Origin of the sequence: Paenibacillus praedii, assembly GCF_049725345.1 — a bacterium.
GTDB lineage: Bacteria > Bacillota > Bacilli > Paenibacillales > Paenibacillaceae > Pristimantibacillus.
This window is the reverse complement of record NZ_JBMWAM010000013.1, coordinates 1-115,343: the sequence shown is the minus strand read 5'-3', so window position 1 is coordinate 115,343 and position 115,343 is coordinate 1. Positions and strand designations below refer to the sequence as shown.

Annotated in this window: 109 protein-coding genes, 1 tRNA gene and 2 other annotated features (1 of these 112 running past the window's edge); of the genes, 19 read left to right on the top strand and 91 right to left on the bottom strand. The window is 49.6% G+C overall.

The annotated features are described in order from the left end of the window. From ruvB to ACO9K6_RS13615, 49 genes are all read right to left on the bottom strand, one after another. Nucleotides 1–296: the start of a Holliday junction branch migration DNA helicase RuvB gene (ruvB, locus tag ACO9K6_RS13855; RefSeq protein ID WP_424768162.1), read on the bottom strand. The gene continues 706 nt to the left of window position 1, outside the view; only the first 296 of its 1,002 coding nucleotides appear in the window; it begins with the start codon at nucleotides 294–296; the stop codon falls past the left edge of the window. 20 nt (nucleotides 297–316) lie between these two features. Further along, nucleotides 317–952 carry a Holliday junction branch migration protein RuvA gene (ruvA, locus tag ACO9K6_RS13850; RefSeq protein ID WP_424768154.1) on the bottom strand — a complete coding sequence of 212 codons (636 nt, stop codon included), beginning with the start codon at nucleotides 950–952 and terminating at the stop codon, nucleotides 317–319. Then, a complete protein-coding gene (gene ruvC / locus ACO9K6_RS13845) occupies nucleotides 949–1,452 on the bottom strand; it encodes a crossover junction endodeoxyribonuclease RuvC (protein ID WP_424768153.1) in 504 nt (167 codons plus the stop codon). The genes ruvA and ruvC overlap by 4 nt, the downstream gene beginning before the upstream one ends. A gap of 146 nt (nucleotides 1,453–1,598) precedes the next feature. Further along, entirely contained in the window at nucleotides 1,599–2,237 is a 639-nt protein-coding gene (locus tag ACO9K6_RS13840; protein ID WP_424768152.1) for a BofC C-terminal domain-containing protein, read from the bottom strand. A gap of 144 nt (nucleotides 2,238–2,381) precedes the next feature. Then, nucleotides 2,382–4,424, bottom strand: coding sequence for a LysM peptidoglycan-binding domain-containing protein (locus tag ACO9K6_RS13835; protein WP_424768151.1), 2,043 nt, complete (start codon nucleotides 4,422–4,424; stop codon nucleotides 2,382–2,384). A gap of 184 nt (nucleotides 4,425–4,608) precedes the next feature. Beyond that, the gene (gene pheA, locus ACO9K6_RS13830) at nucleotides 4,609–5,481 is read right to left on the bottom strand and encodes a prephenate dehydratase (RefSeq protein ID WP_424768150.1); all 873 of its coding nucleotides are present in this window, start codon (nucleotides 5,479–5,481) and stop codon (nucleotides 4,609–4,611) included. Continuing rightward, nucleotides 5,478–6,455, bottom strand: coding sequence for a homoserine kinase (thrB, locus tag ACO9K6_RS13825; protein ID WP_424768149.1), 978 nt, complete (start codon nucleotides 6,453–6,455; stop codon nucleotides 5,478–5,480). Before thrB ends, pheA begins: the two co-directional genes overlap by 4 nt. Nucleotides 6,456–6,460: 5 nt before the next feature. Next, nucleotides 6,461–7,747: a homoserine dehydrogenase gene (locus ACO9K6_RS13820; protein ID WP_424768148.1), complete on the bottom strand. Its 1,287-nt coding sequence runs from the start codon at nucleotides 7,745–7,747 to the stop codon at nucleotides 6,461–6,463. Between the two features lie 24 nt (nucleotides 7,748–7,771). Continuing rightward, nucleotides 7,772–8,209, bottom strand: coding sequence for an ACT domain-containing protein (locus ACO9K6_RS13815; protein WP_424768147.1), 438 nt, complete (start codon nucleotides 8,207–8,209; stop codon nucleotides 7,772–7,774). 135 nt (nucleotides 8,210–8,344) lie between these two features. After that, a complete protein-coding gene (obgE, locus tag ACO9K6_RS13810; RefSeq protein ID WP_424768146.1) occupies nucleotides 8,345–9,670 on the bottom strand; it encodes a GTPase ObgE in 1,326 nt (441 codons plus the stop codon). A 13-nt stretch (nucleotides 9,671–9,683) separates the two neighbouring features. Beyond that, the gene (locus tag ACO9K6_RS13805) at nucleotides 9,684–10,421 is read right to left on the bottom strand and encodes a Spo0B domain-containing protein (RefSeq protein ID WP_424768145.1); all 738 of its coding nucleotides are present in this window, start codon (nucleotides 10,419–10,421) and stop codon (nucleotides 9,684–9,686) included. A gap of 117 nt (nucleotides 10,422–10,538) precedes the next feature. Then, the gene (rpmA, locus tag ACO9K6_RS13800; RefSeq protein WP_046229372.1) at nucleotides 10,539–10,850 is read right to left on the bottom strand and encodes a 50S ribosomal protein L27; all 312 of its coding nucleotides are present in this window, start codon (nucleotides 10,848–10,850) and stop codon (nucleotides 10,539–10,541) included. An 87-nt stretch (nucleotides 10,851–10,937) separates the two neighbouring features. Continuing rightward, nucleotides 10,938–11,276: a ribosomal-processing cysteine protease Prp gene (locus tag ACO9K6_RS13795; protein WP_424768144.1), complete on the bottom strand. Its 339-nt coding sequence runs from the start codon at nucleotides 11,274–11,276 to the stop codon at nucleotides 10,938–10,940. Between the two features lie 12 nt (nucleotides 11,277–11,288). Next, complete coding sequence (gene rplU, locus ACO9K6_RS13790; protein ID WP_424768143.1) at nucleotides 11,289–11,600, bottom strand: 50S ribosomal protein L21; 312 nt, start codon at nucleotides 11,598–11,600, stop codon at nucleotides 11,289–11,291. Between the two features lie 15 nt (nucleotides 11,601–11,615). Then, nucleotides 11,616–11,705: a sequence feature (ribosomal protein L21 leader region), on the bottom strand. Nucleotides 11,706–11,791: 86 nt separating this feature from the next. Then, nucleotides 11,792–13,039 (bottom strand): Rne/Rng family ribonuclease, encoded by a 1,248-nt coding sequence (locus tag ACO9K6_RS13785; RefSeq protein ID WP_424768142.1) that lies wholly within the window; start codon nucleotides 13,037–13,039, stop codon nucleotides 11,792–11,794. 37 nt (nucleotides 13,040–13,076) lie between these two features. Further along, nucleotides 13,077–13,958 (bottom strand): M50 family metallopeptidase, encoded by an 882-nt coding sequence (locus ACO9K6_RS13780; RefSeq protein ID WP_424768141.1) that lies wholly within the window; start codon nucleotides 13,956–13,958, stop codon nucleotides 13,077–13,079. Continuing rightward, nucleotides 13,951–14,799, bottom strand: a complete 849-nt coding sequence (locus ACO9K6_RS13775; protein WP_424768140.1) for a peptidoglycan DD-metalloendopeptidase family protein — start codon at nucleotides 14,797–14,799, stop codon at nucleotides 13,951–13,953. Before ACO9K6_RS13775 ends, ACO9K6_RS13780 begins: the two co-directional genes overlap by 8 nt. Nucleotides 14,800–14,963: 164 nt before the next feature. Further along, on the bottom strand, nucleotides 14,964–16,109 hold the full coding sequence (locus ACO9K6_RS13770) for an FtsW/RodA/SpoVE family cell cycle protein (RefSeq protein WP_424768139.1): 1,146 nt from the start codon (nucleotides 16,107–16,109) through the stop codon (nucleotides 14,964–14,966). 7 nt (nucleotides 16,110–16,116) lie between these two features. Then, on the bottom strand, nucleotides 16,117–16,908 hold the full coding sequence (gene minD / locus ACO9K6_RS13765) for a septum site-determining protein MinD (protein WP_424768138.1): 792 nt from the start codon (nucleotides 16,906–16,908) through the stop codon (nucleotides 16,117–16,119). A 3-nt stretch (nucleotides 16,909–16,911) separates the two neighbouring features. After that, nucleotides 16,912–17,577: a septum site-determining protein MinC gene (locus tag ACO9K6_RS13760; protein ID WP_424768137.1), complete on the bottom strand. Its 666-nt coding sequence runs from the start codon at nucleotides 17,575–17,577 to the stop codon at nucleotides 16,912–16,914. 65 nt (nucleotides 17,578–17,642) lie between these two features. After that, nucleotides 17,643–18,167, bottom strand: coding sequence for a rod shape-determining protein MreD (gene mreD, locus ACO9K6_RS13755; RefSeq protein ID WP_424768136.1), 525 nt, complete (start codon nucleotides 18,165–18,167; stop codon nucleotides 17,643–17,645). Further along, on the bottom strand, nucleotides 18,164–19,048 hold the full coding sequence (gene mreC, locus ACO9K6_RS13750) for a rod shape-determining protein MreC (protein WP_424768135.1): 885 nt from the start codon (nucleotides 19,046–19,048) through the stop codon (nucleotides 18,164–18,166). Before mreC ends, mreD begins: the two co-directional genes overlap by 4 nt. Nucleotides 19,049–19,083: 35 nt before the next feature. Beyond that, entirely contained in the window at nucleotides 19,084–20,115 is a 1,032-nt protein-coding gene (locus tag ACO9K6_RS13745; RefSeq protein ID WP_424768134.1) for a rod shape-determining protein, read from the bottom strand. A 40-nt stretch (nucleotides 20,116–20,155) separates the two neighbouring features. Next, nucleotides 20,156–20,845 carry a RadC family protein gene (radC, locus tag ACO9K6_RS13740; protein WP_424768133.1) on the bottom strand — a complete coding sequence of 230 codons (690 nt, stop codon included), beginning with the start codon at nucleotides 20,843–20,845 and terminating at the stop codon, nucleotides 20,156–20,158. 56 nt (nucleotides 20,846–20,901) lie between these two features. Next, nucleotides 20,902–21,528 carry a Maf family protein gene (locus ACO9K6_RS13735; RefSeq protein ID WP_424768132.1) on the bottom strand — a complete coding sequence of 209 codons (627 nt, stop codon included), beginning with the start codon at nucleotides 21,526–21,528 and terminating at the stop codon, nucleotides 20,902–20,904. Between the two features lie 61 nt (nucleotides 21,529–21,589). Then, nucleotides 21,590–21,832 carry a DUF4321 domain-containing protein gene (locus tag ACO9K6_RS13730; RefSeq protein ID WP_424768131.1) on the bottom strand — a complete coding sequence of 81 codons (243 nt, stop codon included), beginning with the start codon at nucleotides 21,830–21,832 and terminating at the stop codon, nucleotides 21,590–21,592. Nucleotides 21,833–21,893: 61 nt separating this feature from the next. After that, the gene (locus ACO9K6_RS13725; RefSeq protein WP_424768130.1) at nucleotides 21,894–23,339 is read right to left on the bottom strand and encodes an SPOR domain-containing protein; all 1,446 of its coding nucleotides are present in this window, start codon (nucleotides 23,337–23,339) and stop codon (nucleotides 21,894–21,896) included. 885 nt (nucleotides 23,340–24,224) lie between these two features. Next, on the bottom strand, nucleotides 24,225–25,619 hold the full coding sequence (gene murC / locus ACO9K6_RS13720; protein WP_424768129.1) for a UDP-N-acetylmuramate--L-alanine ligase: 1,395 nt from the start codon (nucleotides 25,617–25,619) through the stop codon (nucleotides 24,225–24,227). A 7-nt stretch (nucleotides 25,620–25,626) separates the two neighbouring features. Further along, nucleotides 25,627–27,012 (bottom strand): bifunctional folylpolyglutamate synthase/dihydrofolate synthase, encoded by a 1,386-nt coding sequence (locus ACO9K6_RS13715; protein ID WP_424768128.1) that lies wholly within the window; start codon nucleotides 27,010–27,012, stop codon nucleotides 25,627–25,629. Nucleotides 27,013–27,043: 31 nt separating this feature from the next. Continuing rightward, on the bottom strand, nucleotides 27,044–29,686 hold the full coding sequence (locus ACO9K6_RS13710) for a valine--tRNA ligase (protein WP_424768127.1): 2,643 nt from the start codon (nucleotides 29,684–29,686) through the stop codon (nucleotides 27,044–27,046). Between the two features lie 57 nt (nucleotides 29,687–29,743). Next, nucleotides 29,744–29,985, bottom strand: a binding site (T-box leader). Nucleotides 29,986–30,103: 118 nt separating this feature from the next. Beyond that, nucleotides 30,104–31,426, bottom strand: a complete 1,323-nt coding sequence (locus ACO9K6_RS13705) for a LysM peptidoglycan-binding domain-containing protein (RefSeq protein WP_424768126.1) — start codon at nucleotides 31,424–31,426, stop codon at nucleotides 30,104–30,106. An 89-nt stretch (nucleotides 31,427–31,515) separates the two neighbouring features. Beyond that, complete coding sequence (locus ACO9K6_RS13700) at nucleotides 31,516–32,556, bottom strand: RluA family pseudouridine synthase (protein WP_424768125.1); 1,041 nt, start codon at nucleotides 32,554–32,556, stop codon at nucleotides 31,516–31,518. A gap of 9 nt (nucleotides 32,557–32,565) precedes the next feature. Continuing rightward, nucleotides 32,566–33,867: a glutamate-1-semialdehyde 2,1-aminomutase gene (hemL, locus tag ACO9K6_RS13695; RefSeq protein ID WP_424768124.1), complete on the bottom strand. Its 1,302-nt coding sequence runs from the start codon at nucleotides 33,865–33,867 to the stop codon at nucleotides 32,566–32,568. Between the two features lie 4 nt (nucleotides 33,868–33,871). After that, the gene (gene hemB, locus ACO9K6_RS13690; protein WP_424768123.1) at nucleotides 33,872–34,870 is read right to left on the bottom strand and encodes a porphobilinogen synthase; all 999 of its coding nucleotides are present in this window, start codon (nucleotides 34,868–34,870) and stop codon (nucleotides 33,872–33,874) included. 7 nt (nucleotides 34,871–34,877) lie between these two features. Beyond that, nucleotides 34,878–36,440: a uroporphyrinogen-III C-methyltransferase gene (gene cobA / locus ACO9K6_RS13685; RefSeq protein WP_424768122.1), complete on the bottom strand. Its 1,563-nt coding sequence runs from the start codon at nucleotides 36,438–36,440 to the stop codon at nucleotides 34,878–34,880. A gap of 5 nt (nucleotides 36,441–36,445) precedes the next feature. Then, on the bottom strand, nucleotides 36,446–37,417 hold the full coding sequence (hemC, locus tag ACO9K6_RS13680) for a hydroxymethylbilane synthase (RefSeq protein ID WP_424768121.1): 972 nt from the start codon (nucleotides 37,415–37,417) through the stop codon (nucleotides 36,446–36,448). Then, complete coding sequence (locus ACO9K6_RS13675) at nucleotides 37,417–38,061, bottom strand: precorrin-2 dehydrogenase/sirohydrochlorin ferrochelatase family protein (RefSeq protein ID WP_424768120.1); 645 nt, start codon at nucleotides 38,059–38,061, stop codon at nucleotides 37,417–37,419. The genes hemC and ACO9K6_RS13675 overlap by 1 nt, the downstream gene beginning before the upstream one ends. Before the next feature lie 30 nt (nucleotides 38,062–38,091). Continuing rightward, entirely contained in the window at nucleotides 38,092–38,904 is an 813-nt protein-coding gene (gene ccsA / locus ACO9K6_RS13670; protein WP_424768119.1) for a cytochrome c biogenesis protein CcsA, read from the bottom strand. Nucleotides 38,905–38,926: 22 nt separating this feature from the next. After that, on the bottom strand, nucleotides 38,927–40,309 hold the full coding sequence (gene hemA, locus ACO9K6_RS13665; RefSeq protein ID WP_424768118.1) for a glutamyl-tRNA reductase: 1,383 nt from the start codon (nucleotides 40,307–40,309) through the stop codon (nucleotides 38,927–38,929). 197 nt (nucleotides 40,310–40,506) lie between these two features. Next, nucleotides 40,507–40,905 carry an adenosylmethionine decarboxylase gene (gene speD / locus ACO9K6_RS13660; protein ID WP_114382364.1) on the bottom strand — a complete coding sequence of 133 codons (399 nt, stop codon included), beginning with the start codon at nucleotides 40,903–40,905 and terminating at the stop codon, nucleotides 40,507–40,509. Nucleotides 40,906–41,226: 321 nt separating this feature from the next. Then, a complete protein-coding gene (locus ACO9K6_RS13655) occupies nucleotides 41,227–41,817 on the bottom strand; it encodes a non-ribosomal peptide synthetase module (RefSeq protein WP_424768117.1) in 591 nt (196 codons plus the stop codon). A gap of 194 nt (nucleotides 41,818–42,011) precedes the next feature. Continuing rightward, the gene (gene yihA, locus ACO9K6_RS13650) at nucleotides 42,012–42,599 is read right to left on the bottom strand and encodes a ribosome biogenesis GTP-binding protein YihA/YsxC (RefSeq protein ID WP_424768116.1); all 588 of its coding nucleotides are present in this window, start codon (nucleotides 42,597–42,599) and stop codon (nucleotides 42,012–42,014) included. Beyond that, on the bottom strand, nucleotides 42,596–44,965 hold the full coding sequence (gene lon, locus ACO9K6_RS13645; protein ID WP_424768115.1) for an endopeptidase La: 2,370 nt from the start codon (nucleotides 44,963–44,965) through the stop codon (nucleotides 42,596–42,598). The genes yihA and lon overlap by 4 nt, the downstream gene beginning before the upstream one ends. Nucleotides 44,966–45,002: 37 nt before the next feature. Continuing rightward, the gene (gene lonB / locus ACO9K6_RS13640) at nucleotides 45,003–46,706 is read right to left on the bottom strand and encodes an ATP-dependent protease LonB (RefSeq protein WP_424768114.1); all 1,704 of its coding nucleotides are present in this window, start codon (nucleotides 46,704–46,706) and stop codon (nucleotides 45,003–45,005) included. A gap of 221 nt (nucleotides 46,707–46,927) precedes the next feature. Beyond that, on the bottom strand, nucleotides 46,928–48,037 hold the full coding sequence (ispG, locus tag ACO9K6_RS13635; protein ID WP_424768113.1) for a flavodoxin-dependent (E)-4-hydroxy-3-methylbut-2-enyl-diphosphate synthase: 1,110 nt from the start codon (nucleotides 48,035–48,037) through the stop codon (nucleotides 46,928–46,930). A 78-nt stretch (nucleotides 48,038–48,115) separates the two neighbouring features. Then, the gene (gene clpX / locus ACO9K6_RS13630) at nucleotides 48,116–49,372 is read right to left on the bottom strand and encodes an ATP-dependent protease ATP-binding subunit ClpX (RefSeq protein WP_424768112.1); all 1,257 of its coding nucleotides are present in this window, start codon (nucleotides 49,370–49,372) and stop codon (nucleotides 48,116–48,118) included. Between the two features lie 16 nt (nucleotides 49,373–49,388). After that, entirely contained in the window at nucleotides 49,389–49,982 is a 594-nt protein-coding gene (gene clpP, locus ACO9K6_RS13625; protein ID WP_424768111.1) for an ATP-dependent Clp endopeptidase proteolytic subunit ClpP, read from the bottom strand. 234 nt (nucleotides 49,983–50,216) lie between these two features. Further along, a complete protein-coding gene (tig, locus tag ACO9K6_RS13620; protein WP_424768110.1) occupies nucleotides 50,217–51,506 on the bottom strand; it encodes a trigger factor in 1,290 nt (429 codons plus the stop codon). A 90-nt stretch (nucleotides 51,507–51,596) separates the two neighbouring features. Then, nucleotides 51,597–52,499, bottom strand: coding sequence for a hypothetical protein (locus tag ACO9K6_RS13615; protein ID WP_424768109.1), 903 nt, complete (start codon nucleotides 52,497–52,499; stop codon nucleotides 51,597–51,599). 238 nt (nucleotides 52,500–52,737) lie between these two features. Between ACO9K6_RS13615 and ACO9K6_RS13610 the strand changes: the two genes are divergently transcribed. After that, nucleotides 52,738–52,814, top strand: a tRNA-Arg gene (locus tag ACO9K6_RS13610). A 49-nt stretch (nucleotides 52,815–52,863) separates the two neighbouring features. On the opposite strand, the gene ACO9K6_RS13605 is transcribed toward ACO9K6_RS13610, so the two are convergent. The 4 genes from ACO9K6_RS13605 to ACO9K6_RS13590 all read right to left on the bottom strand — a co-directional run bounded on the left by ACO9K6_RS13605 (nucleotide 52,864) and on the right by ACO9K6_RS13590 (nucleotide 54,476). Then, entirely contained in the window at nucleotides 52,864–53,001 is a 138-nt protein-coding gene (locus ACO9K6_RS13605) for a hypothetical protein (RefSeq protein WP_424768108.1), read from the bottom strand. A gap of 30 nt (nucleotides 53,002–53,031) precedes the next feature. After that, complete coding sequence (locus ACO9K6_RS13600; RefSeq protein WP_424768107.1) at nucleotides 53,032–53,640, bottom strand: P-loop nucleotide/nucleoside kinase family protein; 609 nt, start codon at nucleotides 53,638–53,640, stop codon at nucleotides 53,032–53,034. 127 nt (nucleotides 53,641–53,767) lie between these two features. Beyond that, nucleotides 53,768–54,118: a hypothetical protein gene (locus ACO9K6_RS13595; protein WP_424768106.1), complete on the bottom strand. Its 351-nt coding sequence runs from the start codon at nucleotides 54,116–54,118 to the stop codon at nucleotides 53,768–53,770. A 25-nt stretch (nucleotides 54,119–54,143) separates the two neighbouring features. Further along, nucleotides 54,144–54,476 (bottom strand): hypothetical protein, encoded by a 333-nt coding sequence (locus tag ACO9K6_RS13590; RefSeq protein WP_424768105.1) that lies wholly within the window; start codon nucleotides 54,474–54,476, stop codon nucleotides 54,144–54,146. Nucleotides 54,477–54,618: 142 nt separating this feature from the next. On the opposite strand from ACO9K6_RS13590, the gene asnB reads away from it, so the two are divergent. Then, on the top strand, nucleotides 54,619–56,463 hold the full coding sequence (gene asnB, locus ACO9K6_RS13585; RefSeq protein ID WP_424768104.1) for an asparagine synthase (glutamine-hydrolyzing): 1,845 nt from the start codon (nucleotides 54,619–54,621) through the stop codon (nucleotides 56,461–56,463). A gap of 112 nt (nucleotides 56,464–56,575) precedes the next feature. Here asnB and rdgB read toward each other — a convergent pair whose 3' ends face one another. The 3 genes from rdgB to ACO9K6_RS13570 form a co-directional block, all read right to left on the bottom strand. Beyond that, a complete protein-coding gene (rdgB, locus tag ACO9K6_RS13580; protein WP_424768103.1) occupies nucleotides 56,576–57,238 on the bottom strand; it encodes an RdgB/HAM1 family non-canonical purine NTP pyrophosphatase in 663 nt (220 codons plus the stop codon). A gap of 5 nt (nucleotides 57,239–57,243) precedes the next feature. Continuing rightward, a complete protein-coding gene (gene rph, locus ACO9K6_RS13575) occupies nucleotides 57,244–57,981 on the bottom strand; it encodes a ribonuclease PH (RefSeq protein ID WP_424768102.1) in 738 nt (245 codons plus the stop codon). Nucleotides 57,982–58,242: 261 nt separating this feature from the next. After that, nucleotides 58,243–59,295 carry a GerMN domain-containing protein gene (locus ACO9K6_RS13570; protein ID WP_424768101.1) on the bottom strand — a complete coding sequence of 351 codons (1,053 nt, stop codon included), beginning with the start codon at nucleotides 59,293–59,295 and terminating at the stop codon, nucleotides 58,243–58,245. Nucleotides 59,296–59,426: 131 nt separating this feature from the next. On the opposite strand from ACO9K6_RS13570, the gene ACO9K6_RS13565 reads away from it, so the two are divergent. Both ACO9K6_RS13565 and ACO9K6_RS13560 read left to right on the top strand, forming a co-directional pair. Then, complete coding sequence (locus ACO9K6_RS13565) at nucleotides 59,427–59,966, top strand: phosphatidylglycerophosphatase A family protein (RefSeq protein WP_424768100.1); 540 nt, start codon at nucleotides 59,427–59,429, stop codon at nucleotides 59,964–59,966. 113 nt (nucleotides 59,967–60,079) lie between these two features. Then, entirely contained in the window at nucleotides 60,080–60,760 is a 681-nt protein-coding gene (locus ACO9K6_RS13560) for a TIGR00266 family protein (RefSeq protein WP_424768099.1), read from the top strand. Nucleotides 60,761–60,883: 123 nt separating this feature from the next. Here ACO9K6_RS13560 and glpX read toward each other — a convergent pair whose 3' ends face one another. The 10 genes from glpX to ACO9K6_RS13510 form a co-directional block, all read right to left on the bottom strand. Then, complete coding sequence (gene glpX, locus ACO9K6_RS13555) at nucleotides 60,884–61,855, bottom strand: class II fructose-bisphosphatase (protein ID WP_424768098.1); 972 nt, start codon at nucleotides 61,853–61,855, stop codon at nucleotides 60,884–60,886. A 305-nt stretch (nucleotides 61,856–62,160) separates the two neighbouring features. Further along, nucleotides 62,161–63,210, bottom strand: a complete 1,050-nt coding sequence (locus tag ACO9K6_RS13550) for an MBL fold metallo-hydrolase (RefSeq protein ID WP_424768097.1) — start codon at nucleotides 63,208–63,210, stop codon at nucleotides 62,161–62,163. Nucleotides 63,211–63,691: 481 nt separating this feature from the next. Beyond that, nucleotides 63,692–64,747 carry a type 2 isopentenyl-diphosphate Delta-isomerase gene (fni, locus tag ACO9K6_RS13545; RefSeq protein WP_424768096.1) on the bottom strand — a complete coding sequence of 352 codons (1,056 nt, stop codon included), beginning with the start codon at nucleotides 64,745–64,747 and terminating at the stop codon, nucleotides 63,692–63,694. A 69-nt stretch (nucleotides 64,748–64,816) separates the two neighbouring features. Beyond that, on the bottom strand, nucleotides 64,817–66,313 hold the full coding sequence (locus ACO9K6_RS13540) for a phytoene desaturase family protein (RefSeq protein WP_424768095.1): 1,497 nt from the start codon (nucleotides 66,311–66,313) through the stop codon (nucleotides 64,817–64,819). After that, on the bottom strand, nucleotides 66,310–67,473 hold the full coding sequence (locus ACO9K6_RS13535; RefSeq protein WP_424768094.1) for a glycosyltransferase family 2 protein: 1,164 nt from the start codon (nucleotides 67,471–67,473) through the stop codon (nucleotides 66,310–66,312). The genes ACO9K6_RS13540 and ACO9K6_RS13535 overlap by 4 nt, the downstream gene beginning before the upstream one ends. Further along, entirely contained in the window at nucleotides 67,449–68,198 is a 750-nt protein-coding gene (locus ACO9K6_RS13530) for a lysophospholipid acyltransferase family protein (RefSeq protein WP_424768093.1), read from the bottom strand. The genes ACO9K6_RS13535 and ACO9K6_RS13530 overlap by 25 nt, the downstream gene beginning before the upstream one ends. Further along, entirely contained in the window at nucleotides 68,146–68,919 is a 774-nt protein-coding gene (locus ACO9K6_RS13525; protein ID WP_424768092.1) for a carotenoid biosynthesis protein, read from the bottom strand. Before ACO9K6_RS13525 ends, ACO9K6_RS13530 begins: the two co-directional genes overlap by 53 nt. Further along, nucleotides 68,916–69,803: a phytoene/squalene synthase family protein gene (locus ACO9K6_RS13520; RefSeq protein WP_424768091.1), complete on the bottom strand. Its 888-nt coding sequence runs from the start codon at nucleotides 69,801–69,803 to the stop codon at nucleotides 68,916–68,918. Before ACO9K6_RS13520 ends, ACO9K6_RS13525 begins: the two co-directional genes overlap by 4 nt. Further along, on the bottom strand, nucleotides 69,788–71,299 hold the full coding sequence (locus tag ACO9K6_RS13515; RefSeq protein WP_424768090.1) for a phytoene desaturase family protein: 1,512 nt from the start codon (nucleotides 71,297–71,299) through the stop codon (nucleotides 69,788–69,790). The genes ACO9K6_RS13520 and ACO9K6_RS13515 overlap by 16 nt, the downstream gene beginning before the upstream one ends. Next, nucleotides 71,290–72,840: a phytoene desaturase family protein gene (locus ACO9K6_RS13510; protein ID WP_424768089.1), complete on the bottom strand. Its 1,551-nt coding sequence runs from the start codon at nucleotides 72,838–72,840 to the stop codon at nucleotides 71,290–71,292. The genes ACO9K6_RS13515 and ACO9K6_RS13510 overlap by 10 nt, the downstream gene beginning before the upstream one ends. Nucleotides 72,841–73,066: 226 nt before the next feature. Here ACO9K6_RS13510 and nagB point away from each other — a divergent pair, with 226 nt between their 5' ends. Beyond that, nucleotides 73,067–73,795: a glucosamine-6-phosphate deaminase gene (gene nagB, locus ACO9K6_RS13505; RefSeq protein WP_424768088.1), complete on the top strand. Its 729-nt coding sequence runs from the start codon at nucleotides 73,067–73,069 to the stop codon at nucleotides 73,793–73,795. Then, nucleotides 73,792–74,976: an N-acetylglucosamine-6-phosphate deacetylase gene (gene nagA / locus ACO9K6_RS13500; protein WP_424768087.1), complete on the top strand. Its 1,185-nt coding sequence runs from the start codon at nucleotides 73,792–73,794 to the stop codon at nucleotides 74,974–74,976. Before nagB ends, nagA begins: the two co-directional genes overlap by 4 nt. Before the next feature lie 61 nt (nucleotides 74,977–75,037). Here nagA and ACO9K6_RS13495 read toward each other — a convergent pair whose 3' ends face one another. The 7 genes from ACO9K6_RS13495 to citZ all read right to left on the bottom strand — a co-directional run bounded on the left by ACO9K6_RS13495 (nucleotide 75,038) and on the right by citZ (nucleotide 83,384). Further along, nucleotides 75,038–75,820 carry a DeoR/GlpR family DNA-binding transcription regulator gene (locus ACO9K6_RS13495; protein ID WP_424768086.1) on the bottom strand — a complete coding sequence of 261 codons (783 nt, stop codon included), beginning with the start codon at nucleotides 75,818–75,820 and terminating at the stop codon, nucleotides 75,038–75,040. Nucleotides 75,821–75,822: 2 nt separating this feature from the next. Further along, entirely contained in the window at nucleotides 75,823–76,779 is a 957-nt protein-coding gene (locus ACO9K6_RS13490) for a sugar kinase (protein ID WP_424768085.1), read from the bottom strand. Between the two features lie 44 nt (nucleotides 76,780–76,823). Then, nucleotides 76,824–77,252, bottom strand: coding sequence for a hypothetical protein (locus tag ACO9K6_RS13485; RefSeq protein ID WP_424768084.1), 429 nt, complete (start codon nucleotides 77,250–77,252; stop codon nucleotides 76,824–76,826). Nucleotides 77,253–77,387: 135 nt separating this feature from the next. Further along, nucleotides 77,388–79,550, bottom strand: a complete 2,163-nt coding sequence (recQ, locus tag ACO9K6_RS13480; protein WP_424768083.1) for a DNA helicase RecQ — start codon at nucleotides 79,548–79,550, stop codon at nucleotides 77,388–77,390. Between the two features lie 104 nt (nucleotides 79,551–79,654). Continuing rightward, nucleotides 79,655–80,599: a malate dehydrogenase gene (gene mdh, locus ACO9K6_RS13475; protein ID WP_424768082.1), complete on the bottom strand. Its 945-nt coding sequence runs from the start codon at nucleotides 80,597–80,599 to the stop codon at nucleotides 79,655–79,657. A 260-nt stretch (nucleotides 80,600–80,859) separates the two neighbouring features. Next, nucleotides 80,860–82,155: an NADP-dependent isocitrate dehydrogenase gene (gene icd, locus ACO9K6_RS13470; RefSeq protein WP_424768081.1), complete on the bottom strand. Its 1,296-nt coding sequence runs from the start codon at nucleotides 82,153–82,155 to the stop codon at nucleotides 80,860–80,862. 116 nt (nucleotides 82,156–82,271) lie between these two features. After that, nucleotides 82,272–83,384: a citrate synthase gene (gene citZ / locus ACO9K6_RS13465; RefSeq protein WP_424768080.1), complete on the bottom strand. Its 1,113-nt coding sequence runs from the start codon at nucleotides 83,382–83,384 to the stop codon at nucleotides 82,272–82,274. Between the two features lie 308 nt (nucleotides 83,385–83,692). Between citZ and ppx the strand changes: the two genes are divergently transcribed. Then, entirely contained in the window at nucleotides 83,693–85,240 is a 1,548-nt protein-coding gene (gene ppx / locus ACO9K6_RS13460) for an exopolyphosphatase (RefSeq protein ID WP_424768079.1), read from the top strand. Here the strand turns inward: ppx and ppk1 are convergent. The 9 genes from ppk1 to ACO9K6_RS13415 form a co-directional block, all read right to left on the bottom strand. Continuing rightward, entirely contained in the window at nucleotides 85,212–87,278 is a 2,067-nt protein-coding gene (gene ppk1 / locus ACO9K6_RS13455) for a polyphosphate kinase 1 (RefSeq protein WP_424768078.1), read from the bottom strand. The genes ppx and ppk1 overlap by 29 nt on opposite strands. A gap of 92 nt (nucleotides 87,279–87,370) precedes the next feature. Further along, entirely contained in the window at nucleotides 87,371–87,763 is a 393-nt protein-coding gene (locus ACO9K6_RS13450; RefSeq protein WP_424768077.1) for an FxsA family protein, read from the bottom strand. Between the two features lie 96 nt (nucleotides 87,764–87,859). After that, a complete protein-coding gene (locus ACO9K6_RS13445; RefSeq protein ID WP_424768076.1) occupies nucleotides 87,860–88,324 on the bottom strand; it encodes an acyl-CoA thioesterase in 465 nt (154 codons plus the stop codon). 105 nt (nucleotides 88,325–88,429) lie between these two features. Further along, nucleotides 88,430–90,184 carry a pyruvate kinase gene (pyk, locus tag ACO9K6_RS13440; RefSeq protein WP_424768075.1) on the bottom strand — a complete coding sequence of 585 codons (1,755 nt, stop codon included), beginning with the start codon at nucleotides 90,182–90,184 and terminating at the stop codon, nucleotides 88,430–88,432. A 96-nt stretch (nucleotides 90,185–90,280) separates the two neighbouring features. Next, nucleotides 90,281–91,351, bottom strand: coding sequence for an acetyl-CoA carboxylase carboxyltransferase subunit alpha (locus tag ACO9K6_RS13435; RefSeq protein WP_424768074.1), 1,071 nt, complete (start codon nucleotides 91,349–91,351; stop codon nucleotides 90,281–90,283). Continuing rightward, nucleotides 91,341–92,210, bottom strand: coding sequence for an acetyl-CoA carboxylase, carboxyltransferase subunit beta (accD, locus tag ACO9K6_RS13430; protein WP_424768073.1), 870 nt, complete (start codon nucleotides 92,208–92,210; stop codon nucleotides 91,341–91,343). The genes ACO9K6_RS13435 and accD overlap by 11 nt, the downstream gene beginning before the upstream one ends. Nucleotides 92,211–92,250: 40 nt before the next feature. Further along, nucleotides 92,251–92,439 (bottom strand): glutamate decarboxylase, encoded by a 189-nt coding sequence (locus ACO9K6_RS13425; protein ID WP_102713806.1) that lies wholly within the window; start codon nucleotides 92,437–92,439, stop codon nucleotides 92,251–92,253. 97 nt (nucleotides 92,440–92,536) lie between these two features. Further along, complete coding sequence (locus ACO9K6_RS13420; protein WP_424768072.1) at nucleotides 92,537–93,028, bottom strand: phosphatidylglycerophosphatase A family protein; 492 nt, start codon at nucleotides 93,026–93,028, stop codon at nucleotides 92,537–92,539. Nucleotides 93,029–93,220: 192 nt separating this feature from the next. Then, nucleotides 93,221–96,847 carry a DNA polymerase III subunit alpha gene (locus ACO9K6_RS13415; RefSeq protein WP_463357673.1) on the bottom strand — a complete coding sequence of 1,209 codons (3,627 nt, stop codon included), beginning with the start codon at nucleotides 96,845–96,847 and terminating at the stop codon, nucleotides 93,221–93,223. Between the two features lie 142 nt (nucleotides 96,848–96,989). Here ACO9K6_RS13415 and ACO9K6_RS13410 point away from each other — a divergent pair, with 142 nt between their 5' ends. The 3 genes from ACO9K6_RS13410 (at nucleotide 96,990) to ACO9K6_RS13400 (ending at nucleotide 98,221) form a co-directional block, all read left to right on the top strand. Beyond that, nucleotides 96,990–97,316 (top strand): YtrH family sporulation protein, encoded by a 327-nt coding sequence (locus ACO9K6_RS13410; protein ID WP_424768071.1) that lies wholly within the window; start codon nucleotides 96,990–96,992, stop codon nucleotides 97,314–97,316. A gap of 3 nt (nucleotides 97,317–97,319) precedes the next feature. Then, entirely contained in the window at nucleotides 97,320–97,835 is a 516-nt protein-coding gene (locus ACO9K6_RS13405) for a hypothetical protein (RefSeq protein ID WP_424768070.1), read from the top strand. 89 nt (nucleotides 97,836–97,924) lie between these two features. Continuing rightward, nucleotides 97,925–98,221, top strand: coding sequence for a YtpI family protein (locus ACO9K6_RS13400; protein WP_424768069.1), 297 nt, complete (start codon nucleotides 97,925–97,927; stop codon nucleotides 98,219–98,221). Nucleotides 98,222–98,228: 7 nt separating this feature from the next. On the opposite strand, the gene ACO9K6_RS13395 is transcribed toward ACO9K6_RS13400, so the two are convergent. Further along, on the bottom strand, nucleotides 98,229–99,584 hold the full coding sequence (locus tag ACO9K6_RS13395; RefSeq protein WP_424768068.1) for a DRTGG domain-containing protein: 1,356 nt from the start codon (nucleotides 99,582–99,584) through the stop codon (nucleotides 98,229–98,231). A gap of 92 nt (nucleotides 99,585–99,676) precedes the next feature. After that, nucleotides 99,677–100,150 carry a hypothetical protein gene (locus tag ACO9K6_RS13390; protein WP_424768067.1) on the bottom strand — a complete coding sequence of 158 codons (474 nt, stop codon included), beginning with the start codon at nucleotides 100,148–100,150 and terminating at the stop codon, nucleotides 99,677–99,679. Nucleotides 100,151–100,386: 236 nt separating this feature from the next. Between ACO9K6_RS13390 and ACO9K6_RS13385 the strand changes: the two genes are divergently transcribed. Further along, nucleotides 100,387–100,740, top strand: coding sequence for a helix-turn-helix domain-containing protein (locus tag ACO9K6_RS13385; RefSeq protein WP_424768066.1), 354 nt, complete (start codon nucleotides 100,387–100,389; stop codon nucleotides 100,738–100,740). A gap of 80 nt (nucleotides 100,741–100,820) precedes the next feature. On the opposite strand, the gene ACO9K6_RS13380 is transcribed toward ACO9K6_RS13385, so the two are convergent. Together ACO9K6_RS13380 and ACO9K6_RS13375 are read right to left on the bottom strand one after the other, a co-directional pair. Continuing rightward, entirely contained in the window at nucleotides 100,821–101,111 is a 291-nt protein-coding gene (locus ACO9K6_RS13380) for a hypothetical protein (protein ID WP_424768065.1), read from the bottom strand. An 89-nt stretch (nucleotides 101,112–101,200) separates the two neighbouring features. Then, the gene (locus ACO9K6_RS13375; RefSeq protein WP_424768064.1) at nucleotides 101,201–101,536 is read right to left on the bottom strand and encodes a YlbF family regulator; all 336 of its coding nucleotides are present in this window, start codon (nucleotides 101,534–101,536) and stop codon (nucleotides 101,201–101,203) included. A gap of 227 nt (nucleotides 101,537–101,763) precedes the next feature. Between ACO9K6_RS13375 and ACO9K6_RS13370 the strand changes: the two genes are divergently transcribed. The 6 genes from ACO9K6_RS13370 to ACO9K6_RS13345 are packed head-to-tail and all read left to right on the top strand — an operon-like array spanning nucleotide 101,764 to nucleotide 108,575. Next, nucleotides 101,764–103,134: a YheC/YheD family endospore coat-associated protein gene (locus tag ACO9K6_RS13370; protein WP_424768063.1), complete on the top strand. Its 1,371-nt coding sequence runs from the start codon at nucleotides 101,764–101,766 to the stop codon at nucleotides 103,132–103,134. An 11-nt stretch (nucleotides 103,135–103,145) separates the two neighbouring features. After that, nucleotides 103,146–104,372 carry a YheC/YheD family endospore coat-associated protein gene (locus ACO9K6_RS13365; protein WP_424768062.1) on the top strand — a complete coding sequence of 409 codons (1,227 nt, stop codon included), beginning with the start codon at nucleotides 103,146–103,148 and terminating at the stop codon, nucleotides 104,370–104,372. Then, on the top strand, nucleotides 104,369–105,748 hold the full coding sequence (locus ACO9K6_RS13360) for a YheC/YheD family endospore coat-associated protein (protein ID WP_424768061.1): 1,380 nt from the start codon (nucleotides 104,369–104,371) through the stop codon (nucleotides 105,746–105,748). The genes ACO9K6_RS13365 and ACO9K6_RS13360 overlap by 4 nt, the downstream gene beginning before the upstream one ends. Continuing rightward, a complete protein-coding gene (locus ACO9K6_RS13355; protein WP_424768060.1) occupies nucleotides 105,748–106,902 on the top strand; it encodes a YheC/YheD family endospore coat-associated protein in 1,155 nt (384 codons plus the stop codon). Before ACO9K6_RS13360 ends, ACO9K6_RS13355 begins: the two co-directional genes overlap by 1 nt. Nucleotide 106,903: 1 nt before the next feature. Beyond that, nucleotides 106,904–107,410: a GNAT family N-acetyltransferase gene (locus tag ACO9K6_RS13350; protein WP_424768059.1), complete on the top strand. Its 507-nt coding sequence runs from the start codon at nucleotides 106,904–106,906 to the stop codon at nucleotides 107,408–107,410. After that, complete coding sequence (locus ACO9K6_RS13345) at nucleotides 107,367–108,575, top strand: YheC/YheD family endospore coat-associated protein (protein WP_424768058.1); 1,209 nt, start codon at nucleotides 107,367–107,369, stop codon at nucleotides 108,573–108,575. Before ACO9K6_RS13350 ends, ACO9K6_RS13345 begins: the two co-directional genes overlap by 44 nt. A gap of 65 nt (nucleotides 108,576–108,640) precedes the next feature. Here the strand turns inward: ACO9K6_RS13345 and ACO9K6_RS13340 are convergent, their stop codons facing one another. Then, a complete protein-coding gene (locus tag ACO9K6_RS13340; RefSeq protein WP_424768057.1) occupies nucleotides 108,641–109,318 on the bottom strand; it encodes an HAD family hydrolase in 678 nt (225 codons plus the stop codon). Between the two features lie 95 nt (nucleotides 109,319–109,413). Continuing rightward, nucleotides 109,414–109,695 (bottom strand): hypothetical protein, encoded by a 282-nt coding sequence (locus ACO9K6_RS13335; RefSeq protein WP_424768056.1) that lies wholly within the window; start codon nucleotides 109,693–109,695, stop codon nucleotides 109,414–109,416. Between the two features lie 189 nt (nucleotides 109,696–109,884). On the opposite strand from ACO9K6_RS13335, the gene asd reads away from it, so the two are divergent. Continuing rightward, nucleotides 109,885–110,673: an archaetidylserine decarboxylase gene (gene asd / locus ACO9K6_RS13330; protein ID WP_424768055.1), complete on the top strand. Its 789-nt coding sequence runs from the start codon at nucleotides 109,885–109,887 to the stop codon at nucleotides 110,671–110,673. Between the two features lie 76 nt (nucleotides 110,674–110,749). On the opposite strand, the gene ACO9K6_RS13325 is transcribed toward asd, so the two are convergent. Further along, on the bottom strand, nucleotides 110,750–111,535 hold the full coding sequence (locus ACO9K6_RS13325) for a helix-turn-helix domain-containing protein (RefSeq protein ID WP_424768054.1): 786 nt from the start codon (nucleotides 111,533–111,535) through the stop codon (nucleotides 110,750–110,752). 230 nt (nucleotides 111,536–111,765) lie between these two features. Between ACO9K6_RS13325 and ACO9K6_RS13320 the strand changes: the two genes are divergently transcribed. Beyond that, entirely contained in the window at nucleotides 111,766–113,070 is a 1,305-nt protein-coding gene (locus tag ACO9K6_RS13320) for an aminotransferase class I/II-fold pyridoxal phosphate-dependent enzyme (RefSeq protein WP_424768160.1), read from the top strand. Between the two features lie 77 nt (nucleotides 113,071–113,147). Here the strand turns inward: ACO9K6_RS13320 and ACO9K6_RS13315 are convergent, their stop codons facing one another. Then, nucleotides 113,148–114,395, bottom strand: a complete 1,248-nt coding sequence (locus ACO9K6_RS13315) for an ABC transporter permease (protein WP_424768053.1) — start codon at nucleotides 114,393–114,395, stop codon at nucleotides 113,148–113,150. Further along, on the bottom strand, nucleotides 114,395–115,144 hold the full coding sequence (locus ACO9K6_RS13310) for an ABC transporter ATP-binding protein (protein ID WP_424768052.1): 750 nt from the start codon (nucleotides 115,142–115,144) through the stop codon (nucleotides 114,395–114,397). The genes ACO9K6_RS13315 and ACO9K6_RS13310 overlap by 1 nt, the downstream gene beginning before the upstream one ends. Nucleotides 115,145–115,343 lie beyond the last annotated feature (199 nt).

Below are 115,343 nucleotides of genomic sequence, written 5' to 3'. Positions count from 1 at the left end.
AAGATGGCCGCGAGATCGCCAGGGCGCTCAATTGCCGGTCCTGACGTTGTGCGCAGATTAACGCCGAGCTCATTCGCAATAATATTGGATAAAGTGGTTTTACCGAGTCCCGGGGGACCGTACAGCAGCACATGATCCAATGCTTCCTTACGCATTTTCGCAGCTTCTATATATATTTTCAAGTTTTCTTTGGCCTTTGTTTGACCAATATATTCGGCCAAATAGCGGGGACGCAAGCTAAGCTCCACTGCCTGGTCCTCCATCATCAGGTTGGCGGAAATGATTCTATCATCCATCATTCGTTCATCTCCCTCCATCAGCCTTTAAAGAGCTGCTGCAGCGCTCGCTTCATCAAGGAGTCTACTGTTTCCTCTGCCGTTACGCTGCTTTGCAGACCGTTCCACGCCCGATCTAGCTCAGCGGCCGTATAGCCGAGAGCAGCAAGCCCCTCCCGCGCATCCTGCCAGGCCGTTCCTGCACCTTGTCCGGAAGTGCCGCTTGCTGACAAATCCAGTGGGATTCCTGCAGCTGTCAATAAGCCGCCATCAAGTCCTGCGCCGATCAGCTTGTCCTTCAAGTCCAGAATCATGCGCTGCGCAGTCTTCTTTCCAATTCCTGGAAGCTTCGTCAGAAAGGCTATATTTTCTTGCTGAATGGCGGCAATGACCGCATCCGGACGACCGCCTGACAAAATCCCTAAAGCGACGCGCGGGCCAATGCCAGTCACCTCGAGCAGCTTGCGGAACAGCGTCTGCTCCTCTCTCGTCTCGAACCCGAACAATAATATCGCATCCTCGCGCACGTTATGATGGATATATATGGTCACTTGCTCTTCCTTTTTTGCGAAGGCATAAGGATTAGGAGTAAAAACCCGATAGCCTACATCTCTAACGTCCAGCACGATATACTCTGTTTCATAATGAACGACAAGGCCCCTCAAAAAATCGATCACGTATGCTTCACCTCATTCATTATTCCGGTCATGACTGAAGAATGCGCATGACAAATCGCTATCGCAAGAGCATCCGCCACATCGTCCGGCTTCGGCACAGCAGATAGGTTAAGAAACATCTTTACCATTTCCTGTACCTGCTTTTTCTCTGCTTTGCCGTATCCGACTACCGCCTGCTTGACTTGCAGCGGTGTATATTCTCCAATGGACAGGCCTCGCTGTGTTGCTGCCAATATGACTACTCCTCGTGCCTGCGCTACGTCAAAGGCTGTCGTTACGTTGCGATTAAAAAAAAGCTTTTCTATGGCTACAGCATCCGGCTTGTATTTATCCATTAATGCGCACGCAGATTCATATACCTGCAGCAAACGCTGCTCAGATGGCGTATGGGCTTTCGTCTGAATAGACCCATATTGCACAGGCGTCAACTTATGACCAATTTTATCGATGAATCCAAAACCAACTATAGCAATACCAGGGTCGATACCAAGAACGCGCAAAGGGCCATCTCCTCAAAATAAAGCATCCTATCTATTATAGCAAAAGTTGGAGAGAATGAGAACGCGCGTTTGATATTTAGGAGAATAAACGCAAAACGAAGACCATACTGTTGAAGTATGGTCTTCGTTCGCCCTTAGCTGTAAAGCTAGTAAGAACGCTTCATAACGTTTTTGTTATACTCAACCGCAAAGTCGCTGTAGGTCGACAAAACACTGTTGTATTCGTCGATATCACTGATCCGAATCCCTTTCACAAGCTGGTCCAGCTTATCTTGAGGCAAGCTGCTTTCCATATAGCGCACATCCAACTGAAAAAAGGTACGAACAACTTTTTCCTTCTTCGGGATGCCATCATATAGAGTTAAATGACCACTGCTGTTTACTCCCATGTAAGCATTTTCCTTGCAATGCTCAGACAAGTCGTCTACATACTGCTCCAAAAAAACCTCGCTCTTCTCTTCATTCAGCTTAACTTCCCACTCTGGATGAACATCTACAAGCTCTGCGACCTGCTTGCTCATCATCCTGCCAAGCGGCTTCAGCTCTTCACCGCATACATATATACGGCGGAGCTTTACCGATAATGGCCCGTTCTGCTGCTTCAGCATTTGTATTACAGGATTCAACTTGGCGTCTGGCGAAGCCGCCGCAGCAGTCTCTCCTCCATAGCCAAGGACTAGCGGACCAATAAGTAAGCCTATTAAAATGGTGCCAAGTGTCCATAACGGACGACGGTTGCGGCGAAGACGCTTTTTCAAGTTTTTCCAAAGGCTGAATTCCATCATAAGGAAGACCCCTTCATTATATTTTTTGATAGTGTGCTCCAATATTACATCATTATTCAAATTCCCTCCTAAAAAATAAAAAAAAGCTTCCGCCCTCTATTTCTAGAGGTTGCAAAAGCTTTAACTTGCATCATTTTTTTCGTATTACCGATTTATCCACGGCGGGTTGCCGCGTTTTTTTGGTTTGCTTGTTACGGTGCGGATAACGGCTTTTTTTACCACTTTCCGTTGTTTCTTCAATTTCTCAGTCTTTGGCGTTTCTGAGCCTGACACGTTAGCTTTACTCGTATCTTCGCGATGTCCGTTGCAGCCACAATCGGATTTATGAGGATGGTGGCCTGCACCAGCCGTTTGCGGCCACGGTTGATAAGGAGGATAAGCTGGCAAGCCTGCAGTTGGATAGCCGTAGCCGCTTAGCTCAGGCCCTGCATTTGCCGGTGATACCATGCCATGTCCGTAGCCGTGTACATAATCATGCTCTGGATACATACTCATTGGTGACACCATGCCTTGGTTCGGCATGGCCGACATTGGCGATACCATGCCCTGGTTCGGCATGGCCGACATCGGCGATACCATACCCTGGTTCGGCATGGCCGACATCGGCGATACCATGCCCTGGTTCGGTATGGCCGACATCGGCGATACCATACCCTGGTTTGGCATGGCCGACATCGGCGATACCATGCCCTGGTTCGGCATGGCCGACATCGGCGATACCATGCCCTGGTTCGGCATGGCCGACATCGGCGATACCATGCCCTGGTTCGGCATGGCCGACATCGGCGATACCATGCCCTGGTTCGGCATGGCCGACATCGGCGATACCATGCCCTGGTTCGGCATGGCCGACATCGGCGATACCATGCCCTGGTTCGGCATTGCGGAGAACGGCATTACCATTTCTTGGTTCGGCATTGTCGAGAACGGCGACACCATCGCCTCATATGGCATTACTGATAACGGGGATACCATTTCTTCGCTAGGCCATCCCGGCTGTGATGGATAGCTGCCAACAAATACGGTGCCTGGAGGACATTCAAATGGTGCCTCATTCACTTCACCCAGAGGACTTACTGTGTGACCGTAAGGAACCGGCTGCTGCCAACCGCCATGTCCATGTCCATACCCATAGTCATAACCATGAACCATTTGAGCAGGAAACGTCATTGGCTGATAAAAGCCATAACCGCCATGAACTGACTGCTGAATAGGGGAGAACGCTTCTGGCGCTTTAGGCAAATCATACAAAGATATCGCTTCCGTGGCTGGAATACCATACTGCTTAAACAAATCTACATTAGGATTATATTCGGCATGCATCGGCTTCAGCTTTTTCTCTACAGGCTTTTCAATCGGCAGCGCTTTTTTGGCTGTTTCAATAGCTGCAGCCTTTGGCGTCGCTAATGTCGCTGGTGCTGACGGCTTAACAGCAGGAGCTGTTGGCTTATTCTCTTGAACCGGCGCAGCAGGCTTTTTTTGCTCAACCGGTGCTGTTGGCTTATTCTCTTGAATCGGGGCGGCAGGCTTTTTCTCCTCAGCCGGTGCTGTCGGCTTATTTTCTTGAATCGGGGCAGCAGGCTTTTTCTCCTCAACCGGTGCTGCCGGCTTTGGAGTAATAGGAGCCACAGGAGCTACAGGCGCGAGCGGGGCAACCTGCGCTTCCGGCACCACTGGTGCGGTTGGCGCTTTGTTTGCATTAGGTGCTGTGGGCGTTTTCCCAAGGATTGGCGCTGTCGAAAGCTTTCCTACCCACCCTTGAACGCCCTGCATAATCGAGCTTGGGTGCAAAGCATGCACGCCGCCACCGCCGCTATGCGCAACAGTCGTTCCCTGCATAACCTCGCCGGCCTTTGGAATGTTCACAATTTCACCGGTAAGCAGTACATTCGGATTTTTCAGCTGGGGGTTTGCCTTGATCATATCCGCAAGAGGGATCCCCCATGCTTTGGATAGCTTCCAGAGCGTATCGCCCTGCTTCACGACATGCTGATGCATGATGTTCATGCCCCCGGCGCCTCCATGACCTCCGGATTGATCGGACGGAATTTTCAGTTTCATGCCGACATCAATTTCATTCGGGTTCGTAATTCCTGGATTCAGCTTCAAAATTTCTTCCAGCGAAACATTATACTTCTGACTTATAAAGTATAGGGTATCGCCTTTTTTGACCATATGAATTTTCACTCGCTGACAACCTCCTGTCACGTTCTGAATAACCAGGCACGGCTAATGCCTGCTATCAATCCTTACATCCTATGCAGAACATGGGCAGGTGTCGCCACTTTAACAGAAAAAAATAGTAAAGCCGAGCTCGCTTTTGGAAGCGAACTCGGCTTTGTACAACGAAACTCATTATATAAAAGCTTTCTTATCTTTTTATGAGCTCTGCGAAGCTAGGATAGCTTCCAAGTATGCGAACCTGGCAGCCAATGGCTTCGATTTCTTGGATCGCTGCAGGCAGCAGGACCGTATCAAGTGCCATTTCAATCTCAATGTAGAAATAATAATTGCCAAGCTTTTTTTTGGTTGGACGGGATTCGATACGACTCAAATTGATTTTGCGCCATGCAAAAGCGGATAGAACCTGATGAAGCGCACCCGGATAGTCCTCCGGCAAAGTGATCAGTATACTTGTTTTCCGTTTCTCGGAATGACGTGCCGTATAAGGCTGCTTTCCAACCAGCAAAAAACGTGTGAAATTATTATTATGATCTGTAATACTGGACGCTAACACATCAAGCTTGGCATTGGCTGCCGCAGTCAATGTGCCTATAGCTGCCCAGCCGGCTTCAGCATTATTTTGAACGATACGAACGCCCTCAGCCGTACTGCTCACTGGCTCTGTTGCCGCATGAGGCAAATACTCCCGTAAAAATTGCAAGCATTGCGCGATCGCAACCGGATGACTTATCACTTTTGTTATACGCGAATAATCCACCTCACCAGAGCCCTTCATAAGGAGCGACTGGTGTCCGATCAGATTTTGGATTGATGGATAAACCCACTCCGCTTGGATGGGCAGGTCCACCTCGTGCACCAGCCAATCCAAATGCAAGCTAACGGAGCCTTCAATCGTATTCTCAATTGGAATGATGCTGTAATCGCTGACGCCGTTCACAGTCGATAAGAACACATCGGAAATAAGCCGATGATATTTCCAGTTCACATCCTCCGCGCCAAAAAAAGTTCTTGCCGACTCATCGGAGACTGAGCCTGCCGGCAATACCGCAATCGTCTTCATGCCTTAACTTCTCCTTTTATCCGGTCCATTAACGGAATTGCGGAATGCGCAGAGCTGTCCTCTACTGTAATGAGCGGCCCATGGACACATGGCGATAACCACAGCGTCTCAGCGCGCATCCCTTCCTGCTTTAGCGTCTGCAGCAAAAACTTCTCCAACGAAGACTTATCTCGGCTGTCGGCATCAACAAACGCAATGAGCGTCGGCCCCGCTCCGCTCAGCGCTGCTCCAAGCGCACCGAACTCCGCCGCGCGCTCCAAAATCGTTGTCATGCCGGGAATTAACGCTGCGCGGTAGGGCTGGTGCAGCCGATCCTTCATCGCATGACGAATCATGCCCAGCTCGCCGTTCGCTAAAGCGGCCACTAGCAAGGAGCTGCGCCCGACGTTGAATACAGCGTCGGCCATGCTGACCTGTGAAGGCAGAGCATGTCGCGCCTTCTCGGTCGACAGCTGGAACGCTGGAATCGCAACAAGCGTATCCAGCTTATGGTGCGGCTCAATCCGCACATAATCAGCGCGCTCGCCGTCCCATGCGGAGACGACAATACCGCCGAATAATGACGCGCCTACATTATCAGGATGCCCTTCCAGCGCGGTCGCCATCTGGAACAGCTTATCATCAGACAGCGGACTTCCGATCAAAGCGTTAGCGGCCACCAATGAGCCAACAATAGCTGATGCGCTGCTGCCAAGTCCGCGTGTTAATGGAATATCGCTGTACATCGTGATAGACAGCTCCGGAACATCCACTCCCGCTTCCTTAAAGACTAGCTGCGCAACCTTATAGATCAGATTGGACTTATCTCGCGGCAGACCCTTCATCTGCTCGCCGAACAGCTGAAACTCGGTGCGCTCAGCCACGCTGAGCTCAATCCATGCGTATAGCGACAGCGCCATCCCAAGCGTATCGAAGCCTGGACCTAAATTGGCGGTGCTTGCGGGTATTTTTACGATGACTCTACGATTATTCATATTCATTAACCTTCAACGCGATATACGCTCTTCACCTTATGAACGACGTCGAGCGATTCGAAATTAGCCAGTACCTTCTGGATCGCCGCTTTGTTCGCGTCATGCGTAATCACAATAATTTCAGCTTCCGGATTGGATGGATTAGGCTGCTGCAGCACAGATTCCAAGCTTACCTCGAAGTCTGCAAATACCTGGGTAATGCGTGCAAGAACGCCAGCGCGGTCCGCAACATGAAGCAGCAAAAAATATTTGGACGAAATTTGCTCGTCTGTTTTCAGCTTCTTCTCTTTATAAGCAAGGCTTCCCTGCATTCCATTTACGCCAAGCTTCAGGTTTTTCACGACAGCTACCAGATCGGATACGATGGATGTTGCCGTCGGAAGCTCACCAGCTCCTGCACCGTAGAACATCGTCTCGCCTACCGCTTCGCCGTACACATACACCGCATTAAACACGCCGTTAACCGATGCGATTGGATGTGACTGCTTCACCATCGTCGGCTGTACGCTAATACTGATAAGATCATCCTGACGCTCTGCGATGCCAAGCAGCTTCACTTCGTAGCCCAGACGCTTCGCATACAAAATATCCTCTTTGCTCACAGAAGAAATGCCCTGCACAGCTACATCTTCAAGCGCAACGTTGGCACGGAAGCCGATCGTCGCAAGAATCGTCATTTTACGAGCGGCATCAAGCCCCTCGACATCCGAAGTCGGATCCGCTTCCGCATAGCCGAGCTCCTGTGCTTCTTTAAGCACATCCAAATAGGATGCGCCTTCCTGGCTCATTTTTGATAAAATAAAGTTCGTCGTACCGTTCACAATTCCCATGATCTTCGTAATGCGGTCAGAGGAGAAGCCTTCAACCAGCGTACGGATAATCGGAATACCGCCGGCTACGCTCGCTTCATACAATACGTCGCAGCGATGCTCATGCGCTTTGGCCAAAATTTCCGGACCGTGCAGCGCCATCAAATCCTTGTTCGCTGTAATGACATGCTTGCCGCGCTCAAGCGCCTCCAGTATTAATTCCTTCGTGTGCGTAATGCCGCCCATCACTTCGACGATAACGTCAATCTCGGGATGACGAATAATTTCCCACGGGTCCTCCGTCAGCTTATCTGCTGAAATCGGAATATTACGCGATTTGCTTTTGTTCTGTACAAGCACCTTCTCAATGACGATCGGCGAGCCAACCTGACTTGCCAGGTCATCCTGGTGTCCCTCTACAATCCGAACTACACCTGTTCCTACAGTACCTAAACCTAATAATCCTACTTTAACCGGCTTCATATATTCCCTCCATAGCTTCTCTTGTTATCCTTGACCGATGACCGATGCTTTACGCACGCCAGCTTGGCTGCGGAGCATATCGACCAGCGCTGACAATTCCCCGGAAAGCTGTGAAATATCAACTGAGATGACGACGTTCGCAAAGCCCTGCAGCGGAATTGTCTGATTCATCGTCAGCACATTTCCCTCCATACTTGCAACCATGCTGAGCACATTCGAGAGTACGCCTGACCGATGCTCTAAATCCATCGAGATAGTTGCGATTCTCTCTCTCTCCAGCTCGTTAAGCGCATAGACGCCATCCTTATACTTATAAAAGGCGCTCCGGCTCAAGCCCGCACGCTCAACCGCCTCATGGACAGTGGCTGCATCGCCCCGGCTAAGCATCTCCTTCACTTGTATCGTCTTTATTATAGCTTCCGGCAAAATGTCCTCCCGAACGACATAATAGCGGTTATTCACTATACGTCCTCCTCAAAAAGACAATTGTTCACCTATAGTGGACATTATATCGAAATAAGTCGTCAGGGGCAATAGGTAAAATGAGAAAAGACGGCATCTAGCCGTCTTTTCCGCATCAATATGTGAAAACAAATTTTATGCATTCGGGTCGTAGTCATTACCTTCAAAAAATTCAAAAGCAAAGTCGCCAATGCGAACCATGTCGCCATCCTTCGCACCCTTTTTACGAAGTGCTGCGTCAACACCCATCTTGCGCAGCGTACGCGCAAAACGCATAACCGCATCGTAGGAATTCAAATTCATGCGTTTCATGTAATTTTCGATGCCTTTGCTTTCGACAACGAACTCTTCATTTTCCTTGTGGATCGTAAAGGTCGTCTCTTCACGCTTCTCATACGTATAAACCTTACGTTCAGCAACGTCCTTCACATCCTCAATCTCTACCTGCTCAGAGACCGTATCAAGCACGTCAGCTGCCTTGTAAAGCAGCTCTTGAATACCCTGCTTCGTTAAGGAAGAGATTGGCACAATCACATATTCACGATCTCCGCGCGCTTCCTCCAGCTGCTGCTTAAACAGCTCAAGCTGCTCTTGTGCATCAGGCATGTCCATTTTGTTAGCTGCAATTATTTGCGGACGCTCAGCAAGCTTCTCGTTGTACAGCACAAGCTCCTCATTAATTTTCAGCCAGTCGTCAAAAGGGTCCCGCCCTTCAGAGGCAGCCATGTCAATGACATGAATAATGACACGAGTCCGCTCCACATGACGGAGAAATTCATGTCCAAGCCCTACGCCCTCATGCGCCCCTTCAATTAAGCCCGGAAGGTCAGCCATGACGAAACTTCGGCCATCCCCGACATCTACAACGCCAAGGTTGGGCGTAATGGTTGTGAAATGATACGCGCCAATCTTCGGCTTTGCTCCAGACACAACCGACAGCAGTGTTGACTTGCCCACGCTTGGGAAGCCTACCAGTCCTACGTCGGCCATTACCTTCATCTCCAGCACGACCCAACGTTCCTGACCTTCCTCGCCGTTCTCGGAAATGTATGGTGCCGGGTTGCTTTGCGTAGCAAATCGAATGTTGCCGCGTCCCCCGCGTCCGCCCTTTGCGATAACGATCTGTTGACCGTGACGTGTCATATCGGCGATAATTTCTTGCGTATCATCGTCAATAATAACGGTTCCAGGAGGTATGCGTACAATCGTATCCTCAGCGCCTGCCCCGTGCATACCCTTTACTTTGCCGCGTTCTCCGCGATCTGCCTTAAAATGCTTCTGATAGCGGAAATCCATCAAGGTTCGCAGACCCTCATCCACTTGGAAAATCAGATCTCCGCCGCGTCCGCCATCGCCGCCTGCTGGACCGCCGTTCTCGACATACTTCTCACGTCGGAAGGATACGATTCCATCACCGCCGTCGCCGCCTTTTACAAAAATCTTCGCTTTATCGACAAACATATTTTGCCCCCGTTCATACGCGCATTTCTGCCCTCAGCAGCACCTTGTCATATGGCTGCTCGAAGCTGATTGGCTGCATTCGCGCGCCTTCCAACTGCTGTTGTATTTTTTGCTTCCATTGTTGCTCATTCATTAACTCGCCTTCATAATAAAAAGCGGCATACAATGCATCATCATCAAGCGACAGCTCCAGCTTAAGAACGGCAACATCCCCGTGGCCCGGCTTCGCCGCAAATCGATAAGCATTAATCGTATGTATAAGTGTATCTGCTATTTGATCGGCTTCCGCCGTTATTTCGTTTAAATATACTTCGCCTTTAATGATAACCTGCAGCTCCAGATTATTCGAAATTGTCCGGAACGATTGAATATAACTAATCAACGAAGGAACGCCTAATTTAGAGATACTGCTCTCAACAGCCATTCTTTCACTTATTTTCTCCACATATTCGATCGTTTTATCCAATTTTTTAAGCCGAATATATCCGTAAAGCACCTGCAAATCATTCATCCAGTCATGCCGATGATGATTAAGCGTTCTTATCGCTGATGTTTGCAGGGAGTCAATTGTCCGCGCAGTCCGCTCTGCATGTTCTTTTCGTTCGGTCCGTATCCAGTAAATCGCAGCAGCAACAAGCCAAACAAGAAATACAGCAGTTAACCACACTTTTGAAGGCCAAATAAGTACAGCAACGCAAGGTAATAAGACTGTTGCGGCCGCATAATACTTCGCCATTGATAAGCGTCCCATCGATTAAACCTACTTTCATTGTATTTCCTTGCTTATCCAGTATATCACGCGTCCAACAAACGGTCATCCAAGCTGAAATAAAAAACCCGGCCTAACGATGCAGGCCGGGATTTTGTATTAAGCTTCTACTGCTGCGGCTACCGGTGCCAGATCAACAGGGTATACGCTCACTTTTTTGCGATCGCGTCCCCAACGTTCAAACTTCACTACGCCTTCTACTTTCGCATAAAGCGTATCGTCTTTCCCGATGCCCACATTGGTGCCTGGGTGAATTTTTGTTCCGCGTTGACGGAACAAGATGCTTCCAGCCGATACGGTTTGACCGTCAGCACGCTTAGCGCCAAGGCGCTTCGACTGCGAGTCACGTCCGTTCTTCGTGGAACCTACACCTTTCTTCGAAGCGAAGAGCTGAAGATTCAATTTCAACATAGTATTTCCCTCCTTCTTAAGGTTTGTGAAGCAAACCTACTCCGTAAGCATAAGCTTAGGTTTGTGAAGCAAACCTACTTCGTAAGCTTACGCTGTAAGAAGTTCATGAATTACGACATGCTTGCCGTAAGATTTGACAATAGTGTCGAGCATAACGACCATCGACTCAAGCAGCAGCTGCATCCGACCATCCGAAGCCTCGTCTGCCAGCACCGGAATATCCGATGACAGCCAGCCGTTCTTCATCTTGTAAGGAAGCTCTTCTCCTGCCAAAGCTTCGATTGCATTGACGGTACCGACCGAAATGGCCGATACGCCCGCGCATACAATATCCTTGCCGGGCTTCGCATATTTAGCATGTCCTTCGACCGCAAATGATACGATTCGTCTGTCAGCGGCTCTCCGCACGATCGTAACATTAATCATAAGAAATTCCTCTTACGCTTGGATTTTCTCGATTGTTACTTTCGTGAACGGTTGACGATGACCTTGCTTGCGACGGTAGTTCTTTTTGGCTTTGTATTTGTAAACAATGATCTTTTGGCCACGGCCTTGCTTCTCGACTTTGCCGGAAACCGACACGCCAGAAACAAGTGGAGTTCCAGTCACAAGACCATCACCCTTGGAAACAGCCAAAACACGATCAAATGTTACGCTATCGCCTGCGTTTGTGTCCAGTTTCTCGATGTAGATTACATCGCCCTCCTGAACTTTGTATTGCTTACCGCCAGTTTCAATAATTGCGAACATTGTTGGTGCACCTCCTTATTTTCGAAGACTCGCCTAATCCAGGTGGCCCACGGCGCGAGCCGCTAACGCTTAAAAACCCGATCGGAGCGGTACTTGTACATCTCGTTAACAATGAAGTACGAGACACACACCTGAACAGTTTATCATACTGTGCAAGCCAATTCAATTGTTTATCTCTTAAAATGACAAATCTATTTCAAATAGGAGTGCCCTTTGCCTGGTTTGCCGCAGCTTGGACAACGATCCCATAGCTGATGAACCGCATTTTCGCGTACCTTTTTCCGTGTCAGCTCCAGTAATCCAAGCCTGGTCCAGCCTAGAATTGAACATTTCGTTTGATCCAGACGCACCTTCTCTGTCATGCTCTGCATCACTTCTGTACGGTGCTCCTCCTGCAGCATATCTATAAAATCTATAATAATGATGCCGCCGACATCTCTAATCCGAAGCAGTCTTGCGATTTCTTCAGCCGCCTCCAGGTTTGTCCGAAATACGGTATCCTCGAGATCCGATGTTCCTGTATACTTGCCGGTGTTCACATCGATAACCGTCAGCGCCTCCGTCTCTTCCCATACGAGATGACCGCCGCTAGGCAAAGCGATACGCCGATCGAAAGCATTAGCAATCTGCTCTGTTACTTGAAAGACTTCGAACAAGGACGCTCCATGCCTGGACTCATAACGTTTCAACCGTTCGAGCAGCTTCGGCGTAAGCTCCTGCAGGAGGGCTGACGCTTCCTCGTAGCTTGATGCATCATCTATCCATATTTCATCAATATCGGGCTTTAACGTATCACGGAACGTTCGCCGCATTAGGCCTGCTTCCCGATGCAATTCTGCTGGCGCTTTCGCCTGCTTCGCACGGGCCTCAATCGCATGCCACAGCTCCCGGGATTGCGACACATCCGTATGGAGAGAAGTCTCGTTTTCTCCTTCTGCTGCCGTACGCATAATAATGCCTTCTTCCTGCTCGCGCAGATTTTCGCCTATAGCGCGCAGCCGTACCCGTTCGCTTTCAGTACTGACCCTCTTCGAAACGCCTACATAATCTGCATGCGGCATATAAACAAGCCATCGTCCCGGCAGCGAGAAATGTGTCGTAACACGGGCGCCTTTGCCGCCAATCGGCTCCTTCAAAATCTGTACGGTCAGCTCCTGCCATGGCCTGACAACCTCCTGGATAGCCGGCTTCTGCTTCGGCTGCTTTTCCAAATGCGGATGCAGCAGCTCATCAATATACAGAAAAGCGTTTTTCGATAGCCCGATATCGACGAAAGCAGCCTGCATGCCAGGAAGCACGTTGACTACGCGCCCTTTATAAATATTGCCAACTAAGCTGCTGGCTTTTGATTTTTCCATAAAAAATTCGACCAGTCTACCATCTTCCAATATGGCGGTTTGCAGCATTTCCCCATGAGCATGCATTAACATTTGCTTCATTCCCGAGCATCACCTGCCAGTAAGCTTTTCATCCATTCTACCTGAAAAGCTCCAATACTGCACGACCTGGATCCCCCCCCGACAGACAATCTTCAACAATTTTCTGCTCCGGCAACACTTTAACCTCTTTGCTAAGGGACTCTGCCATATAAATAAGATGATACCGTTCACGTCGGAATAATCTTGCAACGGATAGAATCGACTGGCTGCCATTCACAATAATTGGACTTGCTAAATGCCCACTCGATAAAGCAACCCTCTCCACCCGCCCCCTATGCATAAGAAAGCGGTAGAACAAATAAGGCACATTCCGATAATACGTCCAGTTCGATACAATCAAAAATAAACCAACAATCATCAAATTGAGTTGAACACCATCTTCATAAAGCAGCAGGGGCAGCAAAGAGACAATAACCATAACTATACTAAATAAAATACTGATTCTAGCCGACCATAGAAGCATATTATAATAATTGACCATATAGCTTAGCGCCGCCTGCAGCAGCTTTCCTCCATCAAGCGGATAAATAGGGAGCAGGTTAAACAATCCGAGCATCACATTCGCTTTCCAAACATACATCGCCCAAGCCGGCTCCCACAGGCCGAGCTCGCCGCAAGCCCAGGCCGCGAGTCCCATCCATACATTTTGCAGCGGTCCGGCGATCGCAACGAGCGCCTCCTCCTTCGCCGGTAATCCGCCGGCCTCCTCGACCTCAACAACGCCTCCGAATGGCAGCAGCTTCACTTCCCGCACCGTCCAGCCGAAGCCGCGCGCCACAATGACATGACCAAGCTCGTGTACAAGAACAAGCAAAAACAATGTGATCAGCTCGGCGAAGAAGCCTGTCATGACGGACCCGATCATGATGATAACGAATAGGGGATGGACGGACCACCTTATTCCCCTCCATTTAATCAATCGGAATCACGCCCATAGGATCGACGTACCGATCATTTTGCTTCACGGCAAAATAAAGCAAGCTAGGCTGTTCGTCCTCCGCCTTCTGCAGCTTGCCGATTGGTTCGCCTGCTTCGACCCAATCATTCACGTTAACCTCGGTAAACCCCAGCTTTCCATACACCGTAACGCGCTGATTTGCATGCTGGATAACTACTGTCGAGCCGTCTTCTGCCTGATCGTTCAACAGCAGCACACGTCCCGTTTCCACAGCAACGACAGGCTGCTCCGACTCACCCGCGAGTTCCACTCCATTAAGCAGCTCCGCAAAGGTTCGAACAAGCGACCCGCCGGCCATTGGAGCTACAATAGGCAGCATAACCGTACCATCCGCTCCGATTGCTGTTTGCGATTCATCCTGAAATATAGGAATAAAGGTAGGAGCTCCTGCGAAATGCTCTTTATACCACGCCGCCGCCGCCGCAAAGTCAATCTCATGCGTTAATGCCTGCTTCACTAGTGATTGCCCTTGAAGTGTCCATTCGTTATCATAACGAAACATGGTCCAAATAGCCGCGAACAGCAGCAAAGCGATAAGAAGCTTCCATTGCAGCTCTTTGCGAAAGGAGTGCTTGACTAGCTTATCATGCGGCTCCCTGCTATTCTGTTTTTCAGACCCTCTGACATAGCTGCGCCTATCAAAAGCTCCTTTATCCTCATTCCAGCTAGCCCAGTGATTAGGATTCGTTTTCCATACCTTCTCGGGATCCAGCTCGCGGGCATCTTCATCAAAATTAGGCTGTTCCCTGAAATCATTCGTTTTCTGCTGTTTCCTATGTTTAAGCTCGTCCCTTGACTGCATACTTCGTTCCTCCCCGCTCCATCGCCACCCTGACGGCTTGTTTATTCATAAATATGAGCGGAAGTAGACAAGTATGCGATCATTGTACAGACAATAGCAGTCATAAAAAAAACTGCTCCCGATACGAACCTTGGTCCGCATATGGAAACAGCTTTTTTCTGGCTTTAATCAGCCAGCTCGTATTTCTCTTGATGCGCCTTGATGCTGAACACGAGTCCGATCGACAGCATATTCAGCAGCAGCGAGGTCCCCCCGTAGCTTATGAAGGGCAGCGTAATACCGGTTATCGGCATAATGCCAATCATCATGCCAATGTTCTGAAAGACCTGGAATACATACATCGATACAATTCCGATCACGATAAAGGAGGCTCGCATATCATAACACTTGAAGGCGATCATAATCATCCGATAAATAAGCAGGAAATAAAGCAGCAGCAGTATGGCCGAGCCCTGGAAGCCGAATTCCTCCCCAATGACAACGAAAATAGAATCAGAGTAGGCGTAAGGAATAAAGCCGCCGTTTTTCATATCGCCCTGTAAAAAGCCGTCGCCACCAAGGCCGCCTGAGCCAATCGCAATTTGCGCATTTTCCGACTGGTGTCTCGCGTCGGCGTCGGCTTGCTCGGGATTTAAAAACGTATTAATTCTCTCATACCAATGCCCTTTGTCATGATCGTCCAAGTAAACATATATCTCTTTATTGAACATATTGAATAAGGTCACAAACAGAATCATACCCGCAATGACAGCACCAAGTCCGATCAAAACATGTGTATATTTCACATTGCCGATCCAGAGCATCCCTAGTACGATCACTAAATAAATAATCGCGTTTCCGAGATCGGGCTGAATCATCACAAGCATAAACGGCAAAAATGAAAATGCAAAGACAGGCAGCAGGTCCTGCGAAAAAGTAAGCGGGTCGCCCTGTCGACGTCCCATGATATAGGCGATGCCAATGATAAGTATGATTTTGACCATTTCCGCAGGCTGGAAGGAAAGACCGCCAATCACAAACCAACCTCTTGCCCCATTAATAATGGCGCCGAAGAAATAAACCAAAATCAGCAAGGAAACGCCAATGCCATATAAGACATACCAGCTTTTCAACACGATTCGATAATCAAACAATGTGGCTACGATAGCGACAAAAAAACCTAACCCGTAATACATCAATTGTCTTGTTTCGGAGCCTGCATACTTAGGTGCATTCGCTGTAGCACTATGAATAACGATAATACTAATCACCATAAGGAATACTAAAATAATTAATATTCCCCAGTCGAGCTTTTTTAGTTTATTTAGCAAAACGCATTCATCCTATTCCAAGGAACTTGCGGAAACGCTTGAACGCTCCGGCCTTCTCATCCAGCAGCATAAGCGGAACCATATCCCCAAGTATGCGGCGCGCGATATTGCGATAGGCAATCGCAGCGCGCGAGTCCGGATTCATAACCGTAGGCTCACCGTTGTTCGCTGCGGTAATCACCTTCTCATCATCCGGGACAATGCCGACCAAATCAACGGCCAGCACCTGACATATTTCATCGATATCCAGCATTTCGCCGTTTTTCACCATATTTTGACGAATGCGGTTAATGACAAGCTTCGATGGTATTTTCTCCTGCTCCAGCAGGCCGATTACACGATCGGCGTCGCGTACCGCGGCATTTTCTGGCGTGGTAACGACAATCGCACGGTCTGCACCTGCAATCGCGTTGCGGAATCCCTGCTCAATGCCAGCCGGACAATCGATAATGACATAGTCATGTTCCTTCTTAAGCTCTAAGATCATATTACGAACCTGTTCAGGCGTCACTGAATCCTTGTCCTTCGTCTGGGCAGCCGGCAGCATATACAGCTCGTCGAACCGCTTGTCCTTCACAAGTGCTTGATTCAAGCGGCAGCGGCCTTCAGCCACATCCACCAAATCGTATATAATCCGATTCTCCAGCCCCATCACGACATCAAGATTGCGAAGGCCGATGTCCGTATCTACCATACATACCTTCTTGCCAAGCAAAGCCAGCGCCGTACCCAGGTTTGCTGAGGTCGTCGTCTTGCCGACGCCTCCTTTTCCTGATGTCACAACAATCGCTTCTCCCATGCCTTACACTCCTTTAAACATAATTGGATTATGCCGTATACGGAATAATTGCGTCAGCTTATCGATCTGCATTCGTCCTTCCTTCAAAAAAGCGAATTCCATAGATGCATCGCCAGTCATCCATTCCTCCGGCGGCCTGCTGATCACATCCGCAATACGCAGCTGCGTTGGCCTCATAAGCGAGGTCGCGATAATGACATCAGTCCTTCCGGTAACTCCTGCATGCGCGACGCCTCGCAAGGCTCCCAGCACGTATATATCTCCCGTACATAATAGAGTTCCTCCCGGATTCAGATCGCCGATTAATAATAAATCTCCGTCATGCTCATAGGTTTGGCCAGAGCGTATGATAGATGTCACAACCTGCAGGTTAGGCTTTTCCCCTTGCTGAGCCTCAAGCGACCGGGCATCTGATTCAACCGATTGAACCATCAGATTACCTTGAGCTTTAATGACAGTCTTGATTCGTTCCTTGTCTTCTTCCGTCAGTTGACGCGAGCCCAGCTTCACATTTACATGCACGAGCGGGCCAGTGAGTAACTGCTGATGTGTCTTCTCAAGCTTGTACTGCAGCTCATCCAAAAGTGCTGAAAACTCACACTTGTCGTCGAGAAGGAACACGAGACCCTCTTTTACGCCTTTTATTATAATATGCTGCCTCTCGGTCACGTTCGTCCCTCCCCAACCTAATGGATTCTTGATAAGAGCAATAAATTCCTGCCTGAGCCGTTAATTTATTCCTCATCCTTATCCGGATTGACTAGAGATTGCCCTTCAAATAATCGTCTAGCCGGAACATAGCAGACAAGCGCGAAAGCAAGCTGCAGGAATAAGCTTGGAAGGATGTGGTTAAGTAAGGCCCATGCATACGTTTCACTAGTAATGCGGAATACTTTATAAATAAAAAATATGGCCGTATCATAAACGATACAAGCAAAGCCGATAATGGAGATCGCCATCATAAGGGTCGCTCGTCGCCGCTCCAGCAGCATGCCTGTAAAATAACCAATAAGCCCCATAACAAAGGCATTCGCCCCCATTAGATGACCGAAATAAACAACATCCTGAAGAAAACCAAAGCTAACCCCAAGCAGAAGCGCGCGGTGACGGCCGCTGTAAAGCGCTGCAAAGATGACCGCTACAAAAATGAAATGCGGAATGATCCGGCTGCCGAAGCCCGCAGGAATGATCCACGGCATCACAGCCCCTTCGATTACGAATAAGAGCAGCATCAGCAAGATGATCCGGTTCATGCTCATTGCTCCGCTTCCTCCAGCTCAGGGACCTGAACGACGAACACCTCTGTCAAATGATCAAAGCTTGCAGCAGGCACAATGGACGCTGTGTAAGTTAATCCGAAATCGCCAACCTGCTTTGATTCTATCGTTCCGATCACAAGACCACGAGGATATACATTTCCGGAGCCCGATGTAATGACTGTATCATAATTTTCCATTTTATCATTTTCCGAAATTTTCGTCATAAGCAGCCTGTTCGTTTCATTGTTATAGCTGCTCAAAATGCCAAATGATTCGTCCTCTCGCCCCAGCACGGTAACCGCAATGGAATTGAAGGTAGGCGACGCTTCATTTAGCTCCGTAATAGGCGTTACCGCAGCGGTAAATGGCGTTACCGAGCTTACTAGTCCAATTAATCCGTCAACCGTCGTGACGGCCATATTGGGTTTGACGCCGTTCCTTGAGCCTATATTAATCAATAACGTTCTGTTGTTCGCATTATTGCTAACGGAAACGACGTGCGCAATCATGTAATTATATTTATACATTTGCTTTTGACGCTCCGTGAACTCCAGCGCTTCCTTCAGACGCACATTTTCTTTCTCAACGAAATTATAATTAATTTTATCTCGCGAGTAGGCGGCAGCCGTTAACCGCAGCTGCTCGTTCTCCTCATAAATCGTGCGAAGATTGCCAATATCCTCAAAGAAGCCCGCTATATAACCAGCGGGCTTGTAAAACCATTGCTGCACGTATGCTGCCGTATCCTTCAGAAATTTCTCCGGCCAGGTTAATTCCTTGCGGTCACTGAGCGAGAAGCCGATGACTGCGATGAACAGAATAAACCCGATCATAAGCATAAACATACGCTTATTTCGCATTAGCTTAAACAGCTCGATCACCCGCCCATTTCATATCCGTTTTTACATTTGATGCACTAGCGTCTCGAGCGAGCCGAGCTGCTCCTAGCTTTGAACAAATGGATGTTGTCCAGCGAACGGCCCGTGCCGATTGCCACACAGTCCAGCGGATTATCAGCTACAATAACCGGCATTCCCGTCTCACGCTGAAGCAGCTTGTCCAGATTGCGAAGCAAAGCCCCGCCTCCTGTGAGTACTATGCCGCGATCCATAATGTCGGCTGACAGCTCCGGCGGACATTTCTCAAGCGTCACCTTTACAGCATCAACGATTGCATTGACCGTATCGGTTAGTGCTTCGGTAATTTCATCGGATGTGATGGCAAGCGTCTTCGGCAAGCCCGTTACAAGATCGCGCCCGCGAATTTCAATAACCTCCGGTTTGTCCAGCGGGAGCGCCGAGCCAATTTCCATTTTCAACTGCTCTGACGTTCTTTCACCGATCATCAGATTGTACTGACGTTTTATATATTGAATAACGGCTTCGTCCATCTCATCACCGGCTACGCGAATGGAACGCGCGGTAACGATGCCTCCGAGTGAAATAACGGCTACCTCAGTCGTCCCTCCACCAATATCAACCACCATGCTGCCTGTAGGCTCCCAAACGGGCAAATCAGCGCCGATTGCTGCCGCAAATGGCTCCTCGATTGTATAGGCCTCACGTGCTCCCGCCTGCTTGGTCGCATCCTCTACGGCACGCTTCTCAACCGCCGTAATGCCTGACGGCACACATACCATCACGTTCGGATGACGCGGAAATAAAGAACGCTGCTTTTGCGCTTGGCGGATAAAATATTTGATCATCGTTGCAGTCGTCTCAAAATCGGCGATAACGCCATCCTTCATTGGTCGAACAGCTCTGATATTGCCCGGCGTTCTTCCAATCATTTTTTTGGCTTGCTCGCCTACCGCTTCAATTGTTTTTGTATCCGTACGTATAGCAACCACAGAGGGCTCCCTTACGACAATTCCTTTTCCTTTGACAAACACAAGCGTATTCGCTGTACCTAAATCAATTCCCAAATCTTTAGAAAAACCACCAAACATGTTGTTACTCCCTTCTAATTGCAACCATCACTTTATTATATTACATATAGCCTTGTTCCTTCAAACTTATGAATCTTCCGTCTCCGACTACCAAATGATCCAGCACCTCAATCCCCACCAGCTCTCCAGCTTCCGCCAAACGCTTTGTGAGCGATATATCCTCCGGACTAGGCGTAGGATCGCCGCTTGGGTGATTGTGCGCACAAATAATGGAAGCGCTGCTGCGCTGAATCGCTGCCCGAAATACTTCGCGAGGATGTACAAGCGATGCATTCAATGTGCCAATCGACAGTGTTTCCCGGCCGATAATATGATTTTTCGTATTTAGAAACAAGCAGACAAAATGCTCCTTCTTCAAATAACGGAGCTCCTCCATAATATAATCCGCAGCATCCTGCGGCTTACGGACGGTTACCGCATCGCCTAGGCGGCTGCGCGTAATTCGTCGGCCCAGCTCGATACCTGCCCGAAGCTGAGTCGCTTTGGCAGGACCGATGCCTCGAATCGCAGTTAATTCTTCCATGCTCATATCCAGTAAATTTCGCAAGCTTCCGCACTGCTTTAAGATGGCGCCAGCCAAATGAAGCGCTGACTGTCTTTGCGTACCCGTTCTCAACAGTATTGCAAGCAATTCAGCATGGCTGAGTGCTTCTGCCCCATATTGCATCATGCGCTCTCTTGGACGTTCTTCATGGGGGACATCACGCAAAATCATATATTGCGGCTCCATGTCCCAATCCCGCCTTTTCAAAAAAAATGATATTTATGGGTATTCTTCCTTAGTTGTCAAAAAACATGAATGTCATAATAAGCGAGCATATCTGACAGCAGAGATAGTGGCAGTCCAACGACATTAAAATAACAACCATCGATCCGTTCCACAAGGGTTGCGCCCAGTCCTTGAATGCCATATGCCCCGGCTTTGTCCATCGGCTCTCCTGTTGCAACATATCGAGTGATCTGCCCGGCACTGAGAGGCTTCATTTGCACCTTCGTCATACGATGAGCGACCATTGCTTCTCCGCTGGCGGATAACAAGCATGCAATGCCGGTATACACCTCGTGGCCGCGGCCTTGCAGACGAGTCAGCATCGCTTTCGCATCATCCACATCCTCAGGCTTGCCGAGCACCTCGCCGTCCAGTACAACAACCGTATCCGAACCAATAATTAACGATGGCTCCGTTTGCTTCTGCTGCAGCATGAATGCGGCTGCTTGCGCTTTGCGAAGGCTAAGCTCCTCCACCACCTGAATAGGCGACCAGGAAGGCTCGAAAGACTCATCTGTATCCGTAGACAAAATATAAACCGGCAAGGAAAGGTCCAGCGATGCGACCAGTTCCTTCCGGCGCGGTGACGAAGAAGCCAGTACCAGCTGGCTTATCGATTCATTGCGTGAGTTTGTTGGCTTCATATTACAATGACTGCTCTCCTTCATACGGTTGACAAGCATCTTAAGGCCTGGGACCGTGGCATTACATTTTGCGGTACAGCCAAATGGCAATTATCGCTCCAATTATACTGAACAAGCTAAGCTGAAGATGAAGCGATAAATTGAAGCTTATGACATGCAGATTAATGGCGGGAGACCATGATGTTTCGATTGCTTTTGTCAAAAAAGAAATACCTTGAACAGGGGCCAGCCATCTAGCGACTAATGCGCCTGCCAGTAAGCCTAATATAATAAAAATGAGAAGAACCCAGCCATTTTTCTTCATCCTTCAACGCCTCTCGCCACGAAATGACATCTTCGTCTATTATACGCATGATAGGATTCGTTTACAATGCGCTGATTGACTTAAACCATTCTTTTTGCACAATGACAGCATTCATCACCTCGGATTGCGTTGACCATAAAAGTGTGCGAGAAGGCTCTTTATCATAATACTGCAAGGCTTTGGCAGCAGTTTGAAGCGACTGATTGAGCTTTTCCAAATACATCTTGCCCTCTTCATCAGATATACCTATTCGCAGCGCTTCCGCATTTTCAGTCCACATGCGGTGCTGTGCCTGCCAGGCCTCAGCCGCTGACTCTCCTAATGAAGATAAGCTCGGCTGCTCCAATTGGGCTAAAGTCAGCTCCTCAAACATACGGATCAGCTCGCTTGTCTGCTCGAAGAAGGCTTGCGCTTCCGCTGCATCGCCTTCATATGGAAATGCAGCTGGAGTGGAAATATTTACTTCCTTAATATAAAGCTGAAGGTCCGGCAGTAGCGCTTGAATCGTCTTCGCTTTATCGCGATCGCTTGCAATTCCCGCGTAGACGCGGTAATCATTATCCCCTGTCATGCCCGCCGCGGCGAATCCCTTCTTGGCAAGCTGATCCAGTGCCGCGTCCCTCCCCTCCGAATTGCTAAATACACCAAATTGAAGCATATAGTACGACTGGTCCAGCCCACTCAGCGCTACTGTTTTTGTATTCGGATCGTTGGATGAACTCGTTTCCGTGCCGGCTGTAGGAAACGTCTCTCCGCTAACCGAAGCTGCCGGCTCCGCATCGTTCGGCATACTGCCTATTACAGGTGCTGACTGCTCCTTCGCGCTGCCTGGCCACAAGGAAGCACCCGTAAACAAAGACAGCAGCAAATAACCAAACAACGCTCCGGTTGCCAATGCTCCCGATACGGATAGAAAAACATTAAACCAGGAAGGGCCGCCAGCGGAACGCCGTGCTCGAGCCGAATGTATCGTGTTCATTCTTGAATGGTCAAACATCATCTCATGCTCGTATCGCTCATTTATCTCATCTCCTTCCGCTGCCTCTAGCTCATCTGACAGCATATCAAGGATAGGCTCAGACTCAGCTGAATGTGCTGAACGATCGACAATTGGTGTGGTCTTCACGCTATGGAGCCGTTGTTTAGCTGTATAAGATTGTTCCTTTATTGATGAATTGGGAGTTGGAGTTGGAGTTGGAGTTGAATTGAAATTGGAATCCGAATTCTTATCCAGATCCGTATCTCGGATCAATTGCTCCAGCGCCCCTATATCCTCTTGAAAGGGACTGTTCCATGGGTTTATCTCGCTGAGGTGATGCTGCTCGATCGAGTGATACAACGGAATAACGTTCATTTTTGCGGCTTTAGAGCTGCTGCCAGGCGCAGTCGTTTGGGACGAGGCCTGATCAGAAGGAGCCTCCTGCTGCTTGATAGAGTTGTATTTCTCCTCGCTAATGGAATTTCCGGCACGGTCAAAGCGATACGTAATACGATTTTTTTGATTCATCTCACTCACTCCTTGTCCCATTCTTCTATTTCTACTCTATGAGACATTTAAGAGATTTAGACCCTAGCCCTGGGAGGGATATCTGCCAAACCTTTAAAGGCTTCTTTCCAAACCTTCAAAGGCTTCTATCCAAACCTTCAAAGGCTTCTATCCAAACCTTCAAAGGCTTCTATCCAAACCTTCAAAGGCTTCTATCCAAACCTTCAAAGGCTTCTATCCAAACCTTCAAAGGCTTCTATCCAAACCTTCAAAGGCTTCTATCCAAACCTTCAAAGGCTTTCGAACCCTCCCAGACCCTCCCTTCCAAGGGAGGGCCCCAAGGGTTGCACCCTCTGGACACCCGCAATTGAAGTAACGTAGATGGGATAGAGACGGTTGTGATTTGCGTTTGCTTAATGCTCGCTTTCGTCCCTGCGGGACACGCTGACTTTATTGTGCGCCTGTTCCGCCTTTTTTTCGAAGTAACTTTTTTGGGACAGAGGCGGTTATGAGCCGCGTTTGCTTAGTGCTCGCTTTCGTCCCTGCGGGACACGCTTGAAGTTTATTGATGGTTGTGCTTCGGTTGCTTCCTGCATTTAGATGAAGGCTGCTCCGGAGGAGCATCTGCAGCTCTTTTCAAAATTCGTTGCTGGCATTCTTGGGGATTTCGGCAGTTATCTCGAAAGCGGGGAAATTAATGGATTTATTACCCTTCGTTATGATAAAAGAGGGACACACAGCAGTAAAGGAAACTACATGGAGACAGGCTTCTGGGATTTGGTCGATGATGCAGAAAGCGCAGCGTCATTATACGGCAATCGGCAACTAACATTTTCCGAAAATATAAAATGCCCACTGATTCCAAAGTGGAATCCTTGGGCATTTTACGATTCATGACTTGTGTTTCTAAAGACCTGCTTTCAACGATTTCGCCAGCGCATCCGCTACCTTCCAGATGTCGCCTGCGCCCATTGTGATAACCAGATCTCCGGGAGAGACTCGTTCGGTCAAATATGCGAGTACCTCTTCCTTCGTCGGAATATACTCGGAATTCGCATTGCTGTTGCTCTTGATCAGATCCACCAGCTTACGCGAGTCTACTCCTTCAATTTGCTGCTCGCCGGCCGGAGAGTAAATATCAGTAATAATCACTTCATCCGCTTCAGGAAACGCCCGGCTGAATTGCTCGAACAAGAAAAACGTCCGGGTATAGCGCTGAGGTTGGAACACCGCTATAATTCGTTTGCCTGTTGCTTTGGCCGCGCTGATCGTTGCTCTAATCTCCGTTGGATGATGAGCATAATCGTCAATGACCAGAATATCATTTAATTCGCCGAGCACCTGGAAGCGGCGCTTAGCCCCTCTGAAAGATTGAATCGCTTCTGCGATTTTCTCGAAAGGCAGGCCCGCTTCAAGACACGTAATAATCGTCGCCATTGCATTATACACGTTATGACGGCCTGGAACGGAAAGCTCCACCTTTCCAAGCTTCGTCCCGTGATAAGTCATCGTGAAAGCAATCTTACGGTCACCAAGCTCAATGTTTTCCGCTTTGTAATCCGCATCACCGTCAATGCCATAGGTTAGAAGCTGCGACCGATCTACGCTCCCATTATATACCTGCGGAATCAGTTCGTTAACCGTCTCGTCGTCAGCGCACACTATCGCTCTGCCGCCTGTTTTCACCTGCTGCAAAAATTGAACATAAGCTGCCTTCAGCTTTCCGAAATCGCCATCATAGTTTTCTAGGTGATCAGGCTCAATATTCGTAACGATAGCCAGCGTTGGGTGGTATTGCAAAAACGAACCATCGCTCTCGTCCGCTTCAGCAACAACATATTCCCCTTTTCCGGCTTTCGCATTTGTCCCGACATTAACGATTTCCCCACCGATAATATACGTTGGATCCGCATCGCATTTCTCCATGACAAGCGCAATCATCGAGGAGGTCGTCGTTTTGCCATGCGCGCCGGCAACCGCCACTCCTTTGCCCGCATTCATCAATCTTGCCAGCATTTGAGAACGGTGCAGCACTGGAATGTTAAGCTCCTCTGCCGCCTTCCGCTCCACATTGTCCTTGGAGAGCGCCGTGGAATATACGACCAGATCGGCCCCCCTCACATGCTCAGGCTGATGACCAATAAAAATGCTTGCTCCATTCGCTGCAAGCTTCTCCGTTAATTCTTGACAAGCGACATCAGAGCCGGTAACTTTGTAGCCCATCTCGAGCATGACGCGGGCAATGGCACTCATGCCGTAACCGCCGATTCCGATGAAATGAACGTGTTCTGCTGTATTCAAAGACGGTTCACCAACCTTTTTCAGATTCCGAGTTGTACAATATGCGGGAGCGAACGTCAGCTATCAAATAAAGCGTGCCTGTCACGACCCCAAGGTCTGTTTCCCCGGTTAACTGTTGTAGTTTTTGTAATGCTGTCTGCCAATTCTGTTCCACGATCAGCTCGAAAGAATGCTCTGAATGATTCTCTTGCCGCATTTCGCTCACCAAATCCGCTAAAGCGTGTGCTTCTTTTTTCATACGATAATCAGGCTCGGTCACAATTAGCGTATCCACTATTGGCAGTATATGCTTAAGTACTTCACTATGATTCTTATTCTCCAGCATACCCATCATAAGATGTAAACGATCGTACTTGTACGTATTTTTCAGAGCATCCGCAAGAGACTCCGCGCCCTCAGGATTATGGGCCCCATCCAGCAAAATTCGCGGCGCATGCTGCACCATTTCAAGTCGGCCCGGCCATGCCGCAGCCTTCAAGCCTTCCTCAAGCGCCTCGTCCTCTATGACGAGAGCATTGTATTGCCGAAGCATATCAAGCGTCATGACCGCCACAGCCGCGTTCGTCCGCTGATGCGCGCCATTGAGTGTGATTGAGAGACGATCGATGGTCCGGAACAAATTTTCGAACCGGAAGGTTTGTTCATTCTCCGAAGCGGTCAGCTCCGTTACATTGAACTGCTCCCCGAGCAAGTATAACGTGCTTTTCTTTTCCGCTGCTGTACGTTTAATAACCTCAACCGCTTCAGGCTGCGTAACCGCGCTGACAACCGGAATTCCTGCTTTAATAATGCCTGCCTTCTCACTTGCAACAGCCGCAAGCGTGCTGCCAAGACGATCCATATGATCATGACCGATATTCGTAATAACCGAAATGACCGGATGCACGATATTGGTCACATCAAGCCTTCCGCCCAGCCCCGTCTCCCATACAACATAATCGGGATAAGTAACCTTTGCGTAAAAGAGAATGGCGAGCGCCGTAGACACCTCGAACATCGTCGGGGAACCAAGCTCGGTCACTGCAATTGCTTCGACATGGGGCTTAAGCTCGTTGGCAAGCCGCAGCAGCGTCTCTTCCTCAATGTCCATGCCGTTATATTGAAAGCGATTCGTAAACTTCGTGATATACGGGGATGTAAATGTCCCTACGTCATAACCGCTCCGAAGCAGCACGCTCGTTAAAAATGCGCAGGTTGAGCCCTTGCCGTTCGTACCCGCGACGTGAATAAACTTTAGCCTGCGATGCGGATTTTCAAGAAGCTCCATCAGCCTTTCGATTCGTTCAAGCCCCGGTCGAATGCCGAAGGGAATTAAACCCGTTATCCAATCAACCGCTTCCTGGTAGGAGTGCAGCGGCCCTTCCGGCCGCTGCACTAGTTGTGTTTCCGTCATTCTTATCGCACCTTCTTCCGTATCCGCTGCTTTATCCACGCAATTCGGCGATTCTAGCAAGCACCTTTTCACGTTTGTCCGCATAATCGTTCATCTTGCTGCGTTCCTCTTCAATAACTTTAGCTGGTGCTTTAGCTACAAAGCCCTCATTGCTGAGCTTTCTCTCAACCCGCTCAACCTCTGCACTCAGATGCTGATGCTCCTTTTCGAGACGTGCAATTTCCTGAGCGATATCGATCAGTCCCGCGAGCGGAAGGTAAAGCTCAGCTCCCGTTACAATTGCCGCCATCGCTTTGTCAGGCGCACTGATGTGCAGCCCCGTCTCCAGAAGTGAGGTGCCGCAGAAGCGCTTGATGAACTCTTCATTGCGTGCCAGTATAGCAGCCTCCGCTTCTCCAGCAGGCTTAATTAGCAATTCAATCTTTTTGCTCATGGGAACGTTCACTTCCGCGCGAATATTACGTACCGAGCGAATCATGTCCATAAGCAGCTCCATTTCTTTAACCGCATCCGGAGCTTCGAGCGCAGCTTCATAGACCGGCCATTCCGCCAGCGTAATCGTCTCGCCCGTATGAGGAAGATGCTGCCAAATCTCTTCGCTGATATAAGGCATGAATGGGTGTATCAGACGCTGCGTCCGGTCAAGCACATAAGCAAGCACCGATTGCGATGCTTTCTTCGCTGCCTCATCCGTACCATAAAGACTAAGCTTCGCGAACTCAATATACCAGTCGCACAGATCATCCCAAATAAAGTTATATAACAATCGTCCTGTTTCTCCGAACTCGTAGCTGTCGATCAACCGGGTTACATCGCGTACCGTTTCATTAAGTCGATGCAAAATCCAACGATCCGCTGTACCTAATTTTACGGTAATATCGATATCCTTCGCTTCTACGCCTTCCAGATTCATAAGCGCGAAACGCGAAGCGTTCCAAATCTTGTTGGCGAAGTTGCGCGCCTGCTCGACCTTTTCAAAACGGAAGCGAAGATCCTGACCAGGCGTGCTGCTAGTCGAAATCATATAGCGCATCGCATCTGCTCCGTATTGCTCGATCACCTCAAGCGGATCGACGCCGTTGCCCAGCGACTTAGACATTTTGCGTCCTTCCGCATCGCGAACGAGACCATGCATCAATACATCCTTGAATGGAGCTTCCTCCGTAAACTCAAGCGCTGTAAAGATCATACGGGCCACCCAGAAATAAATAATGTCGTAACCCGTTACAAGGACATCCGTCGGGTAATAGCGCTTCAAGTCTTCCGTCTGGTCCGGCCAGCCAAGCGTCGAGAAAGGCCACAATGCGGAGCTGAACCACGTATCGAGCACGTCGTTATCCTGACGAAGATGATCGCCCTTCATGTCCTCGCGTGAAACATGCAATTCGCCGGTTTCATCGTCATACCAAGCCGGTATGCGATGACCCCACCATAGCTGGCGCGAAATACACCAGTCGCGTACGTTCTCGATCCAGTTGAGATAAATTTTTTCGAAGCGTTCCGGCACGAAATTAACGCCTTTGCCGGCCTTCTGCGCTGCAATAGCCGCTTCTGCCAAAGGCTTCATCGCAACGAACCATTGCGTGGACAGATACGGCTCTACAACCGCGCCGCTGCGCTCGCTGTGTCCAACCTGATGCACGTGATCCTCAATACGAACGCAGACGCCCAGCTCCTGCAAATCCTTTACGATCTGCTTGCGGCAATCCGCGCGATCCATGCCTTGATAAGGACCAGCTTCCGAATTCATTGTGCCCGTTTCATCCATGACGATAACTTGCGGAAGGCTGTGACGCTCGCCTACCTCAAAGTCATTTGGATCATGCGCAGGCGTAATTTTAACAGCTCCGGAGCCAAAATCCTTATCCACATATTCATCGGCGATAATTGGAATCTCGCGGCCGAGGATCGGAAGCACGATCATTTGGCCGATCAAATGCTTATAACGCTCATCCTCTGGATGAACCGCAACGGCCGTATCGCCCAGCATCGTCTCCGGACGAGTTGTTGCAACGGTTATGAAGCCCGTCCCATCCTTTAGCGGATACTGCAAATGATACAGATGACCGTTCAGCTCTTTGTACTCAACCTCAATGTCCGAGAGCGCCGTACGCGCAGCCGGATCCCAGTTAATGATTTTTTTGCCGCGGTAAATAAGGCCCTTCTCATATAGACGAACGAACACCTCGCGAACGGCTTTTGAGAGCCCTTCATCCAGCGTAAACCGTTCTCTCGAATAATCGAGTGAAAGTCCCATCTTCGCCCACTGCTCACGAATCGTATTGGCGTATTGGTCCTTCCACTCCCATACTTTCTCAAGAAATGCTTCGCGTCCCAAATCATGACGAGATACGCCCTGCTCCCGCAGCTTCTGCTCAACCTTCGTTTGCGTCGCGATGCCGGCATGGTCTGTTCCGGGCAGCCAAAGCGCATCATAGCCTTGCATCCGTTTCGTTCGAATCAAAATATCCTGCAGCGTAAAATCAAGCGCATGCCCGATGTGGAGCATACCTGTTACATTTGGCGGCGGAATGACAATTGTATACGGCTGCGCGTTCTTGCGTTTGCCTGCTTCGAAATATTTGCCCTGCATCCAGTAATCGTACCATTTCTGCTCGGCAGCCTTCGGATCATAAGTCGTCGGCATCGCCATTGTCGTCTGATTTTCTGACATTCATTCCATCCTCCACAACATCAATCTTAAATAACAAAAAAACCTTCCGCCCTTATCATAAAGGACGAAAGGTTTAGCTTCCGTGGTACCACCTTTGTTCCACGCGAAATCTATCCGCGCGACACTCGAACAGATAACGGCTGCGGCCGGCCTGACTTAATCGGAGCACATGCTGCACCCGCTTGGTTCAGGCAACTCGGGGGGCGACCCGTAGCAGTCACGTCCTGCAGAACCTCTCAGCGTAACGGTTCCACTCTCTTAAGGCTTCGCTGCGTACTATTCCCCTTCAACGTCGTTATAACACATATATATGTTTAATCATACCCTTGTTCCACGGCAGAGTCAACCTGACCGACATAACAAATACCCCTATTACTTATTATCGCAAGCAATAGGGGCTGCTTTATTAGGATGACGCTATGGAATATACAGCAGTTGCCCTTCGGATACCGCAGACTCATCCAAACGGTTATATATTAAAATCTCTCGCGGATTCAAGCTGTAACGGGTAGCGATGACATCAAGCGTTTCATCCCTTTGTACGATGCACATACGGATTTTACGGAATTCCCGCTCTTCGTCACGTTTTCCTAAAAATAAATTTTTCCATTCAATCTCATCACCCGACGCCCCAGTCCGAGCCTCCTCGGCTGCCTGCTCCTGCGCAACGATCTCCTCAGCCGCTTCGCGTGCCGCCTGCTCACGCCTGCTTGACTGAAGCAGTGTAAGAATACCAACATCCGACCCCGCTGCTCCATTCTCCTCGGGCCGCTTGCCGGATAACGCGATTCGCAGCTCCTGCTTCTCCAGCTCTTGCTCTTGCTCTTGCTCTTGCTCTTGCTCTTGCTCTCGCTCCGGCTCAGTTTCAGACTCCTGTATCCATTCAGCTTCCGCAAGCTGTAATTCCTGCTGAGGATCGGGTTCGAGCTCCATCCTGCCCTGATCTGCGATGAGCTCAGACTGCTGAGGTTGTGTCTCAGGCGGCGTTGGCTTTGCGAACGCGGACGAGGCTGCAAGCCATCCATCGTCACTAGTTTGCTGAGACGCTAACGATATTTCACGCTCCGCCTCTTCGTTGTTTTCTTCCTGTTCGGATGGCTGCGCGTTCACAGTGAACAGTTGCGAGGATGACCAGACATTATCCGTAGGTGCTGAAGAAATCGTGACTGTTGCATCCTCCGATTCTTCTAATACTGGCTGCCGCCCCTTATGAAGCTCTTCTTCGGTACCCGCATAGGTCTGCTCCGCTATGTACGGCTGCTCAGCATAAAGCGGAATGTTCAATGCCTCAATCGGCTGTTCCTCTGAGGCTTCTCGTTGATGCACAACGGTAAATGGCTCTTCACGCCAGACCTCCTCCAGCTCCTCCACAGGCTGAGCAGTAATGCCGCGCAAAGAAAGCACACCGGTAATATTTAACGTGCGGGTTGATAATAAATCAACGTCAAAATTATCGATCTCAATCGAAATGTCATCCAGCCGTGCGATCCGATTCATCGGAAGCGTTATCTCTACGGGTATCCAATGCTCGAGCGCAAACGGAGCGTCTGCTTCATTTTGACCTCTATAGACCCCGCTCAAATGCAACTGCCCCTTTAATACCGCATGATCCCCCTGATCGATCACTTGAATGCGGGGAACAAGCTCGATCTCCTCCAGCTCCTCAATTGCCGCTACATCATCGGGCAAATGGACGCGTTCATACACATCAAAACGTAGTCCGTTCGTTTGATCCGACACATCGAAATCCTCCCTTCTCATACTGAATGCTTGGGCTAACGTTACATTCACTACTTATCTATATGGGAGGATAGGCAGGAGCATGCCTATCATTTTGATCGGCTGCGCATGTTTTCCGACAGCTGTTCAAGCCATTTCGGCCATGGTGCAGCTGTATCGACAATGACTTCCGTCCAAGGGTGAGGAAACAGCAGCCGCTCGCCATGGAGTGCCTGATGGGACAGCAGCCGCTCGCCATGGAGTGCCTGATGGGACAGCAGCCGTGTGTCGCCGCCATACAACGTATCCCCTACAAGAGGGTGGCCGATATGGCTCATATGAACTCGGATTTGATGTGTACGACCGGTCTCAAGCTTTACTCTTACGATGGTTGCCTTGGCGCTTGATTCCACAACCTCGTAATGCGTAACCGCCTGCTCCCCGCCTTCGGTTACCCGTCTCCTTGCCCGATGATGTCTGTCCTTGCCGATCGGCAGGCTTATCGTAGCAGCAGCCTTTGATACTCGGCCTTGCACCACCGCGATATAATGTCTGTCGATGGCTTTGCGGCGCATCGCCTCGTCTAACTGCCACTGCGCCAAATCATTTTTGGCATAAAGCACGGGACCCGAGGTGTCATCGTCCAGCCGGTGAATATGGCGAACCGTCAGCGGATCGTCTTGCTTAAGCATATGTCTGGCAGCCGCCTCATCCAATGTCCCTCTCTGCCCTGGTACTGATTCATGCACTGGCATGCCTGCAGGCTTATGGAATACGATGCAGAAATCGTCCTCATATAACACGTCCGGAGCCTCCGTGACCTTGGGAAGCAGCGCTTTCCGGTACAATGAATCGCTTTGCGGCTCGACAGGCGAAAAGGCCAGCAGCTGCAGCTTATCGCCGTTCCACCTCATTCCCCCTATCGAAAAAAGCCGGTTAATCCATTTGGGCGGAAATAACGAACGGGCCAGCAGCCACTGCCGCACCGAATGCGGATGACTGCCGGCCCTCGGCTGCGCAAGCTCCGGCAATTCTGCCGGATTGATATGTTTAAAAGACTGATTCTTGTCTGAAATGGATGGATCCTCTAACGCCGTCCAATCGAGCTCAAGCCACTGTCCATTTCGCTGCGCTTGCCCTTTGTTTATCATGCGGCGATCCTATAAACGAGCAAGCGCTTGATCGTGCGCCGCAATGGTAGCATCTATATCATCATTGGAATGCACGGCAGAAACGAACATCCCCTCAAATTGAGAAGGAGCGATACTGACGCCCAGATCAAGCATCGACGCAAAATAAGCCTTGAACAGCTCAATATTGGATGTTTTCGCCGTATCGTAATTGATGACAAATGTTTCAGTGAAAAACGGACAAACCATGGAGCCTACACGATTGATGGTGCTTGCAATTCCGTGCTTGCGAGCATTCGCTTCGAAGCCTAGCTGCAATCTGACCGCTTGACGCTCCAAGTGTTCGTAAACCTCGTGCGTAAGCAGCTTTAACGTCGTATAGCCTGCTGCCATCGCGAGTGGATTGCCTGAAAGCGTGCCCGCTTGATAGATTGGACCGCTCGGGGCGATCATGTCCATGAGCTCACGCTTCCCTCCGTAAGCGCCGACCGGCAACCCTCCGCCAATGACTTTACCAAAGCAGGTCAAATCCGGCGTTATGCCATACAAACCCTGCGCGCAGCTGTAGCTGACTCGAAACCCTGTCATCACCTCATCAAATATGAGGACACTGCCGTACTGCGTTGCCACATCCCTCAGCCCCTGCAGAAAGCCTGGAAGAGGAGGTACAACGCCCATATTTCCGGCTACCGGCTCAACAATGATACATGCAATTTCCTCGCCAAACTTCTCGAATGCCACCTTCACGGATTCGATATCATTGTAAGGAACCGTAATCGTATTCGCCGCAACGTGTTCCGGCACCCCAGGACTGTCGGGCAACCCTAGCGTTGCCACGCCGGAACCCGCTTTAATCAATAGACTATCCGCATGTCCATGATAAGAGCCTTCAAATTTCAAGATCTTATTCCGCTTCGTATACCCGCGAGCAAGCCGCAATGCGCTCATCGTTGCTTCCGTACCAGAATTGACCATCCTCACGACGTCAACCGAAGGAACCCGCTCACAGACAAGCTCAGCCATAAGCGTCTCCAGCTCTGTCGGAGCGCCGAAGCTCGTTCCTTTCTCCGCCGTCCGCTTAATTGCCTCAATAACCTCAGGATGAGCATGGCCCATAATTAATGGACCCCAAGAAGCGATATAATCAATGTAGCTGTTACCGTCGATATCATAAATACGGCTTCCTTCTCCGCGTTCCATATATACAGGGTTCAAGCCAACCGATTTAAAGGCCCGTACCGGACTGTTAACGCCGCCCGGAATCACTTTTTTGGCTCTCGCAAATGCTGCAACCGAGCGCTCGTCATTTCTTCGATTCGTTTGATCACTCATCCGCTTACCCCTCCCCTCGCAACCAGCGAGCTGCATCCTTCGCATGATAAGTAATGATCAGATCCGCTCCTGCGCGCTTCATGCCGGTCAACGTTTCGAGCACGACGGCACGTTCATCGATCCAGCCATTCCCTGCGGCAGCCTTAACCATCGAATACTCCGCACTGACATTGTAAGCAGCCACCGGCAAATTATATTGATCCTTAAGCAACTTAATGATATCAAGATACGCAAGAGCCGGCTTTACCATCAGCATATCCGCACCCTCTGCAATATCCGACTCTGCTTCCCGCAAAGCCTCGCGCACATTGGCAGGATCCATCTGATACGTCTTCCGGTCTCCGAATTGCGGTGTGGAATGCGCCGCATCACGAAACGGCCCATAATAAGAGGAAGCATATTTTACGGAATAGGACAAAATCGGAATATCGCTGTAGCCCGCATCATCCAAGCCTTGACGGATCGCAAGCACGAAGCCGTCCATCATATTTGACGGTGCAATAATGTCAGCGCCAGCCTCGGCCTGTGACACCGCCGTCTGAACGAGCAGATCGAGCGTAGAGTCGTTGTCCACCTCCGCCGTTCCCGTCGCTTCATGAACATGCACGATGCCGCAATGACCGTGATCGGTAAATTGGCAAAGACAAGTGTCTGCAATAACGACAAGCTCAGGCGCCCATTCCTTTACCGCTCTGATGGCCTGCTGCACGATTCCATTCGCATCGTAAGCGGAAGTCCCGATCGCATCCTTATGCTCAGGAATGCCGAACAAGAGCACGGATTGAATTCCCGCCGCAACCACGTCCTGAATTTCCTCCTGCAGCCGATCCATCGAGAAATGATAAACGCCCGGCATGGAAGGAATCTCGTTTTTTATGTTCTCGCCATAGGTAACAAATATAGGATAAATAAAATCATTCGCGCTCAGCACCGTTTCCCTTACCAAGTTTCTCAGCGCAGCAGTTCTGCGCAATCTGCGATTTCTTACTGTTGGAAAGCTCATCGCTTGTTCATCCTTCCTGCATAGCTTGTTTTTTTGTATATTGATAATTCAGAATGGCCTTCACTAAACCATCCAGCGTGGAAGCCTCCGCCTCAATCGTCACCTGAAGACCTGCATCAGCGATGGTTTTGGACGTTATAGGCCCCATACTCGCAATCGGAATATCGGACAGCAGCTCCACCGGATCGGCTATCCCGCTGCGCTTTAATAACTCCAGAAGATTCGTAACCGTAGATGAACTTGTAAAAGTAATCATATGAATTTCTTTCTCACGCAGCCATTCCAGCGCCAACTCATCCTGTCCTTCAGCGAGCACCGTCTCATAGACATCAATTTCGGTTGGGATAAGCCCCTTTGCCTTCAGTTCACGCGGCAGTACCTCTCTGGCTAAGTCACCACGAGGCAGCAGCACCAGTTCGCCTTCCTTCAGCTCCGATTCGAGCTGCTCAAGCAGCCCTTCTGCATGGAACTTCACCGGCAGCTCCTGAACGGTAAGTCCCCGCATCGTCAGCGCCTCTGCTGTCTTCGGTCCGACAGCTGCAATTTTTGCCGCATGAAATTTTCTTATATCGATTTGGAATTTCCGAAGCCACTGAAAAAAATAATCGACGCCATTTACGCTCGTGAACATAAGCCATTGGTAACGCTCTGCGTCCTGAAGCGCCGCCTGCAGAGCATGGAGCACCGCTTCATCCGAGGGCTCTCTAGTCTCGATAACAGGAAACTCGCAAGGCTCGCCGCCAAGCGCTTCGATTTGATCCGCAAGGTCACTCGCCTGCGCTCTTGCCCGCGTCACAAGGATGCGCGTTCCGAATAACGGCTTCTTCTCGTACCATGCAAGCTTCTCACGCTGAAGCACCACCTCGCCAACTACAATAACGGCAGGCGGCTGGAAATTCGCTTCCCTTACAATCGTTTCAATCGTTTCAAGCGTTCCGACCACCGTACGCTGCTCGACCCTTGTGCCCCAGCGTATAAGCGCTACCGGGGTTCCAGGCGGCTTGCCATGCTTCATTAGCTGATCGGCTATATATCCGATTTTGGATACACCCATTAGAAATATTAGCGTTCCCGTTGCATTCGTTACTTTATCCCAATGAATCGAACGATCCAGCTTATCCGGACTTTCATGGCCGGTAATAATGGACAAAGAAGAGGCCAGATCTCGATGTGTTACGGGAATACCCGCATAGGCGGGGACGGCAATCGCCGACGTAATGCCGGGAACAATCTCAAATTCGATTCCATTATCGTAAAGAAGCTCGGCTTCTTCTCCTACTCGGCCAAATATCGTTGGATCTCCGCCTTTTAAACGAGTGACGTTCTTGCCTTGAAGGGCTAAATCAACGAGCAGCTGATTAATATCCTCCTGCTTCATCGTATGGCGATCCGGCAGCTTCCCTACATAAATCCGCTCCGTTCCAGGCTTCAGATGACGAAGCAATCTAGGGCTTGCCAAGCGATCATAGACGACCACATCACAGTCCTTTAAGCATTCAAGGCCCCGAACTGTAATAAGTTTCGGATCGCCCGGACCCGCTCCGACTAAATAAACCTTCCCCTTTTCCAAACCCGTCATCCCCCAATTTCCGCTAAAATGCGGTCCGCACCGCGAGCGATTAGCGCAGCAGCAACATCTCGGCCAAGCTGCTCAGGATCTGTTCCCTGCTTCACTTCCTTAAGCAGCGTTGCACCGTCCGGTGAACCAACCATACCTGTCATAACAAGCATACGCTCGCCTTCCCTGCCTTCTTCCGCTCCGCCCATTACACAATAAGCGCCAATCGGAACCTGGCAGCCGCCATTAAGAGCACCGAGAAAGCTTCTTTCTGCCCGAACCGTCAGCTCGGATTCCGCATCATTGAATAAGGCTAGCAGTTCCCTTACTTGTTCATCATTTTCTCTGCATTCGATGCCAAGCGCACCTTGACCAACGGCAGGCAAGCATACGTCTACCGGCACGTAAGAAGATATCCGTTCCTTCCAGCCCATGCGGGTCATTCCTGCTGCAGCAAGGACGATCGCGTCGAAGCCTTCCGTCTCCAGCTTGCGAATACGGGAATCAATATTGCCGCGAATCGACTCCAGCTGAAGATCCGGTCTCGCATTTTTCAGTTGACTCGAGCGGCGCAGGCTGCTTGTGCCTACGCGAGCGCCCACCTTCAGATCTGCCAAGCTGCTGCCTTCACGAATAACCAAGCAGTCTCTAGGGTCAACACGCTTTGGCGTTGCGCCGTTCATTAACCCTTCCGGCAGCTGGTAGGGCATATCCTTCATGCTGTGAACAGCAAGATCAATATCACCGTCGATTAACGCTTGCTCAATTTCCTTAATAAAGAGGCCTTTTCCGCCCACCTTAGACAACGTCACATCGAGAATACGGTCACCCTTTGTCACAATCTTCTTTATTTCAAACGTATAATCGAAGCCATGCTTCTCACATATTCGCTTCAATTCATCAATGACTTGTCCCGTCTGCGTCAAAGCAAGCGCGCTTTGTCTTGTGCCTACGACGATAACCCGTTGTCCCTTATTTATTGCTCCCATTATGTATGCCCCCTATCTATTCGATGAAGCAAGCTCTGCAGCCACTCATCGATGTTGAAATTCATCCGATTGCTTTGAACGATTTCTTCTGCAGCAAGCTTGAGTACAGCCTGCCGCACCTGCTCATCCAGCAGTGTCCCTAAAACCCGCTCGCGCAGCTTTCGCAAGAGAGACGTTATCTCTTCATAGCGAGGTCCATATTGCTTCGCCAGCTCCTGCTTAATCTGCAGCGACAAAGCAGGACTCGCTCCGCATGCGGTAACCGCAAGCAGCAAGTCTCCCCTCCGCACAACAGACGGCGAAATGAAGGAGCTGTGGCTTGTCTCATCCGCGGCATTAACTAAAATGCCCATGCGCTCTCCATCAGCCGCAATCGCCGCATTTACGCGTTTATCATTCGTACCAGCAAATAGAAGCCAAGCTTCGCGCGCATCGTTCTCCCTGTATTCCCGGCGTTCCAGATTGATTTTCCCTTCAGCTGCAAGCCTTTCGATTACTGAAGTAACAGTAGGACTAATTAGGACAACGTCATCTGCGCCTGCATCAAGCAGACCTAACAGCTTGCGCTCTGCAACAGCCCCGCCCCCAATCACGACGCAGCGCTTGCCGCGAAGCTGAAGAACGACCGGATAATAACCATTCATTTCCGCACCCCCACTTCTCGCAGCAATCGATCAGTGAAACGAAGAAAAATAATTAGCTAATAAATTCAAAAGCAGCATTCCGTATGCAAAGATATATAACCTCGCAAGCTGCAGGCCAGGCCGTTTAAGCATTGCCCTCTGATACACATAAATAATATACATAATTAATGTCGCAAACGATGAAAGCACCTTCCAATCCAGAAGCAACATGGCACGTCCTTCCACAAGCAAGGAGGTGACTGCAAGTGCCAGCGACATCGCCAGCAGTGGAACGCCGATAATAACAGCCCGATCGCCATATCGCTCGATCAAGTCCAGGCTCGGCAATCTGCGCACAAAGGTGGACCACCGTTTCCGTTTCAGCTCATTATGAAGAAATAAATACATACCTGCAAACAATGCCCCGATCGTAAGTGCTACATATGCACATAACACAAGGCTAATATGAATATATAGCAGCTCTCTCGTCGTTTCCCATAAAGCGAAGGACTCGCCATTGCCATGATTACTATATAAATTCAAAGCCAGTACAGCAAAACCAACGACATTGACAAAAAAGACGATAAAATCAATTTTAATAAACCGGCTGATGACTAGCGAGATGGTTACCATGAGCCAGGAAAAGCCTAGCCAATACTCGAACGGCGTCACAACCGTCATTTGCAAATGAAACACGACACGAGAAAACAAATAGCCAGTCTGTAATACCCAAACAAAAATAAGCAGCCCTGTACCTATCCGCTTCGCTTTCCGACTTGCATTCATGAAGTCGGAGAAGTAAAACAGTAGACTCAGGGCGTAAATATAAAGTATCGCATCATATAACCAGGTTTGCGTCACCATAGTTCCTCCACATTGCGGCCCTCTATCTTGTAATAGGTGCTAGTACCACCGCAGCTGCATGGGTTTGAACGCTTTTCTTTTGGGCTGCAACAACAGTGTCAGCTTCCGCATCAAGCTCAGCTTGACGCGATTTGGCGAGCTCGTCCTCCAGCGCAAAAAGCTTGACGAACATGTCCATCGCTTCGTCAGCCCGCTTCTCGCCGGCCATCTCTTTTATACGCAAAATCGGATCCTGCATCATTTGGTTGACGATGCTTTTGGTTAGCTTACGGATAACCTTGAGCTCTTGCTCTTCAAGGCCGGGCAGCTTATTGGTCAGACTATTCATCGTTTCCTCATGAATGTCTGCTGCTTTCGTCTGCAAAGCTCTAATGAGTGGAACGACGCCTAGCGTCTTGTACCACTGCTCGAACAGCTCCAACTCTTCGCTGATCATCGCTTCGATTTTGGTTGCCTCTTGACGGCGATGCTCCAGATTACTCTCCACAATGCCCTCCAGATCATCAATATCGTACAAGAACACGTTATCTACCGCTGCAATTGATGGATCCAGGTCCCTTGGCACCGCAATATCAATCATAAATAGCGGCTTCGCTTTACGGCGCTGCATCGCGCTTGCAACCTGCTGGCGGGTAAATACAAATCCATCTGAGCCAGTTGAGCTTATAATAATATCTGCTTCATGCAGCTTCTCGGCAGCTTCCTCCATCGACCAGGCTGTGCCGTTAAACTTGTCCGCAAGCTTCGCTGCCCGCTCATAGGTCCGATTCACAACGATGACTCGCTCAGCGCCGTTCGCATAAAGGTGCTTTGCTGTAAGCTCACTCGTCTCGCCAGCACCGATGACCATCACTGACTTCTTGTTGAACTGTCCAAAAATCCGTTTCCCAAGCTCAACTGCGGCATAGCTGACGGAAACGGCCGATTCACCGATCGTCGTCTCGGTATGAGCCCGCTTCGCCATCGTAACAGCTTGTTTAAACAGCATGTTAAATACAGTACCGGTCGTCTTCTGCTGCTGTGCCAGCTGAAATGCGCTTTTCACTTGTCCTAAAATTTGAGTCTCGCCAATAACCATGGAGTCAAGTCCGCTCGTAACACGGAATAAGTGCTCAATAGCTTTGTCATCCTCATACATATATAAATGGTTCGTAAATTGCTCTCTAGGCAATTTAAACCACTTCTCCATAAAGCTGCGAATGTAGTGGCCGCATAGATGATGTCTGTCTACCACTGCGTAAAGCTCCGTACGATTGCAGGTCGCTACAATGACACATTCCATTATACTTTGTGTCTGAATGAGCTGTCTTAGCGCTTCCGGCAAATCCCGATCCGCGAACGCAAATTGCTCTCTCACTTCTACGGGAGCCGTTCGATAATTCAGTCCTACTGCGATAATGTGCATGCGCGGTCACCTGCCTCCTTTTCTACTGTGTATCAACCGTTGATGTTATCGTAAGTATAGCACAGTTCGACATTCAGATAATGTTCATTTATGAATAATATTTGAAAAATATAGACTCATTATTCCCTATTCATATAAAGAAATAACCATGGATTCCATCCATGGTTATTTCTTTATTAACGATTAATTTAAAGCTCTTAAACGAGCTCTGTTTGTTTCATCTTCGGTTCTTCCACTTGCAATTCGCCCATTCCGCGTACAAGCTTCTTCGCGTAAGTTGCTTTTGGCTTCAGTACAGCGAGCATGTAGTCGATCGCAAGCTGAGGATCTACAGTTTCACCGCAGGTGTAGCAGTCCAGCGCAGCGAAGCCTCTCTCAGGATACGTATGAATCGAGAGGTGACTCTCCGACAGCAGCACGAGTACAGTTGCTCCTTGAGGTTCGAATTGTTTCGCTTGAACTGACAATACAGTAGCACCACAAGCTTCAGCAGCCTCTACCATGTGTGATTGCAAAAATTCAGCGCTGTTCAGTAGATCAAAGTCTACTCCCCAAGTATCAACAGCAACGTGTCTTCCGAAAGTTGAGTATTCCATCTTTCGGTTCCCCCTTCCTAGGAATAAAATGTTTAAAAAATTTCATCCGCTAGGACCTACGTCATTCACTTCTCGAGGGATTAATCTCTCGCAACATAACTATGTCCTGAGTGAATCCTGGTTCCTATTATTCTTTTCAACGAGAATAAAAATAACATCTATCGTGGATAATTGCAACACTTTTTTTTCACAAGGGTTGAATTGGCACCGGCTTATTCACTCCGTTTTCAATTTATGATGGAAATGCTAATCCCGTGATAAGCCAAATCATTCTTCTCTAAAAAAAAGAAGCCGCGAAAGCGGCCTCCTTGTTAAACTTTTTTATGCCTCAAGCACAAACAGCTTACTTGTCAGCTCTGTCAAGCGCTCGTCAATTCTGTAAATCTCCTTCGCATCCTTGGTCTGATTGCGAAGATCAAGCAGCTCATTTACTGCGTTGTTTATTAAACCAATTTCACGTTCAATCAGTCGACTGCGGAACACTCGCTCCAGTTGACCCAGCGTATCCTTGAATTCGAACACAACTCGATCGCCTGTCTTGGAGCTTTCAACAATTTTGATAACGGAACCGTTCATATAATGATAGATCATCGTATAATGACTGTAGATTCGGTTGACGATCGCACTGCCACGAAATGCAGATACTGCTTTGCGCATGGCATTAGTCAGCCTTAGCCCAACAAAACGGCAAGTAAGTACGCATACATAATAATTCTGTTGACGTTCAAAGGTCAGTCGGACTTCTTCCATCCCTGCCACGTCTTCGAGAACAAGCTCCTGATTTCCATTATCAAGCACCAACACCTCAAGGCGTAATTGCTGCTCTTCAAACATCCGGATAAACTTAGCCATCTCTTCATTCGTCAATTGCAGTTTGGCATTTACATACTCTGTGGCTAGCCGCTTAGCCATAAAAATCTCCTCAATTCTTTGAACTTGCACACTTTTTTGTCTTAAGTATATTATACGTGATCAAAACATTTTATTCCTGCCTTCCAGTCCCGATATTCTCGCATATTCCACAAAAAAACGGAGGATTTCACGAGGAATGCCGACTTTTTCACTGTATCCTTTGATTTATAGATTAACTTACTGCACTTGCTCCCTCATCTAGCAATCGCTTCTGAAATGACTTCCCAAAGCTGCTCGCGTCCAAGCCCGGTTTCCGATGAGAACAGGACGATCTGATCGCGTGGATCCGCTCCCAGCGTCGTTTTGATCATTTTGATATGCTTGTCCCACTTCGATCTTGGAATTTTATCAGCTTTCGTCGCTACAATGCACGTTGGTATTTCAAAATGTTTTAGCCATTCATACATTTGCTGATCCTGCTTCGAGGGCTCGTGACGAATATCAATAACCAGCAGTTGCAATTTAAGAGGCTCGCGGTCTCGAATATACCTCTCAATCATTTCACCAAACTGCTCGCGCTTTGTTTTCGAAACCTTTGCATAACCGTAACCTGGAAAATCGACAAGATAAATAAGATCATTGACCCTGTAATAATTAAGCTGCTGCGTTTTGCCCGGTTGCGAGCTTGTACGGGCTAAATTTTTACGTAAGATCAATTTATTAATTAAGGATGATTTTCCGACATTCGAGCGCCCTGCCAGAGCAATCTCTGGCAAGGCGTCTTCCGGATATTGATGCGGCTGTACCGCACTTATAACAAACTCTGATTGTGTAATTTTCATAAAATCGATGTACCTGCTTTCTCTTCCGTTTGAACCGGAACGAGCGCATGCTGCAGAACCTCATCCATCTGACTGACGGGTACAAATTGCAGATCTTTGCGTACGCTTTCGGGGATATCCCTAAGATCACGCTCATTATCCTTTGGAAGCAGCACCTTTCGGATGCCTGCACGATGAGCGGCCAGCGATTTCTCCTTCAAACCGCCAATTGGAAGGACACGGCCTCTAAGCGTAATTTCCCCTGTCATAGCGACTTCCTTGGACACATAACGGCCCGTAAGAGCCGATATAAGAGCTGTTGCAATTGTAATGCCTGCAGACGGACCATCCTTTGGAATGGCTCCCTCCGGAATATGAATATGAATATCATTTTTCTCATGAAAGCTTGGATCGATGCCGAGCTCCATTGCTCTGGAGCGTGTATAACTAAAGGCCGCCTGTGCAGACTCCTTCATCACATCCCCCAGCTTGCCCGTCAACGTAAGCTTTCCGGCGCCTGGCATAACAGTAACCTCGATGACCAGCGTATCTCCGCCCACCTCCGTCCATGCCAGACCGGTCACAGCGCCGATTTGATTCTCGCTCTCCGCGAGACCATACCGGAACTTCGCAGGCCCCAGCCACTCTTTCAACAGCTCGTTGGACACCTCAAGCGGCTCCTTCGATTCCGATTGTTCCTGCGATACAAAATGTTTGGCAGCCTTCCGGCAGACCGCAGCGATTTGCTGCTCCAAATTACGGACGCCGGATTCACGCGTGTATTCCCTCACTAGCTGCAGCAGCACCTCTTCAGAAACTTGCAGCTGCTCTTCCTTTAGTCCATGCTCTGACTTTTGCTTAGGCAGCAGATAACGCATTCCGATTTGCAGCTTCTCAAGCTCGGTGTAGCCGGGAATATACAGCACCTCCATCCGATCCAGAAGCGGACGAGGAATGTTGTGCATAGCATTGGCCGTCGTAACGAACATCACATTGGACAGATCGAACGGCACCTCCACAAAGTGATCGCTGAACGTATTGTTCTGCTCAGGATCAAGCACCTCCAGCAAAGCAGAGGCCGGGTCGCCGCGGAAGTCCATCGCCATTTTGTCGATCTCGTCGAGAAGAAATACCGGATTAATTGAACCGGCTGTTTTCATGCCTTGGATGATTCTGCCTGGCATAGCCCCTACATAAGTACGACGGTGACCGCGAATTTCCGCTTCGTCACGTACGCCGCCAAGAGAGATCCGAACGAACTTGCGTCCAAGCGATTTCGCAATCGAGCGGGCGAGCGACGTTTTGCCGACGCCAGGAGGACCGACCAAGCATAGAATAGGTCCCTTCAGCTGCTTCACGAGCTGCTGCACGGCCAAATATTCCAGTACCCGTTCCTTTGGTTTCTCAAGACCGTAATGATCCTCATCCAGAATCGCTTCCGCTTTACTTAGACTCAGATCATCCTCGGTTTGCTTATTCCACGGGAGTGAAAGCAGCCAGTCAATATAATTACGGATGACGCCTCCCTCTGCAGAGGTTGAAGGCATCTTCTCGAGTCGGTCGATCTCCTTCTCGAGCTTCTCTTTCACCTGATCGGGTACGCCCGCTTCCGCGAGCTGGCTTCTCAGCTCCTCCACCTCGCCGGCGCGACCTTCCTTCTCGCCAAGCTCCTTCTGAATCGCCTTCATTTGCTCGCGCAAATAATATTCCTTTTGCGTCTTTTCCATTTGCTTCTTGACGCGTTGGTTTATTTTGCGTTCGAGCTCAAGCACCTCGCGCTCATTATTGAGAATATCGAGCAGCTTCTCCAGTCGTTCGCGGGCGTCGACGGTTTCAAGAATCTCCTGTTTATCCTTTATTTTGAGCGACAAATGACTTGTAATGACGTCGGCAAGCCGTCCCGGATCGTCGATATCCGATACCGCCGCAAGCGTCTCCGGCGTCACCTTCTTCGATAATGAGATATAATGCTCGAACTGACTCAGAACTGAGCGCATCAGCGCATCGACCTCAGGATCATCCGTCTCCTGTTCCGGCAATTCCTTAACAGATACTTCATAAAACTCATCATTCGGCAAGTAATCTAATATCTCTGCACGAATGACCCCCTCTACAAGTACACGGATCGTACCATTCGGCAGTTTAAGCATTTGCCGAACCTTAGCTATGGTGCCGACTTTGTAAATATCCTCCTCGGTCGGCTCTTCGATATTCACCTCAGACTGTGAACAAAGCAATATCATATGATCTTCGACCATCGAGCGCTCCAGCGCCCGAACCGATTTGTCCCTACCCACATCTAGGTGGAGCACCATGCTGGGATAAACAAGTAGCCCTCTCAGCGGAAGCAAGGGCAGCCGACGACTTTTCGTCTTATTAAGTCCCACACCAGCACCTCCAATTGTTAACGTCTACCCCATTTTATCATTCTACGGAATCAGCCTGCAAATAAGTAACACTAGGTGCGATAAAAAGCTCGTTTCCAACAGGAGTTTCCATCTGATTCGAATCAACCTCTGCGTCAGGAAATACATGATTGAATACTTCCTCTACCCGATCAACTGGAATAACCTTGAGTCCTTCAAGGTCAGCGAATACAGCCTGCCAGTTCTCTCTCGGAATGATAACTTGATTGGCACCAGCCTGAAAAGCGGCCTCCACTTTCGCCAGCACTCCTCCAACGGGTTTAACATTGCCATGAATGCCCACCTCGCCGGTCATAGCAAGCCTATTATCAATAGGCACCCCTTTTATGGCCGATGTAATGGCCGTTGCCATGGCAATACCTGCTGACGGACCGTCAATCGGTGTTCCGCCGGGAAAATTAATATGCAGGTCAAAATCCTGTGGGTTTAGTCCAATACGGCGAAGCACGGTGATCACATTTTCGACCGAGCCTTTCGCCATGCTTTTGCGTCTCAGCGTTCTTGAGCCTCCCCCAAGCTCCTCCTCATCCACAACTCCGGTAATCGTAAATTGTCCAAGCCCTTTTGCAGCAGGAATCGCGCTTACCTCAATTTCAAGCAGCGTTCCCATATTCGGACCGTATACGGCAAGACCATTCACGAAGCCGACCTGCGGCGCTTCCGGCACCTTACGGTCAGGACGAGGCGGTATCTGGCTGCTGTTTACTACCCATTCTATATCCCCCGCCGCGATAATGTCGCGCTTCTCAGATAAGGCAACACCTGCAGCAAGCTGTATGACATTTACAGCTTCACGGCCGTTGGTCGCATACCTTTTGACGACTTCAATCGCTTCCGGGCATGGGGCAAAACCTATTTTCTTAACGGCATTCTCTGCAACCAGACCAATCTCTTCGGCCAGGAGCGGCCGGAAAAACACCTCCATGCAACGGGACCGAATGGCCGGAGGGATTTCCTGCGGCGAACGTGTCGTAGCACCTACAAGCCGAAAATCGGCAGGCAAGCCGTTCTGAAAAATATCATGAATATAAACCGGGATATTCGCATCCTCTGAATTGTAATAGGCACTTTCCAAAAACACCTTTCGGTCCTCCAGCACCTTTAACAATTTATTCATTTGAACCGGATGCAATTCACCAATTTCATCGATGAACAAAATTCCGCCATGCGCCTTCGTAACCGCGCCAGGCTTCGGCTGCGGAATACCCGCCACGCCCATCGCGCCAGCGCCTTGATAAATCGGATCATGTACTGACCCAATCAATGGGTCGGCGATCCCTCGCTCATCGAACCGCGCTGTCGTTGCATCGATTTCCGTAAACTTCGCTTCTGGCAGAAACGGGGAAGACGGATTTTTCTTTGCTTCCTCCAGTACGACACGTGCAGCGGCCGTTTTGCCGACCCCTGGCGGACCATATATAATGACATGCTGCGGATTCGCGCTGCACAGCGCCGCCTTTAAGGCGCGCAGCCCGTCACGTTGTCCAACGATATCCTGCATCGCCTGCGGCCTTGTTTTCTCCGCCAGCGGCTTTGTAAGCGATACGCTCCGCAGCTTCCGCAGCTTGTCCATCTCTTTGCGCGATTCCCGGTCTACCGCAGAGCGGTTCGTCTTCTGATTGCGCAGCAAATTCCAAAAATACAGGCCAATTACAACAGCAAAAAACACCTGAATCAACATCAACACAACACTCAAACTCATTAGCTACCCGCTCCTCTCAAGCGTAAACAAGCATAAACGGCTGACACCAGCCTTAAAGGCGGCGCAGCTCTCGCACAAACTACATAATTGGCAGTATTCCCCCTTGCAAGAGGGAATAACCGCATCTCGGCATATGTATTTCAATTATATATATTCACAAAAAAAAGGCTTATCTACGTCCAATTCAGACGTACATAAACCTCTTGTTATCTCCTATACGATTATGCTGGGGTATGCTGCTTGCGTCCAGGAATCTCTCCTGTCGCCTCAAACACCCGGACAATTTCATCAATTTCTTTCTTCAATTCGTTCAACAGCTCGGCTTCGGGCACCTTGCGTATCATTTCTCCGTAACGGAACAGCATGCCTTCGCCTCGGGCACCCGCAATACCGATGTCCGCCTCGCGCGCCTCACCAGGACCGTTTACCGCACAGCCAAGCACGGATACTTTGATAGGCACCTTGATCTTGGCGATATAATCCTCCACTTCATTAGCAATGGAGAATAAATCGATGTCCAGTCTGCCGCAGGTCGGACACGAGATGAGCGTGGCCGCATTTGTAATCAATCCGAAAGTTTTTAGCAGCTCGCGAGCTACCTTTACTTCCTCCACCGGATCTGCGCTAAGGCTTATCCGAACCGTATTGCCAATTCCCATTGCGAGCAAAGCGCCAATCCCAGCTGAACTTTTGATGGTGCCGGTATGAAGTGTGCCGGCTTCCGTAATACCAAGATGGAGAGGATATCTGATTTTCTCGGCAGCCATACGGTAGGCTTCAATCGCCATCGGTACATCTGAAGCTTTGAGTGAGACGATAATATCGTGAAAATCAAGCTCCTCTAATATACCAATATGGAACAAAGCACTCTCTACCATAGCCTCCGGAGTCGGGTAACCGTACTTCTCGAGCAAATGATTCTCAAGCGAGCCCGCATTTACACCAATCCGTATTGGAATTCCTTTCTCCTTACACGCTTTCACGACAGCCTCAACCTTCTCGCGTCGGCCGATATTGCCCGGGTTGATCCGAACTTTGTCTACTCCATTTTCAATCGAAAGCAGCGCTAAGCGATAGTCAAAATGAATATCCGCGACGAGAGGAATATGAATACGCTTCTTAATCTCTTTAATAGCTTCTGCCGCTTCCTTGTTGTTGACGGTTACGCGCACAACCTGACAGCCGGCTTCCTCCAGACGCAAAATTTCTGCGACTGTCGCCTCGACATCCGCTGTTTTCGTCGTGCACATACTTTGAATAATAACCTCATTGCTGCCGCCAATCGTAAGATCGCCGACTTTAACCGCTACCGTATCTTGACGTAAGTACATAATCAGATCTCTCCCATGAACGTCAAAGTCCACCCTATGACTGGTAGCCACAGGGTGGAGACAATGACGGTAGTGAAGTTACGCGCTCTCTTCTTTTTTCTTACCTTTTTTTGCGGCAAGCTCAGGCATAATTTTTTCCTTTACGGTTTGCTCCGTAATTAGACATGTGCTGACGTCATCACGTGACGGCACCTCATACATAACCTCTAGCATAATGCCTTCGATGATCGCACGCAATCCGCGGGCGCCTGTGTTCCGTTTGATCGCTTCCTTCGCAATCGCATCAAGTGCGGCTGGCTCGAAATCAAGCTTCACATTATCCATTTCAAGCAGCTTCTGGTATTGCTTAACAAGCGCATTCTTCGGTTCGGACAGGATCCGAACGAGTGCTGGCTCATCAAGCGGCTCCAGAGTAGAGATAACAGGCAGACGACCAACAAACTCTGGAATAAGCCCGAATTTCAGCAAATCCTCTGGCAGAACCATCGTCAAGTATTCGCCTGGTTTCAAATCCTTTTGCATTTCTCCACTGGAGTTGAAGCCGATAACCTTTTTGCCGATCCGGCGTTTAATCAACGATTCAAGCCCATCGAATGCGCCGCCGCAAATGAACAGGATGTTCGTCGTATCGATTTGAATGAATTCTTGATGCGGATGCTTGCGTCCACCCTGCGGCGGAACGGATGCAACCGTACCTTCTAATATTTTCAAGAGCGCTTGCTGTACGCCCTCTCCCGATACATCGCGCGTAATCGAAGGATTTTCCGATTTGCGCGCCACTTTATCAATCTCATCGATATAAATAATGCCGCGTTCGGCTTTCTCTACATCGTAATCTGCCGCTTGTATAAGCTTAAGTAGTATGTTCTCAACGTCCTCGCCCACATAGCCGGCTTCTGTCAGCGATGTAGCATCTGCTATTGCAAATGGAACGTTCAAAATCTTCGCCATTGTCTGTGCAAGCAGCGTCTTACCAGAGCCCGTTGGACCTAGCAGCAGAATATTACTCTTCTGAAGCTCAACGTCCTCGATCTTGCTGCCGGAGTTAATCCGCTTGTAGTGGTTGTAAACCGCTACGGATAAAGACTTCTTCGCAAACTCTTGGCCAATGACATAAGAATCAAGAATCCCGCGGATATCTTTCGGCTTTGGAATATCCTTCAGATCAAGCTCTTCCTCGTTGCCGAGCTCCTCCTCAACGATCTCCGTGCAAAGCTCAATACACTCATCGCATATATAGACGCCGGGACCGGCTACCAGCTTACGTACTTGATCCTGCGATTTACCGCAGAACGAGCATTTCAGCTGACCTTTTTCGTCGTTGAATTTAAACATTTAATCACCCCTTCGATTAAATCGTCGATACCGGTGCTGTAATCACCTTGTCAATCAAACCGTAGGCAAGAGCCTCTTCCGCGCTCATGAAATTGTCACGGTCGGTATCGCGGTCGATTTTGTCATAAGGCTGTCCGGTGCGATCTACGTAAATCTGATTTAGCTTTTGTTTCGTTTTCAAAATCCAATCCGCATGAATTTTGATATCAGAGGCTTGACCACGCACGCCGCCAAGCGGCTGGTGAATCATAACCTCTGCGTTAGGAAGCGCAAAACGCTTGCCCTTCGCGCCCGCAGTAAGAAGAAGCGAGCCCATGCTTGCCGCCATGCCCATACAAATGGTGGACACTTCCGGCTTAATATACTGCATCGTATCGAATATAGCCATACCCGCCGTCACGGAGCCGCCGGGAGAATTGATATACAGATGAATGTCCTTTTCTGGATCGTCGGCCGCCAGAAACAGCAGCTGTGCAATGACAGAATTTGCAACATCATCATCGATTGCACTCCCTAGGAATATAATGCGGTCCTTCAACAAACGGGAGTAAATATCGTAAGAACGTTCCCCGCGATTTGTTTGTTCGACTACGACCGGTACCAGATTCATGCGACCAACCTCTTTTCATTTATGACTTTGTTTACTTGCTTACTTATTGTATCACGTCATTGTATTCATGTCATTTTTCCAATAATACAGTATACGATGACGGCCGTTCGATATGTACGGAGATTAACGTCCAGTTTCAAGCACATTTTCATATGTAGGGTCAGAATAAGGCACGTATCGGTAACGTGCCTTATTCTGGGTAAACCTATTAATTAAATTCAGTTATGTCGATCATTAAACAGTCTTGCTGTTGTCCAACAAGAACTTGATTGTTTTCCGAAGCGAAATATCCTCTTGCAGGTTGCTCAGGTTGCCATTTTGCGTAAAGATTGTACGAAGCTCTTCAGCAGGACGGTTATACGATTTGGATAACGTCTCAAGCTCAGCCGTTACATCCTCATCCGTTGCAACTATGCCTTCTGCCTTCGCAATAGCGTCCAGCACCAAGTTGTTGCGAACGCGCTTCTGCGCATCTGCGCGCATTTGATCACGAAGAGCTGCCTCATTTTGCCCGGAGAACTGGTAGTAAAGATCCATGTTCATCCCTTGCATGCTTAGACGGTTCTCGAAATCCTTGATCATGTAGTCGGTTTCCGTATCGATCATCGGCTCAGGAATTTCAACCTCTGCCGCTTCGGTAGCTTTATCCACTACTGCGATCTCGCGAGCTTGCTCAGCTTCCTTCTCCTTGCGCTCCTTCAGCTTGTTTACCAAGTCCTGCTTGTACTCTTCAAGCGTATCGAATTCGCTGACATCCTTCGCAAATTCGTCATCCAGCGCTGGAAGCACTTTGCGTTTGATTTCATGCAATTTCACTTTAAATACAGCTTCTTTGCCTGCAAGGTTCTCCGCATGGTAGCTTTCAGGGAACGTAACATTAACGTCCTTGAAATCGCCGATCTGCATGCCTACGACTTGTTCTTCAAAGCCAGGAATGAAAGAGTTCGAACCAAGCTCAAGCGAATAACGCTCGCTTTGACCGCCTTCGAATTGCTCGCCATCCACGTAGCCGTCGAAATCAATAACCGTGATATCGCCGTTCTCAGCCGCGCCTTCCTCAATAACCGAAAGCTCAGCATGACGCTGCTGCAAACGCTCCAGCTCAGCAGTCACTTCTTCTTCTGTCACTTCAGCCGACGCCGCTTCAACTTCCAGGCCTTTGTATTCGCCGAGCGTTACTTCCGGCTTAACGATTACCTTTGCTTTGAATTTGAATGTTTGGCCTTTTGCGAATTGCTCAACGTCAATCTCAGGACGGTCAACCGGCTCAAGACTGTTTTCTTGTACAGCCGCTGTGTAAGCTTCTGGCAGCAGGATATCGATAGCATCCTGGTACAAGCTCTCCACGCCAAAACGGGATTCAAAAATGCCGCGCGGCACTTTACCTTTACGGAATCCAGGTACGTTCACTTTCTGAGCGACCTTCTTAAACGCTTGATCAAGAGCATCTGCTACCTTTTCCGTTTCTACCTCAACGTCAATCGATACGATGTTCTTGTCTATTTTTTCCCATGTTGCTTTCATTTTATGCCTTCCCCTCCGAAAATGCTCATGCATCACTAGTTTTTTCACGTTTCATAAACCATTCTATTATAAACAAGATAGACAAGCTTTTCAAGACTGAGGTTCATCGTCCCCGGATTGCTGTAAAACGGCAACCTGTCTGAGTGCTCGGCAGGCTTGTTCATAACGAAATCTTAAGCTCTCGGAAATGCCATATGTATCCCGAATATCATCATCATTGGCTGAACCGTATACGGTAAGCAGCAGCGTCAAATGAAGCGCGGCGGCGAAGCAATCGACCGTATCCTCATCTTCCCTCAGCATCCAATAATAAGCGGCAGTGCCATACAAATATTGAAGACTTTCCTTCCAAAGCTCCCTTGCAAAATGCGGAAGGGTCGGATCGTCCACCTCTGCAACCCGCTCCGTTCGCTCAAGGATTCGACTGACTGCAGACGGAAAATCATCCATGGATAACGGAGTTTCCTCTATTTCCAGCTCGGTCATCTCTCCAAGCCGATCAAGATTAAGAACGCCTTCAGCCCCTCTTCTCCGCAAGCATTGAAGAGCCTTAAACTGCACGACTGAATGTACCCGCTGACCTTGAAGCCATTCCTTTATCGTATCATCAATATGTGGAGATTGGATATAAGCGGCGCGCTCCAGGGCAAGTATTTGTTGGTCGATCATGGGATGGTGCTGCATAATATAAAGCACCTGATTGACATAAGCGTCATCCTGGTCCGGTGGATTAAAGATTTGCTCGCGCAGCAGTTCTTCCTCTTCCTCCTCCGGCTTCGCTCCCAGTTCTCCCGTATGCGCCTGTCCAGGTTCTGCTTCGGGAAAAGCCATATCGAGCCAAGTCAGTAGGCTGTTCCACTCTTCATAATGGCGCTCATCCTCGCCTTGGCATTGCAACAGGAAGCGCAGCAACTCCTTAGCCTCCCCGTATTGCTCCGCTTCTAGCATGCGGGTCAATTGAATCTGATAATGGTCCAGCATGCTAGGGAACAAATAAACGTTATCCTTGTTGTCGCCTTGTGTGTCGTTGGGAGTCGTTATGGTAACACCGCCTTATGATCGCTCCGTTTGTTCATTCTTTTGATCTCGCGTAAGATTATACCATGGTAAGTGAAAAAGAAAAAATAAATTGGCGATTCTTGCGGGATCAATTGCTCCTTTTTAATTTTTTCTTGCTTGCAATAATTTTAGCTTGCAAACAAATGATCTTATGTGGTATATTCTTACTTGTGTCCTGGTAGCTCAGCTGGATAGAGCAACGCCCTTCTAAGGCGTTGGTCGGGGGTTCGAATCCCTCCCAGGACGCCATATACATTAAACAAAAACCATCCTTCCGGGAGGTTTTTTTTGTTTGTTTTCAGCGATCAGCTATACGTGCAGCTGCCGCTTGCGCCTTCCGATGCGCAATCGACGCAGCGGTAATAGGGACTCCCCCTGCAAGCACAAGCGTTATAATCAAGGACAAAAAAGGCCGCTTCTCAGTGCGAATAGTCACCTGATGAATCAGCCTTTTCTGTTTGCAGCACTATACCGACAAGGTCGGCTGCTTATCATTAACGAAACGATACAACTGCTCTGACTTCTCGTTGGTTAGCTCTCCGCTGTTATCAAAAACTAAAATGGATGAGGACGGAATATCCCAATTAATTTGCGGTACAAACTCGATGCGCTTCTCAAAGTCGCCCCAGTTATCCAGCTTCCATTGGTCTCGCTCCGTTTGGCGGCTGACGATACGATTCTTTTGCAGCTCCATATCCTGCAGCGTCACCGCAATAACCTTCACATCTACCTGCTGCTTCGTTAAACCGGCCGCCGCAAGGACCTCTTCAAGCCACTCTTTGTTTTTGAGTTCGGCTGTAAACGGGGAAATCATAAACACATTTTGGCCAGCCGCTAAATTTTCAATACATACATCCTTAGCTGTATCGTACTCCAAATCTCGCAGATGCTTCTTATAGAACTCTGAATCGCGGTCGCGCTTATCGAGACCCTTGAGCTCTAGAATCGCTTCTACGAATCTGCCGCCAATCGTATCCCGGTCAAGGAATGCTGCGGGTATGCGATCAGACAGCTTTCTAGCTACCGTTGTCTTGCCTGTGCCTGCTACACCTACGAAAAATACTAGCTTTTGCAAAACGAAAACCCTCCACTATTTTTTGAAGCATTATATCATTATTTTCATTCATTTAATAGAATAGCTTTTGTAAAATAAAAAAGACTGCTTCTCTGGCCGATTGACCAGTTAAAGCAGCCGCTCATCATCAATCCGCTTGCTCAAGCAGTGCGGCAAGCTCTTCTCTCACCCGTCCGCTTGAAAGCACCTGCTCTTTGAATGCCTCGCGTGCTCCCCAGTTCGTCTTCATGTTGACGTTCTGAAAGGCGTTGACCGTTATTTCCTCAAAGGCCTGGTGCATATTGTTATCAAACCAGTCCGTCTCCGCATTCGCATCATTGCGAACGATGGACGACATGTCGAAATCATTGTCCTGCGACAAAGAAAAGTAGACTAGAACATTTGGCGCGCCTGCTTCATCCGTTTTGACCTCAACCTCTCCGCAGCGAATGCCATCCCGTTCAACAGCCTGCCGCACATGCGCTTCGATTACCTGCAACGTCATAAACCTCCCGCTCACTTTGTTATAACAGCTGCATCGATTCGATATGCTGTTTCGTCTTATCCGTCCCATTCTCGTAAAGCTGCCTGTAAATCTGCTGAAGGATACCGTCATAGCCTGCATTTAACTGGTTATCGTCATTGGTTTCAAAAGGAGTTGCAGCAAAATGAAACGTTTGCGCTTCATCCATGCTTGACAGCTCATCGAGCAGCTCCCGCAGCTTAATGTGCTCTTCTTCATTTAAAAATACTTCAAGCTCATAAGCGGCAGCCTTCGGGTCCTCCAATATTTGTCCTGCCTGGACTGAAACAAAGTAGGGCTTGCGTCCGTCATTGTCTGCTGTGTGCTCACTCATTTCTCAATTGCTCCTTTCCTGCTTCCCATACCTGCACAACCACCTCTAGCTTCCCCCTTTGGACAGACATTTTATTCCTTTTTTCCGCATATAACGGATATTATCGCTACTTTGAGACCCGCAAAAGAAAGGAATGAGATGGATGTGTGGAATTACCGGCTGGATCGACTGGAACCGCGATCTGACTATGCAAAGCGAGAGCTTAGAAAAAATGACCGACACGCTTGCGCCGCGCGGTCCCGACGCTTCCGGCACGTGGATATCGGCGCATTGCGCGTTAGGCCATCGGCGTCTCTCCGTTATTGATCCCGAAAACGGCGCTCAGCCGATGATTCGTTATACAGGCGATGATAAATATGTCGTTGTCTACAATGGAGAGTTATATAATGCACTCGAGCTTCGCAAGGAATTGGAAAGCAGAGGAAGATCGTTTACGACTAGCTGCGATACAGAAGTGCTGTTAGTCGCTTTTATGGAGTGGGGAAAAGCATGTGTCGAGCGCTTTAACGGCATATTCGCTTTCGCGATATGGGATGTCGCCGAGCAGGAGCTGTTTCTCGCCCGTGACAGGCTTGGTGTCAAGCCTCTGTTCTATAGCACGCAAGATGGGCTGTTTATTTTTGGCTCGGAGCAAAAGTGCATTTTGGCGCATCCGGCAGTGAAGCCAGAGGTCGGAGCGGAGGGCTTGGCCGAAATATTCATTCTTGGTCCGGCGCGCACGCCAGGTCATGGCGTATATAAACAAATCAGCGAGCTAAGGCCCGGAAAATGCATATCGGTTAGCCGCGAAGGCGTCAAAACCGTTACTTATTGGCAGTTGGAAAGCAAACCGCATGCGCAAAATGTAGATGCAACCGCCGAGCATGTGCGCGAGCTGCTGAAGGATACCGTGGAACGACAGCTCGTTTCGGACGTGCCGGTATGCACGCTTCTCTCAGGCGGACTCGATTCCAGCGCTCTGACGACGCTCGCCGTTCAATACTATAACGAGAACGGCCAAGGAAATGTCCATACCTATTCGGTCGATTACACGGATAACGACAAGCACTTTCAGGCGCATGCTTTCCAGCCCAACAGCGACGCTCCTTGGATTCAGCGCATGACCTCGCATCTGGGCACGGTTCATCATCCGATTCAATTCGATACGCCCGAGCTTATCGGCGCTTTGAAAGCAGCAACCTTTGCCCGCGACCTGCCCGGCATGGCCGATGTCGACGCCTCCCTGCTTCTCTTCTGCCATGAAATCAAAAAGGATGCCACCGTCGCGATATCCGGCGAAGCGGCAGATGAAATCTTCGGCGGTTACCCCTGGTTTCACCGCGAGGAGGCATTGAACGCTGACACCTTCCCTTGGTCGCTCGCCTCGGCCATGCGGGCCGATCTGCTTGCGCCTGACGTCTCGGCTTGGATCAAGCCGCTTGATTACATTGGCGATCGTTACGCGCAGGCGATAGCTGAGGTTCCTCATCTTGATAGCGAGAGTAAGGAACTGAAAAAAATGCGTCAAATGTCCTATTTGAACATTACGCGCTTTATGCCTACGCTGCTCGACCGCAAGGACAGGATGAGCATGGCGGCTGGGCTTGAGGTGCGCGTTCCTTTCTGCGATCATCGGTTAGTTGAATATGTATGGAACATCCCTTGGGAAATCAAGACGTCCGGCGATCGGGAAAAGGGCATCCTGCGCAAAGCGCTGCGCGGCGTTCTTCCTGAAGATGTTCTTACCCGCAAAAAAAGTCCCTATCCAAAAACGCATAATCCGAATTATTTAACAGCAGTCAAGGGCTTGCTGTTGGATGTGCTGAACGACTCCAGTTCCCCGCTCCTGCCGCTTATCAATGTGAAAAAGGTCAGGGAGCTGGCAGAATCGGATACCGCGAAATCGAACATTCCTTGGTTCGGCCAGCTGATGTCCGGACCTCAGCTATTCGCTTATCTCTATCAGGTGAATATTTGGATGAAGCATTACAAGATTGTCATCGGTTAAGCCAATCGGAAGCAGCCTTATTCTGACGGCCACAAAAAAGAAATACCCCCGTGCACCTCTATTCCTGCAGAGCAGGGAGACGCACCCGGGGGTATTTTACATTTGTCTTAAATTAAGCCTGCTCCAGCAATGGAAGAAGCTGTCTAAGCGCTTCTCCGCGATGGCTGATTTGCTGCTTCTCTTCCTTTGTTAGCTCTGCTATACCGCAATTCAGCTCTGGCAGCCAGAATAGCGGATCATAGCCAAAGCCTCCTGAGCCATGGGGGCGATCCGTAATAAAGCCGTCCGCTGTCCCCTCAGCTTCAATGAACTCACCCGTCCCAGGATTATAAAGGGCTAATGCGCATACGAACTGCGCTTTACTTAGCAAGCGAGAGCCGTCAGGGAGCACCCCCAGCAAAGGCTGCTGACCGCTGGCGTACAGCCCTTCAAGCTCAACGATTAGCTTCGCATTGTTGTCGCTGTCCGAAGCTCCTTCGCCTGCATAACGAGCCGAATAAACGCCCGGCTCTCCGTTTAACAAGTCGACGCGCAATCCTGAATCATCCGCGAGCACCGGCACGCCGAGCGCATCGCCCGTTGTTTTCGCTTTGATGCGCGCATTAGCTGCAAATGTCGCGCCATCCTCGATAATATCCGGAATTTGCGGATAATCGAGCAGGCTAGTTATACGTATACCCAGCTTCTCAAAGGCATGGGCAAATTCCTTTACTTTACCGGCATTTTTGGTTGCAACAACGATGACTTCATTCGATAAAACAGAAGACTTCGACATGATGGCTACCCTCCGATACGATCCGCCAATGGCCCGAGCACCTCGCGCTGCTTACCGATTAGCTCCGCGATGCCTTGTTCACCCAGCGCCAGCAATTGATTCAGCTCGTCGCGTGAAAATGGCGCATCCTCGCCCGTCCCCTGTACTTCAACAAATTTGCCGCTGCCAGTCATGACAACATTCATGTCGACCTTTGCCTTGGAGTCCTCCTCGTAATTCAGATCGAGCATCGCTTTCTCCGAAATGACGCCAACGCTGACTGAAGCCAGGAAATCGGTTATCGGGAATTTAGCAAACTGCGTTTTTTCCGATATTTTCTGGACAGCCAGGCAAAGCGCGATAAATGCGCCAGTGATGGAGGTCGTACGTGTACCTCCATCTGCTTGAATAACATCGCAGTCCAGCGTAATTGTGCGTTCGCCGAGCGCCTGCAAATTAACGACCGAGCGCAGCGCCCGTCCGATCAAGCGTTGTATTTCCATCGTGCGACCGGTCAGCTTGCCTTTCGCCGCTTCACGTATATTACGCGTATGAGTAGCGCGCGGAAGCATGGCGTACTCTGCATTGATCCAGCCCTTGCCTTGACCTTTCATGAAAGGGGGGACACGCTCCTCAACGCTCGCGGTACACAAAACCTTCGTATCGCCAACCTCGATTAGAACGGAGCCCTCCGCGTATTTATTTACACCTGTCGTTATAGTAACTGGCCGAAGCTGGTTCGTTTGCCGACCGTCATTTCGCATGCCTTATGCCTCCTGAGTTTATAATCGTTCCTATTTTACCAAAGTACCATGCGAATTGCACTCGCAGCGATTAGAAAAGGAACCAAGTTGTCACTCTTTCTCCGGTAGAACGGCCAAAATCATCAGGTTAGGCGCTTGTTATCACGCGATATGCGGTTCGGGATTTGTCACCTGAAATTTTGGTTATTGCAATTCGAACATCATCCTGTCGCCATCCATTTAAGCAAAAGAGGGAGACCGGTGTCTCCCTCAGCATTGAGATTATGATTTGATGGCGTTCACGTGATGAGGCCTGCCGACTGGCTCGGTGTAGGATTTATTCGCATCATCGACGATATTGGCTTCACCGTTCAACTTAATTTGAACGGAGGCTGCGCCTGTGTTTTCCGTAATGGAGAGAACTAGCGCTTGAAGCATCTCAGCCGGCAGCTTTTGTCCTGCTACATAGAAATCGTCCTGAAGATCGACCGTTATGACATCGCCCTCCTGTTCAATTTGCTTGACCACAATATCCGGTAAAATGACGCTGGTCAGCTCTTTTTTGTTAAGCGGGCCTGAAATTAATTGTTCAAGTGCAGCCTCAGTTGGCGATTGTGAGCGTTCCACAAGCCGGGTGACCGGGACGTAGTAATGCTCATCGTTCAAGGTTCTCGACGAGAAATATAATGTAACTGGTGTTGATTGCGCGTAGTTAACTCCCTCTGCCGCTTCGATGTTAATGCCAATCTTCCTTGTAAGCTTCTGATCCAGCGGGTAAGCATCGACCGGCATTTCTGGAAGCTTGGCGCCTTCATACCAGAGCTCCACGCCTTCAATGCCAGGTATGGCCGTCAATGTCCAAGTGATAGCTTCGACAATTTTCCGTTCATCTTGTAGGTTGTAATTACTGAACGGTTCAGAAAACTCGACAATGGCCAGCTTTTGCTCTTTATCGTACTGATAGGATTTGATTTGTGTGCCCTGCGGAATCATCGCGCGGAATTCCTTGGGGAGCTGGCTTGCATAGCTTCCACCATCGACCATCATTTCCAGCGCCCGTTGTGCGGCGATTTCATTCGCGTCAAGCGTCGTCTGGAGCGAGACAGGAGCCAAGTAACCATTTCGGTCTTCCAGGTATACCGTCATTTGTGTTCCTGTACCCTGCTCGGCAGCCTGTCCCGTTTCTGCATCCTCGATCCCCTCCATCATTTCAACCTGCGGAGGATCTATAGCTTTGCCAGCCTCCTGCGAGAACAGTCCACAGCCTGCAGCAATAACGGGCAACACAAGCACTCCAGTGATCAAAGCACCCCGAATCCATCTTTTTTGAATCATATTGACCTTTCCTCCCTCATCAAGTTTTGCCTGGCGGCTTTGTACAACTCCTTATTTGTAGTACTATGTATACGAGCCCTTCCCTGTTTTAGACCAGTTTTGTCCATAAAATCACAAGGGGGTACCCAACCGTGTCCGATCCTAGCATCTACAGCCTTAATAGCCGTAAAGTAGCCGAAGCAACCGATGAATGGCTCGCCAAACGCGGTGTAACGAAAATGGCGATCGCCGAGCTCGTTCATTTTTTGCAAAAAGACTATTTCCCCAACCTGACTCCAGAGGATTGTATCGTTCATGTCGAAGCTGTACTATCGAAGCGCGAGGTTCAAAACGCCGTTTTGACCGGCATTCAGCTTGATATGCTGGCAGAGGAAGGCAAGCTGATGGCGCCGCTCCAAGATATGATTAAGCATGATGAGAGCTTGTATGGCTGCGACGAAATTTTGGCGTTGTCGATTGTCAACGTGTATGGCAGCATTGGCTTCACGAATTTCGGTTATGTCGATAAGCTGAAGCCTGGCATTCTCGTCAAGCTTAACAGCAAAACCGACGGTGAGATCCACACGTTCCTGGATGATATAGTAGGGGCGATCGCCGCCTCGGCAGCAAGCCGGATCGCGCATCGCATGCAAGCGGAGAGAGAAGGCGCTATGGAGCCTCCGCTCGACTAAACGAAGAAAGAGCATAAGCTTAAGGTATGCTTTCGAAGCAGGTTTGCTTCACAAACCTTAAGCTTATGCTTTCGAAGCAGGTTTGCTTCACAAACCTTGTAGGAGGTCATGCCATGAAATATGATATATTTTATAAGGGCGCATTTGCGATGCTGAAGGTTCAGCTAAACCCTGGTGAACATGTGAAGGCAGAGATGGGCGCAATGGTTTCCATGTCGCCAAGCATCGATCTGAAGGGAACGGTAGACGGCGGCATTATGCGCGGATTAGGAAGAATGCTCAGCGGTGAAACCTTCTTTTTTCAGGAAATGACAGCTGCTAGGGGACAAGGCGAGGTTCTCCTTGCTCCCCCTTCTCTCGGGGACATTGAAGCGATCGAGCTCGATGGCTCTTACAAGCTTTATGTTCAAAAGGATGGGTTTCTGGCCGGTACAAGCGGAATAGAAGTGAATACGAAAATGCAAAATTTAAGCAGAGGTTTATTGTCCGGAGAAGGCTTTTTTATCGTTGAAATCAGCGGCAGAGGTACGGTGTTTCTATCCTCCTATGGAGCCATTCACGCTTTGCAATTGAGTGCCGGCGAAGAGGTTGTCGTCGATAACGGACACTTAGTCGCTTGGCCGAGCTACGTGGATTATACGATCGAAAAGGCCTCCAAGGGCTGGCTGTCCAGCTTCACCAGCGGCGAAGGTTTAGTCTGCCGTTTCCGCGGCGAAGGTATCGTACTCATTCAAACCCGTAATCCGGCAAGCTTCGGCAACTGGTTGAAGAAGTTTATACCTGGCAGCCGATAATAATCCATGCTTTGACAAAGGAATATTCCTTACATAAATAATGGTTATATGTCCAAGCCTTTGCGATGCGCAAACAGGGCTGCTATTATGGTCAATTGACCTTTAAAAGCAGCCCTTTTTGGTTTAGCCGTTATTTCGCAAAAAAGTTTTATTCGGCAAGTAATGCAGTGAACGCACGAAGCGAATGGTTCTCGTCTTCGCCCGCATGACGATCGAATGCGTCTCCGCCCGTTCGTCAGGGAAATACCGTACCCCGCCCAAAAATTCGCCTGGCGTTACGCCCGTTGCCGCAAAATAAACATCGCCTGTCCCGATCATATCCTCCATCGTCAGCACGCGATAAGGATCCTCGATTCCCATCTGTACGCAGCGGTTATATTCCGTTCCGTCCGCAGGCATAAGCCTTGCCTGCAGCTCCCCGCCCAGGCATTTCAAGGCCGCTGCTGCCAGCACGCCCTCCGGTGCGCCGCCAGAGCCTACATACAAATCGATGCCCGCCTCGGGAAAAGCTGGAGCCATAGCGCCAGCAACATCGCCATCCGATAAAAATTTAATCCGTACACCGACCTTGCGAAGCACCTTTACGATCGCTTCGTGCCGGATACGGTCCAAGATCATAACAGTTAAGTCTGAAACCTTTTTGTTTAAAGACTCGGCCGCCTTGTGAAGCGTCACTTCCATCGGATCCGTAATGCTTAGCTTGCCAACAAGCGCGGGTCCGAAAGCAAGCTTCTCCATATACATATCCGGCGCATGCAGTAGTTGGCCTTTGCCTGCTACCGCGATAACGGACATGGCATTATTCAAGCCCTTCGCTACGATTTCCGTTCCTTCCAGCGGGTCGACCGCAACATCGACCTCCGGACCATTCAGGCTTCCAACCTCTTCTCCAATATAGAGCATCGGCGCCTCATCCATTTCTCCTTCGCCGATCACAACCGTTCCGCGAATCGATACCGAATCAAACATCGCTCGCATCGCCGAGGTTGCAGCGCCATCCGCGCTGTTCTTATCTCCTCTTCCCATCCAAGGTGCAGAGGCGAGCGCCGCCAATTCAGTTACACGCACAAGCTCCAGTGCTAATTCTCTCTCCATTGTCCAATCTCCCTCTAATTTCTGATGACGGAATCGATAATTAGCCTAGACGATGACGTTTTTCCGTTAATTAATATGTAACATATATTTATATGTGTCGCAATATATATTTTAAAAATGGATTAAATCCTCATTATTATGATGTTCTATTGCTTTATGCGCATCTTATTCGTTCAATAAAACAACAATAGAGCATCCCCTCACAGCTGATGACCTGTAAGCGACGCTCTATTGGCAACACGAATAAAAAACCAAAGATGATTCTTCTATAGGAGAACTATTTCTACGAAGGAATTCCGCGATTGTTAAGGCATAATTGCAGAAAATAGATATACGCCGTCTCTACATTCCGAGCTTATCCGATTTCGCCGCTCTAAGTAGAGCAAATGAGCAAGCGTCTCTGACATCGCAAAGCGGAGGTTGTGAGCATTCTCCCGCAGATGGCTGCCGAACAGCGTCTCGCACATGCTGTAGGCGGTGAGGGACTCCTCTGCGAGCAGCTTGCACATGCGATTAAGCCTGCGCTCATGATGCAGCTGGAGCTCCACTATTCGTCCAGTGAAATCCGTAAAAGGATCTCTATGACCGGGAAAAGCAAGCTTCACTTCATATTGCTTGAGCTCGTCCAAGCTGCTCAGAAACGCATCCAGCGGATCCCCGTCCACCCCTGGCACAACGCTAACGTTAGGTGTAATTTTCGGCAGCACCTGATCACCGCAAATCATCCAAGCACGCTCCTCTGAATAGAAGCATACTTGCCCATCAGCATGGCCCGGCGCATCGATCATCAGCCAGTTCATTCCTCCAAGCTGGAGCCTGCTTTCCGCTTCGATATAGGACACCTCAGGCTGAGGCGAAACCATGGCAACAAAGGTGGCCAGGTTATCCGCAATCGCCTCTGTCAGTTCTTCCGGCATCCCGTGCTCCTTGTACAGCTCCTGCATTTGCCCCGCAAACTTACTCTCCTCGCTCCATAGCCTAAGCGCATAAGCGTGTGAGCGGCGAGTCATAAGCACCGGAGCTCCGCTCTTCTTCTGCACATAGCCGGCGAGACCGTAATGGTCTGGATGCTGATGCGTAATGATAATCCGAGTAATGTCCGTCCATTGCATTGCGTGCTTCTGCAGCACCGCATCCCAGACCTGAATCGCATCCTCGGTCCGCAAGCCTGGATCGATCAGCGTGTAGCCCTCCGCTTCAGGCACAAGATAGCTGTTCACCCACCTCAGCGAGAAAGGAACGGGCATTTTGACTTGAATCCACCCCTCCTGCAGTACGACCGACGGTACTGCTTCCTGCTCTGCTGGCACATTCTGGCCATTTTGTACGCGCAGCGTAGTTTCATGTTTAGTCATTTTCATTTCCTCTTCCCTGACTTATATTAAGCATACAATTTCGATTCAAGATCAGTTACCAATGTTTTTAATGGATTTCCGATTTGCACGCCCATTTCACGCTCCATTTGTTCTGCAAATTCCACCATAGACAATTGAGCGACATTTAACCTTTTCATCGTTCCTTCAACTGTTGCTGGATTCGTTAATAGAAGAACTTGTGGCTCGGGTACATTGCAAACGTGATTGAAGAACGGTTCATCAATTCTTAGCCGGGTCTACATAGTGTACCAATTCCAGATCTTTAGAGCCAATAGCATTTTGAATATACTAGCAGTTCATAGTTGTTTCTTCCAGAACAACCTACTTTACATTACTTCCGTTATAAGAATAGTTTGACTGCACAATTTACAACAGTAACGCTGTAAAATAAAAAAAACGGCCGGTTCGCCTGCTGCAAAGCAGGCATTCCAGCCATTTCTATATGCGATTGGTCGCTCCGCTATTTGCGAATCAATCTATTCGTCTGACGAAGCGAGCTTATGCTGCCAGCGCCAATGCCGAACATTGCTGTCCTTAGCTCAAATTCGATCCGCTCGAATTGCTGCAGCAGCAGCTCCTGTGCAATTTGGCTGCTAAGGCCGGCTGCCTGAGGCAGCAGCACCCGTCCGAAAGCTGCGATATCCGCTCCGAGCGCAATTGCTTTAGCCGCATCTACACCATTTCGCAAGCCGCCGCTGGCAATAACCATCGTATCAGGCAGCCTTTCACGAATCTCAATTACACTTTCCGCCGTTGGGATGCCCCAGTCGGCAAAGGCTTCTGCCGCCTGCCGCCGTATGGCATCGCTTGATCTAAATTTCTCAACCTGGCTCCATGAGGTTCCGCCCGCTCCCGCAGCATCGATAAAGGAAACGCCTGCTTCGTACAAGGCTGCTGCCGTATCGCCGTCAATGCCCCAGCCTACCTCCTTCACACCTACTGGAACATGCAGCGACCTGCACACCTGCTCAATCGCATGCAATAGGCTGCGAAAATCGGTATCTCCCTCAGGCTGGAACACCTCTTGCATGCTGTTGAGATGGAGCACAAGCGCATCCGCTTCTGCGATTTCTACCGCTCTGCGGCATGCTTCAGGGCCATAACCATAATTAAATTGTACGGCGCCAAAGTTGGCAATAACCGGAACCGTAGGCGCAAGCTTCCGAATCGAGAAAGAAGCGCCCAGCTGTTCATTCTCAATCGCAGCGCGCATAGAGCCCAGCCCAATTGCCCAGCCTCGCTCCTCGGCCGCCACCGCCAATCGACGGTTAATGGCTCCGGCTTCATCTGTCCCGCCTGTCATCGAGCTAACGAGCAAAGGCGCATTCAGCTTCTTGCCAAACCATTCCGTTTCCAAGCTCACCTCGTGATAGGAAAGCTCGGGCAGCGCATTATGCTTAAACCGATATCGCTGTAAGCCGGTATCAATCCCAACGCTATTGACCTGCTCCTGCAAGCATATTCGGATATGCTCCCCTTTGCGCTTTGCAGTAGCATCCTGCTGATCCACTGTCATGCTTATTCCTCCCAAGCGATAACGCTACGCGACTTGCAACGCAGCATTGCTCTTCTTTCGCTTCACGCTTTAATCCGTCTTATACTGCTTTATAAGCTCCTCGGCCACAAGCTGACCGCATAAGGATACAATTGGCGTTCCTCCACCAGGATGAGTCGTTCCGCCCGCAAACCAAAGCCCTTCAACATCCTTGGAACGATTGCACGGACGAAAAAAAGTCTGTCTTGCTCCATTCGACGAAATGCCATAAATCGCTCCCCGATGCGCCGATGTATCCCGCTCCAGTTGCTCCGGTGTATAGGTGATTGTTACATCCGCTTGCTCTAAACCTTCTATACCGCATGCTGCAAGCCTTTTACGTACAAGCATAGCATAATTTTCGGTTTCTCGCTCCCAACTCCAGGCTTGTGAAACATACGGAGCATTGACGAGTACAAATAAGCTGCTGGCTCCTTCAGGCGCAGCTGTGCGATCAGATACTGCCGCATTGCAAATATAGACAGCAGGCTCGCTCGGAGGCTTTAGCTTGGTAAAGATGCTGTTGAACTCCTCTTCATAGTGCGAGGGGTAAAAGACGGTATGATGAAGCAGCTGCTCGAAGGTCCTCCGGAGTCCGATCAGCTGCACGAAGCCTGAAAGCGAAGGCTCGTAACGATCGATTTTGGCATTCGGAACTGAAGGGCGGTGCTCCGGCGCGATGAGGCTGCTGTGAATGGTTAGAAAATCTCCGTTAGCAAGAACGATATCGGCAGGATAGTAACCCTTTTCTGTCTCGACACCGTCAGCCTTGCCGTTTATGACCATGATTTGATTGACTCGCACATTAGTCTCGATGGTAACTCCGAGCTCCTCCGCAAGCTTAGCGAAAGCTTCTGCAATCGCATAGGTACCTCCGCGCACACTGTAAATGCCAAGCTCGCTTTCGATATGAGCAAGCATCGCAAATATTGCCGGCGAGGAGTAAGGTGAGCTTCCTACGTAGGTCGCATATCTGCCGAGCATCGCCAGCGTATTCGGATGCCGAAAATAACGGCGCAATAATTGCTGTAAGGTTTTCAGCGGCTTTACTTGAAGGAAGGCTGCCGCAAGCCTCGGATCCAGCTTGTCCTTAAGTCCGAGAAGCAGCTTGCCGAGAAACCGTTCGTCAGACAGACGGTATAAACGTGCCGCCTCTGCGCAGAAATCGCTATAAGCGGCCGCATCCTCCTTGCTGTATAACTCGATTTGTGCAGCCGTCGCAGTCATTGAATCGGTTAAATCAACAATAGAGCCATCTGCAAACACATTGCGCGTCGCCTGCTTCAAGCGTTCAATGGTCACATAGTCCTCCATGCGTCTGCCTGCCGATTCAAATACCTGTCTGAACAAATGAGGCAGCGTAATTGTACTTGGCCCGCGGTCGAAGCGATAGCCCTCAGCGGTTATTCGCTGCAGCTTACCTCCAACCGTACCTTGCTGTTCAAGCACATGTACGCGAAACCCGGCATGTGCAAGTCTGATAGCGGCAGACAAGCCGCCAAGACCCGCCCCGATGATGACAACCGTTCTCCCTTGAGCCCTTGTCATTCGTAGGACCTTCCTTTCCAGATATATCCGGCTCCTGTCTTCGCAGATAACCAGGATGCTGCTCCGATCGCAATAACCGCTCCTATGCTGAAAGGAATGAACCACGCAAGCCAAATCGACTGTCCCTGCGACCGATCGGCTACAGCCTTTACGGCAACGCCGAGCAAATACGCTGTGAGAGCGGGGATTAGCAAGGAATGCTCAAATAGAGATCCTACTAAAGCAACGAATGGCAGAACATAGAGCAGAGCGTAGAGGGTCAGCATGGTAAGCAGTACAACACCGCTTCGACCTACGCCGGCGTAAATGTTTTTTTTGTAGCCGCTCCACACTTCAGTCGCGTTCTGATACATTCGCATCGACACCAGCCTGCGAACATCAGCAAGCGTAGCTGGATGACCAATCCGCTTCACGGCCCGCATTAACGCAACATCATCTACCAGATGGCCGAAATTAGCCGCATGACCGCCAGATTCCGCATAGGTGGCATGATGAACGGCGATCCATGCCCCGTGCGCTGCTGTAAATCTAGCATCCCGCGATGCAGAAACCAGCTTGATCGGCAAATGACAAGCGATCGTGAAGCCCATCATCGGCACGACCAGCTTCTCCAGCCAGCTTCCTGTCTCCTGATGAGGAAAGCCTGTTATTAATCCGCTGCGCTGGGCGCTCGTTGCTTGAAGAACGGACTCAATTGCGCCAGGCTGTATTCGGGCATCCGCGTCAATAAACAGAAACCATTCTCCTCTCGCTGCCTGCGAGAGCTGGTGGCAAGCGTACGCTTTCCCTACCCAGCCGCTAGGCGGCTCTTGACCGCTTATGCACCGAAAACGGGAATCCAGCGCCATGAATGGCTCCATTAAGCTTGCCGTCCGGTCCTCCGAGCGATCATCAAGCACAATGATCTCTATCGATGGATCGGATGGAAGACATTGCTGAATCGCCCGCAGGCAGGCTTCAATATGCCGTTCCTCGTTGCGCGCAGGAATAAGGATGGACAGCCTTAGAGTAGAAGCGGCAGCAGCTGCCGGATCGGGAACATTATGATTGACAGTCAACGTACCAAGCTGCTCGAACAAGGGGAGCTGACGGACATTCCAAGCTGCGAACAGCAGCTGCGCCGCCAGCATGACCACTACCGCCAAAAGAATGATTTCCATCCGCTCATCCTCCTCTTGAAAGCTGTAAACGTCTCGCTCGTCGAAGCTCCTTTTTTAACAAGCGGCTTGAAATCATGAGCAAGAGCAGCGCCGCTGATCATAAGGGCCCGATGCTTATTCAGCTGCTCCTCCAACACATCAGCTAATCGATTGGTAATCTGCTGCTTATCCAGCTCATGCCATGCTGCAATAATCGGATTGCCAGCCAGCAGAGTTACTTCCGTCTTCTGATAATGGAACATCGAATGATAAGCCGTTACCGGAATGACGACCGTTTGCGGGCATTGCCTCAGCACATGTGCCGCTCCACCCCTAAGTCCCAGAGGGCGCTGCTCCAGATGCCTGATATCCCCCTGCGGAAACATCCATACCCGCTTGCCGGCATGGAGTAAAGAAACCGTATAACGAAGGGACGCAATCATGCTCTGCGGTGTGGATTTATCGATGGAATACGCGCCAAGCTTGCGAAAAAAACGAAAATACTGAAGCTGAGCCTCGTCCATCATGACATAATGATCACCTGCCGATTGTTTACGAAACGCTTGATATGCAAGCAATCCGTCCCACCAGGAGCTATGATTCATCACATAAAGAATACTTCTGTCAGCATAGGGATCAAGTTCTCCCTGCAGCCCTACAAAATGAAAATGATTACGCAGCAAGTAGCCCTCGTTATAGGCGAGAAACAGACGGTCGAACATTCTGCTTTTGTTTGCTTCGATCAATGCGCAAGCCTCCTTCAAGGGCCACAATTATAATAATCGCGAGTAGAAACGGCCCCCATAACCCCTCCTTGAAAGCAAGCAAGCCAAACATCGCATGCATGCCTTGATACAGCCTTACCGCTTCACCATAAACAGAGCCTGGCTCCGCAACGCCGCCTTCTTGCAACGGATAAAATAACGATAATAGCGCAGCTGTTACAAACCAAGCCGCGAAATTTTGCAGCGGAACGCCGTAATAGGTGCCGAATGCTCCCTCCTCGCTCCAAATCCAAAACTGCTGTGCGAAAGCAACGGGGTCTAAAACTAGATCAAAAGCGAGCGCGAACAGCCCGACTTGGATAGCGCGGGTAATTCGATTGCTTGCGCGAGAGAGAAGAACTCCGCTGCTCATGACACCGATCCAGGCAAAAGCGATCGCCAGCGGGACACCCCCGTCCCAGAACCGCAGCGTCTCGCTGTATTCATAACGTCCGAAAGGCCAGCCCGTCTCCGTGCCGACCCACTCCAAAACAAATGTGAACGCGCCCACAAGAAGCGCCCGCAAATAAAGCTGCTTATTAACACCTCCAGATGCCTTCTGCTCTAAAGCAAGCGCATACAGCGCGAAAAAAACGAGAAAAAGCCCGTTGCTGAAGCCAAGCGGCTCCGGCACTTTATAGAACAGCATGAGTGCTAAACCAATCACTAGCCAGAACCAAAACAGGAATCGGATGGCCTTCATGATACGGCGCTGCTCGCATTCGTCTGCGCCATCAGGGCACCCATTCCATGGCGAAGCGCTAACTGGTTTACTATGGTTAATTTCTTCAAATTCGATACATAAGCTCTTCGGCTGTATACGTCGTAGCCATGCGCAGCCACATCATCCAATATGGCCTCATACATGCGCGCCGCCATCTCTACGCAAAAGCTGCTGATCCGAGGATAGCTGCTCACATCGCCAAGTCCTAAGGCAAACCAATTATGAGCCAGCTCCTTAAGCTCCTTGATGACAGCTGCCCATTGCTCATTAACGGCCGACTCCTCCCACATCACCCTGGTATAGCCGTGCCGTTCCATCAGCTCCTCTGGAATGTATCTGCGGCCTCTGGCCTGATCCTCGCCGACATCACGTACGATATTTACGATTTGCATCGCTTTACCGATCCAAATGCCCGATTCCGTTACCTGCTCGTCAGGCGCATCGTGCAGGACTGGCAGCAGCATTTCTCCAACCGTTCCCGCGACAAGATAGCTGTAGGTTTCCAACTGCTCCATGGTATCATATTCCTTTAGACGATAGTCCATGCGCTGCCCCTCCATCTGACGAAGAAACGGTCCCTTCGTTAGCGGGAACAAATCGTACAGCCAGCGCAGCGCCGGCCATATAAAGTGACCCTCTGCTGAATCGAGCCGTATAAAGTGCTGCTCCAGCTCCGATAAGGTATAAGGCGACTTCTCCGGCTCATCCACTGCATCATCAATCATCCGGCAAAAGGCATAGATGACATAAACCGCTTCTTTACGCGGACTTTGCAAAAATCCGAACGCCTTATAAAAAGTGCTCGATCCTTCACGAATCATGTTTTCACACGCCTTAAGCGTTGCATTCATATTACTTTCCATCTTGCCCACTCCTCTACCAAATGATCGACCAGCATCTTAGCGCCCTGCATCACAATCGGCACGCCCCCGCCGGGATGAATGGAGGCTCCTACGCTGTACAGGCCTTGAATTTTGTAAGGGGCGAATTGTGGACGGAATGCGCCCGACTGCGCCCAGGTTGGCGCAATGCCGAAGCTGCCGCCCATAAACCAGCCTTCATTTGCGCCATCCTTCGGCGTTCTTATCTTTTTCCATATCATCGCATCGTTAAGTCCGGGGAACAATCGCTGATCCGCGTCGGCAAGAACACGGTCAACAATATGACTACTCTCTTGATCCCAGTCAAAATTAGAGTAGGGTTCAACTGGAATCGGCGTTGGGATCAGGATGTAAAGCACCGTCTCGCCGGGAGGTGCCGCTTCCTCATCGATCTCGCAAGGATTAAATAAATAATAAGCAGGCAGACCTTCGGTCTCGTCGGGAAACCTTTTTCTTGCAGCAATAGATTGCAAGCTATCCGGCAAGTCGTCAGGGAGAACAAATTGATGCGTCGTCCGTCCTTCTCCCCCCGCCTTCCATCGCTTATTAACACCGACATAAACAAGAATACAGCCGGAGGAGGGAGTAAAATCCCGCTTCTTTATAGGCTCGGCAACCCCTTGCAGCATCGGAGCTAAATGCGGAAAATCCCCATTATAAATTACCGTCTCACAGGAATGACGCGTTCCATCCTCCAGCAGTAAGCCGTTAACAGCTCCGTTCGCCGTTGCGATTTGTCTGACAGCACCCTTTGCCCCTTTATGTATCTTCACGTTTTCCCGATCAAGCGCCCGCTCCAGCACATCGACAAAGCTGGCATAACCGCCTTTTACATACCAGATTCCAAAAGCATGCTCAGCATAGGGAATAAAAGTATATAAGGAAGGCGAGCCTGTCGGCATGCCTCCAATATACAAGGTTTGCAGCGAGAATGCATCGATGACCTGTTTATTGCCAAAATAGCTCTGTGCCATTTGACGAACGTTCCTATAGACGCGAAGCTTGGCAAGCAGCTTCATATTGCGCCAAGAAAAAAAGGTTCGCCTCTGCAAAAAAGGTTTTTCCAAAAAGGCTTCCTTCCCCTCTTGAAAGACAGGCGCCATATCCTGCATATAACGGCGGAAAGCGCGGCTGTCGGATGGCGAAACAGCTGCGAGCTCCTCGGCCATCCGATCCGTATCCGTCCATTTTGTCAACACCGATCCGTCTGGATAATGGAGCCGGTACATCGGATCACACTGCAGCAGCTCATATTCATCGTCGGCAATACCCGCTTCTCTAACGATCGTACGAAGCATCTCCGGCAATAATACGATTGTCGGTCCTTGATCGATCTGGTAGTTATGTCCCTTCTCAAAAGCCAGCCTCCCGCCAAGCTGCTCCTTCCTTTCATAAATCGTGACCTGCGCGCCTGCTCTTGCAAGAAGCAGTGCGCTGATCATCCCGCCAATGCCGCCCCCGATCACTGCTACTTCCATACCGTTGCCTCCTTGCGCTCAGGCTGGCCAAGCGGTTGCCGGGTTGTGAGCTTGCGCCCATCCTGCTCCAGCAGCAGCTTGACACTAATTCGCGCGGATTCAAATATCGTGGGCAGTCCGCTGCCCGGATGCGTTCCTCCACCAACCAAATAACAGCCATCGACGTCCTCGAACCGATTATGCGGTCTGAGCATCATCATTTGATCGATGGAATGTGCCATATTAAAGGCAGCCCCCTTGTAGACATGCATCGATTGCTGCCAGTCTAGCGGCGTGACTACCGCTTCTTCTTCGATCCAGCCGCGCAAGCCTTGCAGCTCGGGCTCTCGTTCCAAACGCGCAAGCACCTGCTCTCTCATAGAAGAGAGCGCTTCGGGCATGCTCCAATCCGTTTCTCCATCCAGATTAGGAATGGGAACAAGGATGTAGAGCGCTGATTTTCCCGGCGGTGCCAAAGTTGGATCCACCATGCTCGGATTATGTACATATATGGAAGCATCTGCGCTTAGCTTTCCTTGAACCAGCTCACTTAAATTCCGGCTGTAATCATCGGCGAATAAAATGGTATGATGCGGCATATCCACCTTCTGGTTCACGCCAAGATAAAGCATATAGGTGGAAATCGACCATTTCAGCTTCTCTAGCTTCTCCGGCTTCCACTTCTTCAGCTGCTGAGGCTGAAATAGCGTCGACATCGCCGTACCGAAATCCGCATTAATAACGACATGATCCGCTTCGAGCTTTTCCCCGTTCTCCAATAAAACGCCTGTTGCTTTGCCCTGCTTCGTCAGCACCTGCTTGGCGCCGGTCGACAATCTGATATCTCCGTCATATTCGCGAATAACCTCAGCCATCGCTTCACAGACCCGGTTCACGCCTCCAATGGGATGCCATAAGCCATAGGCGTGCTCAATATACGATAGAATCGTGAAGGTGCCAGGGCAATCCCATGGCGACATGCCTAAATATTTGGCCTGAAAGGCAAAGGAGTAACGAAGCCGTTCATCCTTAAAATATCGCGACAGCCTTCCATAAACATGATCCGTCAAATGCAGCTTCGGAAGCGCGTGAAACGTATCCCTTTTGATATAGTCCGTCAGCTTAGCGAAGGGCCTTTGCAGCAGAGGCATGATACGTTCAAACTTATCGCCTTCCTCATTCAAAAAATCAAGGTAGCCCTGTGCTTCTCCCGGAAACAGCCTTTCGATTTGCGCAGCGGTTTGCTCCCGATCGGTTGAAGGCTCAAATCTTGTATTGCCGAACTGTAGCCGGTAAAGCGGATTTACTTCTACAAGCTTAATATAATCATGAAGCGAGCGGCCTGCAGTGTGGAACAGCTCCTCCAGCAAATGAGGCATCATAAGAAAGGTTGGACCGCGATCAAAGGAATAGGAACCAAGCTTTAAGGCTGACGTTCTTCCTCCTACAAAGGATTGCTTCTCTAGTAGTGTGACACGATAGCCTTGAGCACACAGGAGCATTACGGCTGCTAAGCCGCCCGGACCTGCTCCGATGACAATAACGCTTTTCTCCTTATTCAAACCTTCACCTCATCTTATACAAAACTTATACACACATTATACATTTGTGATTAAAGACTGTAAATGAATTTATATCTTTTATCCTATTATCGATGATGCAATATGTTGTCCATTATTATTATGATTTTTTCAATCATTAATTTGAAGTTTAAAATCATTTTATCTTGTGAATCTTTCGGTATTCATTTAAAATAAGAGTAAGAAAACATACAAGGAGGACACATCCATGGAAATCATCATTTTTGATACTTCGCAAGAGCTCGATTCCTATGCTGCGGGGCTATTTATTCATACGGTGAAGGAAAAACCAAATGCTGTATTGGGACTGGCAACAGGATCGACACCAATCGGAATATATGACAAAATAATAGAGTTATCTACTAGGAATAAAATAAGTTTTTCTGGCGTAACCACCTTTAATCTCGACGAATATGTTGGCCTGCTTCCTGAGAATGATCAAAGCTATGCCTATTATATGAAGAAGCATCTTTTCTCCCATATCGATATTCCAGCGGACCAAACCCATTTGCCGAACGGGATGGCCGAGGATATCGATGCGGAATGCGCCCGCTACGATGAGATGCTCGCGGCACAGCCTGTTGACCTGCAGCTTCTAGGTTTGGGCCATAACGGACACATTGGCTTTAACGAGCCTGATGACAGCTTATCCGGCGGCACGCATGCTGTTCTTCTCAAAAAAGAAACGCGAGAGGCAAACGCTCGGTTCTTCGCCTCGATGGATATGGTGCCGAGCTCAGCCATTACGATGGGCGTTGGCTCCATCCTGAAAGCTAACACAATCGTATTAGCCGTCAGGGGGGCAGATAAAGCTGAAATTATAAAAGAGGCGTTAACAGGTCCGATAACAACTAGCCTACCGGCATCACTGCTTCAAACGCATGCTCGCGTCGTCGTTCTGCTCGATCGCGAGGCAGGAAGGATGTTAAATCAATGACAATAGAGACTACGAATTGGCTTTTCCATAATGTGAATATCGTACGGGACGAGGAGACGATAGCTGGAAGTGTTGTCGTGCAGAATGGAAAAATCGAGCGAATCCTAACGGAGGGCGGCAAGCTGGAAGCTGGAATCGCAGACAAGCTTACGCCTATTGACGGACAAGGAGGCTGGCTGCTTCCTGGCTTCATAGATGTTCATGTACATGGCGGATTTAACGCTGACTTCATGGATGCAAATCGCAAGAGCTACGATACCATTACCAAGTTTCATGCCTCCCACGGCACGACAGGCATGCTCGCAACGACAATGACTGCCTCCAAAGAACATATTGAAGCAGTCTTGCAGGCAACAGCAGATTATCGGGCAGCAGAAATGCCATATGCCGCTTTGTATGGGGTACATTTGGAAGGGCCCTTCATTAGCGAAAAATGGCCTGGCGCACAAAATCCTGCGCATATTATCGCCCCTCAGCTGGAATGGCTGCAGCAGTGGCATGCAAAGTGGCCTGATCTCATCCGTCAGCTCACGCTGGCACCCGAGAAAGCAGGCGCCACCCAGCTCATATCATGGCTTGCTGAGCAAGGAATCGTAGCCGCATGCGGACATACCGATGCTGTCTATGATCAGATTATTGCTGCAGCAGATGCCGGGCTGACACAAGCGGTTCATACATACAATGCGATGCGAGCTCTGCATCACCGCGAGCCAGGCACACTCGGCGCCGTTCTTACCGAGCATCGTATTTTCTCCGAGCTGATCGCTGACGGCGTACATGTTCATCCGGCCGCCATTCGGCTGCTGCTCGCAGCAAAGCCATTAGATAAAATTATACTTATTACCGATGCCATGGCTGCAGCAGGTATGCCTGATGGCGACTATTCTCTTGGCGGCTTATCCGTAGTCATGAACAATGGCGAAGCTCGTTTAAGCGAGGGCAATGCTCTGGCAGGCAGCACGTTAACGATGATTGGCGCTGTCCGTTACATACTTGCGAATACCGACCTCTCGATTTCCGATGTCAGCCGTCTCGCAAGCGGCAATGCCGCCAGGCAACTTGGCATCAGCGACCGTACGGGCTCCATCGCCATCGGCAAGCAAGCCGATCTGGTATGGATCGATACGAAACTAAATGTACAACAGACCTGGGTGCAGGGGCGTTCTGTTTATCAAAAATAAAACGACAGTCCGGAACAAACTCATGTTCTGGACTGCCGTTTTATTTTTTTATTCATTCGAGCTATCCCGTTACGTATACAGCTATACCATGCTTCTCTACGTGAGCCGCAAGCTCTCCAGGCAGCGGGGCATCGGTAATAACGCCGCGCAGCTCGGATAAGGAAGCGATGGAAAATAGCGAGGTGCGATCCGTCTTCGTATGATCAAAGACGGCGTATGCCTCCTGCGATCGCTTAATGAGCGCCTTCCCGATTTGTGCTTCCTGCTCCGAATAAGTCGTAATGCCGCCTGCCGCGGAAATGCCATCAACACCGATGAACATTTTGCCGATATGCAATTGCGAAACCATGCCTTCGCCTAACGGACCGCATAGTTCAAAGCTGTTGTGCCGCATAATGCCGCCTGTTACGACAACTTGAATTTGGCTTCCTGCCAGTTCCATCGCAATGTTCACTGCATTTGTCACCACCGTTATTCCTTTGCGCGACTTCAACAGCTTCGCAATTAAGAAATTGGTCGTCCCGCCGGACATGCCGATGACATCTCCCTCCGTAATTAACGAAGCGGCAAGCTCGGCAATCCGTTCCTTCTCCAGAATCGACAGCCCTTCCTTCTCGGCAAAAGGAAGCTCACGCACCGTGTGCATGCCGTCATACATTGCACCGCCAATGGTGCGAATGACGGGGTATTCCGCTTCCATCTGCTCAAGATCCCGGCGAGCCGTCGCTTCGGAGCAGCCAAAGCGGTCTACCATCTCCATGATCGTAATCCGTCCTTGCTGCTTAAGCAGCTGCAGCATCGCCTCCCGGCGACGCTGGCCTTTGGATCCATTCATTTCTGCCATGATCAGCGCTCCACCCAAGCTTTGGAAGACAGTCTTTGCTCTACGACATTCCACTCCGGCAGCGCTTCCCAATCACCGCGCATTTGCACGACAAGCGAGCCATTAATGCTCGCGAGGCGAACCGCTTCGATCGGAGACATGCCCTTCATAATGCCGGCGAGGAAACCTGCGCAGAAGCCGTCTCCCGCTCCTACCGTATCAACCACCTGATCAGCTGGGTAGAAGGGCAGACTCTCTTCCTTGCCATTATCCAGTAAAACCGTTGTATCGCCTCTGCCTTTAATGATACTGACAGCCTTAAGCTCCGTAAGCTTTGCTTTTACATATTCATAATCATCTGTATCATATAAGAGCTTAAGCTCGTCCCAGCCAGGCAAGAAATAATCCGCATCTGCGGCAATCGGAAGCAGTGCTTTACGCGCTTCCTCTATTGACCAAAGCTTGAGTCGCAAATTCGGATCAAAGCTGATGCGCACACCAGCCTCCTTGGCAACAGCTACTGCACGGAGCACAGTTTTTCGGCAGTCCTCGCTAAGCGCGGCTGTGATACCGGTTACATGAAGCAGCTTAGCACCGCGTATATAGTCCTCATCCAGCTGTTCAGGCTGCATCCGGCTTGCTGCGGAATGCTTCCTATAATAATGAACAGCCAGCCTGCCGGCAATATGCTCACGGAACATCATGCCAGTCGGCGCATCCGCACGAAGCTGAACGCGAGATACATCTACACCCTCGCCGCGCAGCGTCTTCAGAATGATTTTGCCAAACGGATCGTCGCCAAGAGCGCCAAACCAGCCTACGGAGGAGCCTAGCCGTGCAAGTCCGATTGCGACATTGCTTTCCGCGCCGCCGAAGCTTTGCTCGAGCATCGCGGCGCGTTCGATGGATTTATGCTCCTGCGGCATAAATAAAGCCATGGATTCGCCAAACGTTACAATTTGCGGTGAAGATTCATGCACGTTAAAGTCCCCCTACAGCGCTATATATTTTATCTTTTTGTTCCTTAGCTTTGATACATCGGAAATTTCATGAAATAAATAATAACGATATAAATGACTAGAATAATCATACTCATGACGCGCGCTTTATTAATGTGAGCCGTTGCGCTTTTGCCTTCAGCAATGGAAGCAACAACCAGTTTAAGCGGCTTGGAGATGATGCCTCCCAATGCGGCAATGGCAAGGAACAGGACGATGACAATAATCATCCACGCAATGGAATAATCTTGCTTCGAAATCATGTACCCGCCCGTCAGCAGTTGCAAAACGAGAAAATATTGCGCAATTCGATTCGCGGACAGCAATCCTTCAGCCAGACCGCCTTGTCCGACGCCTGCCAGCTTCGAGGCTCTGCCTACCATAAATGGAAGAACGACATAGAAGCCCATCCCAACCGCGCCCAGCACATGCAAAAACAACATCGTATTAAACATTTTCTTAACTCCTCCTGTTTGAAAGGCATCTCCTGATAGCTAATGCTTCCAATTTCGTATATAACAAATAGTGTATCAGAAACGAGATATTTTTCAAATCGTTCCGAAAATATTAACACATGATGTCAGATAGCTTTATTTTCGAAATCCATACTTACTGATAACGCCATGAATCGCAAAATAAGTAACCTCCGGCGGCAGCGCATCCTTAATCGGCCTCAGCTTCTCAATGCCTAGCTCACCGATCGCAGCCACAATCTGCTGCTCGTATTCCTCCGGAATGATCCGACTCCAGTCCAGCTCATGTCCTTCGTCCGCACAGCGTATCAGGTGCCCTTCAACGGTTACCTTGCTTAGCTCACGGTCTTGCGCAATGTCCTCCGGCTCCTGACCTGCTTGAAACAGCTCAAGCGTAGTCAAATGACTAGGCTGCTCATCGTGACCAGCATTTTTAGGTGTTGAAGCTGCGGTTCTCCGTGCCGAAGTTGTGCCCGTCTCCCTCGCAGCCGGCCCTTCAACGCCAAACGACTGGATTATACGAAGCAGGTCTGCTCCATACTTATCCGCTTTCGCCGCACCTATTCCTTTTACGCTCAACAGCTGATCAACCGTTTGAGGCTGCGCATTGGCAATCTCGCGAAGAGTAGCATCGAAAAAAAGCATAAACGGAGGCACGCCTTCCAAAGCCGCCTTCTCCTTTCGCCATTGCTTGAGCGCTTCGAACATCGGGGACGCGGTCATGCTATCCGATGAGGAGGCCTGCCGCACAGTAGCTCTCACCCGCTGCATGATCATTACACGGCCCTCCAACACGGGAAGCGCATTTGCCGTCAACGAAACGACAGGATATTGTCCTTCGCTTAATCGCAAATAGCCTTCGGCAACAAGCCAATAAAGCCAATCAGCAATTTCCTTCTCGGGCAAATGACGCAGGAGCCCATAGGTCGACAACCGGTCCAGTCCAAACTCCAGCAGCCGCTTGTCTCGAGAGCCCTTCAGCACCTTGGCCGCCATCGTGACACCGAAGCGGCCCTTCATGCGGCCAACGCAGGAAAGCGCCATTTTTGCTTCGTCCGTCCGGTTGACCGGCTCGCTCTTATCGAGACAGCTGCTGCATTTGCCGCATGCCTCTACACCTGTTTCACCAAAGTAGTCTACGATAAACTGCTGCAGGCAGCGCTGTGTACGGCTGTAGTTCATCATTGTATGAAGCTTGGATAGCTGAATGGACTTCCTATCCGCATCGCCGGTGCCCTGCTCGATCAGGAAGCGCTGCACTTGCATATCAGCAGGCTCGAATAGAAGCACGCACTCGCTCTCTTCTCCGTCTCGTCCTGCTCGTCCCGCTTCTTGATAATAGGATTCAATATCGCTGGTCATTTGCCAATGTAGCACGAAACGAACGTTCGGTTTATCGATTCCCATCCCAAACGCATTCGTCGCAACCATGACACGAAGGTCGTCGAAGCGGAACCGCTCCTGCGTCTCCGCACGTTCGACATCTGACAAGCCGCCATGATATTTGCCAGCTTGAATACCGCTGCGCGTCAGCTGCTCATATACGTTCTCTACTTCCTTTCGCGTTGCCGCATAAACAATGCCTGACTGCTCTTTGCGCTCCGCTACGAATGTTTCGAGAAACTTCTTTTTATCTACTCCGGTCACAACCGAGAGCGACAGGTTAGGCCTTGCAAAGCCGGTTACGAAGACGTTCGGATTGCGCAGCGCCAGCATATCGGTTATATCATTGGCCACCTCTGTCGTAGCCGTAGCCGTAAAGCCTGCAACTAGCGGACGATTCGTCATTCTCCCGATCCACCCTGCAAGCTGTCTATAGCTTGGACGGAAGTCATGTCCCCATTGAGATACGCAATGCGCTTCGTCAATCGCGATTAGCGGTATGGTAAGCTGCTCAGACAAGGACTGAAACATAGGCGCATCCAGCCGCTCCGGCGCAACATATAGCAGCTTATACTCTCCTTGCATGGCGCTGCGCAGGACGTCCCGATACTCCGCCGCTCCAAGCGAGCTATTAAGATACGCTGCAGATACGCCTACGCGCTGAAGCGCATCCACTTGATCCTTCATGAGTGAGATAAGCGGCGAGATCACAAGTGTTGTGCCTGGCAGCAGCATCGCAGGAATTTGATAACAGATCGATTTGCCGCCGCCTGTCGGCAAAATGGCAAGCGTATCCCTTCCTTCCAATATGCCCGTTATAATATCCTCCTGCCCTTTGCGGAATGAATCATAGCCGTAAATTCGCTTTAGAGCTTGTCTAGCCTGCTCGATCAACAAATATCCTCCTCCTTATTTGGCCAAAAACGAAAAGACCCTGGCAGATTTCTGTCAGGGTCCTCCCAAACGCATTTCAATATGAAACGCTGCTATTTACAAAATCATTAGCCCGCAGTAACGATTTGAATAACGTTTCGAACGGATTGAGCGGATTTATCAAGCGCCGCTTTCTCATCAGCTGTAAGATCAAGCTCAAGCACCTTCTCAATCCCGTCGCCGCCAATGATTGTTGGTACGCCCATGAACAGATTGTCATAGCCGTATTCGCCTTCAAGCAAAGCGATAACCGGAATGATCCGTTTTTTGTCCTTCAGAATCGCTTCTGTCATTTGTACCAGCGATGCTGCAGGAGCGTAGTACGCGCTGCCGTTACCTAGCAGGTTTACGATTTCACCGCCGCCAACGCGAGCACGCTGTACGATTGCTTCGATACGGTCAGCAGGGATAAGCTTTTCGATCGGAATACCGCCAACGTTAGAGTAGCGTACAAGAGGTACCATGTCATCGCCATGTCCGCCAAGCACGAAGCCGCGCACGTCTTCTACGGATACGTTGAGCTCTTGTGCGATAAATGTGCAGTAACGAGCGGTATCCAAGACGCCGGATTGACCGATTACACGGTTTTTAGGGAATCCGAGCGTTTCGAATGCCGCGTAAGTCATTGCGTCAACCGGGTTGCTTAGGATGATCACATATGCGTTAGGGCTGGTCGCCTTCACGTTTTCACAGACGGATTTCACGATGCCTGCGTTTGTATTCACGAGATCGTCGCGGCTCATGCCCGGTTTACGAGCGATACCTGCAGTAATGATCACGACATCGGAATCCTTCGTGTCATCATAGTTAGAAGTACCGATGATGTTAGCGTCGACACCAAGAACTGGCGTTGCTTCAAGCATGTCAAGCGCTTTGCCTTTCGTCGGATTCTCAAGCGGCGCGATATCGACAAGAACCACATCGCCAAGCTCCTTCTGAGCAAGCATAAGCGCAGTTGTAGCCCCAGTAAAGCCAGCGCCTACTACAGTAATTTTTTTTCGTTTGATGGCCATTTCAAAAAAGCCTCCCAACATTGTGATATGTTATTTTATATGTTCATCTTATAGAATCTCAATACTTAATCCCATATCCTCACAAACGTTAAGCGTGCCCCGCAGGAACGTAAGCGTTCCTGCAACGGATTAGCTCCCCATGATCTCTTCCCTCATTCGTAACCCAATGCGGGTGTCCTGAGAGCGCAGCACCTCGGGGTCCTCCCTTGGAAGGGAGGATTTAGGAGGGTTCGAAAAAGCTTTTAAAGCTCTTTATACTTTTACATGTTATTAATAACTTCGTCAGCAAAGGCAGAACATTTCACTTCTGTTGCGCCTTCCATCAAACGAGCGAAATCGTAAGTTACAGTTTTATTATTGATCGATGTTTCCAAGCCTTTATAGATAAGATCAGCCGCTTCCTGCCAGCCAAGGTGCTCAAGCATCATAACGCCGGAAAGAATAACGGAGCCTGGGTTTACAACGTCTTTGTCCGCATATTTCGGAGCTGTACCATGAGTCGCTTCGAAAATCGCGTGACCCGTCAAGTAGTTGATGTTGGCGCCTGGAGCGATACCGATACCGCCAACTTGTGCCGCAAGAGCATCGGACAGGTAGTCACCGTTCAGGTTCAAGGTTGCGATGACGTCAAAATCAGTTGGACGCGTAAGAACTTGTTGAAGCGCGATGTCCGCAATTGCGTCCTTCACGATGATTTTGCCTGCAGCTTCAGCTTCAGCTTGCGCCTTGTTTGCAGCGTCAGTGCCTTCTGCTTCTTTGATGCGGTCGTATTGGCCCCAAGTGAACGTTTTGTCAGCGAATTCCTGCTCAGCCACTTCGTAGCCCCAGTTTTTGAACGCGCCTTCTGTATATTTCATGATATTGCCTTTGTGTACCAAAGTAACGGTTTTGCGGCCATGCTTAATTGCATACTCGATTGCGGCACGAGCAAGACGCTTCGAGCCTTCAGCGGATACTGGCTTAATGCCGATACCGGAAGTTTCAGGGAAACGGATTTTGTTAACGCCCATTTCGTTTTGCAGGAAGGCAATTACTTTTTTAACAGCTTCGGAGCCCTCTTGGTACTCGATACCCGCGTAAATATCCTCTGTGTTTTCACGGAAAATAACCATGTCAACCAGCTCAGGACGTTTTACAGGGGAAGGAACGCCGTCGAAGTAACGAACAGGACGAAGGCAAGTGTACAGGTCAAGCTCTTGACGAAGAGCAACGTTCAGAGAGCGGATACCGCCGCCGATAGGCGTCGTCAAAGGACCTTTAATTGCTACAATGTACTCACGGATAGCTGTAAGCGTATCTGCAGGCAGCCACTCGCCGTATTCGTTGAATGCCTTCTCGCCGGCAAATACTTCGTACCAAGCGATTTTTTTGCTGCCGCTGTATGCTTTCTCTACTGCTGCGTCCAATACACGCTTGGAAGCCTTCCAAATGTCACGGCCTGTGCCGTCGCCCTCGATGAAAGGAATAATAGGGTTGTTTGGCACCTGAAGTACGCCGTTGTCAATTGTAATTTGCTCGCCTTCTGTTGGAAGCGCGTATTTTTCGAATTTAGCCATGAATAAAATCCTCCTTGGATATGTACTTGCAAAGCAAGTATGATTTTGGTTTATTTTGTGAAGAGGAGAACGAACAGCTTGTTCGCTCCCTCCTTTCGTTGTTTCCAGAAATAAAATTAACGCTGCTCGATTGGAATGTACTTTGCGTTGACTGGTCCAACATAATCAGCACGCGGACGAATCAGACGGTTATCCTGATATTGCTCAAGAATATGCGCGCTCCATCCGGATACGCGGCTAATAGCAAAGATTGGCGTGAAGAGATCACGCGGAATCTCCAGCGTTGTATAGACAGAAGCGGAATAGAAGTCAACGTTCGGCTTGAGTCCTTTTTGACCTGTAACCATTTCTTCAATCTTAACAGACATTTCATACAGTTCCATGTTGCCTGTCAGTTTACCAAGCTCGCGGGACATCTTTTGCAAATGCTTCGCGCGCGGATCACCGTTTTTGTAGACACGGTGGCCAAAGCCCATAATTTTTTGCTTGTTCGCAAGCGCGTTGTTGATGTAGCTTTCAACGTTAGCTGAGGAACCAATATCCTCCAGCATGACCATAACCGCCTCGTTCGCTCCACCGTGCAAAGGACCCTTCAAAGCGCCGATTGCCGAGGTAACCCCCGAATAAATGTCCGATAAAGTCGCCACTGTAACGCGGGCCGCAAATGTCGAAGCATTCAATTCATGGTCAGCATGAAGAACAAGCGCTTGATCAAGTGCCTTAACGGCTACTTCAGCAGGCTCGTTGCCCGTTAGCATATACAAGAAATTGTAAGCGATAGAAACGCCTTTCTTCGGCGCTACAGGCTCTTTGCCTGCACGAATACGTGCGAAAGCAGCAATAATCGTCGGCAGCTGCGCCTGCAATTTGATTGCTTTCACTTGGTTCGCTTCAGGTGTCATATCATTTGCAGCGCTGTCATACAAGGCAAGGCTTGATACCGCTGTACGAAGTGCAGCCATCGAATTTGTACCTTGTGGATAAAGCTTGATTTGATCAAGCACGCCCGCAGGAACTGCAGCATATTCATCCAGCTGCTTCTGCAATCCGTCAAGCTCGGAACGATTAGGTAGTTTGCCATACCAGAGCAGGTAGGCAACCTCTTCAAAAGTAGCGTTTTCAGCGAGATCGTCAATATCGATTCCACGATACGTCAGTACTCCGTCAATAATCGAACTAATGGATGACGCCGCAGCGACAATTCCTTCTAGACCTTTAGTTGCTGTCATCGTTCTCTCTCCTTTAACTTGGATATAGTCAACATTTGTAGGAATCCGTAATTTGTACCATAGCTATTTAATCATAAATGATTTTGGCAATGAAGTGAACAAATACGGACATAAAAATGCTTTATCGGCACTATTATTATTTTTATCGCTTTTATATTGTACCTTTTTGTCAAATGTCCCTGCTGCATTTTTCCCTATTCACATCCATTTTAGCCATATCATAAAACTATTTTTACTATAACGATTATAATGGTAAAATGTCCAAAAGAGAACTTTCAGTGTATAACTGGTCGCATCGGAGGCACAACATGACAGGACAACGCATCGGAATAATTGACATCGGCTCCAACTCGGTCCGACTTGTCGTCTATGAACGGACGGCCGGCGGCGCTCATCGCGTCGCAGACAGCAGCAAACGCCCAGCGAGGCTAAGCGAGCGCATCGACGAGGATGGCCGATTATCCAATACGGCAATGGACGAATTAATCGACACGCTGCGCCATTTCACCTTGATTTGCACACATAATCATACCAGCCAAATACGGGCTGTCGCAACGGCAGCGATCCGAAATGCCGCTAATCGATCGGACATTTTGAAAAGGATTCATAAGGAAACGGGTCTGACGATTGAACTGCTGTCCGGTGAAGAGGAGGCATCTTACGGCTTCCTCGGCATGATAAACTCCCTGCATATTAATGATGGTTTTCTTATTGATATCGGCGGCGGCAGCACGGAGCTATCCTTATTTCGCAACAGGACGCTCGTTCGCAGCGTATCCTTTCCCTTTGGCTGCGTAAGCCTTAACAAACGATTTGGCGAAAAAGGCATGCTGAGCGAAGATGGATTAAAGGCGCTCGAAGCCCTTGTCATCGAAGCACTTAGTCATGAAAGCTGGATCAGCGAAGCGCCCGGACTCCCGCTTGTCGGTGTGGGCGGTACAGTGAGAGCGCTCGGTAAAATGCACCAAGTGGCCTATAAATATCCTTTTCCACAAACCCATAATTATCCCATCACCGGCGAGCATACGGATATGCTGTTCGACCAGCTGCTCAAGCTGCCGCTAGACAAGAGGCGTAAGCTTCCCGGCTTGTCCAAGGACCGCGCTGACGTTATCGTACCTGGTGTAGCTATTTTACGCGTGTTATACCGTGCTGTCAAAGCGGCTCACTATCGGATTTGCGGCGCCGGACTGCGAGACGGCCTTTTCCATGCGACGAGATTTCCGCATCATCCCAAGCTCGACAATGTGCTGTCCTACAGCACGAGCAATCTCATCGCGCTCCACCCGGAAGCTCCAAAGCAGCACGTCCTGCAGGTAAACCGTCTTGCTCTGGAGCTTTATGATGTTCTAAATTACATTCATCCGCTGCCGACGCAAACAAGAGTGCTGCTTAATACCGCGTCCCAGCTGTTCCGAATCGGCGCATCGATCGATTATTACGAATATGCCAGACATTCCTTCTATCTCATCATTAATTCGCATTTGAATGGACTTTCGCATCGTGAAATAATTATGACCGCTGCCATCGCATCTTTCAAAAGCAAGGGCCGGGCTCGACAGCATATCTCTGAATACAAGGAACTGCTGAATGAAAGCGACCTGGAGGTTATTTTTAAGCTTGGCACGATGCTTCAGCTGTCTATTGCGTTAGATCGAACAGAAACGCAAGCGATCGGTCAAATGAATTTGCATCTGACAGGCACTCATCTGCTGCTCAGACCTTTGCATGCGCATGGCTCGCTTGCTGTAGAACGCCGCGAGGTCGAGCAGCTCAGCTCGGAGTTCAAGAAGCATTGGGGTGTAGCGCCTATTCTGGAAGAGCCAGCTACGCCTGGCCCTTCCAGGTTGATATGAGCCTAGCCTCGAATTGACTGCGGAAGGGCTGATTGTGATCATCAGCTACAAGCTCATAGGTACCGTTCGGCTGCAGCTCACGCGCCTTAACATTATCGTTAAGATTGAGCTGCAGCATTTTTATTAATATTTGACGAAGAGACGGATCAAACACCGGACACATCAGCTCAATCCTTCGGGTCAGGTTGCGAGTCATCCAATCCGCGCTGGACAAATACACATCTTCCTCCCCATCATTGTAGAAGTACATGATTCTCGCATGCTCTAAGAAGCGGTCTACGATGCTAATGACCCGTATGTTATCGCTTTTGCCCGGAACCCCGGGTCTTAAGCAGCATACGCCTCGCACAATTAGCGTAATTTTGACGCCAGCCTGCGATGCTTCGTAGAGCTTATCAATCATCTCCTGATTGGACAAGGAATTCATCTTGGCGATAATCTTTGCCGGCTTACCCGCCATAGCATTATCCCGCTCACGATCGATTAGACGATATAGCTTTTCCTTAAGATCCGATGGCGCAACGCCGAACGCCTTCCACTCATATGGAGAGGAATAACCCGTTACCTCATTAAATAATGCCGAGGCGTCTCCGCCAATGATGGGATGCGAGGTAAACAATCCAATATCCGTATACAGCGTTGCTGTATTGTCATTGTAATTGCCGGTACCTACATGGACAAAACGCCGAAGCGTCTCTTGCTCGCGACGAACGACAAGCAAAATTTTCGCATGTGTTTTCAAACCGACTAAGCCATACACTACATGACAGCCAGCCTTCTCGAGCTGGCGGGCCCATGCAATATTCCGTTCCTCATCAAATCTCGCCTTCAGCTCCACAACAACCGTCACCTGCTTGCCTGATTCGGCAGCCTTTGCAAGCGCCTGCACGAGAGTGGACTGTCCGCTGACGCGATAAAGGGTCATTTTGATGGCCAATACATCAGGATCATAGGCAGCCTGCATTACAAAATCATTAACGGGATCAAACGATTCATAGGGGTGATACATGAGCACGTCGCGCTGCCGAATGACCTCGAACATATCATCCGACTCGTCAAACTCTCGTGGATATACCGGGTCCATTTTCTCATAACGCAAATTATCGTAACCAGGCAGCGTGCTCGCAAACTTCATCAAAAAGCTTAAATCAAGCGGACCATCAATCTCGAACAGATTGTCCTCAATCTCCAGCTCCTCCATAAGCATTTCAAGCGCATATGGATGCATGCCCTTCGCTACTTCGAGACGAACCGGAATGCCCCAACGCCGACGGCGCAGCTCCTTTTCGATCTCCTCAAGCAGATCATCGGCATCCTCTTCGTTCAGCGTAATATCCGCATCGCGTGTCAGACGGAAAGAACTAACCGCAAATGGTATGTAACCATTAAAGAGTGTATCGATAAATTGCTCTATTAAATCCTCAAGCAGCACGAATTCTGTTTTCTTGCTGTTTATTCGGCCAGGAACCGGAACGAAGCGAGGCAAAATCGAAGGCACCTGCACAATGGCAAAATACGGCTCCTCATTTTCTGGCACCCCTTCTTCCCTTAGAAGGACAGATAAATAAAGCTCCTTCGTACGAACAAGCGGGAAAGGCCTGCTCTGATCTACCCCCATTGGCGTGAGCACCGGAAAAACAATTTCGTGAAAATATTCCGAGATCGCTTTTGTCTGCGATACATTCAGCTCATCGATTGCTCGGATAAAAATACCCTCTTTGCTTAAGCAGCGAAAAACTTCTTTGTAAGCGCGGTACTGATCATTTACCATTTGCGTTGCTCGTTTTATTAATCTCTTCCATAGTCCTGGAGGCGTATATCCGGTAAAATCAGTTTTCGTTAGACCTGCTCTCATCTGCATCTGTATACCGGCAACCCGCACGCTCATAAATTCATCAAGATTGCTGGTTACGATGGCCAAAAACTTAGCTCTCTCAAGCAGCGGATTGCTTGCGTCCTGCGCTTCTTGAAGCACTCTTCGGTTAAATTCAATCCAACTTAAATCACGATTCACATAGTTGGACAGCTGCTTAGTCATTTCAACGCCTCCTGATAAACTGCTTATGACTATTTTATTATGTAGGTTTACTATTATTTCCACGTTAATCTTTTGTAAAGGGAACGTAAATATTAAAAACGGCCGATTCGAAAGTTTCCGCTGCGCATTCTTTTCTCGAGCCAGTGCAGCATGAATTGTCTATAAAAAGGACGTGTAAAGGGCAGCAGAAGCGTAATTCCTATCATATCGGAGAGAAAACCCGGCAGCAGCAGCAGCAATCCACCTGCAAGCACGCATATGCCATCCAGCATCGAGAGACCTGGCATTTGTCCAGCTTGGATTTGTCGCTGCGCCTCCCCCCATACCTTTCGCCCTTCCGCCAACGCCAAATAAGCGCCAGCCAGCCCCACTACAATCAATATCAGAAAGGTCGTCCAGCCTCCGATCCAATCCCCAACCTGCAGGATGCCCCACAGCTCAACAAAAGGCAAAACGATGAAAGCAACAAATATCCATTTGTTCATGAAAAACCCCTCCTAAAAGTTTTGCGGGTGCAAAACTTACTTCGTAAGCATTAGCTTAAGTTTTGCGGATGCAAAACTTACTTCGTAAGCATTAGCTTAGGTTGCTCGCATCAGCTCATATAATTCCGGTATTGCTTTATTAAGTCGCGCAGGCTGCCACTTGGCATTTACCCATACATGCTTTGTGCCGCCTTCGACCAAGAGCTCGCCTGGGAGAGGCTCTCCGTATACAGCATTCGCTGCATGCCATTCTGCTGACAGCACCCTTCTGACTTGGGACTCAAAGGTTACACGCAAAGGCGAGCAATCCACAATGCGTGTGCATATAAGAATCATATCATCATATCTTGCCGGGAGCACGTAACGACATTGCAAATCCACAACAGGCAGCAGCAGGCCTCTCTCCTCGATTGATTTATAATCATAACCCGCAGTCCTTATCCATTCAGTACGTCCAATCTCGAACCAAGTTACATAATTGCCGTGAAAAACAACACCCATTTGATCCGTTTCCTGATATCGTACCCGTTGCGGATGCATGAACCAGCTTCCTGATGGCATCAATCTTTCTCCCTTCGACACGATAAGATTAACAAAAAGCGACGGTGAAATCACCATCGCTTTTGCCACTGCTCTATTTGATTAGCGTTTTATGCTTAAACTTGATTACAGAACCTTCGATTGGCCGTGATAAATCACGCCAGTTTCGCCGTAGATCGTCACTTCCATAGCATCCTTCAACAGCTCTGTTGCATTTGCAACTCCCAATATAACTGGGATTCCCAGATTCAAACCTACTACAGCTGCATGACTTGTAATTCCACCTTGCTCCGTAATAACCGCTGCTGCTTTCTCGAAAGCAGGCATATATTCTTTGTCAGTCGAGATCGTAACAAGAATAGTGCCAGCAGTTGTTTTATCAATCGCTTCCTGCGGCGTGCGAGCCACAACGATTTTGCCAGTTGCTGTTTGGCTGCCGATGCCTTGTCCTTGCGCCAAAAGCTCACCGATGTGGTGGATTTTGATCAGGTTCGTTGTACCGGCGCGGCCTACAGGTACGCCTGCAGTAATAACAACCGTGTCACCAAGGCTCAGGAAACCTGTGCTCATGCCGCCTTTTACCGCATTTTCAAACATCTCGTCCGTAGTAGAAGCATCTGGACCCAATACAGCGAAAACGCCCCAAATGAGGGAAAGACGACGCAATACCTTCTCATCGGTTGTAACAGCAATAATCGGTGCTTTAGGCTTGTACTTCGATACCATGCGAGCAGTGAAGCCGCTTTGTGTAGAGGTAATAATCGCTTTAGCGCGAAGATCAAGGGCGGAGTTGGCAACCGCTTGGCTAATCGCCTCCGTAACCGATGTTTGTTGCGCATTAGCTTGCTTATTGAAAATTTCGCGATATTCCAAAGCATCCTCCGCACGCTCAGCGATACGGGACATCGTTTGCACGGATTCTACAGGATAACGTCCTGCTGCCGTTTCTCCGGAGAGCATAATTGCATCTGTGCCATCAAAAATCGCATTCGCTACGTCACTTGCTTCAGCGCGCGTAGGGCGCGGGTTGCGCTGCATCGAATCCAACATTTGTGTCGCAGTGATAACAGGCTTGCCTACTAGGTTGCCTTTTTTGATCATATTTTTTTGAACGAGCGGAACTTCCTCAGCCGGAATTTCAACACCGAGATCGCCACGCGCTACCATTAGGCCGTCAGAAACTTCAAGAATTTCATCGAGGTTGTCTACGCCCTCTTGGTTTTCGATTTTGGAGATGATTTGAATATGTCCAGCGTTATGACGCTCAAGCAGCTCGCGGATTTCCAGGACATCGCTTGCTTTGCGCACAAAGGAAGCAGCGATAAAATCTACGCCCATTTCGATACCGAACACGATATCGTTAGCATCCTTCTCCGTAATACCAGGCAATGAAATTTTCACGCCAGGAACGTTAACGCCTTTTTTGCTTTTGATTGGACCGCTATTGACGATACGGCAGACGATTTCAGTCCCTTTAACCTCTTCTACCGTAAGCCCGATCAAGCCGTCATCAATCAAAATAGTGGATCCAACCGTAACGTCGTTCGGAAGGTTGTTGTATGTAATCGGCACGCGATTACGATCACCCAAAATTTCCTCTGTTGTGAGGGTAATCGTCTCACCTTGGTTAAGCTCTATCGGCTCTTCCTTTAGCTTGCCGAGACGAATTTCAGGACCTTTCGTATCCAGCAATACAGCTACAGAAGTTCCGAGCTCTTGATTTGCCAGACGAATGTTTTTAATGCGGTTGCCGTGCTCTTCAAAGTCTCCGTGGGAGAAGTTAAGACGGGCAACGTTCATTCCTGCTTTAATTAGCTTCTTCGTGTTTTCCAACGATTCGCTGGATGGACCGATAGTACAAACGATTTTTGTTTTGCGCATGTTCTCTTTTCCTCCGTTTAATGCCTGATATTCTAGTTTTATACTGACACGATTTCCGGCTGCTACACACAGCAGGAAATCAATTGTACACTCTTTTTATTGTACTGCAGGCGCTGCTTCATGAACAGATTGGACTTCGTCCCCGGCTTCAGCAGCCTTCTCGATAGACAAGACATCTTCAGAAGAATCGGCTATAGTAACCGGCTGCTTCTCGACCACCTTAAATTGTCCTACCTTTCGGAACTTATTATACCGATCCGTTATGAGCTCCTCCGCGCTAAGCGGCAGCAACTGCTGCAGGTGGTGCCATAGCTTATCCTTAATTTGTTCCGCCTGAAACTCCAAATCCTTATGCGCTCCGCCCTGAGGCTCAGCAATAATGTCCTCAATAACGCCAAATTCAAGCAAATCCTTAGCTGTAATCTTCATCGCTTCGGCTGCTTGATCCGCCCTTGAAGCATCCTTCCATAGAATAGAAGCCGCGCCATTTGGCGAAATTGCGCTATAAATCGCATTCTCCAGCATAAGCACGCGGTTACCAACCCCTAAAGCCAAAGCGCCCCCGCTGCCGCCCTCACCAATTACGACACAGATGATTGGCACGCCGAAGCCGGCCATCTCCCGCAGGTTGCGGGCAATCGCTTCCGATTGTCCGCGCTCCTCGGCGGTTTTGCCCGGATATGCGCCCTTCGTATCAATGAAGGTAATAATTGGCCGCTTAAATTTATTCGCCTGTTCCATAAGCCGCAGCGCCTTACGAAAGCCCTCGGGGTGAGGACTCCCAAAAAAACGAGCGATATTGTCGCGTGTATCCTTGCCGCGCTGATGACCAATTACAGTAACCGGCAAACCGTTCAGCTTCGCAAGACCACCTACGATCGCAAGATCATCGGCGAAGAGACGATCTCCGTGAAGCTCCATAAAATCGGTAAATATCGATTGAATGAAGTCGAGCGACGTCGGCCGTTGATGATGACGGGCCATATGCATCTTTTGTGCTGGAGTAAGCTCGTTGTACAACTCGTCCTCAAGTTGCTTGCATCTCGTCTCCAGACGAACAATTTCCTCAGAAAAGTCAATGCCCTTCTCAATGCTTAAACTCTTTAGTTCGGTAATCTTTTGCCGCAAATCGATCAGCGGTTTCTCAAAAGGCAGCTCACCCGCCATAGGATGTTCCCTCCCTTGCGACATGCATATCGAGCAGCTTGGCTAACGTAGCCTTCATCTCTTTGCGGTGCACAACTTTATCCAGTTGCCCATGCTGCAAATTAAATTCAGCCGTCTGAAAATCATCAGGCAGCTTTTGTCGGATGGTTTGTTCGATCACAATACGTCCAGCAAAGCCGATCAATGCCCCAGGCTCGGCCAAATTGTAATCGCCCAGGCTCGCAAAGCTCGCCGAAACCCCTCCGGTAGTCGGATCCGTGAAAATGGAAATAAACAACCCGCCGTCTCCTTGAAATTTCGACAGCGCCGCGCTAGTTTTGGCCATTTGCATGAGGCTCAAAATACTTTCCTGCATCCGAGCTCCACTCGAGGTTGAGAAAATAAGAAGCGGCAGCTTCTTGGCATGAGCCGCTTCTATTGCTCTCGTAATCTTCTCTCCTACAGCAGAACCCATACTGCCGGTGAAAAAATCGAAGCTCATCACAGCCAAAACAACTGGAAAACCATCGATCGTACCTTCTCCCGTTACGACAGCTTCGCGCAGGTTCGATTTGCTCTTCTGCAGCTCCAGCTTACTTGCATAACCGGGGAATTCAAGCGGATCGACGGATTCTATCTCCGCATCATATTCGACCAGATGACCCTCATCGAGCGTCAATCCGATTCTTTCCCAAGCGCTTAACCGATTGTGATGACCGCACGAGGAGCAAACCTTTAAGTTTTTCTCCAATTCCTTGCTGTACTGAATCGTACCGCATTTGGAGCACTTATTCATTAAGCCCTCAGGAACTTCCCGCTTGCGCGGCTCTGATGGGATAGTCGCATACTTCTTCTTTGAAAATAAATCTTTTATTTGCACGTGTGACACCTCTCAAGGCGCAATAGTATATAGCTCTTTATCATGGCCGCATTATGGAATTGAACACTTCCTGCACTTCCTCCAGCTCGCCAGACGGAACTAGTATTTCGTATTGCTGTTTGGACAGATTAACAGAGCGGATTTTCACCAAGAATCCTTCCTCCGTAAGCCGCTTCTTGATGTTATCTGCGATTTTTGCTGTTGGTGCGATATAAATGACCGTCCACATGATGGTACCTCCTGAAAACTTTGCTACCGCAAAGTCCACTTCCTATGCATAGCTCATTCCCGGTAACAGGCCATATGATCTCATAATCATATCATAGTCAGGGCGAATCCGGCAAATCATATCGGATCGCTTTTGGGTCCTGATGCGCGATGCGAGCAGAGGCAGCGGCTGCCAATCCGGCGACCAAGTCATCCAGAAACACATGAATTCTCTCGCCTTTCAAATTCAACTGACTAATAATGCCAGGTTTTACTTTATCCAAATATCCGAAGCTCGTCAATCCGATCATGCCGTAAACATTCGTAATGCCAAGCGCCAATGTTTCATCCACGCCATACAGAGACTCATCGGTTTCCATAATCGACTGCAGCGGCTCCGGCAGCAGCCGCCGCTCGGCTAATTCATCAAGTGCAATACCGGTGTACAACACATACTGCACCTCGCGTTTCTCCAGAACGGCTCGTACGCTTTCTTCACATTTCTCCATCGTCAAATCACAATTGTAGGGATGCTGCAAGGTATACACGATCTCCGTTACATCGCCAACAGAAACGCCTCGTTTCAAGAGCCACTTTTCGATTCCAGTCATCCTAGCTCATCCCTCCCGCAACTGCTTGTACGTATACCCTGGATCACAAACGTAAACGGATGCAGCTGTTCAATAAAAGCAGAAATGCTTTTCACGGGGAGCGCATGCAGCTTTTCCGTTTCCGCTTGTATCTCTAAACATATGCGGATGCAGGTCTTGACGTGCTAGTTAAAAATATAATTGTTATGATCATTATTTGACGACGATCGTCCCTTCTCCTAACAGCCGCTCAATATCTTTTATAAGCTGAGGGGAGGGCTTAACGCGATAGCTGTCGCTAAGCGCGATCGATTTCTGCTCTTGTTCATAAAATAGAACGGTATTAACCTGTCCCGCATGACCTGCCAGAAGCTCCTTCAGCTTAGCAAGAACAGCCGGCTGCTCGTTTGCCGCAATAATTTTGATATATACCCGCTGCGCCTTCCGCTCAGGCGAAGTCTTCGGAGGCGGCTGCGTATTGGGCTGGACCGTTTTACTTGACGAGGAAGCCCCTTGCCCGCTAGGCTGCTGCCTTTGATAGGCTGGCCTTCCGGACGGCGATACGCTTCCTCCACCGCGCGCAGCGCGTGCCTGGGCTTGCTTCTGCAGCCTATGCACATGCGCCGAGAGATTTTGCCTGTCGGCTTCAATCGGAACGACATCCTCAACGATGAGCTTATAGTCATCGTCCTGCTGCTGAACCGTCGCTTGTACGATGGCAAGACCACCCTTCTCGAGCTTGCTGCCGATACGGTTCCAGCTTGAAGGGAACACAACAGCCTCCACTCGCATAATACGGTCCTCCAGCTCAAGAAATCCCATCGCATGGCCTTTTTTGTTCGTGAACGGCTTCAGCGATACAATCATAACGCCAACGATCGCCACAGCGCCGTCCTTCGCGTCGGCCAGCTCGACTAGGCGATCTAAGCCCAGTCCTTCCAAATGCTGCTCCGCAGCATCAAGCGGATGGCCTGAAAAATACAGCCCTAACAGCTCCCGCTCCATATCCAACAACTGTCCCGTCGTATACGGACGTATATTCGGCAGCTCCACATCCCAGTTTTGCACCTCATCAAAGCCGAACAGCTCAATTTGCAGTTCTTCGCGCTCCTTGCGCCATTTGACCGCCGCCTCAACAGTCTCATCCAGCCCGGCTAGCAGCTGTGCCCGATGGCCGGGCAGCGAATCACAGGCCCCAGCCTGAATAAGCGATTCCAGTACGCGCTTGTTCACAACCCGCAAATCAACCCGCTGGCATAAATCAAGCAAGCTTTCGAACGGCCGTTCCGTCCGCACCTTCTGCAGCGCTTCTATTGCCTGCGTGCCCACGTTTTTAATTGCTGCTAAACCAAAACGCACCGCCCCTTCGACAGGCGTGAACGATATGCCGCTCTCATTCACATCAGGCGGAAGCACCTCGATGCCCATGCGCCTGCATTCATCGACGTATTCCGCTGTTTTACGCTGATTGCCTGTTACCGATGCGAGCATTGAGGACATGAACGGCACGGGGTAATGAGCTTTAAGATAGGCCGTCTGGAAGGCAAGCACGCCATAAGCAGCCGCATGCGCACGCGGGAAGCCGTAGTCGGCGAAGCGAACAATCATATCATAAACATGATTTGCTTCGGATTCCGAATAACCCTGCGCCAGGCTCCCCTTCACAAAGTGCGCACGTTCCTCATCGAGCACCTCGCGCTTTTTCTTAGAGACAGCGCGGCGCAGCAAATCAGCTTCAGCGAGCGTAAAGCCCGCCATAAGCGAAGCGATTTGCATAATTTGCTCTTGATATACAATAATGCCGTACGTATCGGAAAGAATGGGCTCGAGTGTCGGATGCGGATACTCCACCGCAACAAGGCCATGTTTGCCCTGAATGTACTTTGGAATAAATTCCATCGGACCGGGCCGGTACAAAGCGAGAACAGAAATAATGTCCTCAAATTCAGACGGCTTCATTTCCTTCAGCACGCGGCGTACACCTGTTGACTCCAACTGAAAGATACCGGTCGTATCGCCTTTTCCCAGCATAGCGTAAGTAGCAGGGTCGGCATCACTGATCATGCGAAAATCGATTTCCTTGCGGTACAGCTCCTTTACCCATTGCAGCGTCCGCTCCAAAATAGATAATGTTCGCAGGCCGAGAAAATCCATTTTGAGGAGGCCGACTGCCTCGAGATTTTCCATCGTATATTGCGTGAGAGGGATTCGATCGCTCCCTGTTTGCAGGGGAGCATAATGCGTAAGCGGCTCCTGGGAAATGACCACTCCGGCAGCATGAGTTGAGGCATGCCGAGGCATCCCCTCAACTTTAAGCGCCATCTGCAGCATTGCCGCGGTCTTCGGCTGCCGCTCGCTCGCTTCCCTAAGCTCCGAGCTCATGCGAAGCGCATCCTCAATTGTAATGCCCAGATGAGTCGGGATAAGCTTCGCCGCGCGGTCGACCTCTTGAAATGGAACGTTCATCGCTCGTCCAACATCCCGTACAGCAGCTTTTGCCGCCATCGTTCCGAAGGTAATAATTTGTGCGACATGCTCCTCGCCGTATTTCGCCGCAACATAAGCGATAACCTCATCTCGTCTCTCATCATTAAAGTCGATATCAATATCAGGCATTGATACCCGCTCCGGATTAAGAAAACGCTCAAACAAAAGCTTATATTTCAGCGGATCGACATCTGTAATTTGCAGCGAATAGGCAACTAAACTCCCTGCAGAGGAGCCCCGGCCGGGTCCTGTTCGAATGCCGCGCTCATGAGCAAAACGCACGAAATCCCATACGATCAGAAAGTAGTCGCTGAAGCCCATTTTATCAATGACAGAAAGCTCATATTCCAGTCGTTTCTCGGCATTCTCGCGATAAAGCTTATCCGCCGCCCATTGCGGCTGACCTGCATATCTGGCCGTTAAGCCGTCACGGCATAGCGTCGCCAAATACGCGGATGAGCTCATCCCGGACGGCACTGGGCGGAATACCGGAAGCGCGGCGCGTCCCAGCGTTAGCTCCAGCTCACATTTACCCGCGATTTCCACCGTATTCGCAATCGCTTCCGGCACATGTCTGTAGAGCATGGCCATCTCATCGGCGCTTTTCATATAGAGCTGATCAGTAAGCATCCGCATCCGATCCGGATCTTCAACCGTTTTTCCTGTACCGATGCATAGCAGCACATCCTGAACCTCAGCATCCTCAGCGCGCAAATAGTGAACATCATTGGTAGCCGCAAGCTTAATGCCTGTCTCACGCGACAGCTCAATCATAGCTGCTGCGACCTTCTTCTGATCCAGCATCCCATGGTCCTGCAGCTCTAGATAAAAATCGTCTCCGAACATGGCCTTGTAACGCAAAGCGGCGTCCTTCGCCTCCTGGCGTCGATCATGAAGCAGATGCTGCGAAATTTCACCCTGTAAGCAGGAGCTTAAGCAGATGAGACCTTTCGAATGCTCTTTCAGTACCTCGAGATCAATACGAGGCTTATAATGAAAGCCTTCCAGATGGCCGATTGAGCTTAACTTCATTAGATTGCGATAACCTGTCTCATTCTTGGCCAGCACGATGAGATGATAAATCGGATTGTCCTTGCGTGTACCTTTCTCCAATCGGGACCCCGTCGTTAAGTACAGCTCGCAGCCGATAATCGGCTTGATGCCCTGCGCCCGACAAGCCCGATAGAAGGGTACCGCCCCATACATGACTCCATGATCAGTGAGCGCGAGCGCCTTCATGCCAAGCTCGGCAGCCCTGGCCGTAAGATCACGGATTCTAGCGGCTCCATCGAGCAGGCTATATTCGCTGTGTACGTGCAAATGCACAAATGATTGCCCAGTCATACCGCTCATCGCATCCGTTCCTTTCCGCAACGTCCAAATAAGTTGACTCTATTTTATCATAATAGGAGCGGACACGCCCATAGAATGGTAGCAGGCCTTGCATACTTCAGAAACATGCAGCTTTCATTATCTTATATTAGGAGGGCTATTTATGAGTTATTTTTTGTCCAAGGCAGGACTTGATTTTTTCATTGCGTTCGGCGTCATCATCGGGGGGTCGATGATGGCGGGAATCGGTTCAATATTCATGCTGCTGCCGCCCGCAACGACCATGGTGGAAACTGCCGCAAGACTTAAAATATGGGCGATCGTAGCCGCAATCGGCGGATCGATTGATCCTGTCCGCGTAATCGAGAGCAATATTATGGCCGGACAGCTATCGCCCGCAGCGCAGCAGATCTGCTTTATTCTAATCGCTTTTCTCGGCGCTCATCTTGGATCGGAGCTTGTGCGTCTGATTTGCAAAGGAGCCTTTTAAGCGATGCGGGTACCGCCATTTGAACGCTATGTGAAGGGACTGCAGATGGTTGGGATGCTGATCCTTGGCATCATCGTTGGGGCGATCATTTACAATTCATTATATGTGGCGCGATTCGAGGCTTTGATTATCTTGAAGAGCGATCTTGAGGCGAGGCTCGAGCAGTATGAACAGGACATTAAAAATTTAAAGCAGTTTAAAAACCAGCATACCGTCATTAAGAGCATACTGCCTCGCATCGAGGAGGAAGCCGGTCAAAAAACAGACAGGCCGGATCTCGATAAAATGACTGAGGCTGAGCTGATTAAAAGGATTAAGGAAGACCTAAGCAGCTTTCTAGGCCAAAGTATTTACAAAATCGATTCTGAAGCGCAATTTGCGCGCAAGCTGCTGGAAAAAAAGGTGTATACCAATGTGTATAGTAAGGATTATACGATTGAGGTGAAAACGGTACTCGTCGTTGACAATGTTCTGCATGTATGGGTGAAGGTACGCATCTACGCGAAGCCTCCTGCTTAAGCAAAAAGCAGCTTTTCATGTTACAATAGAATCTGCCTGCGTACAATGTCCAAGCTGCAACTACATAATGAAAAAGGAGCTTCTAATTTATGGATCAGCTTATGCAATGGGTGCTTGCGCCGGGGATATTCCTTACGCTTGTGCTCTCCGTCACCTACAGCTTCAAGTCTCGTCGTACCAAGGATAAAAGAGAGCGCGGGATTCTAGCTGCAAAAACGAATATATGCATGGGACTCATGCTGCTGTTCATCGCATTGGTTCAATTGTTTCTGTCAGGCGAATCCACGCTGCGAATCGTTATTGGCGCTGTGTTTATGGTGCTTGGCTTGTTCAATTTGTTTGCCGGATTGCGCAATCTCGGCTTATTCCGAGCACCAAAGGGCTAAGGGCTGACTAGTAAGGATCAATCATCTGGGCCGTCAGCATCGCTTTGGCGGCCAGTCCCTGCGAATCAATAACCTCAATTTCCAGCTTCGTAAATTTCCGGCTCATCTCGAGCGCCCTCGGAATAATTTTAATTTCACTGTCAATATGCACCGGCCTAACGAAATAAGTCGTTATGCTTTCAAGCAAATAATCGCGTTTGGCCGTCTCCCTAATCATTCTTCGGGCAGCCTGCGTCATTAAGGTAGCAAGCAGTCCCTCCGAAACCATGCCGAGTGCACCAGACATTTGGGGCGTGGTCGTACCTTTGTAGACAATTCCCAATTCATCCTGGCCGCTTACGCTGGGGGAAGCCATAAAGCCGGCCCACATCAGGTCCTCGAAGGTTTCCCCTGATTCCGGCTGCTTGCCCGCGAAGCGCATGGCATCGAGCACCTCCTGCCTGGTTACGACGCCAAGCAGCTTGCGGTGCCTGTCGACAATCGGCAATAAATCAATGCCCTCCGCCGCCATCGTATGCGCTGCCGAAGTAACCGTAATGTTTGGCGCGGCCGTAATTGGCTGCTTCGTCATCAGCTTTTCGACCGGGCTGTCCTCAGGAGAGCCAATCGCATCCTTGGCCGTCATCATCCCTACCACTCTGCTCCGTTCATCCACTACCGGGAACCTGGAATACCCCGTCTCACGTGACAGTCTGTGAAAATCAGAATTGGTATGACCGACTTGAAGCACATCCGCCGGACGGCTAAACGTTACTATATCCTCAAGCAGCATAATTTTCCGCTTGATCAGCCGATCATACATTGCCCGATTAATCATCGAGGCGACTGTAAATGTATCATGCCGGGATGATATGATGGGCAGCGAGCGCTCATCCGCAAGCTTTATGACCTCTGGGCTTGGCTCGAAGCCGCCGGTTATAAGTACGCCTGCGCCCTCCTCAAGGGCACAGCGATGTGCGCCAACACGGTTGCCTACGATAAGCAGACTGCTCTCATCAATATAGCGCAGCATCGCTTCGAGCTCCATTGCGCCAATGACGAATTTATGCAGCGTTTTATCCAGCCCGTCTGCCCCGCCGAACAGCTTGCCCTCTACAATTTCTGCGACCTCGCCAAAGGTGAGCTGATCAAGCGCCTCGCGCCGCTTGCGATCTATTCGTACCGTTCCGATCCGCTCCTTCGTGCTTACAAGTCCAGAGCTCTCCGCTTCTTTGAATGCTTTGTAAACCGTTCCCTCACTAACGCCCAGCGCCTTAGCAATCGCCCGAACCGATATTTTTGTACCGATCTTAAGCCCTTGTATATAATGCAAAATTTGCTCATGCTTCGTGCTTGTCTCATTCCCTGGTCCAATTGGAGCCATCGCCATCCTCCGCCCAACAAACTGTTTCTTTTCTTATTATAGGAGAAAGCAAGAAACAAGTCATGTTCGATTCAAGCTTGGGTAACGCACGCTTACAGCTGCCATTGCAGAATCACCTTCTCCGCCTTCAGCTTGGCATCCACACTCTTTCCGTCCACACCCTTCAGCTTCCATTTCTTGAACAGCTGCTGGATCGATTGCACACTAATCGCCTTCTCTGCCCCAGACATAATAAATGCCTGCCAATCGTAATCAATCGGAAGCAGATAACGGAGCGATAGAATCGGATAACGATCATATTCAATCCTTTGTGAAGGTATTTCCTCATATTGGCTGGAAAAGAGAAAGGCGCTTTGCTCGCTGAAGGGTCTGGAAATCGGATCTGACTTCAGCTCTAGCACATACTCTACAATTTGCGTATGCGGATTAACTCGACAGCTGAAGGCGCCATGCGCAGTCGCCATCTTGTCAACACGATGGGACAACCGGTATGTGAATTGAACAAGGAAGGGAACATTGCCATAATAAGAGCGGACTTTTCTGAAAAATTCGAATTCGTCAACCATTTGTCTTCCTCCTCACATTCACCTTCGCGGTATTCTATGTCCTTCCCTCTCTAGTTCTAGTTAAATTAGTAAATTTAACCTATATAGGAAATTGCAATAATAGAATAATACTTTTTTACACAATTATAGTAAAGAATCCACACATTAGTCAATGACTATAGTCACTTTATTCAATATACTCTATAGAATGTTGTTGGCAAGCAAAGAAACCTCTATCGTTAGGCTGAGGTGACCATATGAGTGAAATTGCAGGGCTTATAGGAGAAAACATTCGTTCGCTGCGCAAAAAAAGAGGCCTAAGCCAAGAGCAGCTTGCTCTACGCGCCGATATTAACGCTTCCTATATGGGACAGGTTGAACGCGGAGAAAAAAATCCAACCATTGACGTACTTAGCAAAATCGCGTTTGCACTTCAAATTCCAATTGAGCAATTGGTCAATGTGATTTCTGATCCAGAGGTTTCAGACGACAATGTTGCTGACGCTTATGCCCATAAAATCGCACATCAATTAAACGGTCTAAGCTTGAGAGAGCAGGAGGCCGTATACAAATTCGTTAAGCAGCTTGTACAATTCAAGGAGATGCAATAAACAACTGCACACAAAAAAAGATCCTCCAGGTACTCCTGTACGGATCTTTTTCCAATTTCTTCAAACGCCGTAAAATTGCGTTATCCATCTGTTCCGCGCGTTCTCTTGGAGATGGCCTTCTGCAGCAGCCTGCGCTCCCACAGCAGTGCTTTGGCGCGTTTTACTCGCGCAAGCTCCTTGCGTTTCACATCATTCATCAGCAGCGCATCGACATGCGCGGCAATAATAACAAGGGCAAACAAGATCCAGACAAACCCGAATACGCTCGTCCAATTCCAAGGCGCTTGCAGCTCTAGACGCGGCACCGCAAACACAAGCATTGCAAGCGCAATTAATAGATACAATACATGACGTCCTTTACCTGAAAACATAGCGTCCAACTCCTCCATAGGGCATGCGCGGTCAACCACCTTGTCCGCATTACCATCCTATGAAGCTCGCAGAGAATATATGCCTGACGTTAATCTACAATGGATTTGAGCACGTCGCTCATAATCCGGTTAACGTCCTCGAACACGAGCGCTAAGCGACGTTCCGCTTCCAGCAGCCTGCCGATGAGCGGATTTAGCGTAATAACCTCATAGAGCTTGTTCATCTTCTCCATGTCCTCGGCAGAGGGCTCTTCCCCTGCCATCATTTTTTGCTGCAGGAAGGTCTGCCGCTCGCGAAAGTCTTCCAGCATCTCCTTCGCGGCCGGATCAGCTTCTGCTGCCTGCTTCGCAAGCTTGAGCTGCTTCGCCTCTTCACTTCCCTTAAGTGCTTTCGCTAATTCGTAGGCTTTGTCATAAACATTCATAGCGTCTTGCTCCTTTTTTATTCATATTCTATAGACTAGACCAATCATAACTTCTAAGGCAAGCCGAGCCAAGTTTATTATGGAAAAGCCTATGAAAACAACACAAGCCTCGCCATGATTCGGATTCACAAAGGAATAGATGTCCTCATATGATGAATTAATTCGTGAAAATACCTATAGGCCGCTTACCACTTATCGTCATCCTCCTGCTTGGAAGGAGATTTATGATGCTCAAATCGAAAGTAGCCGTACAGGTGATCAGCACCGGTATGCTTCCAGAGGATACGCTCATGCTTGGCGAAGCATATGTTAAGCAGTGGAAAATCCCGAAAGGCCAGCATATCCAGCTAAAATTCGGCGCCCTTCGGCACAGCGTGAAGGTTATTCCTGTCACAAAGTACGACGGGATGAGAATGAGCCAAAGCTTAGCCAGACAAATGGGGTTGTCGAATGGAACTGCAATGCGACTGCATTACAAGGCCAGCACAGCCACGCTCGTCTTGGGGCCATTGATCGGCGTGCTAATCAGCCGCGATGATCCGAATATGCCGGATAAGCCATTCGGCTCCATCACCATGTTCTGCAGGGAGCTAGTTGAAGCCTGTACGGCACAAGGCGCGTACGTTTATTTTTTCACGCCGAACCAAATCGGCGGCAGCTCGAACTATATTGACGGTTGGATCTACCAGGACGGGTGGTGCCAGGTGACTTTGCCTGTGCCAGATGTCATAAATAACCGCTTAACCTCGCGGAAATTGGAGAACAAACCGAGCGTACAGCATTTTCTGAAGGAAGTAAAACTGAATCACCAGACGACCGTGTTTAACGAGAAGTTTCTGGATAAAACAGAGGTTTTTGAAGCGCTCAAAAAGGATGAATCCTTGGTTCGCTATTTGCCAGAATCACATTTGCTTCGCAACTATTCGATGCTGAAGTCCATGTGCTCGCGCTACAGCAATGTATTTCTCAAGCCCGTTCGTGGAAGCCTGGGCAAAGGCATCATCCGGGTCTCCCGTGTAGAGTCGGGCAGCTATCAGGCGATGTATGCGACGGCGGCCGGTACGCGAAGACAGCAATACTCAAGCTTAGTCAAGCTGTTCTCAACTATTTCTGCGAAAATGAAAACCGTCCGCTTCCAAGTTCAGCAGGGTCTTCAGCTTATAGAAATTCAGAAAAGGCCGGTTGACTTTCGTGCTCTGGTCCAAAAGAACGCGAGCGGCAAATGGGCCATTACCTCGATTGTCGCACGAACGGCCGGAAGCCATCATTTTGTATCTAATCTGGCTCGCGGCGGCACCCTTAGCAAAGTTGGGGAAGCGGTAGCGAAATCCAATCTGCAATCAGGAATAAGCAGACAGGATACGGTAAAGCAGCTGCAGCAGGCGGCGCTTCATATTGCACGCGGAGTAGATACGCACATTCCAGCCCACTTTGGCGAGCTGGGTATCGATCTTGCTCTCGATACGAGCGGAAGGGTATGGCTTCTGGAGGTCAACTCAAAGCCCTCCAAAAACGATAATACCCCGCTCAGCGACAACAAAATCCGCCCTTCTGTCCGCATGATGATCCAATACTCCCGATTTTTATCGGGCTTTTGACGGAGGTGCTTATGCAGGCTGTAACGATGATGCTCGGTATTCTGGTCGCTTCCATCACTCGTTCCATCCAAGCGGATGGAACAGCTGCGATCTTGCCGGAGCCTTCCTTCTGCCGAGCGCTTTGCTTAGCAGCCCGAAAGCTTGGCATAGGTGTATATGTATTTGCGCCGGATAGTTACCAGCAGCACTCCGGTCAGCTTCGCGCCTTTTTTTACGAGAGTGATCGCTGGATCGAACGTTTAGCTCCTTTTCCCGACATTATCTATGATCGCTGCTTCTATACGAATGCAGGCCAGAGCAGCCGCTGCAAGAATATGCTGGAGGCGCTGAAGCACAAGAAGCGATACCTCATGCTAAATGGACAGCTGCCCTCCAAGATCGATGTGCATGCTGTGCTGAAAGAAGATAGCCGTCTAAGCGAATATTTGCCGATGACGATTCTTTATAGAGCTGCAGAGCAGCTAGAGCCCCTACTCAGTCGTTATGGCAATGGAATTGTCTTAAAGCCTGCAGCGGGTATGCAGGGAAGAGGACTGCTGCATATGAAGCGCTGCCCGCTGGAACAGTCGCTTCATATCAGAGGACGAAGCAGGAATAACCGCGCATTCTCTCTTACCTTTACAGACGAACGCTTATTCCCACGATGGCTTGATCGTTTTATCAACCGCTCGCCTTATATTGTCCAGCCCTATCTCGAGCTGTGCGCCGAGGACAGCAGGCCATTTGATGCAAGAGCGCTTCTGCAGAAAAATGCCAAAGGCAGCTGGAATCTAACTGGTATCGCTATTCGATCGGGGCAGGTCGGGGGCTTAACCTCTAACCTGCATGGCGGAGGCGATGCTGTCCCTGTAAAGAGTCAGCTGATTGCCAAATATGGCGTGCAAACCGCCGAACGTTTGATGGAGCAAATCCATACAATAAGCAAGCAAGCTGCCGAAACGCTAGAAAGCCGTTTTGGCAGATTCGCCGAGCTTGGCTTTGACTTCGGCATTGAGCCGGACGGACAGCTCTGGCTGCTTGAAGTGAATGCAAAGCCTGGCCGCTCTTCCTTTCGATTAATAGGTGATCGGAAGGCTGAGCAGCTCTCCATCGCCCAGCCGCTCCATTATGCTCGTTTTCTGTCCATGCGCGCATACCCGTACTTGACAGCTCATGAATCCGCATACGACCGTCTCCGTGATGTGAATATCGACAACAACCGAATAAGGCCTTTCAACGTTCAGGAGGTTCATCGATGAGTTTGACAACTTGTAACGTACATTTCTCACAGCAGTCCAATAAGATCGTTTATTTGTCCAGCCCGTTGCTGAAGCAGCTGAAGTTATCCGGCAAAAAGCCGGTTCACCTTAAGCTCGGTAATGAGGTCATTACGGCAGAGATCAAGCAGTTGAAGCGGCCGGGCAACCATCTCTATCTTTCAGCAGGAATCAGGCAGACCATTCGAGTTCCGAAATCGGGCAATGTGTATGTGCTCGGCTCTGGAGACAATGAATTACAGCTAGGTCCACTCGTCGGCATATTGAGCGATAATGCCGTACGCTCGGAAAGCAATCCCTTTGGTCCACGAACGGGCTTTATTAAACAAGTCATCCGGGCTGGCGAGCATAAGGCGTATCTGTTCGGCTTCACTCCGAATGATATCAACTGGCAGCAAGAGACGATCAACGGCTATTTTCTCAATCCACAGGGCAGCTGGTACCGGAAGATCGTACCGCTGCCGGACGTCGTGTATAACCGCCTTCCGAGCCGCAAAGCGGAAACTTCAGCATCGATCAATGCCTTGCGCGAGCGCTTCGTCCGCCGGGAGATTCCATTCTTCAACTGGAGCTTCTTTAATAAGGCTGACGTCTATAAACTGCTGGACAACGATCCGGAGGCACTGAACCATTTGCCGGAATCTGTCTCCGGGCCTACGGCCGACAAAATAAAGGAGATGCTCGAGAAGCATCAATTTCTGTATTTCAAACCGACCGCGGGAAGCCTTGGGATTGGTATTTACCGTTTAACCTACCATCCAAAGCGCGGTTATTTCGCCCGCTACCGCAAGGGTGGCCAAAATATGCTGCTGCGCTTCACCAGCTTCCAAAGCTTAATGCGCATGTTGCAAGCGCGTCATGGCAGCAGCCTGAATCATTACGTCGTGCAGCAAGGCATCCGATTAGTCGAAATCGACGGCTGCCCGCTTGATTTTCGCTTTCACATGCACAAGAACGGCAAAAACGAGTGGGTACCCGTCGGCATCGGCGCGAAGAAGGCCGGCCGCGGCAGTGTCACGACGCATGTTAAAAATGGCGGCTCGCTCATGACACCGGAGCAGGCGCTCAACAGAACCTTCGGCGATAAAGCCGATGAAGTGCTGGAAAAAGCAAAGCTGGCAGCCGTCAAGCTATCAGACGCGATCGAGCGCAACTACCCTCACCGTCTCGGCGAGCTGGGCCTTGATCTTGGGATCGATAAGGACGGCGAGGTTTGGATGTTCGAGGCGAATGCGAAGCCGGGCCGCTCGATCTTTAAGCATCCAGCGCTCCGCTCAGAAGGGCGGGCATCGCTTTCCTATATTCTTGAGCATTGTATGTACCTTAGCCGCTTTCAAGGGCAGGGAGGTAATAGCTGATGGAAAGCTCGACTCCGCAGGAATCGGACTTTACAGAGCTGCGCGCTGGTAGAACGGTTCTGGCCATATTGACCATGGACGATGACGTTCAGCTATTTCGAGGCAATCGAAGCAACTTTTCCGATTTGATTCAAACCGGTCAGACGATGGGCTTCATCGTCTATGTGTTGACGATAAAAGATTTGCTGCTGACAAAGGCCAGCTTGAAAGGATATATTTTCAACGAGGCGTCAGACAGATGGGAGCAGCGGCTTCTCCCTTTTCCAGATATTATCTATAACCGTATTCCGCTGCGCGAGGATGAGATGCTTCCGTCCGTCCGTCAAAAAATCGCCGCTTGTCATAAACATCCGCGCGTACAGCTGTTTAATCCGTCCTTCTTCAATAAATGGGATTTATTTGAATGGCTGCGGCTTTCCAAGCTGACCAAGCCATTTATACCGACGACCCGCAGACTCGTAACCGTAACCAGCCTTGATCGGATGATGCGTAAGCATTCCTATCTTTATTTGAAGCCGGAGAGCGGCAAAGCCGGTCAAGGCATCATGACGATAAATGTGGATCCCGAGAAGCAGCTGCCTTATCAGTTGAAAATACAAGAAAACAAAAAAAGCTCCACCTTCAGCTGCTCAACCATCAACAAGCTGTGGAGCCGCATCCAGAAGCAATGCGGAGGTGAGGCCTATATCGCTCAGCAGGGCATTAAGCTCGCCTCCTTCAACGAACGACGCTTCGACCTGCGCGTTCTCGTTCAAAAAAATCAAAACGGACAATGGGATATTACCGGCATCGGGGCAAGAATCGCACGTACATCGAGCATCACGACCCATGTTCCCCGCGGGGGCATGATCGAGGACCCGGAGAAGCTGCTCTCCCACACATTTAATGAGGAACAAGCGCGTAATCTGCTCATAAGGACAAAAAAAACAGCTGTGCTCATAGCAAAGCAAATTGAGCGGGCTTCGGGACAGCTGCTCGGCGAAATGTCTATGGACTTAGGGATCGACAGCTTAGGGGACATGTGGTTTTTTGAAGCAAACTCCAAGCCGATGAAATTTGATGAGCCTCATATTCGCCAAAAATCGTTAGAACGTATTTTTCATTACGGAGCCTACTTGACCAAAATGAAAGCTAAAAAAGCGGGAGGCGCATAGCATGAAGCTAGAGCTGGAGCTGCTTACACCAGAAGGCTGGTTAAGAGAGCAAAAAAGATTGATTAGCTTCGCTGTCCGATATGGAGAAAAGCGGCTTACCGTCTCTACCATTCATGCACTGCGCAAGCTGGATGCCTCCTTGCTTACCCAAGCGACTGAACAGGAAACAAGCAGCGCCGCTGCTGTCGTTGCGAAGCAGGGCCCCCGCATTGCGGGGTTCGGCTTTGCCTCTGGCGGCGGCGAGGAGTGCTGCATGGTTGTCGTTCATCCTGAGGCCAGAAGCCTTGGGATCGGCGGCGCTATCGTGCAAGCCATGATCGAGCGACTTGGGAAATTGACCTGCAGTGTCGCAATTGACAATACAGCCAGCATGGCGCTTTGCTTTCGCCTTGGCATGAAGGCCGTTTCCATGCACAGAGGACCAACAGGCAAACCAACGCTCCGTTTTGAAGGAGGAACTACGAATGACGTTGCCCGTCCTAGGCATTCTGACTTTATATCTCAATGAAGCAGGCTTGCTCGAGGAAAGATCCATTTACCAGAAAATGACTTCCGCTGGACGAAAGCTGGGGCTAAACGTTTTCGTCTTTACGCCGAAGGATGTTAATTATAAGCAAAATCGCATACACGCTCTTTTTTATAACCCGGATTCTAAAGTCTGGTCGCGAAGGTGGACATCATTCCCGAACCTTATTTATGATCGATGCCGAATACAGCGAACTTACCGCTTCGAGCAGCTAAAGCAATTCCGCAGACGTTACGGTCATCTTACCTTCCTCAATCGCCCTCTCCGCAATAAATGGACGATTCATCGTATTTTGTCCAAGGATTCACGCTATAAGAGTTATCTTCCGGCTACTCGCTACGTGGAGAGCACGCAGAATGTCCTTGACATGCTGCGCAAATACCCGATTATCTATCTCAAACCGGTTAATGGTACCGGCGGCCGAGGTATATTGCGTATTGAGAAGCAAAAGGATGACCTTCTTCATATCCAAGGGCGTGATCAATCGCGACGCATTATTCAGCAGCAACATATTGCAGCCTCTGCGCTTAGCAGCTATTTGGCGCCATGGAACCTGAAAGGCAATCGGTATATCGCGCAGCAAGGCATTCAAATCAAGCTGATGAACGGTCGCGTTCACGATTACCGAATGCTCGTTCAGAAGAACGGAAAAGGCGTATGGGAGGTGACCGGCTGTGCAGGACGGATTGGAGCCGCTGGCAGTATTACTTCCAACCTGCACGGCGGCGGTCACGCAGCGACGATGAATGCTATAATGAGGGATTGGATCCGAGATGATACCCTGATCTCACAGGTAAAGGAAGAGGCAGAAAAGCTAGGCGTAGAAATCGCGGCTTATTTAGAGCAGAACTACGGAAGACTGTGCGAGCTCGCTCTGGATTTGGCTATCGATCGCAAGGGCGGCATATGGCTGCTGGAAGTCAATCCGAAGCCAGCAAGAGAGGTGTTCGCGCAAGCCGGAGAAAAAGAAGTATATCACAAAGCAATCGTCAGGCCGCTCGAATATGCGCTCTGGCTGCATAACCAGAAGCAGCGAAAAAAAGGAAAAGAGGAGCAGGCGCTGCTTTCGGATGCTAAGCCCCAGGAAGAACAAGAGCCGGAGCTTGAACTAGAACTAATTCGGGAAGCAACTCCGCCGGATGCATAAAATAACACCTGCAAAGGGCAGCGCAGCGTACTAAGCGCTTCCTTGCAGGTGTTTTTATATTGCGTCTATCGCTCGAGTAAATCGACCAGCTGACGGAAATCAGAAATGTGCGCATCCGCACCGTCAAGCTCAGCTTTACGCCCATAGCTTGCATATGCGCAGCCAATGGTCTGCAAGCCGTTGCCCTTGCCCGCTTCGACATCTGACGATCGATCCCCTACCATCCAAGCCTTGCGGATACTGTGGTCCTGAAGCAGGCGGGCCACCAAATCCACCTTGCTGGCGGTTGTATACTCGCCTGCACTATATAAGCCGTCAAACAGCTCGGCAATTCCTTTGTAACGGGCAACGCCCTTCACATATTCCTCGAGTCCATTACTGGCTACAAACAGCTTCAAGCCGCGGTCCTTCAGCTGGCGCAGCGTCTGCTCCACATGAGGATAAAGCTCACCCTCGCCTGCAGCCAATCCCTCCAGTTCATACTGAAGCAGCAGCTCATCCGCCCGCTTACGAGCAGCCTCCGAGCTATCCGGCATGACCTGCCTCCATATGTCCTCCAGTAGCATGCCTAAACAGCCAAGCAGCCTCTCCACTGGCGGTGTTTCCTGTTCATACAGCCGCTCCGCGCGTAGTGTCTCGAACACGCGCTGATGTACGAGCACAAGCAGCGTATCCGTCTCGAATAGCGTTCCATCCATATCGAATATTACAGCTTCCGGCACAGGAAGCTTACTGTCGATCATAGGTAAATCCTCCCTCCAAGTCTGTCCTTATCATACTGGAACAGAGGAGAGCATCGCAAGCTTCAGATGATCATAAGCTTCTAAAAACTAAATTCTTATTTTTTCGAGGGTATCGCCGTTTTCCCTACGACATAAGGGCCTAAATATGCCCCGCTAATTAGAAAAAAAGGATTAAGTAAAACACGATGTACTTCAGTCATGAACACGGTATCGTGAATAACCGACTCTGCAACGGCCGCAGCAGCAATGATAAACCCTACAAACAGCGCGGCAGCGGCGAGAGAGTCGAATATTCGGCCTGCCATTGCGCTTACTCTGCTGCTCCAACCGATTATCACGGAAAAAACCGCCAGTCCTGAACCTATAAGCATTATCATTAAATTTCACCTCTAGAGAAAGCATCGGCTAATCGAAGGCTGATTAAACGGAGGCTTCCTCATCCTTCTCATGCAAGGAAGCAAAAGGCAACTGACTGCATATTGATAAATGGAGCCGGATATGTCACACTGTTTTGGTGGGTGAAGGGACTTATAACCTCCTGCATGAAAGGACGTGACGGTAGACGAATGAACAAATGGCTGCTTCGTTCCATGACTGAATTAAGTTCGCGCAAATGGATTTCCCGAATAACCGGTAAATTTGCGCAATCGGCCGCCAGCCGTCGTTTTATTAACAGATTCGCAGCGACATACGGCATTAAAATTGAGGAAGCAGAGAAACCTCTATCCGAATATAAAACGTTAAATGAATTTTTCACGAGACGGCTGAAGCCTGGTCTACGAATCATTGATGATGTTACGGATTCGCTCGTAAGCCCCGTTGACGCGCTTATCACAGGCGCCGGATGGATTAGCAGCGGAACACTATTAAATATAAAAGGCCAAGACTATACGATTGATGAACTCTTAAACGGCTCCCCCCGCACAGCGAATTATATGAACGGCTTTTATTTGGTCCTCTATTTAAGTCCAACCGACTATCACCGTATTCATGCGCCGGTCAGCGGCCGAATCGTGGAGCGTGAGCATATTGCGGGCAAGGTCTACCCAGTAAATGACTTCGGTCTCCGACATATGCGCAGAGTATTAAGCCGTAATGAACGACTGATTACATACATGAAAAGCGATTGCGGGGAAACCGCTGTCGTCAAGGTTGGCGCGATGAATGTTAGCAGTATCCAATACGTCTTGCCGCTCAAGGATGAAATGTCCAAGGGAGAGGAGCTTGCATATTTTGAATTCGGCTCGACCATTGTCCTGCTTCTGGAGGATGGAAGCTTCACGCCGCGCAGCGATATTATGACGGGTGTGAAGGTTCGCATGGGCGAGCAGCTTGGCTCCCTTCACAAAGAATAAATAGCGACAGCAGTAAGCCAGCATGAAATACCCCGCTCCCTGTCAAAAACGAAGGGATCGGGGTATTTGACATTTCCTATCTAATTTCAGAGGGGCTGCGCCCCGTATATTGCTTGAACTGACGACTGAAGAAGAAAATATCGCGATAGCCCAGCGCATCCGCCACCTCTGTCACATTCATGCCCGCGTGCATCAGCAAGTGCTGCGCACGTTCGATTCGAGTCTGAATCATGTAAGTTTGCACGGACATGCCAATCAGCTCCTTGAATTTCATGGAGAAGTATCGGGGCGAAAGCTGCGCTCTCATCGCCAAATCCTCGACGCGATGCGCAATGCTCGGATTTTGCCGTACGAAATTAGCTACCTCATGGATCGCTTCAGTCAGCTGATTGCTTGCTTTCTTTTCCACGGGGAGCTGCTGGTCCTCGCGCAGCAGATGAATCATTAACTGCTTCAGCAGCAGTTGTGCTTCCTCCTCCGCCGCATACGTCTGCACGAGAAACAACCTTACGTATCGCGAAAGCATGTATTCGAAATCAACCGTATCGTTCAGCTTCCTATATCGGTTAGGCACAATATCATGGGCTTCATCAAGGGCAAAGTGTATATATGAGAGAACGAGCGGCCGCTGCGGGTTATGCGTAGCGCTCGTATAATCGCCTGGACGGAATAAGAAGCAGCTTCCCGGTCCAACCTCGTAGTGATTACCATTAACCTCGACTTCCCCTTCACCGCTCCATACATAAAATAAATCATAATTGGCCATCGGCTTCTCGCGTCTTGCCCATCTCCACCCCGGCTCACAAACGATCTTCGCGAATGCCGGCAGCAGTACGAACGACGCGGGCGAAATGTGCAGCATAGAGTAACCTCCCATGTCATACTATGCCCTCATCATACAACAGCGGTAAACTTTTGTTCAAGCATTCGAAAATTACGAAAAAATTTGACATATGAATGGTTAGCAGCTCAAAAAAAATGTTATAATAGCACCCGACAAGCGTAAACGGCTGCGGCTTACCTTTAGACAGCAAAGCTCGTTTCGCGCAATAATTTAATAATGAATGATTTCGGAAGGATGGAATAATGTCCATGAACCCACTTGCTCAGCAGTTAAACGAGACGTTACAAACGGAGAACCCGAACGTCTGCGCCATGTTGTCAGCCTTAGGCAAAGCGATTTATTTCCCGAAAGAGGGCATTCTCAGTCAGTCCGCCGAAGCAAAAACAAAGGCAACAAAATTTAACGCAACGATCGGAATTGCTACAGAAGGCGGACAGCCGATGCATCTTAAGGTCATTCAAGAGACGCTTTCTGCTTACAATCCGAAAGATATATATGAATATGCGCCTCCAGGCGGCAAGCCTGAGCTTCGTGCGGTATGGCGCACGAAGATGATCAAGGATAACCCTTCCCTTGAAACGAAAGGCTTCGGCACCCCGATCGTCACCAATGCGCTGACACATGGTCTTAGCATTGTTGCGGACCTTTTTGTCGATGCGGGCGACGCCGTTATCATTCCGAATAAAAACTGGGAAAACTACGAGCTTACTTTTGGCGTTCGCCGCGGTGCGGAGATCGTAGAGTATCCGTTATATAATGATCAAACCCGCTTCAACAGCGCAGGTCTTCGCGAAGCGCTGCTTGCTCAAAAGGACAAAGGGAAAGCCATCGTCGTACTGAACTTCCCGAATAATCCAACAGGCTATACGCCCGGACCTCAGGAAGGCGATGAAATCGTTGCGGCGATTCGTGACGCCGCTGAAGCTGGCATTAACGTTGTCGCGGTTACCGACGATGCTTATTTTGGACTGTTTTTCGAGGATTCCCTGCATGAGTCATTATTCTCGAAGCTAGCGGACCTGCATCCGCGCGTTCTTGCTGTCAAGATAGACGGCGCAACGAAAGAAGAATATGTATGGGGCTTCCGCGTAGGCTTCATCACCTATGCCTCCAAATCCGCGGCTATGCTGACTGCTTTGGAGCAGAAGACACTTGGCATCATCCGCGCGACCATATCAAGCGGCCCGCACCCTTCGCAAACCTTTGTTTTGCGCGCATTGACGTCGCCAGATTTCGAAGTGCAAAAAGCAGAAAAATATGACATTATGAAGCGCCGAGCAAATCGAGTGAAGTCACTGCTCGACAGTGGCCGTTACGGCGATGTATGGGAATACTACCCATTCAACTCCGGCTACTTCATGTGCCTTAAGCTAACCAAAGTGACCGCCGAAGCAGTGCGTGTTCGTTTGCTCAACGAATACGGGATCGGCACAATCGCTCTTGGCGAAACAGACCTTCGTGTTGCCTTCTCCTGTATTGAGGAAGAGCATCTCGAGGAGCTTTACGATACGATCTTCAAAGCGGTTAACGAGCTTCTCACCGAGAAAGCCTAATCGAGCAAACACCCCTGAGTGCTGTGTGCCTAATGAAGGCAAGCATTCAGGGGTGTTTTTTTCGCATTCCCTACCCTTTATTCTTCATCAGTGTCTTGCAGCATTTTTTTCCGTAAGCGCGAAGGTCGTATCACGATATATAGGAGTGCTCCCGCAGCAGCGGCAGCAGATGGTGCATACACCCCTGAAAAGGCCAGAGGCATAGCCGCAAAAAGCCACAGCAGCGCTGTACATACGAGCATCGCGATTCGATCTACCTTTATATATTGCTCTTCGCGCTGCTTCTCTGGCAAAGGATAAACATGCTTCCACACCGAGAACCGATGGACGTGACGCAAGCCGCCTACTTGAACCGCCAGCACACTCATAAATATCGCAAAGACGATGACCGAGCCCCATCCCGATAAGGAAACAGCTTCGCCAAACCAGTAAATCACCAGACAGCCAAGCAGCAGCAGCCGGATAACAATACCGCCGATTTCTGACCGAAGGAACGAGGCTGAATATAGAAAAATATAGGTGTTTCGATTCGAATATGGAACAAGCTGAAGCAGCCAGGCCAAATACGGCCGCTTAGCCGTGTGCGACGAAAGCGTTGGCACATCAATGAACATGCCGAAAAAGATGTAGTAGCGCTTGCGCGTCCGCGCTTCCTCCTCAATTAACCTCTCCCAAGGAAACCGTTGCCTGCTCGGAAGTCGATGGATCGCAGTAAATACGAGACTTATAAGTACGGAAAATATAGCAGACTGCCAAATTTCACATGTAAGCCACACGGCCAAAGTCAGCGCGCTTAGTGACCAGCGAAACAATCTCAGCAGTCTTCTCATCCCTGGCCAGGTCATTTGCCGCTCTCTCCAGGCGCCCCACACATTTCCCGCCTTCAATCCAGCGGCCGCAGCGGCAAGCAGCCACCCGTCGCTAAAGGCGGAGCCTTGTTGATAGATCGGTAAATAAAGCAGAAAGACGGCTGCGGCAAGTATCGCGCAGCCAATAGAGGTGTAACGAAAGGATCGGCGTAAATATCCCCCCATGTCAGCCTCTCGAGGCATCATAAAAACAACATCGCCGGCTGCAAGCCAAGTACGCAGCGGGCTCCAGCAAATGACAAGCGAAAGTGCGATTGTACCGACAAGTACGATCGGAAAGTCTGCTGGCAGGTTTCGGATCAAAGAGATATAACCAATCGCGGATGAGATCAAAATAAGAGACAGGAAGGCCGGAAAGCCGCTCTGTCCCATGTAACGGAAATAAGGCATTACCTCTTCGCGAAAGGCCCCCGCGCGGCGTCTCCAAATTTCTTCTAGCGCTTGCTCCGCTCTCATTAGCGCTGACCCCCGGTCACGAGTCTGTAAAATGCATCCTCCAGTGAGCCGCTGCGCTTGTCCATCCCAGCTGCCTGTCTGACATCCTCCAGCGTGCCTTGTGCCACGATTTTACCATGATGCATGACGATGAATCGATCACAATACGCTTCGACAGTAGAAAGAATATGCGAGCTCATTAGAATAGCGGCTCCCTTCCGCTTCACCTCGACCAGCCGCTCCAGCAGGGAGCGGATACCGAGCGGATCAAGCCCTAGAAATGGCTCGTCAATGATGTAAAGCGGCGGATCAGCGAGCAGCGCATTCATGATCATAACCTTTTGCTTCATTCCCTTAGACAAATGAGAAGCGAATGCCTTCCGCTTCGGCATCATCTGGAATTGCTGCAGCAGCTCCTCTTCTCTGGCTTCATGCAGCTTGTCCGCCACGCTGTAAGCCATTCCCGTCAATCGCAAATGCTCCTCAACTGTCAGCTCGTCGAACAGCACCGGCGTTTCCGGCACATAAGCGAATGCCGCGCGATACCGCTCCGTTTCCTCCTCCAAGGTTACGCCGTCAACTTTAACCTCGCCGATTTGCGGCTTCATAAGTCCGAGTATATGCTTAATTGTCGTACTTTTTCCTGCCCCATTCAGGCCGATCAAGCCAACCATTTCGCCTGCCTTCACCTGAAACGACAGTTCATGAAGTACAGGTCTTTTGGGACTATACCCCCCCGTTAAATCTTTCACCTCTAAAATAACATCCATTACATCACCTTCATATTGGAGTATGCACTAACTACCAGCATACCGAAAAATGCGACAATTTACAAAATGATGAGATGCGTTCCCCCAGCCTTTATAAAAAAAACTGCCCCAGGTTGAATAACTGATATGCTCCCCATATGGTAGACAGGTGAAATAATAAAACCTGGTACTGTAAGGGGAGCTTTTTCATGCCTAAAGA

Bases quoted from the DNA above. Each gene is read 5' to 3' on its own strand.
- rph (WP_424768102.1), bottom strand. From the start codon at position 57,981: ATGCGAAATGACGGTCGGCAAACGAACCAGCTTCGGCCAGTTACTATA.
- ACO9K6_RS13520 (WP_424768091.1), bottom strand. From the start codon at position 69,803: ATGGAAAGTAATATGAATGCAACGCTTAAGGCGTGTGAAAACATGATT.
- ACO9K6_RS13570 (WP_424768101.1), bottom strand. From the start codon at position 59,295: ATGATTCAAAAAAGATGGATTCGGGGTGCTTTGATCACTGGAGTGCTT.
- ACO9K6_RS13435 (WP_424768074.1), bottom strand. From the start codon at position 91,351: ATGGCGGGTGAGCTGCCTTTTGAGAAACCGCTGATCGATTTGCGGCAA.
- radC (WP_424768133.1), bottom strand. From the start codon at position 20,845: ATGGAGCCGCAATATATGATTTTGCGTGATGTCCCCCATGAAGAACGT.
- yihA (WP_424768116.1), bottom strand. From the start codon at position 42,599: ATGAAAATTACACAATCAGAGTTTGTTATAAGTGCGGTACAGCCGCAT.
- hemA (WP_424768118.1), bottom strand. From the start codon at position 40,309: ATGCACATTATCGCAGTAGGACTGAATTATCGAACGGCTCCCGTAGAA.
- mreD (WP_424768136.1), bottom strand. From the start codon at position 18,167: ATGAGCATGAACCGGATCATCTTGCTGATGCTGCTCTTATTCGTAATC.
- clpP (WP_424768111.1), bottom strand. From the start codon at position 49,982: ATGAATCTGGTACCGGTCGTAGTCGAACAAACAAATCGCGGGGAACGT.
- ACO9K6_RS13840 (WP_424768152.1), bottom strand. From the start codon at position 2,237: ATGATGGAATTCAGCCTTTGGAAAAACTTGAAAAAGCGTCTTCGCCGC.
- ACO9K6_RS13515 (WP_424768090.1), bottom strand. From the start codon at position 71,299: ATGGAAGTAGCAGTGATCGGGGGCGGCATTGGCGGGATGATCAGCGCA.
- ACO9K6_RS13420 (WP_424768072.1), bottom strand. From the start codon at position 93,028: ATGACTGGAATCGAAAAGTGGCTCTTGAAACGAGGCGTTTCTGTTGGC.
- ppk1 (WP_424768078.1), bottom strand. From the start codon at position 87,278: ATGACTAAGCAGCTGTCCAACTATGTGAATCGTGATTTAAGTTGGATT.
- ACO9K6_RS13445 (WP_424768076.1), bottom strand. From the start codon at position 88,324: ATGCCATCAGGAAGCTGGTTCATGCATCCGCAACGGGTACGATATCAG.
- lonB (WP_424768114.1), bottom strand. From the start codon at position 46,706: ATGAGTTTGAGTGTTGTGTTGATGTTGATTCAGGTGTTTTTTGCTGTT.
- ACO9K6_RS13405 (WP_424768070.1), top strand. From the start codon at position 97,320: ATGCGGGTACCGCCATTTGAACGCTATGTGAAGGGACTGCAGATGGTT.
- ACO9K6_RS13320 (WP_424768160.1), top strand. From the start codon at position 111,766: ATGAACCCACTTGCTCAGCAGTTAAACGAGACGTTACAAACGGAGAAC.
- thrB (WP_424768149.1), bottom strand. From the start codon at position 6,455: ATGAATAATCGTAGAGTCATCGTAAAAATACCCGCAAGCACCGCCAAT.
- asnB (WP_424768104.1), top strand. From the start codon at position 54,619: ATGTGTGGAATTACCGGCTGGATCGACTGGAACCGCGATCTGACTATG.
- ACO9K6_RS13395 (WP_424768068.1), bottom strand. From the start codon at position 99,584: ATGGCTCCAATTGGACCAGGGAATGAGACAAGCACGAAGCATGAGCAA.
- ACO9K6_RS13325 (WP_424768054.1), bottom strand. From the start codon at position 111,535: ATGCTGCACATTTCGCCCGCGTCGTTCGTACTGCTGCCGGCATTCGCG.
- clpX (WP_424768112.1), bottom strand. From the start codon at position 49,372: ATGTTTAAATTCAACGACGAAAAAGGTCAGCTGAAATGCTCGTTCTGC.
- ACO9K6_RS13340 (WP_424768057.1), bottom strand. From the start codon at position 109,318: ATGATCGACAGTAAGCTTCCTGTGCCGGAAGCTGTAATATTCGATATG.
- ACO9K6_RS13450 (WP_424768077.1), bottom strand. From the start codon at position 87,763: ATGAACAAATGGATATTTGTTGCTTTCATCGTTTTGCCTTTTGTTGAG.
- ACO9K6_RS13360 (WP_424768061.1), top strand. From the start codon at position 104,369: ATGAGTTTGACAACTTGTAACGTACATTTCTCACAGCAGTCCAATAAG.
- ACO9K6_RS13370 (WP_424768063.1), top strand. From the start codon at position 101,764: ATGCTCAAATCGAAAGTAGCCGTACAGGTGATCAGCACCGGTATGCTT.
- tig (WP_424768110.1), bottom strand. From the start codon at position 51,506: ATGAAAGCAACATGGGAAAAAATAGACAAGAACATCGTATCGATTGAC.
- ACO9K6_RS13375 (WP_424768064.1), bottom strand. From the start codon at position 101,536: ATGAATGTTTATGACAAAGCCTACGAATTAGCGAAAGCACTTAAGGGA.
- ACO9K6_RS13335 (WP_424768056.1), bottom strand. From the start codon at position 109,695: ATGATAATGCTTATAGGTTCAGGACTGGCGGTTTTTTCCGTGATAATC.
- ACO9K6_RS13310 (WP_424768052.1), bottom strand. From the start codon at position 115,144: ATGGATGTTATTTTAGAGGTGAAAGATTTAACGGGGGGGTATAGTCCC.
- ispG (WP_424768113.1), bottom strand. From the start codon at position 48,037: ATGTACTTACGTCAAGATACGGTAGCGGTTAAAGTCGGCGATCTTACG.
- nagA (WP_424768087.1), top strand. From the start codon at position 73,792: ATGACAATAGAGACTACGAATTGGCTTTTCCATAATGTGAATATCGTA.
- rplU (WP_424768143.1), bottom strand. From the start codon at position 11,600: ATGTTCGCAATTATTGAAACTGGCGGTAAGCAATACAAAGTTCAGGAG.
- ACO9K6_RS13385 (WP_424768066.1), top strand. From the start codon at position 100,387: ATGAGTGAAATTGCAGGGCTTATAGGAGAAAACATTCGTTCGCTGCGC.
- ACO9K6_RS13725 (WP_424768130.1), bottom strand. From the start codon at position 23,339: ATGAATCAAAAAAATCGTATTACGTATCGCTTTGACCGTGCCGGAAAT.
- hemB (WP_424768123.1), bottom strand. From the start codon at position 34,870: ATGAGCTTTCCAACAGTAAGAAATCGCAGATTGCGCAGAACTGCTGCG.
- ACO9K6_RS13655 (WP_424768117.1), bottom strand. From the start codon at position 41,817: ATGGCTAAGCGGCTAGCCACAGAGTATGTAAATGCCAAACTGCAATTG.
- ACO9K6_RS13365 (WP_424768062.1), top strand. From the start codon at position 103,146: ATGCAGGCTGTAACGATGATGCTCGGTATTCTGGTCGCTTCCATCACT.
- ACO9K6_RS13805 (WP_424768145.1), bottom strand. From the start codon at position 10,421: ATGGGACGCTTATCAATGGCGAAGTATTATGCGGCCGCAACAGTCTTA.
- asd (WP_424768055.1), top strand. From the start codon at position 109,885: ATGAACAAATGGCTGCTTCGTTCCATGACTGAATTAAGTTCGCGCAAA.
- hemC (WP_424768121.1), bottom strand. From the start codon at position 37,417: ATGGGAGCAATAAATAAGGGACAACGGGTTATCGTCGTAGGCACAAGA.
- ACO9K6_RS13415 (WP_463357673.1), bottom strand. From the start codon at position 96,847: ATGAGCGGTATGACTGGGCAATCATTTGTGCATTTGCACGTACACAGC.
- rdgB (WP_424768103.1), bottom strand. From the start codon at position 57,238: ATGTCGAAGTCTTCTGTTTTATCGAATGAAGTCATCGTTGTTGCAACC.
- ACO9K6_RS13730 (WP_424768131.1), bottom strand. From the start codon at position 21,832: ATGAAGAAAAATGGCTGGGTTCTTCTCATTTTTATTATATTAGGCTTA.
- ACO9K6_RS13590 (WP_424768105.1), bottom strand. From the start codon at position 54,476: ATGAGTGAGCACACAGCAGACAATGACGGACGCAAGCCCTACTTTGTT.
- nagB (WP_424768088.1), top strand. From the start codon at position 73,067: ATGGAAATCATCATTTTTGATACTTCGCAAGAGCTCGATTCCTATGCT.
- ACO9K6_RS13350 (WP_424768059.1), top strand. From the start codon at position 106,904: ATGAAGCTAGAGCTGGAGCTGCTTACACCAGAAGGCTGGTTAAGAGAG.
- obgE (WP_424768146.1), bottom strand. From the start codon at position 9,670: ATGTTTGTCGATAAAGCGAAGATTTTTGTAAAAGGCGGCGACGGCGGT.
- ccsA (WP_424768119.1), bottom strand. From the start codon at position 38,904: ATGGTGACGCAAACCTGGTTATATGATGCGATACTTTATATTTACGCC.
- ACO9K6_RS13745 (WP_424768134.1), bottom strand. From the start codon at position 20,115: ATGTTTGGTGGTTTTTCTAAAGATTTGGGAATTGATTTAGGTACAGCG.
- ACO9K6_RS13380 (WP_424768065.1), bottom strand. From the start codon at position 101,111: ATGTTTTCAGGTAAAGGACGTCATGTATTGTATCTATTAATTGCGCTT.
- ACO9K6_RS13715 (WP_424768128.1), bottom strand. From the start codon at position 27,012: ATGACGGAAACACAACTAGTGCAGCGGCCGGAAGGGCCGCTGCACTCC.
- ACO9K6_RS13775 (WP_424768140.1), bottom strand. From the start codon at position 14,799: ATGCAGTCAAGGGACGAGCTTAAACATAGGAAACAGCAGAAAACGAAT.
- ACO9K6_RS13540 (WP_424768095.1), bottom strand. From the start codon at position 66,313: ATGACAAGGGCTCAAGGGAGAACGGTTGTCATCATCGGGGCGGGTCTT.
- ACO9K6_RS13400 (WP_424768069.1), top strand. From the start codon at position 97,925: ATGGATCAGCTTATGCAATGGGTGCTTGCGCCGGGGATATTCCTTACG.
- ACO9K6_RS13710 (WP_424768127.1), bottom strand. From the start codon at position 29,686: ATGTCAGAAAATCAGACGACAATGGCGATGCCGACGACTTATGATCCG.
- minD (WP_424768138.1), bottom strand. From the start codon at position 16,908: ATGGGAGAAGCGATTGTTGTGACATCAGGAAAAGGAGGCGTCGGCAAG.
- pheA (WP_424768150.1), bottom strand. From the start codon at position 5,481: ATGAAGACGATTGCGGTATTGCCGGCAGGCTCAGTCTCCGATGAGTCG.
- speD (WP_114382364.1), bottom strand. From the start codon at position 40,905: ATGGAATACTCAACTTTCGGAAGACACGTTGCTGTTGATACTTGGGGA.
- ACO9K6_RS13390 (WP_424768067.1), bottom strand. From the start codon at position 100,150: ATGGTTGACGAATTCGAATTTTTCAGAAAAGTCCGCTCTTATTATGGC.
- ACO9K6_RS13485 (WP_424768084.1), bottom strand. From the start codon at position 77,252: ATGTTTAATACGATGTTGTTTTTGCATGTGCTGGGCGCGGTTGGGATG.
- glpX (WP_424768098.1), bottom strand. From the start codon at position 61,855: ATGGAGAGAGAATTAGCACTGGAGCTTGTGCGTGTAACTGAATTGGCG.
- citZ (WP_424768080.1), bottom strand. From the start codon at position 83,384: ATGACAGCAACTAAAGGTCTAGAAGGAATTGTCGCTGCGGCGTCATCC.
- ACO9K6_RS13535 (WP_424768094.1), bottom strand. From the start codon at position 67,473: ATGGAAATCATTCTTTTGGCGGTAGTGGTCATGCTGGCGGCGCAGCTG.
- ACO9K6_RS13700 (WP_424768125.1), bottom strand. From the start codon at position 32,556: ATGATAAACAAAGGGCAAGCGCAGCGAAATGGACAGTGGCTTGAGCTC.
- ACO9K6_RS13735 (WP_424768132.1), bottom strand. From the start codon at position 21,528: ATGAAGCCAACAAACTCACGCAATGAATCGATAAGCCAGCTGGTACTG.
- ACO9K6_RS13675 (WP_424768120.1), bottom strand. From the start codon at position 38,061: ATGAATGGTTATTATCCGGTCGTTCTTCAGCTTCGCGGCAAGCGCTGC.
- fni (WP_424768096.1), bottom strand. From the start codon at position 64,747: ATGACAGTGGATCAGCAGGATGCTACTGCAAAGCGCAAAGGGGAGCAT.
- ACO9K6_RS13315 (WP_424768053.1), bottom strand. From the start codon at position 114,395: ATGAGAGCGGAGCAAGCGCTAGAAGAAATTTGGAGACGCCGCGCGGGG.
- hemL (WP_424768124.1), bottom strand. From the start codon at position 33,867: ATGAGTGATCAAACGAATCGAAGAAATGACGAGCGCTCGGTTGCAGCA.
- icd (WP_424768081.1), bottom strand. From the start codon at position 82,155: ATGGCTAAATTCGAAAAATACGCGCTTCCAACAGAAGGCGAGCAAATT.
- ppx (WP_424768079.1), top strand. From the start codon at position 83,693: ATGACAGGACAACGCATCGGAATAATTGACATCGGCTCCAACTCGGTC.
- ACO9K6_RS13495 (WP_424768086.1), bottom strand. From the start codon at position 75,820: ATGGCAGAAATGAATGGATCCAAAGGCCAGCGTCGCCGGGAGGCGATG.
- ACO9K6_RS13550 (WP_424768097.1), bottom strand. From the start codon at position 63,210: ATGACTAAACATGAAACTACGCTGCGCGTACAAAATGGCCAGAATGTG.
- pyk (WP_424768075.1), bottom strand. From the start codon at position 90,184: ATGCGCAAAACAAAAATCGTTTGTACTATCGGTCCATCCAGCGAATCG.
- ACO9K6_RS13345 (WP_424768058.1), top strand. From the start codon at position 107,367: ATGACGTTGCCCGTCCTAGGCATTCTGACTTTATATCTCAATGAAGCA.
- ACO9K6_RS13795 (WP_424768144.1), bottom strand. From the start codon at position 11,276: ATGATTAATGTTACGATCGTGCGGAGAGCCGCTGACAGACGAATCGTA.
- ACO9K6_RS13560 (WP_424768099.1), top strand. From the start codon at position 60,080: ATGAAATATGATATATTTTATAAGGGCGCATTTGCGATGCTGAAGGTT.
- ACO9K6_RS13355 (WP_424768060.1), top strand. From the start codon at position 105,748: ATGGAAAGCTCGACTCCGCAGGAATCGGACTTTACAGAGCTGCGCGCT.
- ACO9K6_RS13525 (WP_424768092.1), bottom strand. From the start codon at position 68,919: ATGAAGGCCATCCGATTCCTGTTTTGGTTCTGGCTAGTGATTGGTTTA.
- ACO9K6_RS13425 (WP_102713806.1), bottom strand. From the start codon at position 92,439: ATGTGGACGGTCATTTATATCGCACCAACAGCAAAAATCGCAGATAAC.
- rpmA (WP_046229372.1), bottom strand. From the start codon at position 10,850: ATGTTGAAATTGAATCTTCAGCTCTTCGCTTCGAAGAAAGGTGTAGGT.
- ACO9K6_RS13820 (WP_424768148.1), bottom strand. From the start codon at position 7,747: ATGAAGCCGGTTAAAGTAGGATTATTAGGTTTAGGTACTGTAGGAACA.
- ACO9K6_RS13410 (WP_424768071.1), top strand. From the start codon at position 96,990: ATGAGTTATTTTTTGTCCAAGGCAGGACTTGATTTTTTCATTGCGTTC.
- mdh (WP_424768082.1), bottom strand. From the start codon at position 80,599: ATGGCCATCAAACGAAAAAAAATTACTGTAGTAGGCGCTGGCTTTACT.
- ACO9K6_RS13785 (WP_424768142.1), bottom strand. From the start codon at position 13,039: ATGAAGCAAATGTTAATGCATGCTCATGGGGAAATGCTGCAAACCGCC.